100 protein-coding genes and 1 pseudogene (1 of these 101 running past the window's edge) are annotated in these 115,343 nt (G+C 64.3%); 36 read left to right on the top strand and 65 right to left on the bottom strand.

All coding sequences use genetic code 11. From position 1 onward, the window contains the following. A protein-coding gene (locus GC162_12525) for an S-isoprenylcysteine methyltransferase (GenBank protein ID MBI1369465.1) crosses the window boundary here: on the top strand, positions 1-494 show its 3' portion. Its footprint begins 265 nt before the window's first position; 494 of the gene's 759 nt are visible here — the last part of the coding sequence; its start codon lies beyond the left edge, outside the window; its stop codon occupies positions 492-494. On the opposite strand, the gene GC162_12520 is transcribed toward GC162_12525, so the two are convergent. After that, complete coding sequence (locus tag GC162_12520; GenBank protein ID MBI1369464.1) at positions 495-1,484, bottom strand: hypothetical protein; 990 nt, start codon at positions 1,482-1,484, stop codon at positions 495-497. A gap of 97 nt (positions 1,485-1,581) precedes the next feature. Further along, entirely contained in the window at positions 1,582-2,100 is a 519-nt protein-coding gene (gene pyrE, locus GC162_12515) for an orotate phosphoribosyltransferase (GenBank protein MBI1369463.1), read from the bottom strand. Positions 2,101-2,274: 174 nt separating this feature from the next. Between pyrE and GC162_12510 the strand changes: the two genes are divergently transcribed. Genes GC162_12510 through GC162_12500 form a run of 3 tightly spaced genes read left to right on the top strand, consistent with a single transcriptional unit; the run spans position 2,275 to position 6,180 of the window. After that, positions 2,275-3,315 (top strand): gfo/Idh/MocA family oxidoreductase, encoded by a 1,041-nt coding sequence (locus GC162_12510; protein MBI1369462.1) that lies wholly within the window; start codon positions 2,275-2,277, stop codon positions 3,313-3,315. 21 nt (positions 3,316-3,336) lie between these two features. Further along, positions 3,337-5,157, top strand: coding sequence for a phospholipid carrier-dependent glycosyltransferase (locus GC162_12505; protein MBI1369461.1), 1,821 nt, complete (start codon positions 3,337-3,339; stop codon positions 5,155-5,157). Positions 5,158-5,187: 30 nt separating this feature from the next. Then, the gene (locus tag GC162_12500) at positions 5,188-6,180 is read left to right on the top strand and encodes a hypothetical protein (protein MBI1369460.1); all 993 of its coding nucleotides are present in this window, start codon (positions 5,188-5,190) and stop codon (positions 6,178-6,180) included. 149 nt (positions 6,181-6,329) lie between these two features. Here GC162_12500 and GC162_12495 read toward each other — a convergent pair whose 3' ends face one another. The 5 genes from GC162_12495 to GC162_12475 all read right to left on the bottom strand — a co-directional run bounded on the left by GC162_12495 (position 6,330) and on the right by GC162_12475 (position 11,483). Then, positions 6,330-8,246 (bottom strand): cation acetate symporter, encoded by a 1,917-nt coding sequence (locus GC162_12495; GenBank protein MBI1369459.1) that lies wholly within the window; start codon positions 8,244-8,246, stop codon positions 6,330-6,332. 36 nt (positions 8,247-8,282) lie between these two features. After that, positions 8,283-8,540 carry a DUF485 domain-containing protein gene (locus tag GC162_12490; GenBank protein MBI1369458.1) on the bottom strand — a complete coding sequence of 86 codons (258 nt, stop codon included), beginning with the start codon at positions 8,538-8,540 and terminating at the stop codon, positions 8,283-8,285. 112 nt (positions 8,541-8,652) lie between these two features. Further along, positions 8,653-9,381: a DUF1080 domain-containing protein gene (locus GC162_12485; protein ID MBI1369457.1), complete on the bottom strand. Its 729-nt coding sequence runs from the start codon at positions 9,379-9,381 to the stop codon at positions 8,653-8,655. A gap of 76 nt (positions 9,382-9,457) precedes the next feature. Then, complete coding sequence (locus GC162_12480; protein ID MBI1369456.1) at positions 9,458-10,408, bottom strand: DUF481 domain-containing protein; 951 nt, start codon at positions 10,406-10,408, stop codon at positions 9,458-9,460. A 67-nt stretch (positions 10,409-10,475) separates the two neighbouring features. After that, positions 10,476-11,483: a DUF481 domain-containing protein gene (locus GC162_12475; GenBank protein MBI1369455.1), complete on the bottom strand. Its 1,008-nt coding sequence runs from the start codon at positions 11,481-11,483 to the stop codon at positions 10,476-10,478. A 161-nt stretch (positions 11,484-11,644) separates the two neighbouring features. Between GC162_12475 and GC162_12470 the strand changes: the two genes are divergently transcribed. The 7 genes from GC162_12470 (at position 11,645) to gatB (ending at position 18,958) form a co-directional block, all read left to right on the top strand. Then, positions 11,645-12,589, top strand: a complete 945-nt coding sequence (locus GC162_12470) for a putative 2-dehydropantoate 2-reductase (protein ID MBI1369454.1) — start codon at positions 11,645-11,647, stop codon at positions 12,587-12,589. A 35-nt stretch (positions 12,590-12,624) separates the two neighbouring features. After that, positions 12,625-12,978, top strand: coding sequence for a hypothetical protein (locus GC162_12465; protein MBI1369453.1), 354 nt, complete (start codon positions 12,625-12,627; stop codon positions 12,976-12,978). An 85-nt stretch (positions 12,979-13,063) separates the two neighbouring features. Then, positions 13,064-14,566, top strand: coding sequence for a hypothetical protein (locus tag GC162_12460; protein MBI1369452.1), 1,503 nt, complete (start codon positions 13,064-13,066; stop codon positions 14,564-14,566). Positions 14,567-14,584: 18 nt separating this feature from the next. Next, positions 14,585-15,598 (top strand): hypothetical protein, encoded by a 1,014-nt coding sequence (locus tag GC162_12455; GenBank protein ID MBI1369451.1) that lies wholly within the window; start codon positions 14,585-14,587, stop codon positions 15,596-15,598. A gap of 40 nt (positions 15,599-15,638) precedes the next feature. After that, positions 15,639-16,448 (top strand): ATP-binding cassette domain-containing protein, encoded by an 810-nt coding sequence (locus GC162_12450; protein MBI1369450.1) that lies wholly within the window; start codon positions 15,639-15,641, stop codon positions 16,446-16,448. Positions 16,449-16,564: 116 nt separating this feature from the next. Continuing rightward, positions 16,565-17,404, top strand: coding sequence for an iron chelate uptake ABC transporter family permease subunit (locus GC162_12445; protein ID MBI1369449.1), 840 nt, complete (start codon positions 16,565-16,567; stop codon positions 17,402-17,404). A gap of 42 nt (positions 17,405-17,446) precedes the next feature. After that, a complete protein-coding gene (gene gatB, locus GC162_12440; protein MBI1369448.1) occupies positions 17,447-18,958 on the top strand; it encodes an Asp-tRNA(Asn)/Glu-tRNA(Gln) amidotransferase subunit GatB in 1,512 nt (503 codons plus the stop codon). Between the two features lie 69 nt (positions 18,959-19,027). Here the strand turns inward: gatB and GC162_12435 are convergent, their stop codons facing one another. Next, positions 19,028-19,792: a TIM barrel protein gene (locus tag GC162_12435; protein ID MBI1369447.1), complete on the bottom strand. Its 765-nt coding sequence runs from the start codon at positions 19,790-19,792 to the stop codon at positions 19,028-19,030. A gap of 36 nt (positions 19,793-19,828) precedes the next feature. On the opposite strand from GC162_12435, the gene nth reads away from it, so the two are divergent. Both nth and GC162_12425 read left to right on the top strand, forming a co-directional pair. Then, positions 19,829-20,482, top strand: coding sequence for an endonuclease III (nth, locus tag GC162_12430; protein MBI1369446.1), 654 nt, complete (start codon positions 19,829-19,831; stop codon positions 20,480-20,482). A 104-nt stretch (positions 20,483-20,586) separates the two neighbouring features. Then, on the top strand, positions 20,587-21,264 hold the full coding sequence (locus tag GC162_12425; GenBank protein MBI1369445.1) for a hypothetical protein: 678 nt from the start codon (positions 20,587-20,589) through the stop codon (positions 21,262-21,264). 8 nt (positions 21,265-21,272) lie between these two features. Here the strand turns inward: GC162_12425 and GC162_12420 are convergent, their stop codons facing one another. Genes GC162_12420 through GC162_12405 form a run of 4 tightly spaced genes read right to left on the bottom strand, consistent with a single transcriptional unit; the run spans position 21,273 to position 25,762 of the window. Further along, positions 21,273-22,148, bottom strand: a complete 876-nt coding sequence (locus GC162_12420) for a prepilin-type N-terminal cleavage/methylation domain-containing protein (GenBank protein ID MBI1369444.1) — start codon at positions 22,146-22,148, stop codon at positions 21,273-21,275. A gap of 8 nt (positions 22,149-22,156) precedes the next feature. Further along, positions 22,157-23,734 (bottom strand): hypothetical protein, encoded by a 1,578-nt coding sequence (locus GC162_12415; protein MBI1369443.1) that lies wholly within the window; start codon positions 23,732-23,734, stop codon positions 22,157-22,159. Continuing rightward, positions 23,731-25,296 carry a hypothetical protein gene (locus GC162_12410; protein MBI1369442.1) on the bottom strand — a complete coding sequence of 522 codons (1,566 nt, stop codon included), beginning with the start codon at positions 25,294-25,296 and terminating at the stop codon, positions 23,731-23,733. Before GC162_12410 ends, GC162_12415 begins: the two co-directional genes overlap by 4 nt. Then, positions 25,241-25,762 carry a sigma-70 family RNA polymerase sigma factor gene (locus tag GC162_12405; GenBank protein MBI1369441.1) on the bottom strand — a complete coding sequence of 174 codons (522 nt, stop codon included), beginning with the start codon at positions 25,760-25,762 and terminating at the stop codon, positions 25,241-25,243. The genes GC162_12410 and GC162_12405 overlap by 56 nt, the downstream gene beginning before the upstream one ends. 221 nt (positions 25,763-25,983) lie before the next feature. Here GC162_12405 and GC162_12400 point away from each other — a divergent pair, with 221 nt between their 5' ends. Then, positions 25,984-26,472, top strand: a complete 489-nt coding sequence (locus tag GC162_12400; GenBank protein ID MBI1369440.1) for a hypothetical protein — start codon at positions 25,984-25,986, stop codon at positions 26,470-26,472. 8 nt (positions 26,473-26,480) lie between these two features. Then, complete coding sequence (locus GC162_12395; protein MBI1369439.1) at positions 26,481-27,287, top strand: DUF547 domain-containing protein; 807 nt, start codon at positions 26,481-26,483, stop codon at positions 27,285-27,287. Positions 27,288-27,421: 134 nt separating this feature from the next. Here GC162_12395 and GC162_12390 read toward each other — a convergent pair whose 3' ends face one another. Together GC162_12390 and GC162_12385 are read right to left on the bottom strand one after the other, a co-directional pair. Next, positions 27,422-27,994, bottom strand: coding sequence for a hypothetical protein (locus GC162_12390; GenBank protein ID MBI1369438.1), 573 nt, complete (start codon positions 27,992-27,994; stop codon positions 27,422-27,424). A 69-nt stretch (positions 27,995-28,063) separates the two neighbouring features. Further along, positions 28,064-28,957 (bottom strand): hypothetical protein, encoded by an 894-nt coding sequence (locus GC162_12385; GenBank protein ID MBI1369437.1) that lies wholly within the window; start codon positions 28,955-28,957, stop codon positions 28,064-28,066. A 57-nt stretch (positions 28,958-29,014) separates the two neighbouring features. Here GC162_12385 and GC162_12380 point away from each other — a divergent pair, with 57 nt between their 5' ends. Then, the gene (locus GC162_12380) at positions 29,015-30,193 is read left to right on the top strand and encodes an aldo/keto reductase (GenBank protein ID MBI1369436.1); all 1,179 of its coding nucleotides are present in this window, start codon (positions 29,015-29,017) and stop codon (positions 30,191-30,193) included. Between the two features lie 46 nt (positions 30,194-30,239). Here the strand turns inward: GC162_12380 and GC162_12375 are convergent, their stop codons facing one another. The 17 genes and pseudogenes from GC162_12375 to GC162_12295 all read right to left on the bottom strand — a co-directional run bounded on the left by GC162_12375 (position 30,240) and on the right by GC162_12295 (position 47,366). Beyond that, entirely contained in the window at positions 30,240-31,268 is a 1,029-nt protein-coding gene (locus tag GC162_12375) for an alpha/beta hydrolase fold domain-containing protein (protein MBI1369435.1), read from the bottom strand. 175 nt (positions 31,269-31,443) lie between these two features. After that, positions 31,444-32,712: a L,D-transpeptidase family protein gene (locus tag GC162_12370; GenBank protein MBI1369434.1), complete on the bottom strand. Its 1,269-nt coding sequence runs from the start codon at positions 32,710-32,712 to the stop codon at positions 31,444-31,446. Positions 32,713-32,741: 29 nt separating this feature from the next. Next, the gene (locus tag GC162_12365; GenBank protein ID MBI1369433.1) at positions 32,742-33,344 is read right to left on the bottom strand and encodes a 5-formyltetrahydrofolate cyclo-ligase; all 603 of its coding nucleotides are present in this window, start codon (positions 33,342-33,344) and stop codon (positions 32,742-32,744) included. A 92-nt stretch (positions 33,345-33,436) separates the two neighbouring features. Further along, on the bottom strand, positions 33,437-34,825 hold the full coding sequence (locus GC162_12360; GenBank protein MBI1369432.1) for an AAA family ATPase: 1,389 nt from the start codon (positions 34,823-34,825) through the stop codon (positions 33,437-33,439). Positions 34,826-34,876: 51 nt separating this feature from the next. Beyond that, complete coding sequence (locus GC162_12355) at positions 34,877-35,248, bottom strand: group 1 truncated hemoglobin (GenBank protein MBI1369431.1); 372 nt, start codon at positions 35,246-35,248, stop codon at positions 34,877-34,879. 98 nt (positions 35,249-35,346) lie between these two features. Next, positions 35,347-36,258 carry a prepilin-type N-terminal cleavage/methylation domain-containing protein gene (locus GC162_12350; protein ID MBI1369430.1) on the bottom strand — a complete coding sequence of 304 codons (912 nt, stop codon included), beginning with the start codon at positions 36,256-36,258 and terminating at the stop codon, positions 35,347-35,349. Between the two features lie 65 nt (positions 36,259-36,323). Then, positions 36,324-37,106: a hypothetical protein gene (locus GC162_12345; GenBank protein ID MBI1369429.1), complete on the bottom strand. Its 783-nt coding sequence runs from the start codon at positions 37,104-37,106 to the stop codon at positions 36,324-36,326. Between the two features lie 28 nt (positions 37,107-37,134). Next, positions 37,135-37,584 carry a hypothetical protein gene (locus GC162_12340; protein MBI1369428.1) on the bottom strand — a complete coding sequence of 150 codons (450 nt, stop codon included), beginning with the start codon at positions 37,582-37,584 and terminating at the stop codon, positions 37,135-37,137. 14 nt (positions 37,585-37,598) lie between these two features. Next, positions 37,599-37,682, bottom strand: a pseudogene (locus GC162_12335) (NrdH-redoxin). Positions 37,683-37,883: 201 nt separating this feature from the next. Continuing rightward, complete coding sequence (locus tag GC162_12330; GenBank protein ID MBI1369427.1) at positions 37,884-39,266, bottom strand: hypothetical protein; 1,383 nt, start codon at positions 39,264-39,266, stop codon at positions 37,884-37,886. Continuing rightward, positions 39,266-39,787, bottom strand: a complete 522-nt coding sequence (locus GC162_12325) for a sigma-70 family RNA polymerase sigma factor (GenBank protein MBI1369426.1) — start codon at positions 39,785-39,787, stop codon at positions 39,266-39,268. Before GC162_12325 ends, GC162_12330 begins: the two co-directional genes overlap by 1 nt. Before the next feature lie 104 nt (positions 39,788-39,891). Beyond that, positions 39,892-40,653 carry a methyltransferase domain-containing protein gene (locus GC162_12320; protein ID MBI1369425.1) on the bottom strand — a complete coding sequence of 254 codons (762 nt, stop codon included), beginning with the start codon at positions 40,651-40,653 and terminating at the stop codon, positions 39,892-39,894. 120 nt (positions 40,654-40,773) lie between these two features. Then, positions 40,774-41,475 (bottom strand): DUF1559 domain-containing protein, encoded by a 702-nt coding sequence (locus GC162_12315; protein ID MBI1369424.1) that lies wholly within the window; start codon positions 41,473-41,475, stop codon positions 40,774-40,776. Between the two features lie 40 nt (positions 41,476-41,515). After that, entirely contained in the window at positions 41,516-43,129 is a 1,614-nt protein-coding gene (locus tag GC162_12310) for a hypothetical protein (GenBank protein MBI1369423.1), read from the bottom strand. A 25-nt stretch (positions 43,130-43,154) separates the two neighbouring features. Beyond that, a complete protein-coding gene (locus GC162_12305) occupies positions 43,155-44,705 on the bottom strand; it encodes a hypothetical protein (protein MBI1369422.1) in 1,551 nt (516 codons plus the stop codon). Next, positions 44,702-45,217: a sigma-70 family RNA polymerase sigma factor gene (locus GC162_12300; GenBank protein ID MBI1369421.1), complete on the bottom strand. Its 516-nt coding sequence runs from the start codon at positions 45,215-45,217 to the stop codon at positions 44,702-44,704. The genes GC162_12305 and GC162_12300 overlap by 4 nt, the downstream gene beginning before the upstream one ends. 151 nt (positions 45,218-45,368) lie before the next feature. Further along, positions 45,369-47,366 (bottom strand): hypothetical protein, encoded by a 1,998-nt coding sequence (locus GC162_12295; protein ID MBI1369420.1) that lies wholly within the window; start codon positions 47,364-47,366, stop codon positions 45,369-45,371. A gap of 668 nt (positions 47,367-48,034) precedes the next feature. Between GC162_12295 and GC162_12290 the strand changes: the two genes are divergently transcribed. The 3 genes from GC162_12290 (at position 48,035) to GC162_12280 (ending at position 52,772) form a co-directional block, all read left to right on the top strand. Next, positions 48,035-50,005, top strand: coding sequence for a 2-oxoacid:acceptor oxidoreductase subunit alpha (locus GC162_12290; GenBank protein MBI1369419.1), 1,971 nt, complete (start codon positions 48,035-48,037; stop codon positions 50,003-50,005). A gap of 126 nt (positions 50,006-50,131) precedes the next feature. Continuing rightward, on the top strand, positions 50,132-51,193 hold the full coding sequence (locus GC162_12285; GenBank protein MBI1369418.1) for a 2-oxoacid:ferredoxin oxidoreductase subunit beta: 1,062 nt from the start codon (positions 50,132-50,134) through the stop codon (positions 51,191-51,193). A gap of 100 nt (positions 51,194-51,293) precedes the next feature. Next, complete coding sequence (locus GC162_12280) at positions 51,294-52,772, top strand: Si-specific NAD(P)(+) transhydrogenase (protein MBI1369417.1); 1,479 nt, start codon at positions 51,294-51,296, stop codon at positions 52,770-52,772. Between the two features lie 56 nt (positions 52,773-52,828). On the opposite strand, the gene GC162_12275 is transcribed toward GC162_12280, so the two are convergent. Both GC162_12275 and GC162_12270 read right to left on the bottom strand, forming a co-directional pair. Next, a complete protein-coding gene (locus GC162_12275; GenBank protein MBI1369416.1) occupies positions 52,829-53,134 on the bottom strand; it encodes a hypothetical protein in 306 nt (101 codons plus the stop codon). Between the two features lie 296 nt (positions 53,135-53,430). Then, positions 53,431-54,213: a glycosyltransferase gene (locus tag GC162_12270; protein ID MBI1369415.1), complete on the bottom strand. Its 783-nt coding sequence runs from the start codon at positions 54,211-54,213 to the stop codon at positions 53,431-53,433. A gap of 39 nt (positions 54,214-54,252) precedes the next feature. Between GC162_12270 and GC162_12265 the strand changes: the two genes are divergently transcribed. The 3 genes from GC162_12265 (at position 54,253) to GC162_12255 (ending at position 57,185) form a co-directional block, all read left to right on the top strand. After that, on the top strand, positions 54,253-55,203 hold the full coding sequence (locus GC162_12265) for an NAD-dependent epimerase/dehydratase family protein (GenBank protein MBI1369414.1): 951 nt from the start codon (positions 54,253-54,255) through the stop codon (positions 55,201-55,203). Positions 55,204-55,579: 376 nt separating this feature from the next. Continuing rightward, a complete protein-coding gene (locus tag GC162_12260; GenBank protein MBI1369413.1) occupies positions 55,580-55,942 on the top strand; it encodes a hypothetical protein in 363 nt (120 codons plus the stop codon). 571 nt (positions 55,943-56,513) lie between these two features. Next, positions 56,514-57,185, top strand: a complete 672-nt coding sequence (locus GC162_12255) for a PEP-CTERM sorting domain-containing protein (protein MBI1369412.1) — start codon at positions 56,514-56,516, stop codon at positions 57,183-57,185. A gap of 600 nt (positions 57,186-57,785) precedes the next feature. Here GC162_12255 and GC162_12250 read toward each other — a convergent pair. Continuing rightward, positions 57,786-58,463 carry a PEP-CTERM sorting domain-containing protein gene (locus GC162_12250; GenBank protein MBI1369411.1) on the bottom strand — a complete coding sequence of 226 codons (678 nt, stop codon included), beginning with the start codon at positions 58,461-58,463 and terminating at the stop codon, positions 57,786-57,788. A 507-nt stretch (positions 58,464-58,970) separates the two neighbouring features. Between GC162_12250 and GC162_12245 the strand changes: the two genes are divergently transcribed. Continuing rightward, positions 58,971-61,841, top strand: coding sequence for a DUF4091 domain-containing protein (locus GC162_12245; GenBank protein MBI1369410.1), 2,871 nt, complete (start codon positions 58,971-58,973; stop codon positions 61,839-61,841). 62 nt (positions 61,842-61,903) lie between these two features. Continuing rightward, positions 61,904-63,487 carry a sulfatase-like hydrolase/transferase gene (locus tag GC162_12240; GenBank protein ID MBI1369409.1) on the top strand — a complete coding sequence of 528 codons (1,584 nt, stop codon included), beginning with the start codon at positions 61,904-61,906 and terminating at the stop codon, positions 63,485-63,487. A gap of 258 nt (positions 63,488-63,745) precedes the next feature. Here GC162_12240 and GC162_12235 read toward each other — a convergent pair whose 3' ends face one another. The 15 genes from GC162_12235 to GC162_12165 form a co-directional block, all read right to left on the bottom strand. After that, a complete protein-coding gene (locus tag GC162_12235) occupies positions 63,746-65,422 on the bottom strand; it encodes a hypothetical protein (protein ID MBI1369408.1) in 1,677 nt (558 codons plus the stop codon). Then, entirely contained in the window at positions 65,407-65,598 is a 192-nt protein-coding gene (locus GC162_12230) for a hypothetical protein (protein MBI1369407.1), read from the bottom strand. Before GC162_12230 ends, GC162_12235 begins: the two co-directional genes overlap by 16 nt. A gap of 205 nt (positions 65,599-65,803) precedes the next feature. Beyond that, positions 65,804-66,607 (bottom strand): fibro-slime domain-containing protein, encoded by an 804-nt coding sequence (locus GC162_12225; GenBank protein ID MBI1369406.1) that lies wholly within the window; start codon positions 66,605-66,607, stop codon positions 65,804-65,806. Positions 66,608-66,814: 207 nt separating this feature from the next. Further along, complete coding sequence (locus GC162_12220) at positions 66,815-67,471, bottom strand: hypothetical protein (protein ID MBI1369405.1); 657 nt, start codon at positions 67,469-67,471, stop codon at positions 66,815-66,817. Positions 67,472-67,473: 2 nt separating this feature from the next. Continuing rightward, the gene (locus tag GC162_12215) at positions 67,474-69,750 is read right to left on the bottom strand and encodes a hypothetical protein (GenBank protein MBI1369404.1); all 2,277 of its coding nucleotides are present in this window, start codon (positions 69,748-69,750) and stop codon (positions 67,474-67,476) included. Between the two features lie 69 nt (positions 69,751-69,819). After that, the gene (locus tag GC162_12210; GenBank protein MBI1369403.1) at positions 69,820-70,386 is read right to left on the bottom strand and encodes a hypothetical protein; all 567 of its coding nucleotides are present in this window, start codon (positions 70,384-70,386) and stop codon (positions 69,820-69,822) included. Between the two features lie 102 nt (positions 70,387-70,488). Continuing rightward, positions 70,489-71,712 (bottom strand): type II secretion system F family protein, encoded by a 1,224-nt coding sequence (locus tag GC162_12205; protein ID MBI1369402.1) that lies wholly within the window; start codon positions 71,710-71,712, stop codon positions 70,489-70,491. A gap of 140 nt (positions 71,713-71,852) precedes the next feature. Next, positions 71,853-72,908 carry a PilT/PilU family type 4a pilus ATPase gene (locus GC162_12200; GenBank protein ID MBI1369401.1) on the bottom strand — a complete coding sequence of 352 codons (1,056 nt, stop codon included), beginning with the start codon at positions 72,906-72,908 and terminating at the stop codon, positions 71,853-71,855. A gap of 48 nt (positions 72,909-72,956) precedes the next feature. Further along, on the bottom strand, positions 72,957-74,819 hold the full coding sequence (locus GC162_12195; GenBank protein ID MBI1369400.1) for a type II/IV secretion system protein: 1,863 nt from the start codon (positions 74,817-74,819) through the stop codon (positions 72,957-72,959). Positions 74,820-74,825: 6 nt separating this feature from the next. After that, complete coding sequence (locus GC162_12190) at positions 74,826-75,581, bottom strand: hypothetical protein (protein MBI1369399.1); 756 nt, start codon at positions 75,579-75,581, stop codon at positions 74,826-74,828. A gap of 19 nt (positions 75,582-75,600) precedes the next feature. Next, the gene (gene pilO, locus GC162_12185) at positions 75,601-76,161 is read right to left on the bottom strand and encodes a type 4a pilus biogenesis protein PilO (protein ID MBI1369398.1); all 561 of its coding nucleotides are present in this window, start codon (positions 76,159-76,161) and stop codon (positions 75,601-75,603) included. A gap of 3 nt (positions 76,162-76,164) precedes the next feature. Beyond that, positions 76,165-77,010, bottom strand: a complete 846-nt coding sequence (locus GC162_12180) for a hypothetical protein (protein ID MBI1369397.1) — start codon at positions 77,008-77,010, stop codon at positions 76,165-76,167. Between the two features lie 30 nt (positions 77,011-77,040). Further along, entirely contained in the window at positions 77,041-78,207 is a 1,167-nt protein-coding gene (locus GC162_12175) for a hypothetical protein (protein MBI1369396.1), read from the bottom strand. 151 nt (positions 78,208-78,358) lie between these two features. Then, a complete protein-coding gene (locus GC162_12170; GenBank protein ID MBI1369395.1) occupies positions 78,359-78,742 on the bottom strand; it encodes a hypothetical protein in 384 nt (127 codons plus the stop codon). A gap of 142 nt (positions 78,743-78,884) precedes the next feature. Next, a complete protein-coding gene (locus GC162_12165; GenBank protein ID MBI1369394.1) occupies positions 78,885-79,823 on the bottom strand; it encodes a hypothetical protein in 939 nt (312 codons plus the stop codon). A gap of 235 nt (positions 79,824-80,058) precedes the next feature. On the opposite strand from GC162_12165, the gene dnaA reads away from it, so the two are divergent. The 3 genes from dnaA to nuoH all read left to right on the top strand — a co-directional run bounded on the left by dnaA (position 80,059) and on the right by nuoH (position 84,561). After that, positions 80,059-81,495, top strand: a complete 1,437-nt coding sequence (gene dnaA / locus GC162_12160; GenBank protein MBI1369393.1) for a chromosomal replication initiator protein DnaA — start codon at positions 80,059-80,061, stop codon at positions 81,493-81,495. 395 nt (positions 81,496-81,890) lie between these two features. Next, positions 81,891-82,940, top strand: a complete 1,050-nt coding sequence (locus GC162_12155) for an AAA domain-containing protein (protein ID MBI1369392.1) — start codon at positions 81,891-81,893, stop codon at positions 82,938-82,940. 415 nt (positions 82,941-83,355) lie between these two features. Next, a complete protein-coding gene (nuoH, locus tag GC162_12150; GenBank protein MBI1369391.1) occupies positions 83,356-84,561 on the top strand; it encodes an NADH-quinone oxidoreductase subunit NuoH in 1,206 nt (401 codons plus the stop codon). A gap of 85 nt (positions 84,562-84,646) precedes the next feature. Here the strand turns inward: nuoH and GC162_12145 are convergent, their stop codons facing one another. Beyond that, positions 84,647-85,567, bottom strand: coding sequence for a hypothetical protein (locus tag GC162_12145; protein MBI1369390.1), 921 nt, complete (start codon positions 85,565-85,567; stop codon positions 84,647-84,649). Between the two features lie 56 nt (positions 85,568-85,623). Next, a complete protein-coding gene (locus tag GC162_12140; GenBank protein MBI1369389.1) occupies positions 85,624-86,844 on the bottom strand; it encodes a hypothetical protein in 1,221 nt (406 codons plus the stop codon). Between the two features lie 85 nt (positions 86,845-86,929). Between GC162_12140 and GC162_12135 the strand changes: the two genes are divergently transcribed. Continuing rightward, the gene (locus tag GC162_12135; protein MBI1369388.1) at positions 86,930-88,987 is read left to right on the top strand and encodes a sulfatase-like hydrolase/transferase; all 2,058 of its coding nucleotides are present in this window, start codon (positions 86,930-86,932) and stop codon (positions 88,985-88,987) included. Positions 88,988-88,991: 4 nt separating this feature from the next. On the opposite strand, the gene GC162_12130 is transcribed toward GC162_12135, so the two are convergent. The 8 genes from GC162_12130 to GC162_12095 form a co-directional block, all read right to left on the bottom strand. Beyond that, on the bottom strand, positions 88,992-89,813 hold the full coding sequence (locus GC162_12130) for a hypothetical protein (GenBank protein MBI1369387.1): 822 nt from the start codon (positions 89,811-89,813) through the stop codon (positions 88,992-88,994). 26 nt (positions 89,814-89,839) lie between these two features. Then, positions 89,840-90,505, bottom strand: coding sequence for a DUF4230 domain-containing protein (locus GC162_12125; protein MBI1369386.1), 666 nt, complete (start codon positions 90,503-90,505; stop codon positions 89,840-89,842). 51 nt (positions 90,506-90,556) lie between these two features. Continuing rightward, positions 90,557-92,116, bottom strand: coding sequence for a sulfatase-like hydrolase/transferase (locus GC162_12120; GenBank protein MBI1369385.1), 1,560 nt, complete (start codon positions 92,114-92,116; stop codon positions 90,557-90,559). Between the two features lie 73 nt (positions 92,117-92,189). Next, positions 92,190-93,803, bottom strand: coding sequence for a sulfatase-like hydrolase/transferase (locus tag GC162_12115; GenBank protein MBI1369384.1), 1,614 nt, complete (start codon positions 93,801-93,803; stop codon positions 92,190-92,192). Next, on the bottom strand, positions 93,800-95,308 hold the full coding sequence (locus GC162_12110) for a hypothetical protein (GenBank protein ID MBI1369383.1): 1,509 nt from the start codon (positions 95,306-95,308) through the stop codon (positions 93,800-93,802). Before GC162_12110 ends, GC162_12115 begins: the two co-directional genes overlap by 4 nt. Positions 95,309-95,378: 70 nt before the next feature. Beyond that, positions 95,379-97,049: a hypothetical protein gene (locus GC162_12105; protein MBI1369382.1), complete on the bottom strand. Its 1,671-nt coding sequence runs from the start codon at positions 97,047-97,049 to the stop codon at positions 95,379-95,381. Between the two features lie 59 nt (positions 97,050-97,108). Next, positions 97,109-98,185 (bottom strand): PilT/PilU family type 4a pilus ATPase, encoded by a 1,077-nt coding sequence (locus GC162_12100; GenBank protein ID MBI1369381.1) that lies wholly within the window; start codon positions 98,183-98,185, stop codon positions 97,109-97,111. A gap of 135 nt (positions 98,186-98,320) precedes the next feature. Further along, positions 98,321-99,517: a PilT/PilU family type 4a pilus ATPase gene (locus GC162_12095; protein ID MBI1369380.1), complete on the bottom strand. Its 1,197-nt coding sequence runs from the start codon at positions 99,515-99,517 to the stop codon at positions 98,321-98,323. A 904-nt stretch (positions 99,518-100,421) separates the two neighbouring features. Between GC162_12095 and GC162_12090 the strand changes: the two genes are divergently transcribed. From GC162_12090 to GC162_12070, 5 genes are all read left to right on the top strand, one after another. Beyond that, the gene (locus GC162_12090) at positions 100,422-101,498 is read left to right on the top strand and encodes a peptidase (protein ID MBI1369379.1); all 1,077 of its coding nucleotides are present in this window, start codon (positions 100,422-100,424) and stop codon (positions 101,496-101,498) included. A gap of 68 nt (positions 101,499-101,566) precedes the next feature. After that, the gene (locus tag GC162_12085) at positions 101,567-102,316 is read left to right on the top strand and encodes a M48 family metalloprotease (GenBank protein ID MBI1369378.1); all 750 of its coding nucleotides are present in this window, start codon (positions 101,567-101,569) and stop codon (positions 102,314-102,316) included. Further along, the gene (locus GC162_12080) at positions 102,201-103,130 is read left to right on the top strand and encodes an SDR family NAD(P)-dependent oxidoreductase (GenBank protein ID MBI1369377.1); all 930 of its coding nucleotides are present in this window, start codon (positions 102,201-102,203) and stop codon (positions 103,128-103,130) included. Before GC162_12085 ends, GC162_12080 begins: the two co-directional genes overlap by 116 nt. A gap of 25 nt (positions 103,131-103,155) precedes the next feature. After that, on the top strand, positions 103,156-103,821 hold the full coding sequence (locus GC162_12075) for a hypothetical protein (protein ID MBI1369376.1): 666 nt from the start codon (positions 103,156-103,158) through the stop codon (positions 103,819-103,821). A 90-nt stretch (positions 103,822-103,911) separates the two neighbouring features. After that, a complete protein-coding gene (locus GC162_12070) occupies positions 103,912-105,150 on the top strand; it encodes an aminoacetone oxidase family FAD-binding enzyme (GenBank protein ID MBI1369375.1) in 1,239 nt (412 codons plus the stop codon). An 83-nt stretch (positions 105,151-105,233) separates the two neighbouring features. Here GC162_12070 and GC162_12065 read toward each other — a convergent pair whose 3' ends face one another. Both GC162_12065 and GC162_12060 read right to left on the bottom strand, forming a co-directional pair. Then, positions 105,234-105,671 carry a hypothetical protein gene (locus GC162_12065; protein ID MBI1369374.1) on the bottom strand — a complete coding sequence of 146 codons (438 nt, stop codon included), beginning with the start codon at positions 105,669-105,671 and terminating at the stop codon, positions 105,234-105,236. A gap of 128 nt (positions 105,672-105,799) precedes the next feature. Then, positions 105,800-106,555, bottom strand: coding sequence for a PrsW family intramembrane metalloprotease (locus tag GC162_12060; protein ID MBI1369373.1), 756 nt, complete (start codon positions 106,553-106,555; stop codon positions 105,800-105,802). 297 nt (positions 106,556-106,852) lie between these two features. Here GC162_12060 and GC162_12055 point away from each other — a divergent pair, with 297 nt between their 5' ends. Further along, on the top strand, positions 106,853-108,085 hold the full coding sequence (locus GC162_12055; GenBank protein MBI1369372.1) for a hypothetical protein: 1,233 nt from the start codon (positions 106,853-106,855) through the stop codon (positions 108,083-108,085). Positions 108,086-108,211: 126 nt separating this feature from the next. Further along, complete coding sequence (locus tag GC162_12050; GenBank protein ID MBI1369371.1) at positions 108,212-108,778, top strand: hypothetical protein; 567 nt, start codon at positions 108,212-108,214, stop codon at positions 108,776-108,778. 58 nt (positions 108,779-108,836) lie between these two features. Here GC162_12050 and GC162_12045 read toward each other — a convergent pair whose 3' ends face one another. The 4 genes from GC162_12045 to GC162_12030 all read right to left on the bottom strand — a co-directional run bounded on the left by GC162_12045 (position 108,837) and on the right by GC162_12030 (position 114,041). Next, positions 108,837-110,375 carry a hypothetical protein gene (locus GC162_12045; protein ID MBI1369370.1) on the bottom strand — a complete coding sequence of 513 codons (1,539 nt, stop codon included), beginning with the start codon at positions 110,373-110,375 and terminating at the stop codon, positions 108,837-108,839. A gap of 855 nt (positions 110,376-111,230) precedes the next feature. Next, positions 111,231-111,635, bottom strand: coding sequence for a PDZ domain-containing protein (locus tag GC162_12040; GenBank protein ID MBI1369369.1), 405 nt, complete (start codon positions 111,633-111,635; stop codon positions 111,231-111,233). A gap of 207 nt (positions 111,636-111,842) precedes the next feature. Further along, a complete protein-coding gene (locus tag GC162_12035; protein ID MBI1369368.1) occupies positions 111,843-112,526 on the bottom strand; it encodes a PEP-CTERM sorting domain-containing protein in 684 nt (227 codons plus the stop codon). Between the two features lie 396 nt (positions 112,527-112,922). Continuing rightward, the gene (locus GC162_12030) at positions 112,923-114,041 is read right to left on the bottom strand and encodes a hypothetical protein (protein ID MBI1369367.1); all 1,119 of its coding nucleotides are present in this window, start codon (positions 114,039-114,041) and stop codon (positions 112,923-112,925) included. A gap of 331 nt (positions 114,042-114,372) precedes the next feature. Between GC162_12030 and GC162_12025 the strand changes: the two genes are divergently transcribed. Next, entirely contained in the window at positions 114,373-114,600 is a 228-nt protein-coding gene (locus GC162_12025) for an addiction module protein (GenBank protein MBI1369366.1), read from the top strand. The last annotated feature ends 743 nt before the right edge of the window (positions 114,601-115,343 follow it).

Raw genomic sequence — 115,343 nt, 5'->3', positions numbered from 1 at the left:
ACACGCTCCAGCAGGGGGGCCTCTTCGCCCACTGCCGCAATCCGCTCTACGTGGGCAATCTGCTGATGCTCTTGGGCCTGATCCTCGTGCATGGCGCGCCGCTGTTCTGCGCGATCGCGACGGCGTATGTGCTGCTGGTGTACATCTCGATCGTCGCCAACGAGGAACAGTACCTGCGCGGAAAATTCGGCGAGGAGTACGTCGATTATTGCCGGCGTGTGCCGCGCTGGTGGATCAAGTTCGGAGGGATGGGCAAGACGCTCGAGGGCATGCACTACGACTGGGGCCGGCTTGTCCGCAAGGAGTACGGCACGATCTTCACCGGCGTGAGCGGGATTCTGGCGATGCTGGCGTGGGAGAGCGTGGCGAACTATGGGTATCCCGAGAGCAAGCCGCTGATTCGGATTCTGCTGGGGGTATGGGCGGGGGTGATCATCGCATGGATCATCGCCCGCGTGCTCAAGAAGAAGACCGATGTGCTGGGGACGACCTGATCAGTTTGCCGCGTTTTCATCCGCGTCGCCGCGTGCATCGAGCACATTGGCCCGGTGATGCAGGTAGACGAGCCCGATGACGCCGGTGACGATGAACACGGCGATCTCGGCGGCGCGGTCGACGACGAGAATGCCCACGCCCGTCGCCAAGGGCAATTTCCCTGCACCGCGAAAGCCCGACTTGGCGACCCATCCGCCCAGCCATTCGCGCAGCCCCAGCCCGCCGGGCACCGGGGCGGCCATCACCGCGAAGTTGCACACCACCGCCGCCAGCAGCGCCACCTCGATGTCCATCGGCTTGTCCATGATCTGCGACGCCACCATGAACCGGCCCGCGATCGCCAGCGCATCGAGCACGCGCACGACGCCCCATATGTAAATCCACACGATCAGATCCCGCCGCGGCGTCGCCCCCGCGCCGAACTTGGCCACGCCCGGCCGCACGAAAATCCATCCCACGCCCGACAGCATCGCCAGCCCGACCGCCAGCCCGATCCCCCACACCACATCGAACCCGTCGCGCCAGAACGTCAGCAACCCGAGCAGCACGTAGATCGCCGACGTCCCCGCCGCGAGCGTGACGAGCGTGAACACATTGGCGCGGTAGCCGATGCCGTGATACTTCTTGAGGTAGGCGATGCGGCCGAGCAATCCGGCCTTCGCCCCGGCGTAATTGAGCAGCGACGTCCCGGCGATCATGGCGAGCCATTCGCGCAGCTTGACCGGTCGGCCGGGCACTTCAAAGGGCTTGGTGATGAGCCAGAACAGCAGGCAGTTCGTGCCGATGTTGGCGAGTACGAACAGGCACAGCATCGCCACATCCCGCGGTCGGGCCTGCCAGACATGCGACCAGTCCGCCTTGTTGATCGCAAAGGTCACGCTCGCCGCCAGCAGCCCCAGCCCGATGACATACGCCAGCACGCGCCACATCTTCCGCGGCGGCTTCGCGGCGGCTTCAACCTGCTCGGGATGGAGAATGGGGTCGGACATGAGACGAGTGCGGAGTGGGGAGTGGGGAATGCGGAGTGAAAGGCGACGCTCGGTTCGCGCGTTTAGCGGCGGGGCAACGCCCCGCGCTTCGCCTCCATCACACCCCCAGATCCGTCTTGGTGAACAGCGCCTCGAACGCGTAGCCCGCCGCCTCGATGTTGGCGCGGGCGCCTTCCTCGCGGTCGATGGTGCCGACGATCTTGGCGACTTTCGCGCCGGTCGATTCGATGACCTTCGCCGCTTCGAGAATCTGTCCGCCGGTCGTGCAGACGTCTTCGACGAGCATGACCTTGTCACCCGCGCCGAGTTTGCCTTCAAGCTGCTTGGCGGTGCCGTATTCCTTTTTCTGGTTGCGGATGAACACGCAAGGCAGCCCGCTCGCCAGCGCCGCCGCGGTCACCAGCGGGATGCCCCCCAATTCCGCCCCCGCCAGCTTGTTGATCCCCGCATCGACGTGCGCGGCGAACATCCCGCCCAGCTCGCGCAGAATGTCCGGCTCCGTGCTGAACAGATACTTGTCCAGATAGTAATGACTCGTCCGCCCGCTCCGCAGCGTGAACGTCCCCTTGAGCAGCGCCACCTCGGCGATCCGTCTGGCGATTTGGTCTCGTGTCATGATCGGTAGGATAGCAGAAATGAAATGACCAATGACCAATGGAGGAACGGCCTGCGGCCTTTCATTTTGACATTGGGCCTTTGAACATTCCCTTGGTCATTGGGATTTGGTCATTGGTCATTCCCGCACGCCCATCGTTGGGTCATCGGTCAATACAAGCTATGATGACGCCCAATGTCTGATGAAGGTCAAATCCCAGTCGCCGTGATTGGCGTCGGCCGCATGGGTCGGCACCATGCGCGCGTGTATCACCAGTTGCCGCAGGCGAAATTGCTGGCGGTCGTCGATGCGGACGAGGATCGTGCCGGGACGCTCGCCGATCAGTACAACTGCGATGCGCTGGCGAGCGTGGACGAGCTTCTCGAAAAGTATCCGCAGGTGAGGGCGGTCAGCGTCGCGGTGCCGACGGTGTATCACGAGCCGGTCGCGGTGCCGCTGCTTGAGCGGAAGATCGCCTGCCTCATCGAAAAGCCGCTGGCCGGTTCCGTCGCGGTGGCGAAGCGCATTGTCGATGTGGCTCATGCGAACAAGACGCTCGTGCAGGTCGGGCATACCGAGCGGTTCAATCCCGCGCTGCGCGCGATTCGCAATGTCGAGGTCGTGCCGCGCTTCATTGAAGTCGATCGCGTGAGCCCGATGACGTTCCGCTCGATCGACGTCGGCGTCGTGTTCGACATCATGATCCACGATCTGGACATCGTGCTCATGCTCGTCAAAAGCCCGATCAGGGAAATCCGCGCGGTGGGCGTCGCCGTACTGGGCGAACACGAGGACGTGGCCGACGCACGCATCGAGTTCGAGAACGGCTGCGTGGCCAAGCTGACCGCCTCGCGACTCGCCCTCAAAACCGAGCGGCGCCTGCGCGTCTTCAGCGAGTCGGGCTACGTCAGTCTCAACTACGCCGCCAAGACCGGCATCGCCATCCAGCGCACCGGCAACGTCGATCAGCTTCTTGAAATCCGCCAGCAGCTCGCCGACGGCGCGGACCTCAGCTCGGTCAACTACATGGACATCGTCGATGTGAAGGAACTTCAGATCAACGATGAGGAGCCATTGACGGCGGAATTGAGCAATTTTCTGGACGCCGTGGCCGGTCGCGCTGAGCCGGAGGTGGACGCCGCCGCGGGTTTCGCCGCCGTCGAGGCGGCGGAGCGTGTCGTCGAAGCGGTGCGGCGACACACCTGGCACGGGCTGACCTCCAACAAACCCGTCTAGTGATCCCGAGTCGTCGTGATCATGAATGACGCACCCGCCCCAACTCTCGCCAACGAAACCCCGCCGCACGGGTTGATCAATCTTCTCGCACTGCTGGCCGCGCTGACCGCCGCGAATCTGCTCATCAGCATCGCGCTGCATCCGCTCTTTTCCCCCGATGAGGGCCGCTACGCCCGGGCCAGTCAGCTCATGCTCGAAACCGGCGACTGGATCGTCCCGCAGACCGACGACGGCCCGCGCCTGCAAAAGCCCCCGCTCATCTACTGGCTCCAGGCCGCCGCCCTCGACGCCTTCGGCAACAACGAGTTCGCCGTCCGCCTTCCCGGCGCGCTGGCGACCGTCGGCGTCATGCTGCTGACTTTTTTCTTCGCCCGCCGACAGCGCGACACGCTCACCGGCCTCATCGCCGCAATCTTCCTCGGCGCCATGCCGATCGTCATGCAGGTCGGCCGCCTCGCCAACATCGACCCCGTCCTCAATTTCTTCTGGGTCGCCGCGACCTTCGCCGGGTATCTGATGCTGCATGAAGCGCACGACGGCGCACTGGTGAACAAAAAATGGCGATGGATATTCTGGCTCGCCCTCGCGCTGGGCGTGTTCGCCAAGGGGCCGATCGCCTTGTTGCCGCTGGCGGCGACGTTCGCCTGGGTCATGCTCACCGACCGCGCCCGATGGCGCGACCTGATGCTTTTGCGGGGCCTGATCCTCACGGCGACGCCGATCCTCGCTTGGGCCGTCATCGTCGCGCTCAAGCATCCGCAGGCGCTTCAGGTCTGGCAGCATCAGACCGTCGACCGCATCACGTCCGGCTCCGACCACGACCCCGAACCCTTCTACTTCTACCTGCCCGCCATCCTCATCGGCATGTTCCCCGCCACCGCGATGCTCAGCGTGCCGGGCGTGCACTTCAAACTCGCGCATGTGAAGGCGGAGCTGGCGAAGCGCGATGTCCGCGCGTATCTGGCTGTCGCGGCGTTGGTCCCATTGATCATCCTGAGCGTCATGGCGGGCAAGATGCTCACGTACGTCCTCCCGCTGGCCGCGCCGCTGGCCGTGCTCGCGGCGTGCAATCTGCGAAACCTCCTGCCCCCTCTCCCCCCGGGAGAGGGCCGGGGTGAGGGTGGCTCCGAATTTGAGCGCGCCGCAAATCGTGACGCGAACCCCCTGACGCCCGACGGCATGAACACGCTCGCGGTCGTTCTGATCCTCGCATGGATCGGCGTGATGATCTTCGTGCGCGTGCCCGGCCTGATGCAGCGCGTCAAACTCACGCCCGATGTGCAGGCGGCGCTTCATGGCGCCATCTGGCCGCTCGGCCTTGTCGCGGTGCTGGGGATCGCGACAATCGTCTTCTGGCGGCGCGCCGGCGGGAAGTTCATCGCGGTCGGGCTCATCGCGATATCGCTGAATCATATCTGGCTGCGTACGAATCTGTACATCGAACCGATGATCGCCGCCTCGACGAGTTACCGCCCGCTGCTCGATTCGATCGCGGCGGCGTGCAAGCCCGAAGACCCGCGCATCGCGCTGATGGGGATTGTCGATACGACGGTGTGTTTCTATGTCGATGCGCCGGTGCCGACGTATTCGATGATGAATGAGGACGAGCTGGCGCGCGAGCCGGGCAAGCGGCTGGTGTTCATCACCGACGCGCCCTCGTGGGCCCATTACGCCGCGGCGGACCCGACCTTGAACGCCCGATTCGAAAAGGTCATGGACTGGAACGCCCCGCGGCGGGCGCTGGTGGTCTACATCGAGAAGCCGGACACGGCGAAAGTGCGGCTCACGCACTCCCTCTCCGGGAAAGAGAGCGGATCGGCACGGCTGACCTCCCGGCGTTAACATGAACGCACACCGCCAGGGAGCTTGCTCATGTTCCGATCCGCCGCCGCCGCCGTGATGCTCTTTCTCGCTTCGCTTGCCCATGCCCAGACCGTCGAACGCGTCGGCGGGGACTTCGCCTTCGTTTCGCCCTTCTCGATCGACTTCCGCGGACCCGTCGCCTTCGTCGCCGAGTTCGAGGGCGGGCGCATTCATCGGATCGACCTCGCAAGCAACACGGTCACGACGCTCGGCGGCAAGCTCAACACGAAAGGCAACGCCGGCGACAACGCGCCGATCAGCGAGGCCGTCTTCAATGGCGTACACAACCTCGCGGTCGATCCGCGCAATGGCGACGTGTATATCGCCGACACCTGGAACACCGCGATTCGCAAACTCGATGCGAAGACCGGCCTGATCTCGACCGTGCTCAAGGAAGGCCAGGTCTTCTGCCTCGACTTCGACACGAGCGGCGAGCATCTGTACATGGCGGATCTGCAACATCGGCGCATCCGCGTGCTGAACATGACCACCGGCGAAGTCGCCACGCTGGCGGGCAATGGCCAGAAGGGCGCGCCCGACGACGGCGCGATGGCGAAGGACGCGCCGCTCGTCGATCCCCGCGCGGCGGCGGTCGATGGCAAAGGCAACGTCTACATCCTTGAGCGCAACGCCAACGCGTTGCGCGTCGTCGATCCGGCCGGTCACATCCGCACCGTTGTGAACGCCGCCGGCAAAAAGGGCGCGTCCGGCGACGGCGGCCCGGCGATCGACGCCACGATGAACGGCCCCAAACACATCTGCATCGACCGTGACAATTCCGTCATCATCGCCGACGCGGAAAACCACCTGATCCGCCGCTACGACCCCACGACCGGCCTCATCACGCGCGTCGCCGGCACCGGCAAAAAAGGCGATCACTTCTCGACGAATCCGCTGGAACTCGAACTCAACCGCCCGCACGGCGTGGCCGTCGCCCCCAATGGGGACCTGTATGTTTGTGATAGTTACAACAACCGCGTGCTGCGGATCAAGCGAAAGTGATGCGGCATTTCACCTCTCCCTCCGGGAGAGGTCGGCCGCAGGCCGGGTGAGGGGGCGTCCAATCACCGTCAGCGCTCGTTACGAAGCGCGCCCCACTGCGTGGCCACCCTCACCCCGGCCCTCTCCCGGAGGGAGAGGGAGAATGACGATCACGCATTGGCTTCGGGGTCGTCGGCCAGATCGTCGGCGATGGCGTGCGCGGGTTTGGGGGTCATGAGCGAGACGACGATGAGGACGATGAAGCCCAGCGGGATGGTCACGAGGCCGGGCTGCGAGAAGGGGACGATCGCGTCCTTGGGGTCCCATCCGTAAAGCCCGGAGTAAGTTGCGCCGGACATGAGGATCCACGCCAGCGAACTGATCATGCCGATGGCGACGGCGGCGGTGATGCCCTGTTTGGTCGTGCGCCGCCAGAAGAGCAGCATCACCAGTGCCGGGAGATTCGCCGAGGCCGCGACGTTGAACGCCCATCCGACGAGGAAGCTGACGTTGAATTTCTTGAACAGGACGCCGAGCACCATCGCGCCGATGCCGAGAAAGACCGCCGCGATCTTGCCGTAGAACACTTTCTTCCTGTCATCCATCTCGATGCCCAGCACGTTCTCGCAGATGTCGTGCGCGACCGCGCCGGAGCCGGCCATGATCAGCCCGCTGACGGTGCCGAGCACGGTCGTGAACGCAATCGCGGAGATGATGGCGAACAGCACTTCGTTGAACGATTTGGCGAGCAGGGGGGCCGCCATGTTCGAGTCGGTGACGTCCATCGTCCCGCTCGTCATCGCGCCTAAGCCCAGGTACATCGTCAGCACGTAAAAGAACCCGATCGCGGCGATGCCGACGACCGTGCTCTTGCGGGCGGACGCCTGGTCCTTCACGGTGTAGTAACGGATCAAGATATGCGGCAGCGATGCGGTGCCGCAGAAAAGCGCGAGCATCAGCGAGATGAAGTCCAGCTTCTCGATGAATTTGTCGCTGGTCACGCCCTTGAAATACTGTCCCGGCACCAGCAGCTTCGCCCCGTCCGTCGGCTTGGGATAGTACACCGTCGTCGATGCCCCATCCGTTTCGGCGATCGCCTTCTTTGTCCACGGCACGACTTTCGATTCGTTGAACACACTGAAGAATTCCATCGGCCCCAGCGCGCCCGTTTCCGTCTTGCCGCCGGGCAAGGACTCGACGGAGCCGACGGGCTTGAGGTCGTTTTCCTTCGTCTGGGGAAGCCCGTTGACGAGCTTGTCGCCCGCGGCGGTCGTGGTGAGCATCTGCGCTTCGCTGTAGCCGTGATCCGTGTGGAGCCAGGCGATGATGTGCCCGTCCGCTTCCTTCGTCCGCACGAACGGCTGATCCTTCCACGCGCCTTCCGCCGGGACGATCGTCATGTTCGCCGCGGTGAACTGTTCTTCGGTGAAGGTGCGGAAATTGGCGTGCGTCTTGTGATCCGGGTCGGTGCTCAGCCCGCGATTGAGGATCATGAACGTGAGGATCGTGCAGAAGAAGACCAGCAGCGAGCCCTTGATGAACTGGACCCAGGTGGTCGAAACCATGCCGGCGGTGACGACGATGAGCGTCACGACGACGCCGACGATGACGACCCCGGCGTAGTGGGGCAGACCGAGCAATGGCGTGATCAGCGCCCCGGCGCCGACCATCTGCGGAATGAGATAGAAGACGGACACGACGAGCGTCGAGATGGCGACCGTCAGCTTGATGCCGCGCGAATCGAACTTGGCGTCCATCGCATCGGCGAAGGTGAACTTGCCCAATCGCTTGATCGGCTCGGCGATGACGAAGAGCGCCACGATCCACCCGGCCAGATACCCGATCGAATAGAGGAACCCGTCAAAACCATAGAAGGCGATCAGCCCGCAGATGCCCAGGAACGACGCGGCGGAAAGGTAGTCGCCGGCGAAGGCGATGCCGTTGACGGCCCAATGGATCTGACCGTGCGCGGCGTAATAGCCCTTGGCGGATTGGCCCTTGCGGCCGAGATAGAACGAAAGACAAAGAACGAGTGCGACGAAGAAGCCGAAGATGCTCACCGCCGCGAGAGAGGAATCGTACAGCATGCGCGTGGTTCTCGTTTGCCTCGAGTAGTGTGTGAATCAGGAATGGGAACGCCGGCGGCAGAGATAGGTGTACAGCAGCGCCAAAATCACCGCCCCGCCGATCAGCGCGAATCCGTAGAGAATCGCCAGCGGCACGCCGCCCATGAACGTCGCGCCCATTTCGTGCGGCTCGAACACCGCCATGAACATGAACCCCCCGTACAGGAGCACGTACACCCCGAACAGAATCAAACCGTACCGCGCATGGCGCGAAACCACATGCGGATGATCCTCATGATGCGGCATGTCATTCATGTCAAATACCCTTGGCGGTGAAATGAAACCGTCGATAGCAGACCGGAATTTACCGCGGGTGTCAACCGGAAAATCGGGGGAGGGGCGGACGGGTCAACCCATCCACCCGTTCTCACGGCAGCTTGCGAATCTCGATGTCTTTGAAAGCGATGTGCAGTTCATCGCCGCGGTGTAGCTGCAGGGCGATGCGGCCGGTCATGCCCACGTGACGGGCGGCGTGTTTTTCGTCGTCGAGGATGCCCTTGCCGTCGAGGTCGGCGACGTTGACGCCGTTGACCTGCGTCGTGATACGGTAGCGGTCGCATCGGATGACGACGCTGTTCCAACCGTCGCCTTCGTCGGCGTGCCGCCAGTGCCAGCCGGGCGGTGCGTGCTCGGGTTTGGCGTTGGCGGGTTTGCCGACGTTGGGCCAGAGCCAGACGTTGACGCCGCGGGTTTCGTCGTAGATGAACCCGCATCGCCAGGGGCCCGGCGGATGGATATCGACCTGCGGGCCGTCGAGCCAGCCGGCCTCGTCATCGTATCGGCTGCGGACCTGCACGCCGCTGTTGCCGGGCGAGTCGCGGAAGCTTCGCACTTTGAGCCGCAGCTCGAAGTTGTCGTACTCGCCGTCGCTGACGAGCCAGAAGTAGTCGTGGTCCTTGTGCCCGATCGAGTCGCAGACGATCAAGCCGTCTTGGACTTTCCAGAAGCCCTTGTCTTTGTCTTTGGGTACGGACTTGACGGTCCAGCCGGTCAAATCGCGCCCGTTGAAGAGGGGGGTCCACTTCGCATCCTCCGCCTGCGCCGAAGCGCAGCCGGCGAGCATGAACATCGCGAGCGTCAAGGTCGCATATCGCATATGAGCTTTCAGCTTTCAGCCATCAGTCGTCAGCAGCTTAAAGCTGATCGCTGACACCTGACCGCTGACCCCTTCTTCAAAAGTCATATACCAGGGCGCCGAAGTATTTCAGGTCGTTCTTCTTCGTGCCGGCGGGGGCGTTGGATTCGTATTCGTTGAGCAGGCCGAGCTTGAGACTCAGGCCGTCGTTCTGGTCGATCTTGATCTGCCAGGCCGCCTCGGTGACGTTGCGGAACTCGCCGACTTCGCCCAGGTCGGGGTAGACGTAGTTGCTGAACGTGATCGACTGCGCCTTGGTGAGGTTCCAGAGGAAGTCGATGCCCGCCAGCGCTTCGGGGCGGACGCTTTCATCGGGGCTGTTGAATTCCTTGATGGCACCCATACCGACCCGGCCGGACAGGTCGAACTTTTCGTTCTTGATGAACTGGTAGCCGGCGCCGCCGTGACCGCTGACGCGGTACTCCCAGCTCTGAAATTCGTCGTAGTCAGCCGTGCCGTCGGCGAAGACGAACCACGGGCTCTGGTCGATGAACCAGTCCTGCGTGACGCCGGCGGTGGCCTTGTTCTCATTGCGGTCGCCGTTCTTGGAGGACAGGAAGTAGCGGGCGAAGATGTTGGTGCGTTCGACCTTTTCAATCTCGCGTTTGCCGGCGGCGCGGAGGTAGACGTTGGCATCCTGCGTATTGCCTTCGGAGCCGCTGAACCCGGCTTCGATGTGGAACTTCCAATCGGTCGGTTTGGGGGCCGGCGGGGGCGGGGGCACGGGCGCGGCGGGTTCCGCGGGCTTGGCCGGCTCGGCGGCGGGCACGGGCGCGGCGGGCTCGACGACGGCCATCGCCTTGATCTTCTCCATCGGAATCGTGACCTGACCCATGATCGGGTGCTTGAGCGTGACGACGCCGTCGGCTTTATTGACGATCGTGCCGCGGATGATTTCGCCGCTGGTGAGCGTGAGCTGATCCTCCGCCATGGCGACGGCGGCCAATGTGAAAACGCACAGAACCGCTGTGAAAATCGATTGACGCATCATGTGCCTCCAAACAGGGGGAAGGCCCATGATAACGGCTGAATCCCGCTTGACCAACCGGCTTCGGTTAGAAATCGAACACGACCGACCCGAACACGCGCAGGTCGTTCTTCTCGAAGCCCGGCGGCTCGGACGAGTCGTATTCGTTGCGAAGCCCGAGGCGGAAGCCCAGTTCGGGCGTGAACTTCATGGTCCAGTCGGCGCTGGTCGTGATGCGGATTTCGCCGGACGCGTCGATGCTCGGATAGAACTGCGTGCTGAAGGCGAGCGTGTTCTGCGGATTGATCTTCCAGTTGACTTCGGAGCCGACGAGCGATTCGGGCCGCGTATTCGGATCGACCCCGCCGAACTCGCGTGTCACGCCGAACCCGAGCCGAAGCCGCACATCGACGCCCAGCAGCGCCGACAGATCGTAGCCCACGCCCCCGTGCGCCGAGCCGCGATGCTCCCACGACTTGAAATCATCGTGATCGTAATGCCCCTCGAAGAACCAGAACCACGGCGACTCTGGCACGAGCCAGTCCTTCTGCAATACGAAGTGCACATCCTGCCGCGACACATCGTTCTTGCGCGTCGAGAGGAAGTACGAAGCGCTGATGTTCCAGCGGTCATCCTCGTCGGCGTACCTGGCTTCGAAGCTCGTGTTCACATCGCGCGTATCGACATTGCTCTCGCGCGCGGAGAAGCCGACTGTGAGGCGGAATTTCCATGGGATCTTCGGCTTCGGCGGCGCGACGGGCTCGGTCATCTGCGTGGGCGGCTCCTCCTTGACCGCCGCCTGCACTTCCGCCGGAACCTCCGCGGCGGGTTTCGCCTCGACCGGTTTCGTCGCCGCCGGTTTGTCCGCCTTCGCGTCCTCCGGGGCGCCGACTTCGATCTTGTCGACGCGCTCCATCGGCACGGTGATGAGCCCGAGGACGGGGTGCTGCATGATCACCGCCGTCGCATTGCGTTCGACCACCTGACCGATGAGCACATCGCCGCTTTGCAGCTCCACGCGGTCTTCGCCGGCGCAGATTGCGGCCATGCAAAGACACAACGCGCCCATCAGCATGAAAGCTTGTTTGGCGATCAACGTTCACGATCTCCGACAATCACTTGCGTCGTTGCGGTTCAAACGGGCGGGGGCGGGGCGGCGAATTCGCGAGCGATTCGTCGAGTCATCAGTCCCTCTCTGGACGTATCGGCCAGAAGCCGGGGATGCATTAAATCACAGATGTCTGATAATCTGTGAATATGTCTGAACGCACGTACGCGATCATAGGAACCGGAGCGCTCGGCGGCTACTACGGGGCTCGATTGGCATGCGCCGATGTGCCCGTGCACTTTCTGCTGCACTCGGATTTTGCGCATGTGAAGGCGCATGGCCTGCGGGTCGAGTCGCCGGAGGGCGATTTTTCCGTGCAAAAACCCAGTGTTTCCGCTCAACCCGAAGACATGCCCCGCTGCGATGTCGTCATGGTGTGCTTGAAGAGCACCGCCAACCATCTCCTGAAAAAAATCCTCCCGCATGTCCTGGCGGACGATGGCGTGGTCGTCATGATGCAGAACGGCCTGGGCGTCGAGGACGAGGCCGCGGCCATCGTCGGACCCGATCGCGTCATGGGCGGACTCGCCTTCCTCTGCTCCAACAAAGTCGGCCCCGGGCACATTCAACACCTGAACTACGGACAGATCCGCATCGGCGACTACGACCCCGCCGGCCGGGTCAAGGGCGTCACCCCCCGCGCCCGCGCCTTCGGCGACGACCTCGTCCGAGCCGGCCTGCCCGTCGTCCTCGAAGACGACCTGATCCTCGCCCGATGGAAAAAGCTCGTCTGGAACGTGCCCTACAACGGCCTGACCGTCGCGCTCAACACCACCACCGACCGCCTCATGCACGATCCCCACACGCGCAAGACATGCGAAGCCCTCATGCGCGAAGTCCAGCAGGGCGCCGCGGCGTTCGATCGCACGATCGATGAAGCCCATGTCCAAAAAATGCTCGACGACACCGACAAGATGGTCCCGTACCGCCCGAGCATGAAACTTGATTACGACGAAAAACGCCCCATGGAAGTCGAAGCCATCTACGGCGCCCCCCTCCGCGCCGCCGCCTCGAAGGGCGTGCATCTGCCCCGCATGGCGATGCTGTATGAGCAGCTCAAGTTCCTCGACGCCGCCAACCGGCCGCTTGTCTGAACGGCTCGTGAGCCCTAGCATCGAAGCGGTCATAGATGATGCATACCCACCGTTCATCCCGATTCGTCCTGCTCAGCACGTTGTGCATGCTCGCGATGCTCTGGCAGTCGGTGGCGCTGCCGGTGCATATGCTCGTCGATCACACGCCCGGCGCCTCCGTCGCCGGCGCGACAGGCGAGCGCCTCGCGCCGACCGGCGAGCCGGCGCATGACCCGGCGACCTGCGTCATCTGTCAGCTTTCGCATCAGACGCACATGACGATCGTTGCGCCGATCGCGGCGGTCGTCGCCTTCGTGCCGCCGCAGATTGTCGCTGCCCCCGTTTCGCCTTGCGTGACCACGGAGAGCCGTTCATCCGTCCAGTCACGTGCCCCGCCCGTCATGAGCTGATTCCATTCGCGTTTTTCCAAGCGGCATCGTCTCGCGCCCCGCGCGTCGATGCGGAACTCAGTTTCATTGACGGAGCAACCATTCCATGAACAGATCCATTCATCGGCGCGGCCTGGCCGCGCTTTGCGTGGCGCTATTGATGTGCGCCGCCGCTCGTGCACAGGACAAAACCACTGAGCTGCTCAATCGCATGCAGCAACAGATCGACACCCTTCAGCAGCAGATGGCGGAGAAGGACGCCAAGATCGACAAGCTTCAGCAGCAGGTCGACGCCATCAAAACCCCTGAAAAAGCGGCCGCTTCCGCGCAGGCCCGCAAGGATGCGCTCGACGCGGCGCTGGCGGACATCGAAGCGGATCAGGCCCAGCGGCAGCCCGCCGGCGGAGCCGCCCTCGCGTCCGTCCCGCTCGGCGGCGGAGCGTCGATGAAACTCATCGACATCTCGCTCGACGTGCTTTTCAATGCCGGCGGATCGACCGTCGGCGACTCGGATATTCAAACATTGCAAGGCGGCGGGCACGACCCCAAGCAGCGCGGCTTCACACTCGGACAAGCCGAGCTGTCCCTCGCCGGCGCGATCGATCCGTATCTCAACGGCGAAGCGCACATCGTCTTCCTCGTCGATCCCGACAGCGGGGAAACCGAAGCGGAGCTTGAAGAAGCGTTCGCCACGACGACCGCGCTGCCCGGCGGGCTTCAGCTCAAGTTCGGTCATTTCCTGAGCAAGTTCGGCCTGATCAACCCGGTGCATCCGCATGCATGGGACTGGATCGATCAGCCGATCATCAACGGCCGCGTCTTCGGCGGCGACGGCATGCGGGCCGGTGGCGTGCAGATCAGTTGGCTCACGCCGCTGCCCTGGTACAGCGAGCTGTTCTTGAGCGTGCAGAACGCCACGGGCGAAACGATGCCCAGCTTCCTCGCAGCCGACGAAGCCATCGGGGGCCGCCCCTTCATGGACCACGGCGTCCGCAACGCCGAGGATCTGACGTACACCATGCACTGGGCCAACGTCTGGGACCTGTCCGATGAGCTTTCGCTGAGTCTGGGCGCGTCCGGCGCGTTCGCCAACAATGCCGCGGGCGGGGACACATGGATCTACGGCGGGGATGCGAAGCTCAAATGGAAGCCCGTCGATAATGATCACGGCTGGCCCTTCGTCATCTGGCAAAGCGAATTCATTGCCCGCGACTACAACGCCCAGGCGGCGGTCCACGTCGGCCCCGACGGCGCTCCCGGCACGGTCGATGACGTGCTGCTCTCCGCCGACGAACTGCACGATTGGGGTTTTTATTCGCAGGTGCTCTATGGTTTTCACCGCGACTGGGCCGCCGGGATTCGCTATGAGTACGCCACCGGCTCGGGCAACAGCGTTGATGAATTCGGCACCGTCATCAGCCACAACGACGACCCGACGCGCGACAGCCGCCATCGCATCAGCCCGCTGATCATGTGGCAGCCGACGCATTTCTCGCGATTCCGACTTCAGTACAACTACGACGATGCCGCCCACCTCGGCCACGGGGCGCACACCGTCTGGCTCGGCGTCGAATTCCTCTTCGGCGCTCACCCCGCGCACAGCTACTAACCGCAAAGGACGTTCATCATGAAATCGATCATCCCCTGTTTGCTCACGCTGATCCTCACCGCTTCGCTTCACGCCGATCCGCTGCGCGTCTGCGCGACTGTGCCCGATCTGGGCTCGATCACGCAGTCCATCGGCGGCGATGAAGTCACCGTCATCGTCTTCGCCAAGGGCGGCGAAGACGTCCACTTCGTCGAAGCGCGGCCCAGCTTCGTCAAGGAACTGAGCACCGCCGACCTGTATATGCAGATGGGCCTGGAACTGGAAATCGGATGGGCCCCCGTGCTCCTCAAAAACGCGCGCAATGAGCGCGTCCTGCCGGGAGCGCCGGGCTATCTCGATTGCTCGACGGCGATCTCCCCCATCGATGTGCCCACCACGACCGTCGACCGGTCCCTCGGCGATGTGCACCCTTTCGGCAATCCGCATTACCTGCTCGATCCGATCAACGGCCTGAAAGTCGCCCGACTCATCCGCGACCGGCTCGACAAGCTGCGCCCCGAATCGAAAGCGACCTTCGACAGGAACTATCAGGCGTTTCACGACAAGCTCGCCGCCGCGATGGTCGGCGACAAACTCGCGGCTCAATACGACATCGAGAAGCTCATGCTGCTGGCGGATCATGACAAGCTCGTGCCGTTCCTCGAATCGCAGCATCAGGCGGAATTGCTCGGCGGCTGGCTCGGCGCGATGCGGCCGTACAAGGGCGCCCTCGCCGTGGCGGATCATAACATGTGGCGCTACTTCGCGCTGCGTTTCGGCCTCGACCTCGTCGGATACATGGAGCCCAAGCCCGGCATGGCCCCGACGACGAGCCACACCGCCGAGCTGGTCGACTTGATGCGCCGGCGAAACGTCAAGCTCATCATCTCCAGCCCGTACTTCGATCCGCGTCACGCCGCCTTCCTCGCCGCGCACACCGATGCGAAGGTCGCCGCGCTCGCCCATCAGGTCCACGCCACCGACGGCACCGACGACTACCTGAGCTTCTTCCAGCACGACATCGACGCGCTGATGGCGGCGCTTAAACAATGATCCTCACACGAGGCGGGGGGACTTAAGTCCCCCCGTCTTCATGGAGTCTTTCATGACTGACCCAGCCCCGATTCTTCAAGCCCGCGACCTTTCCCTCGGATATGGTCGGCGGACGATTCTGCGCAACGTGACGTTCACCATTGAGCGCGGTCAGCGATGGTTCATCGTCGGCCCCAACGGGCAGGGCAAGACCACGCTCCTGCGCGGCATCCTCGGACTCATCCCTGCCGACCCCGTCGCATTGAAGCGCGACCCCGTGACGATGCGACCCGATCGCATCGGCTTCGTGCCCCAGCGCTGCGACCTGAACCCGACGTTGCCGACGACCGTGCGCGAATTCGTCGGCCTGGGGCTCATCGGCCAGCGCGTCGATCGGTCGGAACGCGAAGCACGCATGATCGAAGCGCTGCAAAGCGTGTCGCTCGATGATCGCATCGACGCGGACTACTGGTCGCTGTCCGGCGGGCAGCGCCAGCGGGCGCTGCTCGCCCGCGCCATGATCCGTCGCCCCGCCGTGCTGGTGCTTGACGAACCGGCCAGCGGGCTGGACCTGACCAGCGAAGACGCCCTGATGCGGGCGCTGGCGGAGCTGAATCACGCGACGAATCTGACGATTCTGTTTGTCACGCACAACGTTGAACTGGCGGCGCGCTATGCGACGCACATCGCGCTGGTGCATGGCGGCGAAGTCCGAGCCGGTCCGGCGGGCGACATTCTTCAAAGCGATCTGCTGGAGCGCGTCTACGGCGTGCCGATCACCATCACGCAGGAAGCCGAAGGCGTCATCGCCGCCCACGTCGGCCGATCTTCTTACCCCCATCCCTCCGAGGTGGGGGCAGGGGGAGGGTGAGTCGTATCAGTTCTGCTCCGTCCCGTTTCGATGCGGATATATCACGACCGACACGATTCACCCCCACCCAACCTCCCCCTCGGCAGGGGAGGAGTGAGGAAGGAAACGCCTGACCGATGATTCACGACTTCTGCCAGTCATGGGACCTGTTCGCCAACACGTACATCGCCGGCTGGCTCATCGCGGTGCTACTTGCGATGGTTGGGGTCATGGTCGTCGCCCGCGATCAGATTTTCATCGGCGCGGCGGTCGCGCAGGCGTCGACGCTTGGCATCGCGCTGGCGATGATCGGCGCGACGTGGTTCGGGCACGGCGTCGACGATGCGGCCTTCGCGCCGCTGGCGGCGGTGGTCTTCGCCGTCGGCGCGGCTGTGCTGACGGCAAGGCCCGGGCAGATCGGGCGCGAGTCGCACGAGGCGGTGACGGGATGGGTCTTTCTCGGCGCGTCGGCGGGCGCGATTCTGCTCGTGACTCATTCGCCGCACGGGCTCGACGAAGTGCAGCGGCTTCTCGCTTCGAGCATCATCGGCGCTTCGCTCGCCGACGTCGCCGTCTTCGCCGCGCTGGCGATCGTCACGGTGGTCATCATCACCTTGGCGCACCGCACGCTGCGACTGCTCGTCATGGACGAACAGACCGCGGCCGTGCTGGGCGTGCGCGTGCGGCTGTGGAACTTCGCCATCGCGATCTGGCTGGGCCTGACACTCGGACTGTCGCTGCGCACGAGCGGGATGCTCTACGCCTTCGGCTGCCTCGTCCTGCCGGCGCTGGCGGCGAAGAGTCTGTGCCGCCGCGTCGCGCCGATGTTCGTCGTCGCGCCGCTCGTCGCGCTGATCGCCGCCGTGATGGCGTTCGTCCTCGCCAATCACTACGACCTGCCGCCGGCGCAGACGGACGTCGGGCTCATGGCGGGGTTGATGTTGCCGGCGTGGGGCGTGCGCCGGCTGCGCGGATGATGCGAAGCCGCAAGCGGCTTTTTGTTCCGCTACAATGGCCGCATGACCACGATTCACGGCCTCAGAACCCAGCTCAAAGTCGGCATGGAGATCCATGTCGAACTCGCCACCCGCACCAAGATGTGGACCGGCGTGCCCAACGTCGCGCATCGCGATTACTTCGAGGCGGCGCCCAATTCGCTCGTCGACCCGATCGTCATCGGCATGCCCGGCACGCTGCCCGTCATGAACGGCGCAGCCGTCGAAATGTCCATCAAAGTCGGCCTCGCCCTCGGGTGCGAGATCGCCCGCTGGTGCAAGTGGGACCGCAAAAGCTACTATTACCCCGATCTGCCCAAGAACTATCAGATCAGCCAGTACGATCTGCCGCTCGTCGGCACGGGTGTCGTCGATGTGCCGATGAGCGAGGCGCCCGACGCCCCGATGAAACCGATCCGCATCACGCGGGCGCATCTCGAAGAAGACGCGGGCAAGCTGCTGCACGAAGCGCCGGGCGGGCGGCCGATTGATTATTCGATTGTGGATCTGAATCGCGCAGGGACGCCGCTGCTGGAGATCGTCACGGAGCCGGACTTTGAGACGGCCGATCACGCGGTGCAGTTCGGGCAGATGCTGCGCAACATCTGTCGCTTCCTCGGCGTCACCGAGGGCATCATGCAGCGGGGCCACATGCGCTTCGAGCCCAACATCAACGTGCTCATCGAAAAAGACGGCAAGACGTTCGCCACGCCCATCGTCGAAGTCAAAAACCTCAACAGCTTCCGCGCCGTCACCGGGGCGATCGCCTATGAGCACGAGCGGCAGGTCGAGCAGTTCCTCGCCGACGGCAAGGTCATGGCCCCGGGGTCCAAGAGCACGCGCGGGTGGGACGATGTGAAGATGGTCACCGTCCTTCAGCGCGAGAAGGAGGATGCGCACGACTACCGCTACTTCCCCGACCCGGACCTTGTGCCGGTCACGGTGGATGAGCCCTGGCTCGATCGCATCCGCGCGGAGATTCCGGAGCTGCCGTACAGCCGCAAGCGACGATACATGACGGATTACGGGCTCAACACCAAGCAGGCCGACACGCTCGTCGACGAGCGCGAGGTGTGCATGTACTTTGAAGCGGTCATCGAAGCGGGGGTCGACGGCAAGCGTGCCGCGACGCTCTTGCTCAACAATCTCGCCAAGCGCGCCAACGAGCGCGCGTGTCTGATCAGCGATGTCGGCGTCAGCGCCGCCCAGCTTGCGGCGATCGAGAAGATGAACGCCGGCGGACAGATCGGCTCCAACGCGGTCGATGAACTGGTCGGCCTGTGCGTCGAGCAGGGCGAATCCGCCGACCCGGCCGCGCTGGCGAAGGAGCGGGGGCTGATTCAGGTCAGCGATGACGGGGCGCTGAACGCATGGGTCGACGCCGCGATCGAAGCGGAGCCGCAGGCGGCAGCGGATGTGCGCGCCGGCAAGATGGCCGCGATCGGCCGGCTCGTCGGGGCGGTGATGAAGCTCAGCAAGGGCCAGGCGAATCCGAAAGTGATCCAGCAGAAGTTGCGGGAAAAGCTCGCATCCTGACGGCGCCCCGTTTAGCCGCGAGCCGCAGGCGAGCGCTTTCCGTCGTTCGCGCTCGCCTGCGGCTCGCGGCTAAACGGTGCCGGCAACGTGTTGCATCGCGCGGATCGGGTCGGGCAAATCGCGCAGTTCGACGACGAGGCCGCGCAGGTGGCGGAGCGTTGTCATCACGGCGCGATATGCATCCATGTCCAGTTCGCCTTCGCCGAGGAGGCAGCGTCCGCCCGCGCCGGCGACGCTTGGCCGGGCATAATCATCGAGCCGGGCGATCAGAACGTGTTTGGACATTTTCATCATCGCGTCGGTCGGATCGATGTCGGCGGCGAGCAGGGCGGCGGGGTCGAGGGCGGCCCCGAGCACGGGCTGATCCTCCGCGTCGAGCCATGCGAGCAGTGCATCGAGTTGATCTTCCGCATGAATCGCCAGCACGACGCCGCGCCCGTCCGCCGCATCGAGCAGCGTCTTGCGGATGTCGCCCGCCACGTCGCCCACCGGCAGCGTCATGCTCAGCGGCACGCGGCCCATGTCCGCCGCGAGCCCCATCGCCGCCAGCGCCGCATCGACCGCCCGCTCCTGCGTCGCGGCATCGGTCCAGTCCTTGCGGGGGATCATCAGGTCGAGGCCTCCGAGCATGAGTCCCGCGCGGCTGAGCATCATGAGCACATCGCGCCGCGCCCGCTGATCCAGTTCGCGCGGGCGCAGCCCCTTCGCCGCCGCCGAGAGCTGCACGCTGCGGAACCCCGCTGACGCGGCGCGCTCCGCGGCCTGCTGCACGGACAACCCCGCCGCGACGAGCGGGGCCAGCGTCACGCTGGTGATGGGCGAAATTTCAATCATGGCTCACGCTCCGATGACCATGTTACAATCACGCCCATGCCCAGGGAAACACAGACCGCTAAATCCGCCCGCGCTCAGCGCATTTATCACGCGCTTCAAAAGACGATCCCCGAAGCGAAATGCGCCCTGGAGCATCACGATGCGTACGAGCTTCTGATGGCGACGATTCTCTCGGCCCAGTGTACGGACGAGCGCGTGAACATGACGACGCCGGCGCTATTCAAAAAGTACCCCACACCAATACAACTCGCGGGGGCCAAACAGGCGGATGTCGAGAAAATCGTCAAATCCTGCGGGTTTTATCGCAATAAGGCCAGGAACATGATCGCGGCGGCGAAGATGATCACCGACCACTTCGGCGGGGAAGTGCCGCGTACGATGGACGAGCTGCTCAAGCTGCCGGGGGTCGCGCGGAAGACGGCGAATGTCGTGCTCGGCAACGCATTCGACACGCACGTCGGCGTCGTGGTGGACACGCATGTCAAACGCATTGCCCATCGCATGGGGCTGACCACGCACACGGCCCCAGAGAAGATCGAGCCGGATTTGATGAAGCTTTTTGAGCGGGATCAATGGACGATGCTCTCGCACCTGCTCATCTGGCACGGCCGGCGAACCTGCCAGGCGCGGAAGCCGGACTGCGAGCAGTGTGTCGTGAGGAATGATTGTCCGAAGGTTGGAGTCGAGTGAGGATGGAGACGATGTGTTTTATGCTTCGGTTAACGAATAGCAAATACCTGATGACCATTCACCAATGCATTTGCTATTAGGCATTGGGTATTGGTGATTGGTTAATGAAAATCATGGATAGCACACCGATCATCACTTCGATCAAACCGCTCAAAGGCGATCCCCTGCGGTGCGTGGTGCGCGTCGGCAAGGAGAAGGTGGCGACGCTGAAGATCGAGCATCTGGGGGAGCTGGGGATTCGCGTTGGGGATGTGTGGGACGAGGCGACGGCGGCGCGCGTCGGGCGCGTGGCGATGACCGATGAAGCGCGGCGGAAGGCGCTGTCGCTGATCAATCGGCGCGACTACTCCAGCGGCGAGCTGGCGAACAAGCTGCGGCAGAAGGGGTATGAGAGCGCGGTGATCGAACCGCTGGTGGCGGATCTTTTGGCGAAGCGCTATCTGGATGACGAGGCGTACGGGCGGTCGGCGATCGCCTCGATCCGTGCGCGGAAGCCGGCGGGGCGGCGGCTCATCGAACAGAAGCTCATGCTCAAACGCCTGCCGCGCAAGCTCATCGAGAAGCTGGTGCGCGAAGCGGAGGGCGAGCACGATGCGGTCGGCGAAGCCCGCCGACTGGCGGAGCAGCGACTCAAGTCCGCGGCGCTGCGGCGCTGCGAACCGGCCAAGCGGCGGCAGCGCGTGTGGTCGCTATTGGCACGGCGCGGATTCGATCCAGGAGTGATCGCTCAGGCGATGCGCGGACTGAGCGGACTGAGCGATGAAGATGAACCGACATACTGAATCGATCGTCAGGGAGCGCCGCTGACGGGGGTGGTGGTGTCGTAGTTGCGGTGCCATTTGAGCGCCCAGACCTCCACGAGCGGGACCGGCGCGGAGTGGCCGTCGACGAAGGCGATGTTGGTGGCGTCGGTGTGACGGTTACTGACCCAGCGATACGCCATGTCCATCGACGCGACGGTGGCGGACTCGGGGTTGTCGAGATTGGTCGGGAAGATCTTGAGCGTGCCGACATCGCCGGGTGCGGCCGATCGCCATGTGCTGTCGCCGAGGATGGGGGTGATCGACGGCTGGCGGATGGCATTGACGCCCTGATACCGATTGGCCGGGAGGCCGTACGCGGCGTTGGGGCAGAGATTGACGTTGTAGCCGTAGCTGGCGGTCATGTACGGATCACCGGGTTTATAGCCGGGGCGTTGCTCGCTCCACGTCATGGTCGCCGTGCCCATCCGGACGCCGGGGATGCCGGTATTGCCGACGCCTTCGGGGGGCGGGGGGTTGAGCGTGCTGGGACAGATCAGCAACCCGGTCGAATCGTTGTAGTACTTGCGCAGGACGCCGGTCCAGATCTGATGGTCCGGACGCTGCAGGATGTAGTCGAAAAGCCCGCCGCGCCAGTCGACGGTGTACGCGGTCCACGCAATCGTCCACTGATGCGTCGTCGCCAGACACGCCACGCGCTTGGACACCGCGCGCGCTTTGTTGAGCGAAGGCAACAGAATCGAAATGAGCAGGGCGATGATGGCGACGACGACGAGCAGCTCGATAAGGGTGAAACCATGTCGGCATCGAGCGCGCCATTTAGCGGCGGGGCATGCCCCGCGCGGCATGCGCACTTGGCCGCGCGGGGCAAGCCCCGCCGCAAAATGCGTTTCGTGATGTTGCATCGTCTGTGTCATTTGCGTCGGCGCACCGTGATGAGCGTCATCAGCGCCAATCCCGCGGGCAGGGCGGCGGGGGTCGGGACGGCGGCGATGACGAGGTTGTCGAACACCGCATCGTTGTTACGCGCTTCGAGCGCCAGGAAGTTGGAGCCGTCGGTGTCCCATGTGAAGGCGTACCCGCCGAACGCGGCCGAGGGGTCCAGGTCGATCATGACGCCGTTGACGAAGGCGTAGACGACCGCGCCGGTGCCGCTGTTGGCGTTGGCGGTCATGACGACGATGCGGATGTTGTAGGTTTCGGTGGCGACGGGGTTGGCGTCGAAGATCAGGTCGTTGATCTTGTTGACGCCGTTGTCGAAGGTCTGGTACTTGCCATTGTCGCGGAAGAGGATGCCGAAGTCGGCGGACCCGCTGGTGACCGCGGCGGTGGCGTTGCCGGTGGTGCGGCTGGCGCTGGTGTGGCCGAAGCTGAGGGCGAACCAGTTGGTGTTCGTGCCGGTATCGGAGGCATCGGACACCGGGTTGACATCGAAATCGACGACGAAACCGCCCTGTGCGGCGATGAGCGCGGCGGCGGCGCCGGCGGCGAGATTCAGATCGGGCGAGATCGTCATCGAACCGGCCGGGTCGAAGAACACCTGATTGTTGACGATCGTCGCACTGGTGGACCCGCCGGTGGAGTAGTTGGTCACGGCGGCGAGGCCGGTCTGGCGCGCGGCGAGGTTGTCATTGATGCCCGAGGTCACGCTGGTGAAATTGTCGGTGAGGATGATCGGCAGGGCGAGATTCTTGGAGAACACGAACTGATCGGCGGTTCGCGCGACGCTCGAGGCGCGGACTTCATCGATGGTGCCGGGCAGGTTCTCGCCCGAGCCGTTGAAGCGATTGCCCAGCACGGTGCGATTGGCGGTTCCGCTGGTCACGTCGGCGTTGAGGCCGTCGACGCCGATGAGGTTCGCGCGGGTGACGCCGGGCGCGGCGCGGGTCCAGTAGAGTTTGACGCCCTGCGGGTCGGACGGGTCGCCGTTGTAAGAGACGGCGACATGGAACCATTCGTCGGCGACGAAGGCGTCCTTGCCCGTGGTGGGGATCACGGCGGTGGCGGTGTCGACGGTGCCGGTGGCTTTGACGAACTGGAGGTTTCCGCCGTTGATGCGGAACTGGAAGTATGCGGCGATGTCATCCTGCTTGGTGAGCAGTTGGATTTCATCGCCGTTGCTGATCGACGAAGTCCTGATGAGCATGTCATAGGTGAACGCGCCGTCGGCTCCCTGCCACGCGGCGGGCGTGCTCGTGTTGCCCGGACCCAGCGATTGAATGAGCCCCGCGGCGGAAATCGACGAATCGGCGGGTCCGATCGACACGGCGTTGCCGAAGAAGCCGGTGACGAAGCTCGAGAGTGTGCCTTTGGAGTCGAAGTTGATGGGCGTGCCGGAGCCGGAGTCGACGGCGGGGACGTTCGACTCATTGAGATGATAAAGATGCAGCGTGTTGGCGTCGGTCGTGTAAGGCGCGACATCGGCGCGCAGGGCCGGCGCGGCGGTCAGACAGACGGCGGCGGCGAGGGCGAAACGTGCGGACAATCTCATGGCGTGTCTCCTTGTTCTGAGGTCGGGCGGGGACGCGAGGCGTTGTACAGATCGAGCACCTGCTCTTCGCTCATGGCGCGTTTAATGAGAATCAGATCATCGAGGTCCCCGCGGAAGCGGTACTGATCGGGCTGATCCGGCCGGGCGCCGATCTTCATGTTGGCGATGCGATCAGTGCGCGTCGTGTCACCGGTGATGAAGATCGACTGGGCGGGGCGGCCGTTGACGAAGAGCGTGAGCTGGCCGAAGGTCGGCGTCTGCGCGGCGAAGGTGACGGCGAGGTGGACCCACTGCCCGACGCTTAAGGGCCGCGCGACGGCTTCGTGAATCTTCGCCGGGTCGGGAATCATCGTGAACTGCGGGCGACCGTCGTCGGACAATCGCAGGAATCGCGCGTGCGGGTCGGCGGAAATCTGCGTGCCGACGATGTACATCATCCGCCCGATCGCCTCGGGCCGGACCCACACCGCCGCGGTGAAGTCGCCGGCGGGCCAGCTCGTGTCCAGCGCGATCGCCGTCGCGCCATCGAGCGCAATCGCGCCCCGTTGATGCCCGAACCGGTCGGGTGCGGCCGCGACGTTGCCGACGATCTTCGCCTCCGGACCGACGAGCGGGTCCACGCCCCCGTCGAATGCGAACGCCGCGAAGCCCGCTTCGTCCTTGAGCACATTGAGCTGCAAATAGCGCCGCCAGGCCGGTCGATCCACCTCGGCCAGCGAAGCGATGCGCCCGATCGCCGTACCGTTCACATCGGCGCGGAGACCGGCTGTGAGCATGCGATGATCGGAGCCGGCGTCCAGCCGCACGCTGCCTTCGAGCACGTCGACCCGGCGAATCTGATCCTCGTCAGCGTCGAGCGAGAAGCGCGTGCCAAGATCGGTGACGACGGCGTTGGCGGCTTCGATCACGAATCCGCGCGCCGGTTCGGGGACATACGCTTCGAGCGACCCGTGCGTGAGCCGTCCCCGGCCGGGCGCGAGGGCGGCGAAGTCGCAAGGGCCGCGCAGATCGACCACCGCGCCGCCGCGGAACATCAACTGGGCCGTACCGCGCGAAAGACGGATCTCCCCCGGCAGCACGTCGCCGCCGAGCGACGGCATCGCGTCGTCGAATCGCGCATCGGCCGACTGATCCGAAAGGAGCGCCACCGCCCGGGGCGCGCCCGCGATCGGCCGGTCGTTTGTGCGGGCATGGAACATTATCGCCGTCAGTGCCGCGACCAATGCGATCGCCGCCGCCGCCCATGCCCCGCGCCGCCAGGTCGTCGATCCCACGCGCCCGACGACCGCCTCCGGTTCGTCCTCGCTCAACGCCTCATTGAGCGGCTCGGCCAGAGCCCGTGCATGAATGCACAGGGCGATGAACCGTTCGCACGCCGCGTCGTCGGCCGCGAGCAGGGCGTTGAGCTGCGCGAACGCCTCGGCGTCAAGCTGATCGTCGATGTAGCGCAGCGCCAGATCGGTCAGTGGATCGTCATCGCTCATCGTCTCATCAAAAAGCGGCAGTTCAGGCATCGGCCCCTCCCTGTCGCATCCGACGCTGAACGCACTCGGCCAGCGCATTGTGAATGCGCGTCAGGGCCATGTACGTCGTGCGCACCTTGCGATCGAGTTTCCGCGCCAACGCCTCGCCGCTCAATCCCTCGGCATAGCGAAGCTGAACGATCCGTCGGGCGTAGGGCGTCAACTCGCTCAGACATTGGCGCAGCGCCGCGATGGTGTCCTCCACGTCGTCGCGCTTTTCCCAGAGCCGATCCAGCCGCTGCATCGCCGCCTCGTCGAAGACCAGCGGATCACGCCGGCGGGAGCGGGCGGCCTGAAGCGCCTTGTGGCGCGACGCCCGCAGAAGCCAGGTCGGCAGGGCGGCGGCGTCGCGCAATTCCTCCCGCTTGTCCATCACGAGAATGGACACTTCCTGAAACACGTCCTCGGCCAGATGCTGATCGCGAACGATGGACCAGGTGTAGGCGTAGAGCCGCACGCGCTCGCGCATCAGGATTCGCAGGACGGTGTTCTGATCCAGACTCATGGAAATGCCTCATTCGCCGCCTCGGGGCCGGTCTATAGACAGGTCGCCGGGGCGGGGGGGATGTCTACATGGAAAATGAAAAAAATTCGTGGCGATTTCGGGAATTGCCGGGCGTTGGCGCGGTTCATTTTATCATTGGCGCAGCCGGGGTTTGTGGTATAATCGCCGCCGGTGTTCCGCTCTTTTGGGAGAAGGGCGAATCAGTCTGGAGACGCAGTTTTATGTGGTACAAAGTGGCGTGGTTGTTTTTGTGGATGACGCTGGCGTTCTGGGCGGGCTGCGCGGGCGAGAACCAGAACTACGAGATCAACAAGCAGTCGACGCCGATTTTCCAGGAACCGCCCAGCGGCGGCCCGGCCGGCCCGGGCGCGGGCGCTTCTTCGCTCAATGGCGCCGACCGCTCCCACTGGGAGGCGATCACGGTCGCCCCGGCCGGCGACGGCGTCCCGCATCACCCCGACTACTTCGGGGCGCAGTCGCTGACGGGCGAATGGCTGCTCGGCTCGGCCCGGCCCTCGCCTTTGCGCATGGACGGTGATTCGGAAATTCAGGCGACGCTCGCCACCGCCGGCGCGCGGTATCCGTTCACGTGTGAAGACCCCGCCAACCTCTTCATCGCCGGGACGAAGGCGGGCATCGACATGGCGCTGTCGCCCGCCGCCGTCGTCGTCACCCCGCCGTGCAAGATCGTTCACACCCCCGAGCCCTGATCGTGCGGATGTCATCGATGCGTTTCATTGCGGTCGGCCTGATCATTGCGATGCTATGTGCCTGCGCCGGTTCGCCGCCGCCGAGGCCCCTTCCGCCGCAGGGCGCGCGCAACGACTACTCCGACGACATCGCCGCCATCAATCAGTTCAATCGCGACTACGAAACCCTGCTTGGCAAGATTGTGACCAAACAGCGGGGGCTGGTCGACTACAAAGCCCTGGCGGGCGAGCGCGAAGCGCTGGGCAAGCTGGTGCAGACCGTCGCGGAGACGCGTCACTTTGACACCAATGCCCGCCGGCTCTCGTATCTGATCAATGCGTACAACCTGATGGTGCTCCGGGCGATCGCCGACCGCAGGGCCGGTGCGTCGGTCAATCCCGGCAAGGGATTCTTCGACAAGCAGGAGTTCACCGTCATCGGCGAAACCATCACGCTCGACAATCTGCGCGATCGGTGGATCCGCCCGCTGGGCGATGCGCGCATACACATGGCGCTCGTGTACGGCGCGATGGGCTCACCGCCCCTGCGGCGCGACGCCTACACAGCCGACCGGCTCGATGATCAGCTCAACGATCAGTCCGAGCGCTTCGTCAACGATGGCGTACACATCTCGGTGCTCGGGCCGACGCTCCTGGCCTCGCCGCTCTTTGACTGGTTCAAGGAGGACTTCGCCAAGCCGCCCTTCGGCGGGACGCTCGGGTTCATCGCGCTCTACGCCGACCCCAATTCGCCGCTGGCGACGCTCGTCGCCGGCAAGGACAAGCCGCTCATCACATGGCAGCCCTTCAACTGGGCACTCAACACCGCGGAGTGAGCGGCGGCGTTCGTCCGCGGTTGCGGATCATGGTTCGCCGGTGTCAGAAGGCATTGGGACCTCTGATGTACATTAACCAACTTCGCGCACCGTACGCTGACGAAACCTCGCGTGAACTGCTCGGGCGATGGGGATCATTTGCTCTGCGGGGCCGGCTCGGGCGTCGTCGGCGACTCGGCGGGCTGAGCGGGGGCTGGCTCGGATTCCTTGTCGGGCTTGGGCTGCTCGAAGCGCGCCAGAGCCAGGGCCTGATCGACGGGCACATGCCAGAGTTTGCCGCCCGCGGCGTACCAGCCGTCGATGTCGGTTTCGAGGAACACGCTGTAAAGCTCCTCGCGCTGCCCGTCGCCGACGGGGCGGATGATATCGACCTGACCGCTCAGGCCGCGCACCTGCACCTGCGCGACGCGATAGACGGGGATCGTGGCGTCGGCGTCGGTGACGCGGTCGCCGCCGGCGGGCACGGCCGCGAGGACTTGGTTGTACGTGCTGGTGAGCGAGCCGGGCGGCAGGGCGACGGCGTACTGCCCCGTCGGCGGCTGGCGCGTGAGCAGATAGGCCAGCGCCTTGGCTTCGACCTTGCGGACGTTGATGTCGTTGACGTCGTGCGACGCCATGTCGCCTTCGACGCCGGGCAGATTGATGTACGGCGAGCCGCACCCGCCGAGTATTGCCAGCACCACGATGACCGCCAGCCGTCGGAACATATCGATCGCTCCTTGCTGCGCGGAACGCATCGCCCGCGCTGATGAAAACCATGTGTCGGGACATGCATTTTAACCGATTTTCGCCGCGACGCCCGCCGCGTCCGGCCAAATCACTTTCGACCCGTACCACGTCCCCATGTCATCGAGCTCATGATGCGTCAGCGCCGGCGGCCAGTCGCCTTCGTCATCCAGACACCAGAACCCCTGCCCGAACAGCCAACCGGTCTTGCGATACAGCGGCGCTCCGGCATTGACAATCGCCAGCCGATCCGACGCGGGATGCACCCAGACCTGCGGCTCATGCACATGGCCATGCAGATACAGCACGCCCGCCGCACATCCGCAAAGCACGCGCACCAGTTCCTCCGCGTCGATCAGCGCGTGCCGCGTCGCCTCCGGCGGATGACCCGGCGGCATGCCGATCGGGTAATGACCCATGACGATCACGCGGTCGATCTCCGTCATGGCGTCGAGCACCTGGCGCAGGCCGTTGAGCTGCGCCGCCCCGACGCGCCCGCGGTCGGTGATGATGTTCGGCCGCGTCTGGTCGATGGCGATCAAATGCAGGTGCGGACGCAGCAGGCGATACGCCGGCCAGCGCTGGGGCGTCCAATCGCCCATCGCGCGCTCAAACGCCCGGGTCCGCGCGGCGGTGAAGGTGTATCGGTCATGATTGCCGGGAATGATGAACGTGTCATGGCGCGCGAAGGTCGGACCCAGCTTGTCGCGCACCATGTCGAACTCGCCTTGCGTGGCGAGCGTCGTCAGATCGCCGGTGCCGAGGATCATGTCCGGCTTGAGCGCTTCGACACGGGCCAGCAGCGTCGGCAGCCGCGAAAGATCGAAATGCTTGCGCCGATTGAGCAGCAGATTGGCATAGCCCAGCACGCGCTTGGACAGAAGCCGCCAGGGCCGGACCCCGAGCTGATACAGATGCAGATCACCCAGCAGCACCATGCGCATCGCCCCATGATAACACGCCGCTTGTCGCCGCTGGCTCCGTCGTCTATACCAATGGGCATGCTTTACCGACGTTTTGGCCGAACCGAACTGCAAATGCCCGTGTTTTCCTGCGGCGGAATGCGCTATCAGTACAAATGGCAGGATGTTCCGCTCGCCGAGGTTCCGCCGGACAATCAGGCGAATCTCGAAGCGACGATCCGCCGCTCCGTCGAACTGGGCATCAACCACATCGAAACCGCGCGCGGGTACGGCTCGTCCGAGCGGCAACTGGGGCTGGTGCTCCCGAAACTGCCGCGTGAGAAGATCATCGTGCAGACCAAGATCAGCCCGCAGGAAGATCCCGCGGATTTCCTCCGCTGCTTCGACGAATCGCTTAAGCGCCTTCAACTCGATCACGTCGATCTGCTGGCGATGCACGGGATCAACACATATGAGCTGCTGCACTGGACGGTGCGCCCCGGCGGATGTCTCGAAGCGGCGCGGCGGCTTCAGGCCCGCGGGCTCGCCAAACACATCGGGTTCTCGACGCATGCCGCCCTGCCGCTCATTCTCGACACGATCGCGGCGGACTTCGATTATGTGAACCTGCACTGGTACTACATCTTTCAGGAGAACTGGCCGGCCATCGAAGCGGCGACGCGGCGCGATATGGGCGTGTTCATCATCAGTCCGGCCGACAAGGGCGGCATGCTCTACCGCCCGCCGCAGAAGCTTTTCGATCTGTGCGCCCCGCTGCATCCCCTGGTGTTCAACTGCCTTTTCTGTCTGCGCCGGCCGGAGGTGCACACGCTCAGTCTCGGCGCCGCGTGCCCGAGCGACTTCGATCTGCAACTGACTTCGCTGCCGCTGATCGAGAAGATCGATGACCTGCTGCCGCCGATCGAGAAGCGGTTGCGTGAAGCGATGGTCGAAGCGGTCGGGGCCGACTACGCGGATCGATTCACGGAGGGGCTGCCCCGCTGGGAGGAGTCGCCGGGGCACATGAATCTTCGCATCATTCTCTGGCTCCGGATGCTGGCGAAGGCGTATGACATGACCGAATACGGGCGCATGCGCTACAACCTGCTGGGCAACGGCGGCCATTGGTTCCCCGGCCTGACCGCCGCGGCGCTGGACCACCTGGACATCAGCACCGCCGTCGCCGCTTCGCCCTTCGCCGACCGCATCGCCGACGAACTGCGCGAGACGCACGAGATGTTGTTCGACGCGCCGAAGAAGCGATTGAGTCAAAGTTGATCGTGAAAAAGCGGCGGGGCGACGCCCCGCCGCTGGACGGCGAACGTCACGGATCCGTCACTATTTCCATTCGTTTAACCGGCGTGCCGTCGCTCCAGGCGCCCATGTCGCGCTGTTCAGGCGTGTTGCCGAGGGCGATGTTGCGATGCGTGCCGTAGAACGCCGCATCGGTCAGGGCGTCAAGGAGTTTCCACGTGCCGAAGTAGTCCAGCGCATCGACGCTGATGATCCCGCCGGTGTTGGACCCGCGCTTAAGGATCGGGCGGCGCGATTCGCCCCCGGAGCTGATCGCGACCGGCGCCAGGTGCGACGCATCAAGCGCCGGCTTGCCGTGATCATCGCTGACGAGCCGCACGAGGTTCTTGTTCGCGGCGGGAACGGCTGTCGATTCCTTGATGATCCGCTTGGCGTCGACGTCGAAGACCACCCTGTCACGATCGCCGATGACGGCGAGCATCAGCGTGCCGGCATCGATGGCTGAAAGATCGTCGAGCACGACCGCCATGGGCGGCGGCAGGCCCCATGTCTTGCCCGGCTCGATGCTCATGATCGCCCGCGGGGTCGGCAGTCCGACCGTCGACGCCACGGCGGCGAGATTGGCCGCCAGAATGCCGCCCATCGAATGGCCGACGATGGCGAACTTCGTCAGGTCCGGTTTGACATGCCCCGGCTCCGTGTCGAGTTGGCGCAGCGCCTCCTTGATCGCGGCGACGGCGTTGGGTGTGAACTGAGCGGGCAGCGTGGTCAGTCCTTCCTGATACGCCGGATAGATCACGATGTTGCCGCGTTTGACCAGATGATCGATCCAAGCCCCGTAGGGCCCGGGGCGCGTCGCGCCCCAGCCGTGATTGAATACGATCACCGGCGCCGTCGCGGGCTTGGGGTCGTCGGGCTCGTAAAGCCAGTACGCGGTCCCGCCTTCGCCATGTTGCGAGCTGACGACCTTCTGATGCGAAGCCGCGCTTCCGCCGGGGCCCTCGGCGGGCTGCGCCGGCGGCGTGGGCGGGTCGGCGAAAGCGCCGGCGCTGACGGCCAGCGTGACGATCAAAGCGCGGAACCAGCGGGCGGTTTTCATGGTGCACTACTCATACTTACAGATGAAAGATTGCCGGGGTTGCGAGCGGAAATGACCAATGTTCAAGCACCAATGACCAAGGAAATGTTCAAATGACCAATGCGCCGGTGATCATTTGAACATTTCCTTGGTCATTGGGAATTGGTCATTCGTGCCGCATCGCGGCCGGCAGCGATCATCTGACGACCACCACGCGGCTTTCTTCCTCGCTGAGCATGGAGTACACGAGCTTGATGTCGTCGTCGAGCATGCGGATGCAGCCCATCGACGACTGGGTGCCGATGCTTTGCGGTTCGATGGTGCCGTGGATGCCGTAGCCCTTGAGGTCTTCGGTCGTGGCGTCGGCGCCGCGGAGGCCGACCCAGTATTCGCCGAGCGGGTTTTTGGGATTGTCGCCGACGAATCGTTCGCCGGTGCGCGGATTGGTCCACTCGGGGTTTTCGAGCTTGGAGTGTCGCTTGACGACGAACTCGCCGACGGGCGTGGCGTCGAATTCGCCGAGCCCGACGCGGAAGCTGCGGACGAACAGCCCGCCCTTGCCCGGCTGGCCGAGGTAGGCGTCGAGTCGGAAGTCGCTCTTGTCGACAACGACGTGGAAGGGACCTTTCACGACCTTGAGCCGCATGCCTACGCGGAGTTTGCGGGGCTCCAGATCGCCGTTGATGTGCGAGATGAACTGCCAGGGCACATGATAGTTCTTGGCGATGTTCGCCAGCACGTCCCCGGCCTGCACCACATAAGTATCCGCATACGGATCGCCCGGCTCGACCTTGGGCGAGAAGACCATGTCCTGATTGAGCCCACTGAGCAGATCGCGCAGCGCCTTGGCGTCATCGGGGCGGAGCGGCATATGCAGGGCGTTATTGAGCAGCTCCCGGCCTTTGACGCGCTGACCGGAGTTGATCATCTGACGACCGGCGTCGATCGTCCGCGCGACTTCCGGATCGAGCGATGTCGCCACGGGCGTCGGCTGCGTCGGCGCATTGGACGCACCGGCGGTCTGCGGGTTCGTCGCCGGAGGCGTCGGCTTGGCGGGCTCAGTGGTCGCGCCGGGCGGCAACTCGGCCTTGACCGCACGCTCGCCCAGAGCTGTCGTCGGCCCCGGTTTCGCATCGGGCTTGGCGTCGAGCCCCTTCGCGGCGGAATAGCTCAGATGCACATCGGCATTGTGCAGCGTCGTCGATGCGGTGCCGGCGGGTTTGACCGCGCCCGAATCGGCGCGCACGTCCGCCGGGCCGGTCGAGGACTCGCCGCGCGGGCGCATCCATGACCACGCCAGATAGCCGACGACGGCCAGAACGAGGATCGACCCGATCCACCGCCGGGCGCGCTGCTTGCGCTTGCGGCGATAGGGGCTGGTATAAGTTGTCCGGCCGCGCTGCTGGGCCTGGCTTGAAAGCACCATGACGAGAAGCTCCATCTTCTGTGGTGAGGATTCGGACATGCCGTCCGAACCGCTTCATTATACCGGCGTCAAACCGGCGAATGTTTAAACCGCATCACGCGCGTTTCCGTCACAAGCATGTCCACCTGCCGATCGTGCCCGTTGAGCGGCACCGCTTCGACGACCTGCACATCCATCGCGATCCCGCAGGCGATCCCGCGAAACTCGGGCCGGGCCAGAAACCGATCGTAGAATCCGCCGCCGCGCCCGATGCGATGACCCAGCGTGTCGAAACCCAAACCCGGCAGCACCACGAGGTCGATGAGTTCGATGGGCATCGGCTCGCCGGTCGTCGGCGTGCGGACGCCGTAGCGATCCTCGTCCATCGGCTCGTCGAAGCTCCGCAGCACGACGGGGATCATGTGCTTTTGCTCATGCCCGACCAGCGGCACGGTCACGACCTTCTGCTCCTGCCAGGCGCGAAGCCCGATGGCTCGCGTATCGACCTCGCCCGGCAGCGAGAGGAACATCATGATCGTCGTCGCACGCCGGAACTCGTCGGTCCGCACCAGCCGCTCCGCCGCCGCCACCGACCGCGAATGAAGCAGTCCCGGATCGACCCGCTTCAGGGCCTGCCGCATCCGCGTGCGCAGGTTCTTCTTGGCGTCCGATCCTGGTTGCGACATGCCCATCGCGCCTCCGGCACGCGCCCGTCCCTTCCCACGCGCACCATCCTCTTACTTCGTCCATCTTCGCGCCCGGTCCGCAATAATCGACCGGCCGGTTATTCAGACGCGGGCCCGCCCGAGGGGTTCATCGCGCCGATCCATTGCAGATACTGGCGGATGTGCTTCTCGTACCCCCGATCCGTCGGTTCGTAATACTTCTTCTCCACGCCCAGATAGTCCTGCTCGACGTACCCCTTCTCGCTGTCATGAGCATACTGATACCCCGTATGCCCCAGCTTTTTTGCACCGGCGTAATGGGCGTCGCGCAGGTGTTTGGGCACGGGGATCGTCCGCTGGTTTTTCACATCCGACACCGCGTTCCAGATCGCCGTCGCGCTGGCGTTGGACTTGGGGGCGCAGGCCATGTAGATCGCCGCCTGCGCGAGCGTGAGCTGGCACTCGGGCAGGCCGACGCGCTCGGTGATCGTGTACGCCGCCGCCGCAAGCTGCATCGCGCGCGGGTCGGCGTTGCCCACGTCTTCGCTGGCGAGAATGGCGATCCGCCGGGCGATGAACAAGGGGTCCTCCCCGGCGACGATCATGCGGGCCAGCCAGTAGGCCGTCGCGTCCGGGTCCGACCCGCGCATGGATTTGATGAACGCACTGATCGCGTCATAGTGCGCATCGCCGGTCGGATCATACTGAATCGCCTTGCGTTGGATCGACTCCTGCGCGATCGGAAGGTCGATGAGGAGGTGTTGCTTGTTTGGGGTTTCCTGTTTCTGGTTGGCTGATTGCTGATGGCTGACCGCTGACGCCTCCGTCGAAAGCACCGCGATTTCCAGCGCCGTCAGCGCCCGGCGGGCGTCGCCGTCGCACATCGTCGCCCAATGATCGAGCGCTTCCTCGGTGACCTCTAGCGGCAGCTTCCCGTAGCCGCGGTCTTCATCGCTGATCGCACGATGGAGCAGCGACTTGATCGCTTCCGGGGGCAGGGGTTCGAAACTGAACACCTGCGAGCGGCTGATGAGGGCGCTGTTGACGGAGAAGAAGGGGTTTTCGGTGGTCGCGCCGATGAGCGTGATGACGCCGCGCTCGACATCGCCCAGCAGCACATCCTGCTGCGACTTGCTGAAGCGGTGTATTTCATCGAGGAACAGGATCGTCTTCCGCTCGCTTCCGGGGGTGGTCAGGCGGCGAGTCGCTTCTTCGATGACGAATCGGATTTCCTTGACGCCGATCGTCGCGGCGTTGGCGCGTTCAAAATGCCGATGCGTCGAGTTGGCGATGATCTCCGCGAGCGTGGTCTTGCCGGAGCCGGGCGGGCCGTGAAAGATCACGCTGGTTATGCGATCGGCTTCGAGCATCCGTCGCAGCAGTTTGCCTTCGCCCAGAAAATGCGACTGGCCGACGAACTCGTCGATCGACCGCGGGCGCATGCGAACCGCCAGCGGCTCGGCCGCCTTGAGCATCGAAGTGCGCTGCGTGGCCCACAGATCGGACATGCTCACATTGTATGGACGCGCCGCTCGTTGGGCGGCGGCTGTGAAACGGCGTCAGTACGATTCGCCGATGATGGCGTTTTTGTAGAGCGCCATGTGCTGGAGGACTTCGTGGACGGTGGCGTCGTCGATGTTCATCGCCTTGAGCGATTCGCTCATGTGCTGACAGAAGCGATTGAAGTGCTCGAAGGTGATGCCCCGCTCGGCGTGGGCCCAGGCCAGGGAAGTATCGCTGTGATGCGCGGCGGCGCCGAGGGCGACGGCCATGAACTCACGCTGCATCCGCCGCTGCTTGTCCATCGGCGTGTCTTTGAAGAACGGCGCGAGCATCGGGTCCGCCAGCACGCGTTCGTAAAGCCCGTCGACCATCTTTTCGAGGCCGATTTCCCCGCCGATGCGATCGTAAAGCGTAGGGGCGTTGAACATGCTTCAAATGTAACACGCGGGGCGGTGGAGTACCAGACACAGGTACCAGACGCTTCGCCGCGAAGCGCGGCTCAGCGTCGGCGTGGCGGGCTTGCGCGTCAGTTGCGTTTGCGACCGGGTTGGTACCAGTAGTAGCCGCGCATCGTGGCGCCGAAGGTCTGGTACACCTGCGCCCGGTTCATCACATCGGTGCGCGACACGGCCCCTTCGACGATGTCGCCGAAGTTGTACCACGTCACCGACCCGTCCAGACCCGTCTGATTCGCCCCCGCGACGGAGTAGCCGTTGGTCGTATCGAGATTGCCGATGTGCCAGGAATAGCTCGACTGCTGCGTGGAGGGCATCAGCGACCAGAGCCACGTCCATCGCCCGCCGTAGTAGGTCGTGTCGTAATCGGTCGTGTGATAGAGCGCCTCGGTGAACAGCGGGCCGTTGCGTTTGTCGGCGAGGGTTCGGATGCGCACATCCTTGCCTTTGAGGACGCTGGTGCTTGGGGCGAAGGTCGAGGCGGACAGTTCGCTGCTGGTCAGACTCACGAAGCCGGTCCACCGCGTGTTGTCCGTCAGGTCCGTCACCCCCGGGCCGAACGCGAAGTAGGTGTTGTCGTGATACTGATCCTGCGTCGGACACATGAAGACACGGAACGCCTCGCCGATCTGCGGGGCCTCGGCGAGCGTGTCGACCTTGGCAATATCCGGCCCGCCGAGGTAGCGATGCAACAGATCGTCCGTGACCTTGCGGCTCCAGACCCAGAGCATATGGTTCCGCCCGCCGGTGTTGGGCCATGTGTCGGGCAGCACGCCCTTGCTGTCGTTGGCATAGGTGTAGAACGTCACGGCCAACTGGCGCTGATTGGCGGCGCAGAGCGTGCGCTTCGCCAACTCGCGCGCCTGCGCGAGCGAGGGAATCAGTATCGCGATGAGCAATGCGATGATCGCCACCACGACAAGCAGTTCGATCAACGTGAACCCGCAGGACCACTTCGTGGCGGGGCTTGCCCCGCGCGGCATGCGCATTGAACCGCGCGAGGCAAGCCCCGCCGCCAAATGCGTCTTGAAATGTGCCGCCTCGTTCTTCATTTGCCGCGTCGCATTGCCAAGAATCCCATCAGCGCCAATCCCGCCGGCAGCGCGGCCGGGGTCGGCACGATCGTGAATCCCAGATCGTCGAAGCCCGTGTTGCTGCCGAGCGAACCGCCGGTCGGCGAGCCGATGACGATGCGGCCGATCGGCGCCTGACCGGCGGTGATGCGGTAGCCGAAGTAAACCTCCTGCCCCGCGCCCGATTCGGACCCGCCGGCGCCGACCTGGGTCGCCAGCGTGTTGCCGGCATCGTCAAAATACGTCGCGGTCAGACTCTTGCCGTTGGCGAGACTGACGATCATGAAAGCCGCGGCCTCCACCGCATTGACATTGGACGTGAACACCGTCGTCGTCGGGTTGTACGAGCCGAAGTCGATCGTGTACGAAAGGTTCGAGCTGCCCAGGTAGACCGAATTGCTCGTCGAGGACACGAGGTTCGCCGTCACCGTGACCGCGCCGCCGGAGGCGTTGCCGGTCAGAGCGATGTTGAACTTGATGTCGGGATAGGACGGGCTGTCGAAGGCGATGACGTTCGTCGTGCCCGTGCCGGAGGCGAAGTTGGTGAAATCATGCACTGCGACGAAGTTCGGCATCGCTTCAAGCGTCGCCTGACTCGTCACGCCCGTCGCATCCGAATCGCGATCCTCGCCGTTGGAGCTCGGGTCGATGGCGTTGGCGCCGGTGAAGAGCGCCGGATTGGTTTCGACGGCGGCGCGGACGGCGGGGGCGATCAGGGCGAGGACCAGCGCGGCGAGTGTCAGGCGTTGTGTGAACATTTCAATTCTCCATGTGAAAGCGGATGACTCAGCGGCGGCGACGCATCGACGTCAGACCCAGAAGCGTCAGCCCGGCGGGGAGCGCGGCGGGCGTGGGGATCAGGTCGACGGTCAGGCCGCCGATCGTCGGCTTGCCGCCGCGGCTGGTGGTGAAGAGCGTGAACACATCGCCGCCGACGCCGCCCGTGATGTCGAAGAAGTACCAGTCGGGCTGATTCTCGTTGGGCACGGAATACATGACGCTGTCCGTGCCGGTTCCGGTCGTCTGCGCGAGTCGGATCGAAAGCGGGATGTCCGTGCCGCCGGAGTTGTTGGTCAGGACGCCGAGGCGGATGCCGCTGGGGAGATTGGCGGCGAGGGTGATTTTCATGAAGGCGAATTCGACGCCGCTCGACGCGGTGGTGTTGCGGAAGGCGATGCCGGAGGCGACGTCGGCCCCGCCGGCGGGATTGTCGATCGCCGACTTGGCGCCATACATCAGGTCCGCCCCGACGGCGCCGGCGGTGAGGTAGGACGGGAGCGTGTTGACGGTGGCGCTGCCGGTGGTGCTGATGGCGACGGAGCCGGAGGCGGAGTTGAAGCGGAACAGCAGATAGCCGGCCGAGCCATAAATGTTGTCGCTGTCACCATCGAGCGGTTTCACGACGGAGCTGGTGCGCCAGGCGTCTTTCGTACCGGACGCGCCGGTGTCGGAGCCGACGGTCGTCACCGTGGCGCCATGTGCGAAGGCGGGCAGAAGCGCGGCGACGAAAAACGATTGGACCAACGTGCGGAATCTCATGGTGTCTTCCTTTCCTGCGGGGCCTGCGCGTCCTGATATTGGAGTCGCAGGGCGGTGATGAATACGACGCCGCTGCGCGACGGCGTGATGTGGCAATTCAGCGAACCGTCGGCTTCGGGATGCACGGCCTCAAAGTCGATGACGCGCGCCGCCGCGTCGGCGAAGCGGTCGATCGATCGGGACTGGTCGGCAATTGAAATGCGCGGCGGAATGGGCAGATCGCTCCGCATGCCGGCGACGAACTGCACGTGATACGTCCGCCGCGGGTCCAGCCCCGTCAGCCGCAGCGTCAACACGTGACGATCCGGTTCGCCCTTGATGAACAGGCCGTCGGCGGTCGCCTCGGCCGGGAAACCGGCGACGGGGTCGGTGAACAATTCGCCGGCGACACCGCTGGCCGTCCCGCCGGTCGACGCGCCGGTGAGGGTGATGCCGGTGGGTCGGCCGGTCATGTCGATCAGTTCATTCAACATGTGCACCGCCGCCGCCCCGCCGGCAAATCGAAACGCCCCGGGTGGATCGAATACATTCACATCGCCGACGGCGGCGACGCCCTGCGACGCATCGCCGCGGAAGTCGATGAGCACCACACGCCCGACCGCCTGCAGGACGACGAGCCCGGCGCCGCCGTCGGACCATGTCGCCGCGTCGTCGGCCTTGAGCACCTGAGCGGCGAACGCGCCTTCGATGCGGACGCGTCCTTCGAGCACCTGCACGCGCGATTCGATCCGCGCATCGGCGTCGACACGAAAGCGCGTGCCCAGGTCGATGATGCGTACCCCATGCGGCGCATCAACCGTGAACCCATGCGCTTCGGGGCGGACGAAAGCTTCAAGATGACCCTGATCGAGCCGCCCGCGGTTCGGGCCGGTCATCTCAAATTCGCACGGCCCGGTCAGGTCCACGACCGCGCCGGAACGGAACGCGATCTGGGCCTTGCCGCGCGTCAGCGCGAATCGCCCCGGCGGCAGGTCGGCCCCGAGCGACACCGGCCCGGCGGCGAACTGAGCGTCGGCGGACAGGTCCGACAGGAGTGCGACGGAAACCGGCGACTGCGGATTTTGGATTGCGGATTTCGGATTGAAGGACAGGAAGATCACGGCGATCATCGCGGCGATCAAGACGAGCGCGGCGGCGTACCCGACGCTTCGCCGCGCGACACGGCTCAGCGTCGGCGCGGCAAGTGTGACCGCCGGCGTCGCAACCCCCCGGCCGCGCACGCGCCATTGAAGACGCCCGTGCAGATCAAGGTAATCCAGATACAACCGGCGGGCCTCGGCGTCGTCGGACAGCAGGGCGGCGAGCGTGTCGCAGTCGGCGGGGCTGATGTCGCCGTCGCAGTATCGCTCGATAAGCGGCAGGAGCGTCGTCTGATCCATCACGCACCCTCCCGCGACATCTGACGGCGAATGCACTCGAGCAGCAGCCCCCGGATGCGCCGCAGCGCGATGTACACGGCGTTGGCCGTCCGGCCCATTTCCTGCGCAACCGCATTGATGGTATTCGATCGGATGTAGCAGCGTTCAATGAGCTGCCGCTGATCGTCCGAGAGCTTGGCCAGACAGGCCGACAACGCCTCGCCGCGACGGTCGGGTTCATGACCATCGGCCAGGCGATCGCTCGAAAGCTTTTCCATCACCGACTCGGACAGATAGACGCGCCCCGGCCGGCGGCGACGCAGGAAATTCATCACCTCAAAATGCGCGATCCCGCAGGCCCACGCCACAAAATCCCGCGACAGATCGAACGCCTCCCACTTCTGCCAGAGAATCAGACTCGTCTGCTGAAACACTTCCTCCGCGTCGTCGGCCTGAGGCAACAGCGACGCGATGTAGCCGTAGACGCGATGCTGCGACGAGACGAACAGGCGGGCGAACGCATTGTGCTGCTCATTGGACATGCCGGCCTCGCTCCGGAACTGGGCTCACCAAGGTGTCGTCGCCGCAGCGTCGGATTGGTCGCGCGAAATGAAAAAATATTTTGCATACCCGGCGCGGCGGGCCATTACAGCTTGCGCGCCCGCAGGGCCAGAAACAGGGGGATTTCCTTGCGGGCGGTGTTTTCCGCCTTGGCGCGGGGGCCGGGCTGGGAGACTTTGTGGCTGGGCCATTCGTGCATGGCGTCGGTGACGAGACCCGCCTTGGCCAGCGCGTTGATGTACGTTTCGATCGGGCGATGGAAGGTCCAGGTGTACGTGCCGTCTTTTTTGCCGGGGTGCGAGATGATCGGCTCCTTGCGGAACATCAGATACCGATCGACCCGCCGATACTGCACGCTCTGATCGACCCAGCCCCAGCTCGTCGACTTGGGCCCGCGGAAGGCCGGGTGCATCATGACGATCGCCACGCACCCGCCCGGCTTGAGCATCGCCGCCATGCCCTCAAAAAGCGGTCCCAGCGGGTGAATGTTCTGCACCGCCAGCACCAGCGTCACCGCATCGAACGACCCCGCTTCGAGCGACTGGACCTTCATCAACTCGCGCGCATCGCCGCACAGATAGGTGATCGTCTCCTGGCCGCGCTGGCGCGCGGAATCAATGAGTTTTCGCGACGCGTCGAGCCCTGTCATGCTCGCCCCGCGCGAAGCAAACAGTCGACACAAAACGCCCTGCCCGCAGGCGACATCGAGCACGCGTAGGCCCGGCTTGGGGTCGATGAGCTTGGCGATCCCCGGCAGGACGACCTGCTGGTGATACTCGCTGCCTTCAAAGCCGACAAGCTCGTCATACCACGGCGCGACGGCGTCCCAGTCCGTCGCCCCCGGCAGCGGCGGCCGGGCGGCGGCTGACGCGGCGGAAGCGTCCTGCTCCGGGGGTTCCGGGGGCCGGGGCTTGGGTTTGGGGCGCGTTTTGGGGCCGTAGCGTTTCACGCCGACAGTGTAACCGCCTCAGTCATTGGGGTCGCGGGTCCACATCCCGCGCGGAAACGCCGTCGTCCCGTTGCCGATGTTGTCGGTCGGGGACATGCCCGCGGCGTGACCGTCGACAAAAAGGAAGTTGAGCTGCGGATCGTGGAGCCAGGGGACGTAGATCGTGATCTGGTCGGGCGAGTCGGTGACGGACGTGTTGTCATCGCCGAGCCGGTTGTATTGCGAGGGCCGTTCGAGCAGGATCATCAGGTCCGCCGGGCGGCGCAGTTCGGTGATGTAGCGGGGGCTGGGCGGATTGGCGCTCAGGTACGAGCTGGTCGCCACGCCGTACGACTGCCCCACCGAGAAGTCCGCCGTGCGCGCCATCGAGTACGTGCGTCCCATGCCGCGTTTGTCCGCCGGGCACTCGAAGACGGACTTGCCGCTGATGACCGATCGCAGGTCGGTGCCGATCTGTTGTTGATACGTCAGTTGCTGCCCGAGATAGGGAAAGAGCAGGTCGTCGAATTCGATGTGCGTGTTGGCGACGTTGTTGTACCAGTAGCCCCAAGGAAGCTGCGTCTTGTTGGCGTTGGCGTAGAGCGCGTAGCCGACGCCGACCTGCCGCATGTTGGCCAGGCACACGGTCTGCTGCGCGACCTGCCGGGCGCGCGTCAGCGACGGGAGCAGGATCGCGATGAGCAGCGCGATGATGCTCACGACGACGAGCAGTTCGATCAAGGTAAAAGCGCGGAAAAGGCGTGCACCACGGACGGCGCATTTAGCGGCGGCGCATCGTCAAAAGGCCCATCAGCGCCAATCCCGCCGGCAGCGCGGCGGGCGCGGGGATGAGCGTGGTGAGCTGGGCGTCGACCCAGGCGACGTGGTCGGAGTTGATGTTCGTGCCGCCGAGGGCGACCAGCGTCAGGTATCGCACGTTGGACCCGATGATCACATCGTAGGGGTTGCTCTTGAGCGTCGAGCCCGAGTTGATTTCCGCCGGGATGACGCCGTTGAAGCTCCATGTTCCGCCGGACTGGATGATCGACACAAGCTGTCCGTTGATGTAACCGGCGAGGACGCCCGACGCGTCGGACAGCAGCAGGGCGGTGCGGATCGACCCGGCGCTGACGGCGCTGTCGTTGAGGCCCGCCAGCGCGGTGAAGCGGAACTGCGCATTGCCCAGGTCGCCGGCGGTGCGAATCTCGTCCAGGTCGAACGTGAGGTAGCTGTTGGCGTGCATGCCGATGCCTTCCTCAAGCTCGGTCGTGGGCCAGTTCGCCTGCGCGGGGAAACCGGTCGCGTTGCCGTCGAGTCGCAGCGGCGGGCGGCTGGTGGGATCGGAGCCGATCGAGTCGTTGGCCGGTCCATTGGAGCTGGTCGTGCCGCTGGTCGTCGCGCCGGCGGAGGTGAAGTTGAACTTCACGCCCGACGTGTTGACGTTCGTGTCCGTGTGCAGGTTGCCGAGCTGAATTGTGTCGACGCCCAGATCGGCGGTCTCCGCGTTGGCCTTGTACGTGTCGGTGCTCAGCGCGGTCCAGAGCGACGTCGTGTTGCTGTCGTCAAAGAGATTGTCCAGTTCGATCTTCGGGGCGTAGTCGATGCGGGCGCCGGACCAGGCGGCGTGGTCGGCGGAGATGTCGGTGCTGGTGACGGCCAGCGTCAGGTACTTGGCGTTGGACGCCAGGCCGACGGAAAAATCCTTGGCGTTGCTCCCGGCCCCGGTCAGTTCGCCGGGGATCGTGCCCGAGAACGCCCACACGCCCGCCGTCTGCGTCACCGCGACCTTTTGCCCGTTGATGTAGCCGGCCAGGACGTTGCCGTTGGCATCGGACACGATGACCGTGCCGCGGAAAGCGCCGTTGGTCGCCTGATCGTCGTTCTGATCCAGATGCGCCAGGAACAGAGCCGCGGTGTCCGGGGCGCCGGCGGCGCGCAGTTCATCAAGATTGAAGGTGATGAGCCCGTTGGCGTGCATGCCGATGCCGTCTTCGATCTTCGGACCGGCGGAGGTCGCGGCGGTGGACCCGGTGGTGCTCAGCGGGAAACCGGGTTGCCACGCATCATTGAAGATTTCGCGCGCGTACGCGTTGGCTCCGCCGACGTTGGAATAGTTGAACGTGACGCCCGGCGCGATCGTCTGGGGCGCGCCGAGGTTGACCTTGTGGGCCACATCCTTGTTGTCGTAGAAAAGCTCGATGCCCAGTTCGGTTTCGAGCGGCGTCTGTCCGTAGGGATCGGTGGCGACGGCGGTCGCGATGGGCGTGGCGATCGAATCGCCGAACAGATTCCCGAGGGGGACGAGCGTGGTGATCGCCGCGGAGGCGGGGGCTGCGGAAGCCGCGGCGAGGGCGAGGGCGATGCACAGTTGTTGGTGTTGACGACGCACGTTCATTTCCGGTCTCCTTCAACAGGGTGTCTCATCTCGATTCCTGATGCGATGGCAAATTTGAATCCACGACCAGCCGGGCCTCGGCGAACACGCCGTGGTCCGAGTTGATCGGTCCGTTGCTGGTGCAGGCCAGTACGAGGTACGCGGCCGATTCATCGAGCGGCACATCGAAGGCCGCCTCGCGATGCGCGGGCGTCAGCGGTTCGGGCAGTTCGTCCGTGACGCGCCAGACGCCGCCGGCCTCCTCGATCGCCGCGCGTCGCCCGTCGACGTATGCGGCGATCGGCCGCCTGGCGTCACAGACGAGGGCGATGAGGTGGATCGATCCGTCGGTACTGCTCATGTTCAGTCCGCCCGTCGCCGCAAAGCGCGTCGGCGTCACCGGGCCGGCCGCTCGAATCGCTTCCAGATCGAAGCTGATGAACGCGTTGGCGTGCATGCCGATGCCGGCGTGATGGACGGCGGGGGCGTCGCTCGGCAGGGTGATGGCGTATCCATTCATGGCGCGGGCGGCCTGATTGGCGGGCGGACCGGCGGAAAGCTCGCCCCCGCCCACGGACGCGAAGTCGAACACGACGCCCGGCGCGATCGGCGCGGGCTGATCCATCTGACCCGTCTGCACGCGCCAGAGGCCCAGCGCGGGCGAACGCGGCGAGGTCGTCGGCTTGTCGGTGGCCAAGGCGTCGATGAGCGCGACGCCGGGCGCATCATCGAACAGCGCGCCCAGCGGCACCGCGGCGATCGTGGAGCCCGGGTAGAACTGCGCGCGGTCGGCCGATTCGCGTGCGATCAGGCCGGCGGAAGACGCCAGCGCGCCCTGACCGGCGGCGAGCCGGTAGACCTGTCCGGCGGCGGCGACCTGGACGAGGCCGGTGAAGACATGCGTGCGGACTTGTCCGAGGGCGTCGACGCTCACGCCGAACTCCGTGCCCAGGTCGGTGACGGAGACATTGCCGGGGGCGTCGATGGTGAACCCATGCGCGCGGTCGGGGGCGAAGGCGACGAGTTGTCCGCGGTGAACGAAAGCGCGGTCGGGGCCGGTGATGTCCAGGTCGATCGGGCCGCGCAGGGTGACGACGGCTCCGCTGTTGAAAAGGAGCTGCGCCTGACCGGAGACAAGGCGCATCGCGCCGCTGGGGAGGGCGGCGCCGGGCTCGATCAGGGCGTGATCGGCCCATTGGGCGCTGTTTGCGTCGGTCAGGACGGCGAAGGAAACGGGGGAGTTAGGAGCAGGGCCTGCGGGGTGGGGAGTGGAAGGCAGGAGGAACACGATCGTGATCGTGGCGGCGATCAGCAGCAGCGCGGCGGCGTACCAGACGCTTGGCCGCGAAGCGCGGCTCCCTTCGACATTGCTCAGGGCGGGCAGCGTCGGCGTGGGGGCAGCGGCGCGGACGAGGGTTTGGGCGGTGCGGCTTTGCAGTTCGCGGCGCACCAGTGCGTGCGTGAACATCAGGTCGAGGTACGCCATGCGGGCGTCGGCGTCGCGGTGGAGCAGATCGGTCAGCGCCGCGCGTCCGTCGGCGTCCAGGTCGCCGTCGATCAGATCGGCGAGCAGGGTTTCAAAGGTGCATGGCGTCATCCGGCCTGCTCCTGCGAAAGACGCTTGCGGATGCAGTCGGTCAGGGCCTGTCGGATGCGGTAAAGCTCCTGCGAGAGCGAGCCGGCGGAGCGATGAAGCTCGCCGGCCATGTCCGCCACCGACGCGCCCGGCTCGTACCGCCGCTCCAACAGTTCGCGCTGATCGGGCGAGAGCTTCTTGAGGCACAGGCGCAGGGCGGAACGTCGCTGCGTCGCCTCGTCGCTGAACTGCTCGCAGCGCTCGGCCATGATGCTCAGAAGGTCGTCATCAAAGAGCAGCTTCTCGCGCTTGCGGCGCTGGCGATGCTTGAGAATCTCGTAGAACGCCACGCGACAGGCCCACGCCCCGAACTCCGTGCCCGGCTCGAACTGGTCGGCCTTGCGCCAGAGAATCAGATTGGTCTGCTGCACAATGTCGTCCACGGCCGTCATGTTCCCCACCAGCGCGGCGGCATAGGCGTAGAGCCGATCCTGACAGGCCATCAGATTCTGCGCAAATGCCTTCTGGTCCATGAGTTGACTCGTTCGCTGCGGATCTGTTGCCGTGGCGCCTCATCCTTATACCTCCTTGAAGGGGGCGATCTCACGGAAAATCTTGGGGCAGGGGAAGGGGGAAGGGGGAAGGGATCAGGGATCGGGGGCTGGGGATCGGGGGTGGGGGGGGTCAGTGGGTGAGGTCCTGGAGGGCTTCGCGGGAGGGGATGGGGAGGGGTTGGCGGGAGAGGGCTTTGAGGTAGGTGCGGGCTTCGGGTTCGGAGCCGCGCTTGGCGGTCTGGGCGAGCCAGCGTTTGGTCAGGTCGGTGAGGACGCGCTTGTCGCCGCCGAGGATGAGCAGGCGGGTGAGGATGATGCGTGCTTCGTCGAGCTGGCCGGCGTTGAGTTCCTTGGTGAACTGTCCGGCGGCGGCCTGCCGGTAGACGATGGTGGCGATCGGGTCGCGTTGGATGGCGGAGGGCTGAAGCTTCAGGAGCGGGGGGTAGTTGTGATCCGCGAAGGCGTCGAAGGCGGCGGCGGCGAGCTGGCCGGGCGACAGGTCATCGCTGGCGGCAAGGTCGAGCGGCGCCTCGGGCTCGGGTGCAAGTCCGGCGACGGCGGGCGTGTCATCGATCCGCTGGGCCGGTGCGGGGCGCAGACAGTAAAGCGGATCGCCGATGCACATGAGTTTCCACGGCAGGTACAGAGGATGGCCCATCTCCCGCCGGGCGGCGAAGGCCAGCGGGGTTCCGGCGAGGATCTTCTGCGTGAAGGCATTGGGGTCGGCGAAGGCGGGGAGGAACGGCTCATGCACGGAGCCGAAGTACCAGTACGCCCCGCCGACCAGGGCGCGGCCGGCGAGCGTGTCGGGGTCGTAGGGATCGGCGGCGGAGAACGAGTGCGAGACGTAGAAGACGCAGGCGCGGCCGATGGGAATGTCATCGACACCGGCCATGCTCTTGCCGCCTTCGACGTGCCACCACTGCGGCCCGCCGGAGGAATTGATCCACACCAAGTCGTAAGGATTGCGGGGCCAGGTCAGCGTATGAATCGTCGACACCGTGACCTGATCGTCGGCGAGACGGCGCGTTTTGAGTCGGCCGGCCAGAAGCTGCTCGGCCGGTCCGAGTCGATAGTCCTTCCAAATCGATTGATTCGTCCGCGCGGGGTAATCGTCGATGAGCAGGGCGTCGTGGGGGGAGAGGAAGAGGGAGCACATGGCCATGTAATTGGACTGGGCGACATCGCCGATGAGCCGGCCGACGACGGCGACGCGGACGCCGTTGGCGTCGCGTCCGAACAGGTCGTCGCTGGCGCGGGGGCCGGCGAGTTTGGGGACTTCCTTGGGCTGTTTTTCCTCGCTGGGGGTGTAGAGGTAGGGGAAGGGTCCGGCGAGCGTGAGGGCGGACCAGCGATCGAGGCGCAGCAGGCCGAGGTTGTTCATCGTGTCCACGAGCAGGCCGTTGAGGTCGATGATGACCTTCTCGGCCACCTGATCGTGGGCGCGGTGGCCGACGGTCATGGCCAGGGCGGGTTGGCGTCGACCGATCGCCAGCGCCAGCGCCCCGGCGCGCTGCGGCGCGGCGGCGTCGATCGCGACGAGGCCCGGCGGCGTGGGATAGATCGGCGGATTGCGCCGCTGCTCTTCGTCGATCTGCTGGTTGTGGCGCGTGGTGATTTCGACGATGGCCTGCGCGACGATCGCCGGGTCGCGCACCACGCCGCTCGTCAGATGCATCACGTGTCTGGGCTTGAACGCCTCGATGAACAACTTCGAGTACCACCCGTCGTCCAGCAGCACGGGGTAGTACTCATCGCGGGGCCAGGCGGCGATCGCGCGCACGAGCGACAGTTCGTCATCGACGAGGACGACGGTGTCGAGGACTTTTCGATCAAGCCAGGGTTTTTGCGCTTCGAGGTACGAGCCGTTGAGCTGGTTGTAGAGGACGTTGACGCGGCGGCGGGTGAGGGTGTCGAGGTTGGCTTTCTGAAGCGCTTCGAGCTGATCCATCGCCGCGGCCAGGTCGTTGTTCTGCAGCGCATCGATCGCTTCGTGCAGCGCGACGTTGAAGGCGTCGATGGTGGGGTCGGGGTTGGGCGGCGCGGGTTGTGCGGGCGGCGCCGGCTGGGCGGATGCGGCGGCGGCGAAAAATGAAGCGATCAAGAAGGTCCGGATGCGCATCTGCATGGCGTCAATCCTCATCGGCGACCGGCCATCCCCCGCGCCAACACATCGGCAGTATAAGTGCTAACGGAGCAGCCCGGAAAAAATTACGAAAAGGGATTTGCGTCCCGGCCCGTTATATCGCAGTTTCAAGGTGTGAGCCGCCCGGCGGCGGGGAAAACGATTCGTCAACGATCGGCAAGGGGAATTGGGAATGAAGACCTTCGCAATCATCTGTATGTGGAGCATCATCAGCGGCGGCGTCCTCTACGCCCTCTTCGCCCCAACCTCCGGCATCCTCAACGCCGGACCCGGCGCCTGCCTGGGCATCGCCCTCCTCGGCGCCTCCATGTGCACCAACGCCTCCGACACGCAGGACAACGGCTGAGCACCCCCACCGCTCGCCCCTGCCTGAAGCAGCCCTACCACCCGCGTACACAGCCCGACTGGTCTCCCCGGTCGGGCTGTGTCATTTACAAAACGGGGGCTGGGGGAGAGGGGAAGGGGATGACGCGCGCGGCGCGTGTTGCCTTTGCTCTTCCCCCTCCCCCAACCCCCATCCCCTTCTGTAGCCCCCCTCCCCCGATGCGCGTAGTATTTCACGAGGCAATGCAGTTTGGGTGAAACGTGACTGACGGGGGAGCGGGGATATAATGACCTCCTGATTTTCCCCCCTACTGTCTGCGCCGCGCATGGAGCCCATGATGGTTTCCCCATCGAAACAAGTCCTCACCGTCCGTTCCGCCACCGTCCGATTCGCCGGCGACTCCGGTGACGGCATGCAGCTCGCCGGCATGCGATTCACCGACACCTCCGCCATGGTCGGCAACGACATCGCCACCCTCCCCGACTTCCCCGCTGAAATCCGCGCCCCCGCCGGCACCGTCGCCGGCGTCTCCGGGTTTCAGGTCAACTTCGCCTCGCAGGAAATCTTCACGCCCGGCGACCAGGTCGACGCGCTGATCGCCATGAACCCCGCCGCGTTCAAGGCCAATATCTCCGACGTCCGCGGCGGCGGGATCGTCGTCGTCAATGAAGACGAATTCGACAAGACCAACCTCCGCAAGGCCGGCTACGCCGAGGGATACAACCCCCTCGACGACGAGAAGTACCTGCAAAAGTACAAGCTCTACAAGGTCCCGATCACCCGGCTGACCAGCGAAGAACTCGCGTCCTCGGGCATGGGCGCCAAGGACATCGGCCGCTGCAAAAACATGTACGCGCTGGGCGTCGTCTACTACTTGTACGACCGCCCGCTGGATGTGACGGTGCGCTATCTCGAAGACTACTTCGGCAAGAAGAAGAACATGCCGCAGGTCGCCGAGGCGAACGTCAAGGCGCTCAAGGCCGGCTACGACTTCGGCGACACCGCCGAGATCTTCCCGATCCGCTATCAGGTGGACAAAGCCCCGATCGAAGCGGGCATGTACCGCCGCATCACCGGCAATGAAGCCCTCGCGATGGGCCTCGTCGCCGCCGGCAAACTCTCCGGTAAACAGCTCATCTACTGCACCTATCCGATCACGCCCGCGTCGGACATCCTTCACTACCTGGCGGCGATGCGCCACTTCGGCGTCAAGACGTTTCAGGCCGAGGACGAGATCGCGGCCGTGTGCTCGGCGATCGCCGTCAGCTACGCCGGTCAACTGGGCGTGACGGGCACGAGCGGCCCGGGCCTGGCCCTCAAAGCCGAGGCGATGGGCCTGGCCGTCATCACCGAACTGCCTTTGATCGTCATCGACGTGCAGCGCGGCGGGCCGTCGACGGGTCTGCCCACCAAGACCGAACAATCCGACCTGCTTCAGGCCATGTTCGGCCGCAACGGCGACTGCCCGGTGATCATCTTCGCTCCCAAGAGCCCCGCCGACTGCTTCGACATGGCCCTCGAAGCCGTGCGCACGGCCTTCGAGTGCATGACGCCGGTGATGATCCTGTCCGATGGCTACATCGCCAACGGCGCCGAGCCGTGGCGCATTCCCAATCCCGATGCGCTGCCGAAGATCCCCGTGCGTCACGCCGACGAATCGGATAGGGTCGATGGCGTCTTCCGCCCCTACAAGCGCGATGCGAATCTGTCGCGCCCCTGGGCCAAGCCCGGCACGCCCAACCTCCAGCACCGCGTCGGCGGGCTTGAGAAGATGAACGTGACCGGCTCGGTCTGCTACGACGGGCAGAACCATCAGCTCATGACCAATATCCGCCGCGAAAAAGTCGCCCGCCTCGCCAAGCGTCTGCCCAAGCTGAGCGTCGAAGGCGAATCGACCGGCGACCTGCTCGTGCTCGGGTGGGGCGGCACGTACGGCGCGATCACGACCGCCGTCGCCCGCGCCCGCGCCGCCGGAAAGAAAGTCGCCGCAGCCCATCTGCGCTACCTCAATCCCTTCCCCGCCAACCTCAAGGAAGTGCTCGCAAGCTACAAGCGCGTGCTCATCCCCGAACTCAACACCGGCCAGCTCCGCCTGCTCATCCGCGGCAAATTCCTCGTCGACGCCCGCGGCCTCAACAAGATTCAGGGACAGCCCTTCCTCGTCGAGGAAATCGAGGAGGCCATCGACCTGATGCTCGAAGGCAAATACGGCGACGCCGAGTTCATGCAGCCCAACCAACACCACGTGGACCCCAACGCCCAGGCGATCGAACAATACCTGGGCGAGAGCGCTTAACAGCGCAGGATAAGAAGGTGTCAGCTTTCAGCATTCAGCTTTGAAAACACAAGAGACCGCATTGCTGGCTGACCGCTGACACCTGATCGCTGACCTCTTTCCGCCCAAAGGCAGGAAATTAGACAGATGGCCACTCAAGAAGATGTTGCCCTGACCGTACTGACCGCCAAGGACTTCGCCTCCGATCAGGATGTGCGCTGGTGCCCCGGCTGCGGTGACTATGCGATTCTCAATCAGGTCAAGAAGGTGCTCGCCAAGATCGGCGCCCGCAAGGAGAAGACGGTCTTCGTCGCCGGCATCGGCTGCTCGAGCCGCTTCCCCTACTACGTCGACACCTACGGGATGCACTCCATCCACGGGCGCGCCCCGGCCTTCGCCACCGGCGTCAAGATCGCCAACCCCGAACTGGACGTCTGGCTCGTCACCGGCGACGGCGACGGCCTGTCCATCGGCGGCAACCATCTGATCCATGCCCTCCGCCGCAACGTCAACATCAACATCATGCTCTTCAACAACCGCATCTACGGTCTGACGAAGGGCCAGTACTCGCCGACCTCCGAAGAAGGCAAGAAGACCAAGTCCAGTCCGATGGGGTCGATCGACATGCCCATCAGCCCGATCAGTCTGGCCATCGCCGCGGAGGCGAGCTTCGTCGCGCGGGCGATCGATGTGGACAAGAATCTGGGCGACGTGCTGGAGCGCGCCGCCTCTCATCGCGGCACGTCGTTCGTCGAAATCTATCAGGACTGCAACGTGTTCAATCACTTTGCCTTCCAGTACGCCACCGACAAGGACACGAAGGAGGACGCTCTCGTCCGCCTCGAGCACGGCAAGCCGCTGATCTTCGGCAAGGATCGCAACAAGGGCATTCGTCTGACCATGGACGGCAAGCCCGAAATCGTCGAGATCGGCAAGGGCATCAAGGAAGACGATCTGCTCTTCCATGACGAGAACGACGAGCGTCACGCCTTCCTGCTCAGCCGCCTGATGCGCCCCGACTTCCCCGAGCCGATGGGCGTCTTCTACGCCCAGCCCGACGAATGCTACGAGGACCTGCTCGAAGATCAGGTCAAAGCCGCCATCAGCGCCCGCGGCGAAGGCGACCTCAAGAAGCTCCTCTACTCCGGCGACACCTGGGAAGTCAAAAACCCCCACGAAGGCGAACAGTCCGCCGCGCTGCACGAGTAAACCCGCGATCACCCTTGTTTTCCCGAGGCGGGGGGACTTAAGTCCCCCCGCCTTTTATTTGGACCCCGCCGGCCTCTTCATTCATCGCTCGATTGTGCCGATGAGATCGGAGTTACTACTTACTGCACGAGGAGGTCCGGCTGTGAGCGACACCGAACATTTTGACTACGATCTGATCTGCATCGGTTCGGGCCCCGCCGGTCAGCGCGCCGCGGTGCAGGCGGCCAAGCTCGGCAAGAAAGTCGCGCTCATCGAGAAGCGGCGCGTCGTCGGCGGCGTGTGTCTCGAAACCGGCACGATCCCCTCCAAGACGCTCCGCGAAGCGGTGCGCAATTACGCCGGGGCGATGAGTCTCGACAACGCCACCGGCTTCTCGCCGCACAATCGGCCGACGATCGATCGGCTGCTGTCGCGGGTGACGGACGTCATCGACCGCGAGACGCACATTCAGATTCAACAGCTTCAGCGCAACAACATCGCCGTGATCTTCGGCGCCGCGCAGTTCACCGGGCCGCACACGATCGAGGTCGTGACGGAAGAGGGCGTGCGGACGATGACCTCGGCGAATTTCCTCGTGGCGGTGGGCACGCGTCCCGCCGAGCCGCGCGGCGTCAAACCCGACGGCAAGACCATCATCACTTCCGATGACGTATTGAGTCTCGATCGACTGCCTCAGACGATGGCGGTCGTCGGCGCGGGCGTGATCGGCGTCGAGTACGCCACGATGTTCGCCGCGCTGGGCGTCGAAGTCACCGTGATCGATCAGCGGCCGCGCCCGCTGGAGTTCCTCGATCATGAAATCGTCGATGAGCTGATCTACCAGATGCGCCGGGCCGAGATCACCTTCCGGCTCGGCGAAGCGGTGGACTCGCTGGACATCGTCTACAACCCGGAGCCGCAGGGCATGATCGAACTGGCGTCGGGCAAGCACATCGTCGCGGACGTGGTGCTCTACTCGGCGGGCCGGCAGGGATGCAGCGATCTTCTGAACGTCGAGGCGGCGGGACTCAAGGCCGACCCGCGCGGCCGGCTCAAGGTCGATGAGCATTTCCGCACGGAGGCGGCGCATATTTTCGCGGCCGGCGACGTGATCGGCTTCCCCTCCCTCGCCGCCACCAGCGCCGAGCAGGGCCGGCTCGCGGCCTGCCACATGTTCGGCGCCCCGGCGACGAAGATGAGCGAGCACTTCCCCTTCGGCATCTACGCCATTCCCGAAATCTCCATGGTCGGCGCGACCGAGCAGGAGCTGACCGAGAAGAAGGTCCCCTACGAAACCGGCATCGCCCGCTACCGTGAAATCGCACGCGGTCAGATCCTCGGCGACGACACGGGCATGTTCAAGATGATCTTCCACCGCGACACGCGCCAGCTTCTGGGCATCCACTGCATCGGCACCGGCGCGACGGAACTCGTCCACGTCGGGCAGGCCGTCCTCGCCCTCGGCGGCGGCCTGGACTACTTCCTCACCACGATCTTCAACTACCCCACGCTCGCCGAGTGCTACAAGGTGGCCGCGCTCAACTGCGCCAACAAACTCAAGCGCGTCCGCTTCCAGCGCGCGACCAGCGCCGTGGCGTGACACGAAACCTGTTCCGATGGTTTGAAGAAGCCCACGCTTTTGAAGCGTGGGTCTTTTCATGCGTCCAGCTCCGCCTGCGGGGCGGGGTCTTCGGTGATGGGCGGGCTCTTTTTCGAGAGATGAATGAAATAGATGTTGCGGACGTAGATGAACCAGCCGGTGCCCTGCCCCGCGACGCCGACGATGTCCTTGCGCCAGACGAAGTAGATCATCAGCATCGTCGCGCCGATCAGACTCATCCACCAGAACGCCGGGGGAACCACGGATTTTCGGCTCTTTTCCGAGCTGATCCACTGCACGATCATCCGCCCGGTGAATAGAAGCTGTCCGATGATGCCGATGCTCACCCAGAGAATGCCCATCGGCGAGGTGATGTTGAAGAGCTTCTGAAACCACCCGCGGCTCGTCTGCTCGTCGAAGACGCGATGTGCGAAATCCTCGGGGGAAAGCCGCTCTTCGCCATTGCCGGTCTGAAGCACGAAGCTGTGCGTGCCGTCCTGGTTCTGCACGATGTTGACGGTCGTGTCGGCGCCCTTGAGCTTGACCTTGATGGTGCCCTTCATTTCATCGGCATGCGCGACGCTGACGAGCGACAGGAGCGTCACGACCACGAGCATGAACCAGCGGGCACGACGGGTTGATCTTGCGATGGCGGGGATCATTCGATTTCTTCGCAGTCGACGGGGCGGAGCCGGTTGCGCATCCATCGCACGACGAACAGATCGCGCAGCCCCGGCAGGGCGCGGTTCCACATGCCGTACTTCGCCTCCCCGGCGACGCGCGGGCGATGACGCACGCTCATCTCGATGACCGTGTACCCCAGCCGCCGGCTGTACACCGGAATGAACCGGTGCATGCCGCGGTATTGCAAGGGCAGCAGCAGGCCCAGCTCGCGCTTGAACACGCGCAGCGAGCAGCCGGTGTCCTTGATGTTGTCGCCGAGGAGCGTGGCGCGGAACGTGCGGCCGACCCAGCTCGAAAACCGGCGGGAAAACGTGTCGGCCCGGTTGGCCGAGCGATCGCCCTGCACCATGTCCGCCCCATGCTCGCGCATCAGCCCGATCATCAGCGGGATGTCCGCCGGGTCGTTCTGCCGATCCGCATCGAGCAGCGCGATCAGCGATCCGCGGGCCTGGCGGATCCCGGCGTAGAACGCCGCCGACTGGCCGTTGCCTTTGCCTTGCGGCGTGTGCAGCATGCGGAAGACGCGCAGCCACGGATGCATCGCCCGCTGCTCGTCCAGACGCGCGGCCGTGGCGTCGGTCGAGCCGTCGTTGACGATGATGAACTCGAACGAAATGCCCGTGCCCGCCATCGCCGTTTGAACATCGGCGACGAGCCCGGCGATGTTGTCCTGCTCGTTGTGGGCCGGGGCGATAATGGAAAGCTCGACCGCGGATTTTGCGGTATGCTGTTCGGATTGATCGGCGGAGGGAGGCATCAGGCAGTGACTTTAGCTTAACAGGACGGACGATTCCATATGCAGATTCTCGTGACCGGCGCCGCCGGGTTCATCGGCTCGCACCTCACCGAACGCCTGCTGGCGGACGGACATGGCGTGGTCGGCTTCGACAGTTTCACCGACACCTACGACCCGGCCGTCAAACGCCGCAATATCGAAGGCGCCCGCGCGACCGGCCGATTCGAGCTCATCGAGGCCGATATCCGGGACGCCGCCGCCGTCGACGCCGCCTTCGCCAACGGCCAGTTCGAAGCCGTCATCCACCTCGCCGCCCTCGCCGGCGTCCGCCCCAGTCTCGAGCAACCGGCCCTCTACAACGATGTGAACGTCACCGGCACCGCCAACCTCCTCGAAGCCGCCCGAAAACATGGCGTCGCCCGGTTCCTCTTCGGGTCCAGCTCCAGCGTCTACGGCAATCGCCCCGACGGCGGGGCCTTCGCCGAGACCGACCGCGTCGATCATCCCATCTCCCCCTACGCCATGACCAAACGTGCCGGCGAACTCCTCGCCTACACCTACTGGCACGCCTACCAGCTTCCCGTCGTCTGCCTCCGGTTCTTCACCGTGTTCGGCCCCCGCCAGCGACCGGACCTGGCCATCCATAAATTCATGCGACTCATCGCCGCCGGAAAACCCATCCCCGTCTTCGGCGATGGCTCCACCCAACGCGACTACACCTACGTCGCCGACATCGTCGACGGCGTCTGCCGCGCCCTCGCTCACTGCAACGAATTCGACATCTTCAACCTCGGCTCCCATCACCCCGTCACCCTCGCCCACCTGATCGAATCCATCGAGCGCGTCGTCGGCCGCAAAGCCATCATCGCCCGACGTCCCATGCAGACCGGCGACGTGCAGGTCACCTACGCCGACGTCACCCACTCCCACACCACCCTCGGCTACGCACCCGCCACCGCCCTCGACGATGGCCTCCGCGCCCAATGGCAATGGGTCGAGTCCCACCTCTGACCCCCATCCCCGGCCCGCCTCGCTTCAGCGAGGCGGGCGCACCCGTGCAACCCCCATTCCGATTCTCGCCGCCCCCGTGCGCCCCCCGTTCCCGCTCTGATTTCCCCGCTTTTCGCGCACACTTCCGCCGCCCCGCGCGCACCCGCCCGGCCGTGCGCACCGCCGAGCCCCGTGCGACACATCCATGCGACGCAAATCAACGACTTACACCCGCCCCGCGCGCACCGGGCGCGCGTTGGCGTCCTCCCCGTGCGCCCGTCGCGCCATCGCTGTGCGAAATCTGACCGAATCCCCGCCTTCGCTTCTCGCTTTTTCGTCACCGCCGCGCCGCCGGCGAATTTATAATGACTGGACCCCGCCACACGGAGCACCCCCCATGTTCCCCGCCGCCCGCCCCGCCGCGCTGTTTGCGTGCCTGGCCCTGTCGCTCGTCGCCTGCCAGAGCAAATCCGAATGGGAAGTCACGCTCGAAAACAAATCCAGCCAGCCCTGCTCCGTCAACGTCACCTTCGCCCCCTCGCCCGGCTCCTCCAGTAACGCCCGGATCGACGACCTCCCGCCCGGCCAGACCGTCTCCCTCATCGTCGGCAACGCCGACACCCTCGTCCATACCATCGAACTCAAACAAGGCGACGCCACCAAACTCCTCACCCCCGACACCAAACTCCCCACCGGCAAGCGCTACGCCATCACCCTCACCCCCGAAGGCGAAATCGACGTCTCAATCTCCGATCGATAAGAACGTGCGCGAGAAGGCGGAGTTTGACGAGCCGCGACCGTGAGGGAGCGGTCAAAGCATGAGACAATCGGCGCTGCGCTGACCGCTCCCTGACGGTCGCGGCTCGTCAAAACCGGCTTTTCATACGCCTTCCGTCTCCCCGCGCCTGTCGAATGTCGCACTCCACTCGGGCAAGTCCGAGCCGGGCCGCCCCCGGCCCGGAATTCGACCGTCCATCGCGACAAGGCGGTTCATCCACACGAAGAGTTTTGTGCCAGTTCGGCTCCGGCGAATGGGCGAGGGCGCTGCCAGCATGGTACGGAATTCGGGGCGACGGGCATTGCAAATTCGAAGCGCGGGGCGGGATAAGAAAAAAAGTTGCCTATCTAAGTCGTTGCAGGGGCAATGATCCATTGCGCCATGGACGCCGATGCGGGGCGATGCCGGCAATCGGTGGTTTTTCGGCACGGTGATTGCACGATCTGGCGTCGTTAATTTGCTGCGCGCCGCTTGTGTGGAGCGGCGCTGTCGTGGCGCGGTTGGCCAGGTCGGGCGACCTGCGCGCATGTTCAAATCAGAAAGGGAATGATCGATGTCGTCAATCAAATCGTCGGTATTCATGGTCATCGCGGCGATCGCGCTGGCGATGGGAAGTGCGTCGGCTCGGGCGGTGGTGATCCTCAGCAACCTGCCGGGAACGGAAGCCAGTGGAACACAGATCGGCGTCGATGGACAGTCGACGGTTTTGAAGGCGGTGGGCCTGACCACGGGCGGCTCGGCGCTGGCGTTCACGTCCCTTGAAGCGCTCATTTCGAGCAACACCGCGGCCGGGCAGTCACCCAACGTCGGCGGCGACGTCACCGGCGGCATCTTTTCGAGCGTGTCCGGGGCACCGGGAGCGCCGCTTGCCGCATTCACGCCCGTGAGCATTCCCGACAGCGACCCGGCAGCGATCCGCACGTTCACCATTGCCGGCGGCTTCACACTGCTGGCCAATACGTCCTACTGGTTCGTGCTGACCGGCCCGAACGTGGATAGCGGTATTCTTTGGAGCAGCTTTAACCCGCTCGTTACGCCAACGGCGACGGGTGTGACGTTCGACGGCTTCGAGGTCTCGACCAACGGCGGCGCCAATTGGAATTCGTCGTTCGTCTCCAACGGCGTGCGGATCAACGCCGATGTTTCGGACGTGCCCGAGCCGACGACGGCGGCGATGATCGGCGCAATGATGTCGATCGGCCTGCTCCGCCGGCGCAAGGCCTAAGTCGACGCTCGCCTCGTAACAGTCAATTTGACTCAAACCCGGAGATTCAGTCTCCGGGTTTTTCATTGCGCGCCGATCGAGTGTCGCTCGTTTCCTTGAGCAAGTCCGAGCCGGGCCGCCCTCGGCCCGGGTGTAGACATACCATGGGATATGAAGCGTCGACGAACCTGGTGCGGTTTGGCGATTGGTTGCGCCCTCACCCTTCTGGTGGCGGTGTAGTTTTATGATGATGTTCAGATCGCCCGCCTGATCGTCGCGACGTCCGGCGCACGCAATGCCCGCGAAGAGCGACTTGCCTTTGAGCGGATTCATGCAGGGCGCATCAATTACAGCGTGACTCTTTTTGATTCCCAAATGCATCCAATCGATCAGTCAACACTTTACTCACTCGACGATATCACCGCGGTTCAGATCGATTGGTTCCGCGGCTATCAGGTGACCCGGAAGGTCGCCAATCCGCAGAATGTTCATGTGCTGTTGCGGGACGATTAGCGATGCCGATCCGGACCTGCGACACCTGAATTTCGCAGAGCACCACACCGTTTGAGTTCATGTCATGAACGGCGCGCCGATGGCGGCGACGGTTGATCAATCGCTGAATCAACGGCGCCGGCGGACGAAAACGAGGGCACCGAGGCCCAGCATGCAGATTGATGCGGGTTCGGGGATGGTCGTGATGTGCACGAACTGCATCGGGTCGGCCAGGCCGTACTCGGCACCGGTGATGTAGATGTTGGGCGAGAGTCCGTCGGCGGGGAAATTGGTCATGAAACTCGCGGGAGCGACAAAGGACAGAGTCAGGGCATCGAATGAAAAATGTGTGCCGGCGGCGAGGACGTACTTCTGAATGAGCCGAACCTGCGTCGAGCCGGGGCCGCCGAGCATGACATCATGCGTGGCGGGCGCGGGCAGGGCGTCGCCGACGAAGTTGAGGAACGAAGCGGACAGGGCGCTGTTGTTCAAAGCGCCGGACACGTTATAGCTCAGACCGATGTCGTAGATGATGGTGAACTCGCCGACGCCGGTGAAGTCGGCGGTGATGGGTGTGTTGAAATGGACGTTGACGGTCGTGTCGCCCAGGTCGGCGAAGTGGGCGGATAAGGCGTCAAAGGACGACGCGGCGACCATCGCGCTGGAGACGCCCGGGTCGGGGGCATGGGGCGTGTAGTGCGTCGACTCGGGGCCGAGCGTGACATTGAGGTCGATGACATCCGCTTGGGTCGCCCGAGGCGAGGCCGCGGCGGCGACCGTCACGATGAAGAATATCAGCGGACGCACCCCACGGCGCGCCGTCGCGGCGAAGGATGTTCGATGACGGCGGGCGTTCGATGCGGTCAGACAATAAAGCACTCGTTTTCTCCTTCGAGGGTGACGCACGACGATGACGTGATGATTGAAGGCTCGTCGCCCGGCAACACCACCGGCGCGGCGCAGCCAAAGGGGACGCCTCGTAACTGCGATTGTTACAAGAACCTACATCATATTCCGCGACGATACAACTGTTTTTTTGAGATTCGCCCCACAAGGCGGCAAAAGGCGGGAGAAGCAGCGCAAATGGGTTTTTCAATCGCCCACTTCTTCACCCCGGCGCCGCCCAGAAAAGCCCGGCGTGAGGGCCGTTCGACACGCTCACGACAAGCACGCCGGCTCCGACTCGAGTGTCGCCCCTCCGCGCGGGCAAGTCCGAGCCGGGCCGCCCTCGGCCCGGGTTTGCGGCGTGGTGGGAAACAGTGGATCGGCGCGGGGAGTTGCGGGTGGTAATCTGCGTGCATCAGGAGGTGGCCCATGCGGTACTGGATGCGGGTTGCGGCGGCGGGGGTTTTGGCGAGTGGTGTTGCGGTCGGGGCGGATGGGCCGATGCGCGTGGAGGTCAGTCGGGATACCTGGGTCTCGTCGGTCGGGCGCGAGGCGGAGATGAACCTCGGCGGGGCGCCCAAACTCAAGACGAAAAGCTTTCAGGAACTGAGCATTGTCGATCTGGACCCGGGACCGCTGCGGGGGCGGGTCATTCGGGCGGCGGCGCTGCATGTGCACTGCGAGTCGAAGGATGTGCAGCGGCGGGTGACGGTGTCGACATTGGCGAGCGAATGGGTCGAGGGGACGGCGACGAGTTACGAGAAGCAACCGGGCAGCACATGCTTCGCGGCGGCGCGGCTCGGGGAGAAGCCGTGGGCGTATCCGGGGAGTGACATGACGGCGGTGATGAACGGGATGGGGAACACGATCTGGGCGTTCGCGGACGCCACCGGGCCGGATAAGGACGGCTGGCAGGTGATCGCGGTGGACCCGCGCGTCGTGGCGGCGCGCGTGGCGGGGATCAGTTACGGGTTCGTGGTGTTCGACGACGTCGGGTCGGAGTACGAGCGGAACGGGGACAAGGTGACGCATCACGGTTTTCCGAACCGGTTCATCGGGAGCAAGGATTCGAACCGGAGGCGATCGCCGTATTTCACGATCGAACTGGGCGAAGCGGACGGCGAAGCGCCGGGCGCGATCGAGAAGATTGAATCGAATGTCGACGAACTCCCGGCGGGCGAGGCGCGGGTGCGTTGGGTCACGCCGGGGGATAAAGGCCCGGCGGGGACGCTGGGGTTTGAGGTGCGCGTGTCGAAGGACGGGGCATTTGAATGGGAGCGCGCGATGGTCGTGCCGCGGTATTTGATACCGATGGCGGGGCGCGCGGGCGAGACGGTTTCGATGCGTCTGCGCGACATGAATCTGACGGGCGGGGCGATGGTAACGGTCGGCGTGCGGGCGATCGACGCGGCGGGCAATGTCGGGCCGGTGACGACGGCGAAGGTGAAACTGTCGGACCGGAAGGCGGTCGAACTGCCGACGGATGGGCCGAATCCATTTGAGAAGGTCGCGCCGCTGCCGAAGATCGGCGGGGTCGAAGTCGCGGTGATCGATGGGCTCGACAAGGTGCAGCCGATCACGGGCGAGATGGTCCCGCATCATGAGGCGTCGTATTTGGCGGCGAATCATCTCTGGTCCGCGGCGGACAAGCTGGTGCGGCTCTACGCGGCGCGGAACGAATTCGCGGCGTTTCAGATCGTGCTCACCGGCAAGACGGACGGCGTCGCGGCGCAGCTTGCGTTTGACGAGGCGGGGAATGACGCGCCGACGGCGGAGTTGTTTCGCTTGCGCAACGTGAGCACGAAGCGCGGGCCGATGCCTGATCCGATGATCCCGCTCAAAGGCGCGGTGAGCATCCCGGCGACGGACGAGAAGATCGACGGGCAGCGCTCGGCGGCGGTGTTGGCGGATGTGTATGTTCCGCACGGCGCGGCGGCGGGGGTGCATCATGGCAAGCTGACGCTGACGGCGGGGAGCGAGACGCTTCAGATCGCGGTGGAGCTGCATGTTTATGACTTCACGCTGCCGGATGTGCTCTCGTTCGTGCCGGAGTTGAATTGTTACGGTTTGCCCGATCCGCCGCGGGAGGTTGCGTATTACCGGATGGCGCATCGCAATCGGACGTGTCTGAATCGGCTGCCGTATGGTTGGAACGGGAGCGTGTCGATGCCGATCGGGAAGTGGGACGGGAAGACGTTCGACCTTTCGCCGTTCGATGCGCGGTTCGGGGCGCTGCTCGACGGGTCGGCGTTCGATGATCTGCCGCGCAAGGGCGTGCCGGTCGATGTGTTTTACCTGCCGCTCAATGAGAATTGGCCGATCGCCATCGACCCGGCGTTCAAGGGCGGGTACTGGATCGAAGACGCGCTGGCCCCGACGTACCGTCAGCAGTTCGTGGCGGCGACGCGCGCCTTCGCGGCGCACATGGCGGAGCGCGGCTACGATCACACGCTGCTGGAGTTCTATCTCAACGGCAAGGTGTACTACAAGGACCCGAACTGGACGCGGTGCTCGGCGCCATGGATCTTCGACGAGCCGGCGCATACGCAGGACTTCTGGGCCTTGCGGTGGTACGGCCGGGCGTTTCACGAAGCGGCGGACCCGGTGCGCGGGAATGCGAAGCTGGCGTTCCGCTGCGACATTTCCCGGCCGCAGTGGCAGCGCGATCTGCTCGACGGCGTGCTGGACATCGGCGTGATCGGCGGCGGATTCCGACGCTACGAACGCGAAGTGATCGATCGCAAAAATGCCAACGGCGAAGTGGTGCTCAACTATGGTTCGTCGAACGCTCTGGAGAAGGCGAATGTGCAGCCGGCGGGCTGGTGCATTGATACCTGGACGCGCGGCGGCGACGGGGTGCTGCCGTGGCAGGTCATCGGGAACAAGGGATCGTGGGACAAGGACGATGCGCTGTCGCTGTTCTACCCCGGTGAGAAGGTCGGCATCGACGGGCCCGTCGCGAGCATTCGGCTCAAGAGCTATCGGCGGGGCGAGCAGGATGTCGAGTACCTGACGATGCTCATGCAGCAGACGGGCGTGCCGCGCTGGGCGGTCGGCGAAGCGGTGCGCGAGCGGTTGAAATTAGCGGCGAGTTTTTCGGCGACGTCCGATGAGGATGCGGGGACGGTGAACTATGACACGCTCGATCCGGTCGCGCTGTGGGCATTACGCACGGCGATCGGTCAGTGGCTCAGCGAGCGCCATCCCGCGCCCAAGCGCCAGCTTGTCGATCTGCGCCCGGCGGCGCGGGACATGGCGCACCTCAAGCCACTGGGGCAGGTCGGGGGGATGACGAAGTGAAATAGATGAGCGGCGCGGCGCGTTTGAATGGGTGGACACTTCGAACGAGGATGCGGCACATGATGCGATGGACATGGATTTGGGCGGTCGCGCTGATGTGGATTGTGGCGGGTCGCGCGAGGGCGTCGGATCGGCCGAATATTCTCATTGCGATCAGCGATGATCAGTCGTGGCTGCACACGTCGATCAGCGGGTGTCGGTCGGTGAGCACGCCGGGGTTTGATTCGGTGGCGAAGCGGGGGGTGTTGTTCCGCAATGCGTTCGCGCCGTCGCCGGGGTGCAGTCCGACGCGGGCGGCGCTGTTGACGGGGCGGCAGATCTGGCAGATCGAGGAGGCGGGGACGCACGCCAGTTCGTTTTCGACGAAGTATGTGACATTTGCGGATTTGCTGGAAAAAGCGGGGTATTTCGTGGGGTATACGGGGAAGGGTTGGGCGCCGGGGAATTGGAAGGTCAGCGGCCGGACGCGCAATCCGGCGGGGCCGGCGTTTGAGGGTCACAAGGATCAGCCGCCGTATTCTGGGATCGCGAAGGAGGATTACGCGGCGAACTTCGCGGAATTTTTGTCGAAGAAGCCCAAGGATCAGCCGTTCTGTTTCTGGTACGGCGCGCACGAGCCGCACCGGGGTTTTGAGCGGGACAGTTGGAAGAAGGCGGGGAGGAAACTGGAGGAGGTCGATGTGCCGCCGTTTTTGCAGGACACGCCGACGGTGCGCGGGGACATTCTCGATTACTGCGTGGAGATCGACTGGTTCGATCAGCATCTGGTGAAGATTCTGGCGATGCTCGAGCAGGCGGGCGAACTGGACAACACGCTCGTCATCGTCACCAGCGACAACGGCATGTCCTTCCCGCGCGCCAAGGCGAACATCTACGAATACGGCGTGCACGAGCCATTGGCGATCGCGTGGCCCAAGCGCGTGCCGGGCGGGCGGACGGCGGACGACCTGGTGCAGTTCGTGGATCTGACGGCGACGATTCTCGACGCGGCGGGCGTCGCCGGTCCGACGCAGTATCCGATCGTCGGGCACAGTCTCATGAACGTGCTCACCAGCGACAAGCAAGGCCAGGTCGACCCCGCCAACGACGCGGCGTACTTCGGGCGCGAGCGCCATTCGTCTTCGCGCTGGCATTCCTTGGGCTATCCATCGCGCGGCGTGCGGACGGACAAGTATCTTTACATCCGCAACTTCACCCCCGAGCGCTGGCCCGCCGGGGCGCCGCGGCAGATCGACAAGAACGGCCAGCTCAAGCCCGAGTCATCGGGGTACACGGACATCGACGGGAATCCGACGCTCGACGAAATGATCGCGCGGCAGAACGAGCCGGACATTGCCAGGTTCCTGCATCTGTCCGTCGACAAGCGGCCGGGCGAGGAACTGTACGACATCGAAAAAGACCCCGGCTGTCTGCACAACCTCGCGACCGATCCGGATGCACGGGCGGCGCGCGAGAAGTTGTCGGCCCAGCTCATGGATTATCTGAAAAAGACCGACGATCCGCGCCTCGGTGATGATCCGAACATTTTCGAGACGTACAAGCGCTACAGCCCGCTGCGGGACTTTCCCAAGCCGGATTGGGCGGTGGATCATCCCGAGCGCGTGCCCAAGCAGCCGTGGCTTCCGAAGGATCAACAGGACCAATGAAGCCGCGCCAAGTGCGGGTCGGGCGGCTGTCGGGTATCGGGCGATTTGTAAGATCGGATGACTTGCGTCAGAGGGCGTTCCGCCCTCCGACACCACCCTGATGCAAAAACAAAAAGGCCGCAAACCCCGCTCGCCGCGGGGGCATCTCAATCTCCCGCCTCGACGGGGCCGCATGAGGTAGTCGCATGACGCGTGTCGTTCATGGACTCGGACAAGTCCGAGCCGGGCCGCCCTCGGCCCGGGTTGATCACGCGCCGGTCAGCGTTCCATCGTGCGATACACGCGGCAGGGGGTGTTGTCGGTGGTGAATTCGAATTCGAGTTCGAAGCCGGCGGTCTGCATCAGCTCGTTGGTCTGCGGGTCGTTGTGCGCCATGACGAAGACCTGTTTGCCGGAGCGGATCAGGTCGGGGAGCTGGTCGGGTTTGACGGGCTGAATGGTTCGGCCGGCGTAGAAGAGGAACGGCTCATCGGGGGCGGGCTCTCGCTCGGTGCGCTGGAGGTAGACGACCTGGTGATCGGCGGCCATGGCGGCCAGGTGCTCGGCGTCCTCGCGGTGCGTGTTGGGCGCGGCGGGGTCGTGGGCGTAGGTCCAGATGACGGTGCAGGAGGCGACGAGCATCCATGCGGTCGTGCAGTACGCGGCGAGGCGGGGGCGCCATTTGAAGTGCCATCGCGTGCCCAGCAGCGCGAGGATGAACAGCGTCGAGCCCAGGCCCAGTGCGACGGGCCAGCGAATGGCGGGCAGCTCGATGTGCGCGATGTACCCGCGCTCCACAAGCTGCGGTTCGAAGACGATCAGCAGCGGGCCGAGGACGGAGACGAGGCCCATGATCAACCAGTGCGGGACGCGCAGGAGATTGACGCCGGGGTCCTGCTGACGCTGCGAGGCCAGGTCGGCGTGATAGCTCCAGAGCTGTCCGATCATCAGCGCGGCGGCGGGCAGGAGGGGGACGAGATAGCGCGGATGACGGGCCGCGGGAATCGAGAAGGCGATGAAGATCAGCACGAACCAGAACCATGCGATGAGCAGTTGCCGGCGGCGGACGGAGTCGGCGCGGATGAACGGCTGACACATCGCGCCCAGGAGCCAGACCTGCCAGGGCGAGAGCATGATCAAGACGCGCAGATGCGACCAGGTCAGCAGGAACAGCGCCTCCGGCGCGGTGATGCGGCCAAAGAGCTGCGCCGCCGCTTCGGGAATCTGCTCGGAGACGTACAGGTACCAGGGCGTGGCGATGATCAGCCCGAGCACCACGGCGAAGAAGAGCCCGATCGAGTTGCCCAGCCGGCGCAGCGGCGTGAGCAGAATGGCGGCGACGAGCGGCGGCAACACGAAAAACGGCGCGGACCATCCACTCGTCAGGACGGCCGCACCGAGCGCCAGCCCGGCCAAAAGCCACCCGCTGACGCGCCGGCCGACCCAGTTGATCGGCTTGAGCGGGCGCATCGCCCACAAGCCCGCGGCGATCGAGAGCGTGACCCAACCCAACAGATGCGATTCGGGCCCGGCGGAACGCATCTGGTAGATGAACAGCAGCGTGGTGCCCAGCGCCATCGTGGACAGGCGCGCGGTGCGGATGCCGCCGATGGACATCCCGGCCCAGTAGGTGGCGATGAGGGTCATGACGGCGATCGCCGCCGAGACAAGCCGGGCGCGCCAGACGAGCACATCCGAATCGACCGTCGCCGGGTCCAGGTCGTACCACGCGAGCATGTTGAGCCAGACGCTCATCGGCGGATGGTCCAACTGATACTCGCCGTTGGCGGAGGGGATCATGAACGCCATCGCCTCGCCGCGCTCATAGCGCTGCCACGTCTCGCGGCTCGAAAGCAGGACGACCGACTCGGCATTGTTGCCCACATCCGTCGCGCCCAGTTCCAGAAACAGCGGGGGCAGACAGACGAGCACGCTGATGATCAGACTGCTCCACATCCGAAGCCGGTTGTACGGCTCGGGCATGGCGACGCGCACGCCGGGCGCCGCGACGGGCGGCGGCGTTGGTGCGGCCGGGGGCAAGGTCGGCGCCGGCGGCGGCGGAGCGCCATTGGCGACGGGCGGCGAACCGGGGATTCCGGGGGCCGATGATTCGGGCTGATTTTCGGGTCGATCCAAAACGGTCCCCGTGGTCAAAACGGATGACGCATCCGCGCAGAATATCAAGCTTTCATTGTATCACGCCCGACGAGATCGCCCCGGATGTGTCGCAACGCATCCTGGGGCGCGGCCGGTCAAAATAAAAACGGCCGCGGAGTCGCCTCCGCGGCCGGGTCGAACCATTGCCCGGCGACGTGCCGAGCGGTGCCGTTGTTTTGATCAGTCGTAGAGCGGCGGCAGGAACTGCATCGTCGTCTCGATGGTCATGTTCGACTGCGTCGTGTGCCGCTCGCAGTAGAAAAAGTCGAAGTCATACGTCTTGCCCACTTCGAGCCCGAGCTGGCTGGCCAGCGAATCGATGTTGACGCTCGTGCTCTTTTCCGGGTGCACGCCGCCCAGGTCCACCGCCAGCTTCTTGTTGATGAACACCCACACATCGTCGTCGCCCGAGAAGTTGAACGTCATCGGGCTGCGCTTGGTCGGATCGGTGTAGGTGAACTTGGTGTGGATGGTGTAGGTGAAGTGGAAGTTGTGGTTGTTGCCGTCGTTGCCGTAGAGCTTGCCGTCGATGGGGAAGAAGCTCTTGCCGTTGTGGATCGACGCCTCGTAGCGGTAGATGCCGTTGCCGTTGCTGTCTTCGAGGGTGATGGTATGCGGGATCGACTTGTTGACGCCGTCGACGTTCTTGAACCACTGGCCGAAGCTCGCCTGGCTCTTGACGCGCCAGCCGGAGGGGATGTCGCGGTCGCGATTGACGTTGAGCACGGGGGCGCCGTCGGTGCCGAGCGTGGCTTTGACCATGCCCGTCACGAGCGGGTACGACCCGTTGCCGTCGTTCTCGAAGTCCGGGTGCCCGCCCGACACTTTGCCCGACTTGAAGTCGCGCAGCGTGCCCATCAGCTCCAGTTTGTCCGCCTGCGCATGGAGCGCGGTGGCGGAGAGAATGAGTCCCGCGGTGAGAATGCGACGTGTCCAGCCCATTTGCTGATCCTTTCGTTGCCGTGTGTCGTGTGCCCGTGCCATGGGTCGGCGCCCGACGCTCCGGGCGATCCGACCCAACAGACAAAACCTACAATTCACCGATAAAGTCGCCAAAAATTTCTTTCGCCAACCGTCGCGATCCGCCTTCACCGCCTCGCCTTCTCGTCATATCCGTCATAACCGGCCCGCACCGCGCACAAAAAAACCCCGCCATTGCGGGGTCGCGAGCATGCTCAAAGTCCGTCCGGCTTATTCCATGTTCCGACGCGGCATGCTCGACGCCACCAGCCGCACCGGCGCCGACGCCCCCTGCGTCGACTCCAGCGCCAGCGTCGCGTCCGCGCCCGGCTCCACCGTCAAATCAATCGTCGCCCGGCTCATCAGCAGTCCGAATCCCGACTGCCGGCTCGCCAGTGAAAACAAATACGGATCGTCCAGCGCCGTCCGCTGAATCCGCACGCGCTCCAGAATCGGCACCGCCGTGCTCGAATCCTCCTGATACATCAGGTCGCCCAGGTCCGCATCGTGATACGACCCGTTGACGACCCACCAGATCTTCACCAGCCGCCCCTGCCCGTCGATCATCTGAATCCCCACCGACTGCACCGGCGGCGACGACGGCGAACCGAGCGTGACGGACGAGTCGTTCGGATCGTACGCGTCCTGAAGCGTGCCGTTGCGGATCATCTGCATGAGGCGCTGCACGACGAGGCGGCTCGACGACTGCGTGCTGGCCGTCTCGGCCGCGCTGGCGTAAGCGTAGAACGACGCGTTGAGCGCCACCATCACCGCCGCCAGCAGCCACGCCGAAATCGCCAGCGACACCAGCAGTTCGACCACGCTCAGACCCGCCGCCCGGGAACGCATCCGCCGCACGTATTGCGAAGTGTTGTTGCGTGTGTTCATGGTCAGCGTCCTTCGTGGTACGTGTCGACGTCCGCGCTCATCTCGATCGGGCCGCTGATCCCGTCGGGGAGCACGCGGTGGGGGTTGTATCGGATGATGATCTTGCCGTACCCGCCGTCGGGCACTTCCGCTTCGCCGTCGCCGGCGGAGGACTCGAAGTAGCCGATCGTCGTGTTGAACATGGCGGGGTTGCCGCCGTTGGCCAGCGCCCCGTCGCCTTCCTTGGGTTCGTAGGTCGTCAGGATCGAGCCGTCGAGCGTGGCGTTGCCGCGGATGTCGAACACGCCCGCCACGATCGTCCCGTCCAGATGCACGTACTGGCTCGTCGAGGCCGGATCGTCGAACGAGCCCATGTCCACCGACATCTGCGGCGTCATGATCGTCGACTTCTCGTAGAACTTCTTGTCCGACGCCGAAATGTCGTCCGCGTTGAGATTGAACGCCGTCGCGCCCGTGAACTGAAGCTTGTTGCGCACATGCGTGAACGCCTCTGGCGAGGTCGAGGCGACCATGCCCTCGAACGTGCATCCGTCAAAGCGCACATTGTTGCCGTACGGCTTCGTGTCCGTCACGTTCGTGCCGTTGACGTTCACGACGACGTTCTCGTAGGCCTGCGTGCCGTCGGCGTTCTGCGTCCCGGCGTAGTTGAAGTTCGGGTCGCTGTTGTGCGCTTCGGTCTGCACGAACGTCACGCCCTTGAACTTGCAGTTGACGAACAGCGCGTTGGTCCCCATCGGAATCGTCACGTTCGTGAACGTGTAATTCTTGTAGACCGGCCGCTTGTAATAGTCATACGGGTGCGGCGAGTTGTAGGGCACCGCTTCGATCGTCGCGGCGCTGGGGGCGATGTACTGCGGCGTGCCCGAGCCCGACGACACCGCCGCCGACACCTGCGTCGCGAAACTCCCCGTCGCCTTGTTCTGATACTGCGACACGTCGATGTCCGACGCGTCGAAGCTCGACAGATCGCTGTCGCTGGCGTCGAACGTCAGCGACGGATCATTCGGGTCCGGCTTGATCGGGCCTTCCAGATATTTCTGATACTCCCCGCCCGCCGCACCCGCCTCCCACGCCGACTTGGAGGCCGAGAGAATGATCTGGCCGGCGATCTTGGCGTAGTTGTCATCGTTGTCGATCGACGTGAAGTCGTTGCCCACATCGGTCCAGTCCGAATGCCCCGGCAGCAGCACGCGGTTGTTCGTCCAGTCGAACTGCGTGCCCGCGGGGTATTTCACTTCATTGATGAGCTGCCAAAGCTGCGTGTCCACCATCTGGCCCCCCGAGTTGGTGAACTCCGAAGCCGAGAGCTTCCCGTCCTTGTTCGTGTCGTACTTGAGCAGGAACATGTCGTACGCATCGACGAATCCGTCCTTGTTGGCGTCGTACGACGCCGCGTCGTCGAGCGCCGACGACTCGCTGTCGCTGGCGAGATTGATGCGGTTGTCGCCGTTGCCGTCGTGCGCCGCCAGGTAGGTGTCCAGCGCGTCGAGCCACTGATCAAGCTGCGGATCGAGCCCGTTGAAGTTGTCGCGCATCTGCACCGGATGCCCGTTCTTGAGATTCACCTGCGTGAAGCGCGAGCCGATCGACCCCTTGATGACGACGTTGCGTCCGATCATGACGCGGTTTCGGCTCAAGATGGCGAAGCGGATCTTCTTGTCGAGGCGGAAGTCCATCTGCACCGCGCGGCTGTAGCCCGTATCCGTGCCGACGCTGCGCAGGCGGACCCAGACGCTGGAGATCGGATTGGTCGCGCTGACCGCTTCGCCGTTGGCGGTGAGCACGTTCGCCCCGCCGCCGACGTTGTACGGCGCCCGCTGATAGTAGTCGGACCCGTAGTCTTCGCCGGCCAGCGGATGGCGCTCGATGACGATCTGAAACGTCGGCGCGTTGGGCGAGTCGTCCACCGCGATGCGCCCCAGCGTCAGACGATCGCCGACGAGCGTGTAGTTTTCGAGACTGTGCAGTTCGCTGCCCATGTCGGTGATGATCTGATCGCGCATGACGGGCCAGATCTGATCGGCAAGGGCCTCGTCGATCTCGCCCTTGGGCGTCGTGATCGACGCGGCGATCTCGCCCACGCGATACTGAGCCCACTTCATGCCCGTCTCCGCCGCCGCCAGCGAGCGGTTGACGTGCTGATACGTGTTGGCGGTCTGCAGGTTGCCTTGCGAGACGATCGCCATCGCCGCGGCCAGCGCGCTGAAGATGACAATGAACATCATCGCCAGCACCGACACGATGCCGCGGTTGCGATGGGTTGTTCGAATCCTCGTCATCGGGAAGCTCCCAGGCCTCCGGGGTTCCATGTTTTGAATCTCTGGCATCTGTTTCGTTTTCAAGTTTTTCTAGTTCGCCCCCGCCCGGATCCAGCTCAGCCGCGTGATCTCCACCGGTGCTTCGTCCCGCGGGCTTTGATAGAACACCTGACAGGTGATCCGCACCACGTCGGTGCTGTCATCGGGCGCCGGCGCGCTGCTCGAGAGGTAGTTCGGCAGCACGTTCACCACCGTCACCTTCTGCGACCACCCCGCCATGTTCGGAATCTCCTGCCGCATCGCGTCGATCGGCGGGCTGAAGGTCACGCCCTGTCCGTCCGTCCCGTCAAAATCGTCCAGGTCGTCGTAGTCGACGACGGAATGTTCGTTGGACTCCGGGCCCCATGTCGCCGTGCCCGTGATCGGATCATGCTGGGGCATGTTCAGCGTCAGTTCGCGAATCTCGTTGGCCAGAAGCAGCGCGGTGCCGATGTGCTGCGAGAAGTTGTTCTGCTGGTGATACGACTGCTCCGCCTGCACGATCGCCAGCACGCCGACGCCGACGATGATCGTCACGAGCGCCGCTTCAATCAGCGTGAAGCCGGTGTGGCGATTGCGGCGCGGGGAGTGGGCGGTGCGGATTGAAGACGCTTGCATCGCAGACGTTGACGCCACAAGCGAACGCGTCCCCTGGATCAGCATGGGATGTCGTTTCGTGTGTGTCATGGTTTTTACTCCGCGCTCCGCATGCCCCGCTCCTCATTTGACCAGACTCGACAGTTTGAAGATCGGCAGAATGATCGCCATGGCGATGAAGCCGACGATCGTGCCCATCGCCAGGATCATGATCGGCTCGATGAGCCCGGTGACGGTCTTGATCGTTTCGCGAAGCTGCTTGGCGTAGTATTCGCTGATTTCGTCGAGCACTTCGCCGAGTTTGCCCGACTCCTCGCCCGCCGCGATCATCTGCGTGACGCTCTTGGGCAAAAGCGGGGCCTTCATCAGCGTGTGGCTGATCTTCTTGCCCTGTTTCACCGAAGCGTACACCGCGCGCCACAGCCGGCGGAACAGACTGTTGCCGGAGATGTCGCCCGTGATCGCCAGCGTGTCGAGCATCGGCACGCCCGCGTTGACCAGCTCGCCCATCGTGTGCAGCGACCGGCTGATGTACAGCGCCTTGAAGAGCCGGTTCATCAGCGGCATCGTGAGCTGCGTCTTGTGCCACCAGAAGGCGCCGACCTCCGTCCGGATGAACACGATCCCGCCCGCCAGCATCGCCACCATGCCCAGCAGCACCAGATACCAGTACTGCACCATGAAATCCGAAAGCCCCATCAGGAAAATCGTCGGCCAGGGCAGCACCGATTCCTTGCCCTTGAACACCATCGCGAACTTGGGCAGCACGAACGTGAGCAGGAAGAACGTCGTGGCGATCGCCATCACGAAGATCACGCACGGATAGATCATCGCTCCGCGCACCATCGCGCGCGTCTCGATCTGCTGCCCCATGTAGCTGGCGATGCGGTCGAGCATCTTGGCGAACGAACCGGACATTTCCGACGCGCGCACCATGTTGATGTAAAGCGAATTGAACTGCTTGGGATGCTTGGCCAGCGCGTCGGAGAACGGCTTGCCGCTCTCCACGTCGCGCTTGATCTGCACCAGAATATCCTTGAATTTGGCGTTTTCCGTCTGCTCGGCGATGCCTTCGATGGCGACGCGGATGCTGATGCCCGCGCGGATCATCACGGCCAGCTGCGTGGTGAAGTTGAGAATGTCCTTGGGCGCCGGGCCGGACGAATAGTTCAGCGCCTTGAGCTTGTCCATCACCGACGTCGCCGCCGACTCGATGGGCACGAGCCCGAGCACGCGATGCCCCTGCGCGCGCAGATTGTTGGCGGCGGCCACGGCGTTCTCCGCCGCGAGCACCCCCATGCTCATCTGTCCGTCCTTGGACTGAATCTGATACTTATAGTGAGGCATAATCTTTACGTCCCTGGGGCTGCCGAAATTCCATGGGCCTCGAATGACCAATGACCAAATCCCAATGTCCAATGAGAAGACATTGGAGCATTCGTCATTTCCTTGGTCATGGGTGCTTGTTCATTGGTCATTTGTTCACCTTACGCCGCGAGCATGCGTTCGAGCTTCTCCGGATGGTTCGCCTGCGCGATGGCGTCCTCGCGGCTGATCATCCCGTTGAAGTAGAGCTGCGCGATGGCGTTGTCGAGCGTCATCATGCCCATCGCGCGGTTCGTTTCGATCACGTTGGGAATTTCAAACGTGCGGGCTTCACGGATCAGGTTCCGCACCGCGCTGGTCGCGAGCATGATCTCGACGGCGGGGACCATGCCCTTCGTGTCGGCGCGGCGGAAGAGCGTCTGGCTGATGACCGCCTGAATCGTGCCGGCGAGCATCGAGCGAATCTGGTTCTGCTGATTCGCCGGGTACATGTCGATGATGCGGTCCACCGTGCTCGCCGCCGAGTTGGTGTGCAGCGTGCTGAACACGAGGTGGCCGGTTTCGGCGGCGGTGATCGCCGCGGCCGTCGTCTCCAGGTCGCGCATTTCACCCACGAGGATGATGTCGGGGTCCTGACGCAGGACGTGACGCAGGCCGCTGGCGAACGTGGGGCAGTCGGCGCCCAGCTCGCGCTGCTCGATCACGCACTTGTTGGACACGAGCGAATATTCGATCGGGTCCTCGAGCGTGATGATGTGCTTGTGGTAACGCTGGTTCATGGCGTTGATCATGGCGGCCAGCGACGTGGACTTGCCCGAGCCGGTGTCCCCGGTGACGAGCACCAGGCCGCGCGGCAGATAGGTCAGCCGCTCGATGACCTCAGGGAGATTGAGCTTCTCCATCGGCGGAATCTTGTCCTTGATGGCGCGCAGGGCGATGCCGATGGAGCTGCGCTGGGAGTGGACGTTGACGCGGAAGCGGCCGCGCCCGGGCAGTTCGTAGGAGAAGTCCACGTCCTGAACTTCCTTGAAGCGCTCGATCTGCTTTTCGCCGGCCATATGCTCGAACATGCGCCGGGCGCTCTCGGGCGTGATGACGGGGTAGTCGAGCGGGGTCATGATCGTGTGAATGCGCACCATCGGCTTGTGGCCGGAGATGAGGTGGATATCCGACGCGTCATTGTCCAGGGCCGTCTTGAGTATCGTGTCAATGTCCATGCGGTTCCATCCTGTTTAGCGACGCCGCTTGCGGCGTGTGGTGCTTCGTCAAATCGTCGCCTGCGTCACGCGCAGGACTTCCTCCACGGTGCTCAGTCCCTCCGCGACCTTGCGGAAGCCGTCCGCGCGGAGCGTGGTCATGCCCCGTTCGATGCACAGGCGGCGGAACTCGGTCACGTTGGGCCGGCGGGCGATGGCGTCGCGCGTCATATCGTCGAGCACGAGCATCTCATACAGGCCGACGCGGCCCGTATAACCGGTCATGTGACACTTGGGGCAACCTTCGCCCACGTAAATCTCATCGACATTCAGACCGTGCATCGAAAGGTGCTCGGCGGTTTCCTCGTCAAGTTTCGTCGGCTTTTTGCACCCCTCGCAGATCCGCCGCACCAGCCGCTGGGCCAGCACCGCGTTGACGGCCGCGCCGATCAGGTAGGGCTCGACGCCGATGTTGATGAGCCGGGTGATCGACGACGGGGCGTCGTTGGTATGCAGCGTCGAGAGCACGAGGTGGCCGGTCATGGCGGCCTGAATGGCGATGCGCGCCGTTTCCTCATCGCGGATTTCGCCGACCATCACCACGTCCGGGTCCTGTCGCAGAAGCGAACGCAGGGCGGCGGCGAAGCTCATGCCGATGCGCTCATGCGTCTGCACCTGCGTGATTCCGCCCAGGTGATATTCGATCGGGTCTTCGACGGTCGAGATGTTGAGCTTCTGCCGGTCCATCTGCGAGAGCGAAGCGTAGAGCGTCGTCGTCTTGCCCGAGCCGGTCGGCCCGGTGACGAGGATGATGCCGTGCGGCTGATTGATCTGCTTCTTCCAGACGGTCAGCGTGTTTTCCGGCATGCCGAGCTGGTCGAGCGTGACCTGCACGCTGCGCGAGTCGAGAATTCGCAGCACGGCCTTTTCGCCCGCGCCCGTCGGCAACGTCGAGAGGCGCAGGTCGAGCTTGCGGCCGTGCACCATCGCGCGGATGCGCCCGTCCTGCGGCAGGCGACGCTCGGAGATGTCCAGATTCGCCATGATTTTCAGGCGCGACACGATCGCCGCGTGCATCGTGTGCGGCGGATTCATCATCTCGAACAGCACGCCGTCGATCCGGTAGCGCACGCGCAGCTTCTTTTCCTGCGGCTCGATGTGAATGTCCGACGCGCCGTTCTTGACCGCGTCGTAGATCAGGTAATTGACGAAGCGGATGACCGGCGACTCGCCCGCCTGTTTCTCCAGGTCGACGTCCTCGTCCTGCATCTGCACGACTTCGACGTCGTCTTCCTCGATGTCCTTGATGATCTCGTCGACGGCGACGTCGGTGGCGTTCTCTTCGGTGAACGCTTCGATGACGGCCATGACATCGTGCGTCGTGATGAGCACGACCTTGACGGGCTTGCCGAGTTTGCGGCTGACTTCTTCGAGCATGAAGAGCTTGCGCGGATCGGTCACGCCGACGACGATGCGTGTGCCCGACTCGCGCAGCGGGATCACGCCGTGCGCTTTGCAGTAGTCGGGCCCGAGCCGGTGGAGCAGCTTTTCTTCAATCTTGTCGGCATCGACGGTTTCGAAGGGGATGCCGGCCATGTCCGCGCGGACCTGCTGCACCGCCGCCTCGTTGACGCCCAGGTCCACGAGCACGTCGGCAAGCTGTTTGCCCGGGGTCTGCTTGATCAGGGCGCGGGCTTCGGTGGCCTGCGCGGCGGTGATGACGCCCTTGGCCTGAAGCTGCTCGGCGATGTCGGCGTTGGGGCCGATGGGATGGTCCGGCTGGTACAGGTCCGCCAGCGCCCCGCCGTGCGCGCCTTCGACGCGCTGCATCGAGGTCGCCAGCGTGGGCTTGCCCAAGGACGCCGGAGCCGGGGCCTCGGCGGCCTCGAGCTCCACATCGGAAAGCCAGTTGTCAAGGTCCTTGTTGCGCATGATGGTTCAGTTCTTGAGGTCCAACGGTTTTTTCATCGCGAGCGTGTACGTGTTGCCTTCGGCCGAGAGCGTCACGCCGGTCGGCGTGATTTTGGAGACGGTGAACGAGCCGACGGATTCGCCTTCCTTGAGAACCTTGCCGCTGATGACGGCCAGCGGCTGGGCGCCATTGAGCAGACTCTGAAGCTGGAGCTTGTCGAACTCCGCCTTGATCTCCTTGAGGCGCTGGGCCTTGACCTTGTCGATGGCGGCGACGTTCTGGTCGGTCGACGATTTGTTGGCCGAGACGAACATCTCGAAGGGGTTTTTCTGAAGGTGGTCCACATCGACCTGCCGCTTCGTCGGATCGTTGGAGAAGGAGGCGATGACTTTGTCGGTGTCGCCGAAGAGGGCGTCGAGATTGCCGGGGCTGGCGGCGGAGCCCTTCTTGTCGGCCTGAAGCTTGGCGAGGGCCTGATCGATTTTCTTTTCGGTGGCGACCATGGACTGATCGAGTTTCTCGACGCCGCCGGTCACGCGCATGGTCCAGAGCGTGCCGCCGGCGACGCACAGGACCACGACGAGCAGCAGCGCGCCGTTGAGTTTGCTCGACGACTTGGACGCGGCGGCGGGATCGCCCAGCGCGGCGCCGAAGCCCGCTTCGCCGCCGATGCCCAGCGGCATCGACACGGGGTCCTCGTCCTGCGTCGCCAGCACGCCGCCGGTCATGCCCTCGGGCAGAGCGTCGTCCTTGATCGAATCGAAATCCTTGAAGCTTTCCATCGTTGAATCTCCGGTCGGCTCAGGCCTTGGGGGTCGTCGGGTTGGCGTCCTGCGGTTCGAAGAAGATGCTCAAGGTGAACTGCGCCTCCATCTGTCCCTCGTCGCCGTTCTTGAGCTTCTCGAGCTTCATTTCGGGCACGCGGGTGATGCGGCTCAGTCGCTCCAGATCGAGCAGGAAGGCGTAGTAGCCGTCGAAGTTGCCGGTGATGACCATCTTGAGGGGCAGTTCCGAATAGCGGCTGCTCTTGATGGGCTTTTCCGCGCGGACGGAGCGGGGCTTGAGCCCGTGCTTGGCGGCGAGCTGCCACACCTCCTTGAGCATCACTTCGACTTCCTTCTCCGCCGGGAGCTTGGCTTCGAAGACGTCGATCGCCTCGGTGAGCTTGTCGATCTCGTGCCCGAGGTCCTCCATCTGGCGCGTCGCGGCCTGAAGCTGCTGAAGCTTCTGCTGCTTGGCGCGGATTTCCTCGCGGGCCTGGGCGATCTGCAGATTGTTGGGCTTGAACACAAACCACCATGCCGCCACCGGCACCGCCAGCAGCACCATCACGAAGATCAGTTCACGCAGTCCGAATCGCATGGCTTACTCCTCCCCCGCCCGCGTCCCGTTGGCCACCTGGTGCTCGGGCTCGGACGGCTCGGTGTGGATCGATGAGGGCACGATCGTCGGCTGCGCCTGCATCGGGTTCTTCTGAAGCTCGCGCGGAATCTCGATGGGGTCGATCGACCGCACGTCCGCATGCTGGTTGAGCGTCATGTCGATGCGGAACTTGCGCATCGACGCCTCGTCGATCTTGATCTCTTCGGAGTAGACGAGATTGACGTCGCTCATGAGCGCCGACTGCTGAAGCGACGCCAGGTACTGGGCGACCTGAACGTCCGTCGGCGCCACGCCGCTGATCGTCACGTTCACGATGTACTCGGGCACCGGCTCCTCGTCCTTCTTGTCCTTGTCCTTGTCGGGCGCGTTGGAGTTGTATCCGCCGAGCCCGCCCTTGTGACGCTGCGACAGCGCCGACTTGGTCGCCACCGGCGAGACCGGCTTGACGACCTTCGAAGCCATCTGAAGATCGAACAGACTCAGCGACTTGGGCATGCGGTTGATCAGGTCCGCCAGCAGAAACGTCCGGGGCACCGGCTCGATGAGCATGCTGGTGATCTGCGCCTTGCGGAGCATCTGCTCCTTGCGCTGATGGAGTTCGTCAAGCTGTTCGAGCCGCTTGGCGGCGTCGGTGTAGGAGGCGTTGATGACCTCGCGCTGCTTGCGCACGTCGGCGCGGTGGCGATTGGTGACCAGGTACGCGCCGACGACGCCGGCGAGCACGACGGCGAAGAGCGAGAGGCAGATGATGTTCGTCCGCCGCTCGATGCGCCGTTCGACGTAGTCTTCCGGGAGGAAGCTGAGCTTGTCGTTTCGTTCGTTGATCATCGGTCCGTTCCCTGTCTTGTGGCGATGGCGTCAGAGGTTGGTCGGAAGCAGGCACAGTCCCATGGGCACGGCCCATCCGGGCTGCGAACGATGCAGGTCCACGTTGACCGCCGGCGTGAGCGGCGCGCGAATCAGCCGCGCCAGGGGATCGCCCAACTGCGCGGGCAGGCGCAGCGCCTTGGCGATGCGCTGGCACATGGCGGTCTGCCGCGACTCGCCGCCGAGGAAGATCACCTTTTCGATGGGCCGGTCGTGGAACATGGCCGCGTGATATCCGATGCAAAGCTGAAGCTCGTCGACGAGCAGTTCGAGCATTTCCGAGTCGAGCAGATGCTGGGTCAACTGCGTCGCATCGGCGACGCGGGGCTGCTCGGCGGGCTTGATGACCGCGACGGAGCCGACCATCGTCAGCGCGCCTTTGGGCGCCGACGGGAACTGGGGACGCACGCCGTCCTCGGCTTCCTGAATGCGGTACTTGCGGGCGTCGGACTCGCTGATCTGCGTCAGCTCGGCGACGATCCGGTTGAAATGGTCGCCGCCGACGCGGATCGTCTTGGCGAAGACCATCTGTTTGCCGTGCGCGATCATGACCTTCGACGTCGAGGCGCCGATGTCGACGAAGAGCGTCGTACGATTCGCTTCGGATGCGCCGTCGAAAAGGTGATCGAAGGCGGAGAGGATGGCCATCGGCTCGCAGTGCATGCCGACCACATCCAGTCCCGCCGCGCGGATCAGGTTGATGATCTGAAGCACGTAATGACGCGCGGCGGCGAGGCAGATGACTTCCTGACGCGCGGCCCCGTCGGCGAACACCTCGCCGACCACGACGTGACGCATCACCATCTGCGTCGGATCCAGCGGCAGACGCCCGCGCAGCTCCGTCGCCAGCAGCGACTCGATCATGGCCGCATCGCACTTGGCCAGGCGCACATGCTGCACGTACGCGTGGGCCGAGCTGATCGACACGATCGCCCGCTTGCCCTTGAATCGGCCCTGCTTGAGCAGCTCCTTCAGCGCCCCGCCCAGATACTCCAGCAGCGTCGCCGGTTGAGCGCGCACCTCCGGAGGAATCGTCATCGCCGCCGCACTGATCAACTGCGGCGGATCGTCCTGCGCGATCTGAAGCAGCTTGATGCTGTCGGCCCCGATGTCGATGCCGATCGGGCTGATGTTCTTCTGGACCCAACGAAATCCCATTTCGCCTCCAAGTTCACCCGCATGCGGTCATCGCGCGACGCGCCGCCTCCGCGGACGGCTTGCCCGAATTCCGCCAACCAAACCTACGATTCATCCGCTCGACATCCAAAAGTTTCTCCATTCCCTGCGACCGGCCCAGCCGGCCCGATCGTCACAATTTCCGCTCTTCATCGCGATGCGCGATCACGTAACTCTCCGCCGACACGCGCGCGATGTCGATCAGCTCCGTCCGCATGGACGGGCTGACGTCGACGAACTCGATGCCGACGGAAAAGTGCTTGGCGTCCACCTGCTCCGCCCATGCGACGCGGCTCTTGACCTTCGTCTCGCCGCACAAACTCTGAAGCACGACGAAGAAGACCTGGTCCGGCTTGACCGCCAGCTTGCCGCGCCCGTGCACGCGCATGCCCGAGGCGGAAAGGTTCACTACGCGGCCCATCGGGCAGCGCAGGTATTCGCAGCGCAGGCGGCCGTGACGCCGCTGCTGCTTGGCCTTGGAATCAGCCGGTTCGCAGGAGGGGGTATGTGGGATCATATATGCCTGATGATCGGCGTGCGGGGCCGGGCACTTGATCGCCCCAACCGGCGGCCCGACCGGTTCATACGTGCACCGCGATGACAATCGTTACAACCCGCACAGACCGCGCGATCGACAGGGCTTTTCGGATGTGACGAATTCACAGCGCCGGCGGGGCGCCTCCGGCCAGGTGAAGCAGCCAGAGCGTCAGCGTGACGGTCAGGGCGCAGGCGAGCGTGGTCCAGAAGACGCAGTCCGCCGCCGTTTCCGCGTCGCCGTCGAGTTCGATCGTCAGCAGCAGCGTGTTCACGGCCGTCGGCCCGGAAGCCGCGAGGATCAACTGCGCCCCCGGCCAGGGCCAGAGTCCGAGAATATACACCAAGCCCGCCGTGACAACCGGCATCACCAGCAGCTTGATGATCATGACCGGCCCGATCAGGGGCCAGCGCGGCCAGCGGGCGCGCATCGCGAGCTGCGCCCCCAGCGTGATCAGCGCGACCGGCACCATGCCCTCCGCCACCGTGTGCACCGCCTTGTCGATCCAGAACGGCAGCACGTAGCCGGTCTGCCGCACGGCAAAGGCCGCGACGATCATGTAGATCATCGGCAGCTTGAAATACCCCAGCGCCGCCCGAAGGCCGTGCCCCTGCGCCACCGACAGCACGCCGTACCCGATCATGAACACCGTCGTGTTCAGATACATCACCACCAGCGCCTCGACCGCGCCGCCCTCGGCGCCGAAGGCCAGCAGCGCGACGGGAATCCCGAAGTTGCCCGCGTTGAAGAACAGCCCGCCGACGACCACCGCGGCGATTGTGTTGCCCGACGCCTTCCGCGCCCGCAGGAGGAAATAGATCGGCATCGCCAACAGCGCCATCGGCCCGAGCACCGCCACGCCGATGAGCCCGATGTTGGTGAACGTGAGTTTGCTTTCTGCGACGCTGACGAACAGAAACGCCGGGACGAACAGGTAGAGATTCAGCCGCACCAGCGACTCGACGTTCATCGCCTTAAAGCGCTGCACAACCGCGCCCGCCGCGGTGATCGCCAGCACCGGCGCGAGAATATGCGAGAGAATGTGCGCGAGCGTGGCGAGCATGAGGCACAGTGTACACGGATGATCACGGCGCGTTCGGCGTCGCGCGCAACCGCAAAGCGCGCGTGTTGTCAAGCGCGTGTGGCGTAAACGCGGCGCGCATGGGTGGAATCCCCATTGACATGAGCATCGTCGAGTCGTAACTTGGGCGTAGAGTCTTCAAAGGTGGACGCGCTGAGGCAAACAGGAACCGCGGCGCGATCGAATAGCAGGGAAGACCAGAGCAAGAGACGAGCCAATGTCGATGCCCGACCCGGCGATGTGGCGGCAGATGCTTTCGCACCTGCGCAGGCACCACGCCGAAATATGCCGCCAGTGGTTTGAAGAGCTTGAGCCGCTGGAACTGGACGGCGGCGTGCTTCAGATCCGCGTCAACACGCCGGTGCAGCAGGCGTATCTGTCGCGGCGCTGCAATGACGCGTTCACCGAGGCCGCGCAGGCGGCGACCGGCGCGCTGGTGACGGTCAGCTTCGTCGATCAGGAAGCGATGGCCGAGGCCGCGGCGGCGCTTTCGCATGCGGCGCACGGCGTCGTCGAGGCCGATCCGCCCGTGCGACGACCGCAGATCCACATCTCCGGCCGCCTCACGCCGCCGCCGAGCCGGCCCACGCTCGTGCATTTCGATCACGGCGACGATCAGATCGTGCTCAGCCCCGATTACGTGTTCGACAACTTCGTGACCGGCCCGGGCAACCACCTGGCCTACGCCGCCGCCGTCGCCGTCGCCGAGAACCCCGGCCGGGCGTACAACCCCTTGTTCGTGCATGGCGGCGTCGGCCTGGGCAAGACGCACCTGCTTCAGGCCATCTGCCAGAAACTCCTGCAAAACAAGCCCGATGCGCGCATCTGCTACCTGTCCTGCGATACCTTCGTCAACCAGTTCCTCGAAGCGGTGCAGAACGGGCAGATGAGCCAGTTCCGAACGCGCTATCGGCATGTGGACCTCTTGCTCATCGACGACATCCACTTCCTGACCAACCGCGAACGCACGCAGGAAGAGTTCTTCCACACGTTCAACACGCTCTATCAGTCCAACAAGCAGATCGTCCTCAGCTCCGACTCGCCGCCGAATGAAATCCCCCAGCTCGAGGAGCGGCTCGTGTCGCGTTTCAACTGGGGTCTGGTCGCCCGCATCGACCCGCCGTGCTACGAAACGCGCGTGGCGATTCTCAAGACCAAGGCGAAAATCCGCGGGATTCAACTGCCTGATGATGCGGCTTGCTACATCGCCGAGCGCATCGACTCGAACATCCGCGAGCTTGAAGGCGCCGTCACCAAAGTGCAGTCGCTGGCGATGTTGCGCGGGATCGAGCCGGATTTGAGCTTGACCCGTGAAGCGCTCGGCGACGACCCGGCCGGTGCGGCGGGGGGGCCCAAGCTGACGATTCAGAACATCATCGACACGGTGACGAACTACTACGGCGTGAAGCTGCTGGATTTGCAGTCCAAACGCCGGCACCGCTCGATCACCGTGCCGCGGCAGGTGTGCATGTACCTGGCGCGCAAGCGCACGCGCTACTCGCTGGAGGAGATCGGCGGATACTTCGGCGGGCGCGATCACACGACGGTCATGCACGCCATCCGCACGACCGAAGACCGCATGACCATCGAGCCGGACTTCAACCGCCAGATCGATCAGCTCGACCGCAAGCTCACCGAAAACCTCAATGGTTGAACCGTCCGTCAAGGCGGGGCGACTTCAATCACCCCGCGCTCGCGCTGTCGGTAACGCTGTGGACAAGTCGTGGGATGCGTGGCGCGAAATGTCGATGCGGGCGGCTCAATCAACAGCGTCAGGCATGACGACATGATCCGTTCCGTTCGCATCGTCACGAACCGGCGCCCGCCGACAGCGCCGATGACAGTTCACCCGCAAGTGCGGCGATGATGTAAAGGATGATCGGCCCGATGGGTGGAGACGGACAACGGAGGATATCCACAAAGCGCCAGGCGTTATTCCTAGTGATAATCATTCTTTCTCTACTATTATGACTATACTGCTGGGGCCGCCGGTCGGCAGAGACCGCCGGCTGATCCGACCCCTCCGTTGATGCAAGTACAGGAGTCCGCATGAGCGAGCAGACGAATGACGCGGCGGCGTTGACAGAGAAGATCCGCGATGCGCACAACCAGCTCATCACGGAGATCGGCAAAGTCATCGTGGGGCAGACGAATGTGGTGGACGAACTGCTGATCGCGCTGTTCTGCCAGGGCCATGCGGTGCTGGTGGGCGTGCCGGGGCTGGCCAAGACGCTGCTGGTGTCGACGATCAGCCGCACGCTCTCGCTGGACTTTTCCCGCATTCAGTTCACGCCCGACCTGATGCCCTCGGACATCACGGGCACGGAAGTCATCGAGGAAGACAAGCTCTCGGGCAAGCGCGAGCTGCGCTTCGTCAAAGGGCCGGTGTTCGCCAACGTGCTGCTCGCGGACGAGATCAACCGCACGCCGCCCAAGACGCAGGCGGCGCTGCTGGAGGCGATGCAGGAGCATCAGGTGACCGCCAGCGGCGTCAAGCATCACCTGCCCGAACCCTTCTTCGTCCTCGCGACGCAGAACCCCATCGAGCAGGAAGGCACGTATCCGCTTCCCGAAGCGCAGCTTGACCGGTTCATGTTCATGATCAAGGTGGGCTATCCCTCCGAGGAAGAGGAAATGGAGATCGTCCGACGCACGACGGCCCGGCGGCTGGTGCATCTGGCGACGGTGCTCGACTCGGAGCAGGTGCTGGAGATTCAGCGGATCGTGCGCGATGTGCCGGTGGCGGATCATGTGATCCGTTACGCCCTGCGGCTGGTGCGCGAGACGCGGGTGCACGAGACGGGCAAGCGCAGCGAGTTCATCGAGCGCTATCTGGCATGGGGCGCCGGGCCTCGGGCGAGTCAGTATCTGATCCTCGCCGGCAAAGCCCGTGCGATTCTTCAGGGCCGGCACCATGTGGAGGTCGATGACATTAAAGCGATGGCGCATCCCGTGTTGCGGCACCGGATCATTCCGAACTTCAACGCGGAGGCCGACGGGATCGATTCGGACACGATCATCGACCGGATGCTCGCAAACGTCGATGTGGACACGACCGATGCCGCCACCCGCCGCGAACTGGACCAGGTAATGCGCTGAGAAGCGGCATTTTCAGGTCGGCGATCGGCACAGTTTCGGCAGGTTTTCCACATCGCCCCCGCTGAAACCCGGCGGGGGCGGCGAACGTGTTCCGGAGCCCCACTTGCGGCGGTGCATTCACACTCAGAAAACACATGCAAGACGTCCCGAACCGTTAATATCTGCAAATAAAGGTCTTGGAATGCGTGATTCCACGCATGACCTGGCACTCGGATGTCTCGAATCACGCAATCGAACACAAAAACGTCATTTTAACCCCACCTGAACACATGCCCGCCGGGCCGGGAAACACCTATACACACGTTATCCACAATCATCGTGAAATCCCACGCCGGCCGCCTTGCCAAGCCCCCGTGCTGCCTGTAAAAACATCTTTGTCCCACAATACTTTGCGACGCCCAAGCTGAGCCAGACCATGGAATTTCTCCCGCAGTTGATCGTGTCCGTCGTCGTCATTCTCGTGATCATGCATGTGATGCTGATCGCCGGACCCGCCTACGGCATTCTGCTCGAACGCAAGATCGCCTCGTGGGCGCAGGACCGCATCGGCCCCAATCGCGTGGGGCCCTTTGGTCTGCTTCAGCCCATCGCCGACGGTTTGAAGTTCTTCATGAAAGAAGACTACAACCCCGGTCACGTCGACAAGACGCTCTTCATGCTCGCCCCCGTGCTCGCCGTCATCCCGGCGCTGCTCGGCTGGGCGGTCATCCCGTGGGGCGGCGTGTGGGAAAGCCCGTGGGGCGAACTGTCCATCAGCGTCGCCGACGTCAACATCGGCGTGATCTACATGCTCGCGATCGGATCGATGGCGGTGTACGGCGTGACGATCGGCGCGTGGGCGGCGAACAACAAGTACACCTTCTTCGGCGGCATCCGCGCGACCGCTCAGATGCTCAGCTACGAAATCCCCATGGGCCTGTGCGTGCTGACCGTGCTGCTCATGGCCGGGTCGGCCCGTCCGCACGACCTCGTCGAGGCGCAGGTCGGATACTGGTTCGGCGTCATCCCCTCTTGGTACGTCTTCCAGCAGCCCGTCGCCGCGGTCTTGTTTTTTATCTGCATCCTCGCCGAGGCCAACCGCGCCCCGTTCGACCTGGCCGAGTGCGAGCAGGAACTCATCGGCGGGTTCCATACCGAATACTCGTCCATGAAATTCGCCATGTTCTTCCTCGGCGAATACATGCACATGGCCACGAGCAGCGCGTTCCTGACCGTGCTGTTCCTGGGCGGATGGCATCTGCCCTGGCTCGACTATCTGATCTACGGCGGGGTCGAGCCGCAGAAGGTCGGCCTGCTGGGCGTGCTGCTGAACGTCGGCGTGATGGTCACGAAGATGATGACGCTCGTCGCCATCATGATGTGGGTCCGCTGGACCCTGCCGCGCTTCCGTTTCGATCAGCTCATGCGCCTCGCCTGGCGCGGCCTGATCCCCATCGGACTGGCGCTGTTGCTGACCACCGGCGTGTTCGTCTACTTCGGCCTGCAGAACTGGCTCTGGCTCGGCAACATCGCCATCGCCGCGGTCGTCCTCTTCGTCGCCCCGCTGATCCCCAAGGGCGCCGACGTCAACCGCCGCGTCCCCCTCGCCGGTTCGCGCTTCAGCCCGCTCACCAGCGAGTGAATGACGCGAAAATCGCGAAAAAATAAGCGGGATCGCCCATCGGGGGATCCCGCTTTTCATTTGAATAGTCATGGTACCTGACGGATCAGTTGTCGCGGTAGGTCGCCTTCAGCTCGTCGTAAAGACCCTTGAGCAGAAAGTTCTTCTGGTCCAGTTCCTTCTGCGTCTGCTGAAGCACGCCGTACGCCCGGGCGTACTTGGATTTGACGAGCATGTTTTCGCGGTTGGCGTCGAGCAGGTCGTGGCTGAGCTGCGCGACCTTCTGCCGGGCTTCGGTCACGGCCTTCTCCGCATCGACGCGCTTCGGATCATCGCGCACCTTGGCGAGCATCGCCCCGCGCAGCTCCTTGAGCTTGTCGTTGGCGGCGTCGAGCTTTTCCTTCATCGCCGCCAGCTCCGGATCGCGCGACAAGGCGTCTTCGAGCGCCTGGCCGACGCGCGTCTGTAGATTGACGACTTCGATGCGCAGGCCCGCCAACTCGTTTTCGTCCACCGCCGCCGTCGATCCATTGAGCAGATCGAGCCGCTCCTGCTTCATCTTCAGTTCGTCCGCGACTTTGAGGTACGCATCGGTCTTGACAATCTCGACGCTGAGCTTGTCGCGCCGCTCGTCATAAGGTTTCTTCGCTTCATCGACCGCCTTCATCGCCTCCGCGATCGCCGGGTCCTGGTCCACCTCGGCGTTGAGCGACGCGGTGATCTGGTTCAGTTCGCCGGTCCGGTCGCCGATCGCCTTGCGCTGCTCCGCCAGCGACGCCTGCGTGTCGGCGATCTTCTTCTCGCTCGCTTCGTAGGCCTTTTTCTGCTCGTCGACGATCGCCTGAATGTTCGACACTTTCGTCGTCAGCGACGCGATCGTCGTCTTCATCTGCTTGATCGTCGCCTCCAGTTCCTCCCGGCGATCGAGCCGGCTCGAGTTGCTCTCCGCCCGCAGCGGCGCGACAAGCAGCGCGGACACAAGAATCAGGGCGGCGACGGAACGGCGGGCAAGATCGACGTGCGGCATGGCGGCCTCCAGAAAACTTATTGTAGAGACGACCTCCGCCTTGACCAACCGGATTTTCAGGGCCCGATCACGCGGATCTTCGGCGGATCCTGATAGTCGTGCGCCAGATGGTCCGCCTCCGTCGTGTTGATCGCCCCCTTGTGAATGTAGAAGCGGTACTGCGAGACGTACGGTTTGCCCGGCTCAATCACGAAGCCCTCATCGACCTGCGGGCTGTAGACGAAGTAGGGCATCTGCGGATGGAGCCGCACGTACTGCGGGTAGCGGAAATCGTCGGGGCTCTGAAGGATCGCCACGCCCGCCGCCTCGTCGTGACCGACCGGCCCGCTGATGTCGACCCAGTACGGCCGGGTGTGGTTGCCGCCGAGGCGATCTTCGCCGGCGCTGGTGAGCATCTGGCAGTGATCCTTCGTCCATTCGCGCGCCCCGCGGATCGCCATCCCGCCGTAGTGATACTTGTTGACATACAGCGGCGAGGGTCCGGCGCATGACTGAATCGACGTCAGGTCGAACAGAAAATAATCCGTCAGGTCATACACGCGCACCTGCCATGTTTCCCGCAGCGCGACCTTGCGTCCGCCCGGCGCGCTGAGGTTGACATGCCGCAGCGCCACATCGAACTGCCCGAACACCGGCCCGTCGACGGTGTCGAGCACGGCCTCATGTTCGACCGTGCCCTCGAGTTTCTGCTGGTTCCAGAAGTCGACCTTGCGGCCCTCGAAGGTCGTGTCGGTCCATGCGAACATCACGCCGTGCTGATGCGGATGATCCGGGTTGAAGTCGTCGGTGACGACGTCGCCGGCGGGGGTGTAGAGGGGGTGAATGTATCCGCTGCGCTGGTAGTAGGGTTCGCCGGCGATGGGGGAGAGATTCGTGGCGATGTGGTAGCGCATCACGGTCCGCCCGCGCACCGCCACTTCGATCTTCTTCTCGTCCTGCTGCACGTGCACATGGTCCGGCTCGGCATTGTCGTTGTCCGGGCCGTCGAGCGCTTCGAGCTTGTACCGCCTCGCCGCGCCGGCTTCGATGCGCTGACCGACGAGCCAGACGATCCGCTGCGGCGCCCCCGGCTCGCGCTGAATCACGATCGGCTCCCCGCTGTCGATCCGCGTCAGCCGCACGTATTTCGCATTCGAAAGCGGTTGGGGCATGTCGAACGCGACAGGCGTGTCCACCCGGTCGTACGCCCCGGCGTCGACTTCGATTTCGATGGCCCGGCCGGTCGCGGCGGCGCCGAGCATGACGCAAAGCACCAAAAACACCACTCGCCGACGCATAAGCCCAGTCCTTTCAAGCGTTGACCCGAAGTATATCACCCCGTACGCTGAACACGACCCGCCTGTTTCCTTCGAGGTTCACATCATGCATCGTCCGCTCGCGCTCATGCTCCTGCTCGCCGCCGCCGTCGCCGCCGCCGATCGACCCAACATCCTGTTCATCTTCAGCGACGATCACGCCTATCAGGCCGTCAGCGCCTACGGGCACGGCCTCAACCAGACGCCGAACCTCGACCGGCTCGCCAAGGAAGGCATGCTCTTCCGCAACTGCTTCGTGACCAATTCGCTCTGCGGCCCGAGCCGCGCGGTCGTGCAGACCGGCAAGTACAGCCATCTCAATGGCTACTACGGCAACGAGGGCTCGGAAGTCTTCAACGGCGATCAGCAGACCTTCCCGAAGCTGCTTCAGAAAGCCGGCTACCAGACCGCGATCGTCGGCAAGTGGCACCTCATCTCCGACCCGCAGGGCTTTGACTACTGGCACATCCTTTACGGGCAGGGCCAGTACTACAACCCGCCCATGAAGGAGAACGGCCAGCGCGTCGCACATACCGGCTACGTCACCGACATCACCGCCGACATCACCCTCGACTGGCTTCAGAACAAGCGCGACCCCAACAAGCCGTTCATGCTCATGTATCAGAACAAGGCCCCGCATCGCGATTGGGAGCCGCCCATCAAGATGCTTCACATGTTCGACGGCCAGACGATCCCCGAACCCGAAACGCTTTTCGACAACTACGACGGACGCGGCACCGCGGCGCATCAGCAGGACATGACCATCGCCAAGACGATGCGCATGAAGCAGGATCTGAAAGTCGACTGGGCTCCGCCGCAGTTGTCGCCCGAACAGAAAAAGCAATGGGATGAAGCGTACGGCCCGGAGAACGAGGCGATGAAGAAGGCGAACCTCTCCGGCGACGACCTGACCCGCTGGAAGTATCAGCGCTACATGAAGGACTATCTCCGCTGCGTCGCCAGCGTCGATGAAAACGTCGGCCGGGTCCTCGATTACCTCGACAAGTCGGGCCTCGCCAAGAACACCATCGTCATCTACACCTCCGATCAGGGCTTCTACCTCGGGGAGCACGGCTGGTTCGACAAGCGATGGATCTACGAGGAATCGCTGCGCACGCCGCTGATGGTGCGCTGGCCGGGCGTGACGGACGCGGGCTCGACGAGCAGTGCGATCGTGAGCAATCTCGATTTCGCCGAGACGATGCTCGACGCCGCCGGCGTGCAGGTCCCCGACGACATGCAGGGCCGAAGCTTCGTGCCAATCCTCAAGGGGCACACGCCCGACGATTGGCGCAAGAGCTTCTACTACCACTACTACGAATACGAGCCGGGCTCGCATCATGTGCAGCCGCACTACGGCGTCCGCACGGAAAACTACATGCTCGTGCACTTCCCGATCACCGGCGAGTATGAATTGTACGACATGATCAAGGACCGCCAGCAGATGCACAGCGTCTACGACGATCCCGCCTACGCCAAAGAGGCGGCGCAGCTCAAGGACGAGATCAAGCGGCTTCAGGTCCTCTACAAGGACACCGAGCCGGACATCACGTACAAGCAGATCATCGAGCGCATCAAGGCAGCGCGCCGCAAGGAGCACGCCCAGGCACCCCGGGATGTGAAGTTTCAGCAGGTGTTGCACGTCGCCAAAGAAGGCGACGCCACGCCGGCCTCGCCCGATCCGTCGGGCAAGCCGCTGACGGTCGGCGGGTGGTGCACGCCGACGTCGCCCGATGGCGTGCTCATCGCGCAGGGCGGCGGGTCGCTGGGGTTCAGTCTGTATCTGGCCAAGGGCGTCCCGACGTTCGCCGTGCGCAATGAAGATACACTCTACAAAGTCGCCGCGCCCTCAGCGGTGAAGATGAGCGAGCCGGTGCATCTGGCCGGCGCGATCGACACCGCGTCGAAATTGCACTTGTACGTGAACGGCAAGGAAGTCGCGTCCGCCGACGGTTCGGTCATCAGCGATCAACCCCATGAAGGTCTTTCGATCGGCGCCGACCCCGGCTCGCCCGTCGGCGAGTACGACGGGCCGGAGAAATTCAACGGCGAGTATCACGACCTGCGTCTCTACTGGGGCGCGATCGACGCCGAGAAGCTCGCGTCATGGGCCGATCAGCCCTGATCCTTCAGCGCCGCAGATCCTTCAGATGATCCTCCGCCGAACGCACGGCCGCGGCCTTGCGGTTGTACTCATCGCGCGCCCGAGCCGCCGCCGCCTGTGACGTTCGGCTGTCGCGCTCCGTCTCGTTGACCCGATCCTGCGCGGCCTTCACCGCCGCGACCGCCTTCTGACGCTCGGGATTGTCGCGAATCTTCGACTCCATCGCGTCCTGAAGCGATGCGAGCTTCGCCGACGCCGCCTTGAACCGATCCGCCGCCGCGCTGTACTGCGGGTCCTTCGCCAACGCCGCATCGCGCAGCTTACCCAGCGCCGTGTCCTGATCATTGATCTGATCCGCCGCCTTGGCGATCTGCTCGGGCGTCGCCGCGCCCGAATCGCGCAACTGCTCCAGCGCCGCCCTCGCCTGCGCCACCAGATCGCTCGCCTGTTTGTACGACGCGTCGCCGTCGAGCTGGCCCAACACCTTGTCGCGCGCGCTGTCCATGTCCGCCCGCGCCGCGTCGGCGTCCTGCTGCGCTCCGTGAATCGCCTTGCCCTGCTCACTGTCGCGCGTCAGCCGATTGAACACCTCCGAATCGCGCTGCTTGGCCTCCATGAGCGCCGCCCGCGCCTTGGTCGCCGCATCGGTGTCGCCGCGGGCCTTTTTCATCGCCTCGTCCGAATCGTCCCTGGCCTTGGCGCTCTCGCGCTTGGCGGCCTCGACGCGCTTCTCCGCCTGCGCGATCTCCTGTTTGGACGGCTTGTTGTCCTTCTTCTTCTCCGCGCCGAACGCGCCCGTGACAATCATCGCGCCGACCACGACGGCCCACACGAATGCCCGATTCATCGAAGTTGCTCCTGTGAAAAAGTGTCCTACGAAGCCGACTCCGGCTTCATTTCCGTTTGTGCATGCGACTCGGCGAAGTCGATGATGACGCGCTGCACGTCGAACCCGCGCGCCAGCGCTTCAAGCGTCTGCCGCGCCGAACTCTGCGCCTCCGTCGCGAGCTGCTGCACCATCTGCTTCGCCTTCTGCTCCGCCTCCTGACGCGCCGCCTCCAGCAGCTTGTTCTTGTCCTGCTCGTCAAAGCCCGGCCCCAGCGCCTCGGTCACGTCGCCGAGCAGCCACGGCAGCCAACGCGCATTGCGCTCATCGTAAAATTTCAGATCGCGGATGTACGTCTGACAAATGCACGGCGGCATCACCAGCCGGTACACCCCGGCGCCTTCGTCCACGACGTCGAACTTCTGATCGCGCAGGTCATACTTGAAGTCGATGCCGTACTCGATGATCACCGCGAGCTTTTTCGTCGACAAAAGCCACTTGACCCAATCCTTCCACTTGCCCGCCAGATGCTGCTCCGCCGTGACGATCTGCTGCGTGACGAGCCGGAAGACGGTCAGTTCGCCGACGGCCCGGAGCTGGGTGATCGAATGCTGAATGTTGATTTCGGTGGCGCCCGCGCCGCCGCGCTTCAGGCCCCACCAGACGACGAGTCCGAGCACGAACCCCAGCGCGCTGCCGATGAGAATATCCATGGTGTCATTATAAGAACGGACGGCCCGCCGCCGAATTGCATCCGCGGGCGGCTATTCGTCCTTGCCGTCCCCGGATCTGTCCGCGGCCCGCTTGCCCGTGCCCCACCATTGCGTCCACCGGGCCGCCATCGCCGCGGCGCGGCCCGGGTCGGCGCTGACCAGATCGTGAATCTCCGTCGAATCCTTGGCCAGATCGTAAAGCTCCCATGTCTTGCCATGCCTGACGAGCTTCCAGTCGCCTTCGCGGATTGCCGCCGAATTGCCGAAGTCCCAGTAGAGCGTCGGCCGCTCGACCACTTCGCCGCGCAGCGAGCGCACCAGCGAAATGCCCGGCAGACGATCCGGCTTCTTCGCCCCGGCGAGATCCAAAAACGTCGGGGCGAAGTCGATGAGATGCCCCACCTGATCGCTGAACGTGTTGGGCTTCGTGACGCCGGGCCAGGCCGCGATCATCGGCGTGTGCACGCCGCCTTCGTGGTCGAACGTCTTGTACTTGCGGTAGGGCGTGTTGGAGGCATTGGCCCAGGGTCGACCCTGCGTGATGTAGCTGGTCACTTCCCACGGCATCGCGCCCTTGACCGTCGAGCGGTCGGCATTGTCCTCGCACGCGCCGTTGTCCGAGAGGAAGAAGATCACCGTATTGTCCGCCTTGCCGATGGCGCGAAGCTTGTCGAAGACGCGCCCGATGTTGCGGTCGAGCCGATCGACGACCGCCGCATACGTCGCCATGCGCAGGTCCCATGCTTGTTTCTGCTCTTCGCTGAGCGACTCCCACGCCGGGTTCTCCGGCTCGCGCGCCGGGAGCTGAACGTCCGCCGCGATGAGGCCCATCGCCTTCTGCCTGGCGAGCCGCTGATCGCGCAGCTTGTCCCAACCGATCATGTACCTGCCGCGATATTTGTTGACCTCCGCTTCCGAGGCCTGAAGCGGGTAGTGCGGGGCGGTGTAGGCCAGGTACAGAATGAACGGCTTGTCCTCGTGCTGATATTCGTCGAGGTACTTGATCGCGTAGTCGGTGAACGCATCGGTCGTGTAGAAGTTTTTGTCCTCGGGCGTGTACGGGGTGAACTCCTTGTCATCGATGGCCCAGCGGCGCACCTTCTTCTTCGCCGGCTCCGGCTCGCCGGGGCGGGCGTGACCGGGGTTCCAGTAATTGCAGCACCCGTCGCACAGGCCGTAGTACCGATCGAATCCCCGCTCAAAGGGCGTTTCGCCCGCGTGCCACTTGCCGCTCATGAGCGTGCGGTAACCCTGCTCGCGCAGCATCTCCCCGAACGTCGGCCCGGCGTAATGCACGGTCGGCGACGCCCCCACGTGGTGCCACCACTGCCCCGTGACCAGCGATGCGCGCGTCATCTCGCACTTGGCGTTGTTGTAAAACTGCCGGAAGCGCACGCCCTGAGCCGCGAGCTTGTCGAGGTTCGGCGTGTCGATCTCCGAGCCATAGCAACCAATGTCGGAAAAGCCCATGTCGTCGGCCATGATGATGAGGATGTTGGGCCGCGCAGCGTCGGCGGCCTGCGATGTCGAAGCCGCCCGCGCCATCACGATCGACAGCAAGAGGGCCGGCAGGAGCAGGCGGTGCGGGAGCGGGGAGTTGGGTTTCGTCATGACGGTGTCGCCTCTCGGAGGGAATCGGGGCGTAATGCGAGCAGGAGTGCCGATCGCCGTCGGCGGCGAGGCATTACTTTTTCTTGCCGTGTTCGTCCGTGGCGCCAGCCATCTGGACGACCTGATGAAACTGGGTTTCCCAGGCCTTTTCAAGTCGCGCGACGATGTCGGGATGCTCGGCGGCGAGGTCGTTGGACTCGGCGCGGTCGGTGCTCAGATCGTAAAGCGCCCAGGGGTCTGTCTTGGCGGCGACAAGCTTCCAGTCGCCGACGCGGATCGCGCGGTTGCCCTCATGGAGCCACCAGAGACTGTCGCGCTCGATGGTCACGTCATTGCTCAGGGCGGGCACGAGACTGTGTCCGGGTGCGGGCGGGATCGGCTCGCCCTTCCAGTCGGCGGGCTTTTTCGTGCCGACGAGTTCAAGGATCGTCGGGACGATATCGACCATATGGCCGGGCGTGTGGCGCAGCTCGCCGTGCGCGGCGATGCCGGCGGGCCAGTGGACGATGAGCGGCGTGCTGATGCCGCCTTCGTGGACCCATGTCTTGTGCCGGCGGAAGGGCGTGTTGCACGCGCTGGAGAAGCCGGGCCCGAGGCAGAGGTAGGTGGCGGCGCTGCCGGGCGGGGCGTTGGGGTCGTGTCCGCCGTCACGCACCATCATCTCGGCACTTGCGCCGTTGTCGGAGGCGAAGAATATGATCGTGTTCTCATAAGCGCCCATCGCCTTGAGCTGCGCGATGAGCCGACCAATCTGTCGATCCATGCGGTCAACCATGGCGGCGTGGATCGCCATCTTCGTGGCCTGAAAGCGCTGTTGATCTTTGTTGAGCGTGTTCCAGGGCACGGGGCGATTGACTTCGTTGGGCCCGAACTGTTTGATCGCCTTGGGGAAATCGTACGGCGGGCCGACGTCCGGTTCGAGCGCCGAAAGCGTGGTGTTCACGATGCCCATGCGCTTCTGCCGCTCGAAGCGTCGCTGTCGCATGACATCCCATCCTTCCAGGTAAGCATCGCGGTATCGGTCGATATCCGCCTGCGGGGCCTGAAGCGGGAAGTGCGGCGAGATGAATGCGACGTACTGGAAGAACGGGCGGTCGGCGAAGTGAGCGGCGTGGTCCTTGAGGCACGCGATGGCGTGATCGGCGATGGCGTCGGTGGCGTAATAGCCGGACTCGTCATCGGCGGGCGTGACGGGCTTGTCGTCGATGCGGTTGCCGCGCGCGGTGAAGTAGTTGCCCTGATTATGGACATCGAGGGAGCGGTCGAATCCGCCCGCCAGGACCGGGCCGTCAATGTGCCATTTTCCGCTGTGGTAATTGCGATATCCCAGCGGCGCGAGGAATTCGGGCAGGAGCGGGGCCCAGGTCGGGCGCGATCCGCGCATGCCGCTGGCGAGGCCGGGCAAGGTATCGCGATGCACCTCCTGGGCGTAGTATCCGGTCATCAGCGCCGCGCGGCTTGGCCAGCATCGGGCGGTGTTGTAGAACTGCGTGAAGCGGAGGCCCTCGCCCGCCAGCGCATCAAGATTCGGCGTGGCGATGTCTCCGCCGTAACAGCCCAGATCGGAAAAGCCCATGTCGTCCGCCAGAATGATCAGCACATTCGGTCGATCCGCGGCGCAAGCGACATGACCCATCAACATCAACGCAAGCGTCATCACACAGCGGCGCATCAGGGGATTCCTCATTTGCCAGGGCGAAGGCGGTCGACCGTGTAGCAGATCGTATCATTGGCCAGTTCGCGGCCGTCGGCGGCATGAAGCTGGTTGACGTCGACCTGATAGATGCGGTTGATGATCATCGGCTCTCCGAGCGTCACGCGCACGCTCAAACCGTCGTCCGCGACTTTGACGGCTTTGACCGTCAACTTCTGGACATCAAGCTGCGGGCTTCCGTAGTTGAAAGTGTAGTCATAGTGATAGCGCTGAAAGCGCCAGGTGTCGGGCCGGCCGGCCTGATCGGCGTTGACGGGCGCGGTGAAAGTCAGCGTGTAGCCATCGGCGTCGAGCGACATGGTTTTCACGTCGAAGGGAGGTTTGCCCTTGTAGATGATGCGTTGGAGTCCCTCGGCGGGGCCGCCCCATCCGCGGAAGGTTTGTCCGACGTAGAGCGTCCGGCCGTCGGGGGAGAGGCACAGGCGATTGTTTCCGCCGCGGAGTCCGCCGCCGTTGACGAGATGCGTGCAGGCGCCCTGCATGACGCCGTCGACTTCTTCGAGCATGACGCGGACGATGCGTGTGCCGGCGACGTCGCCGATGAACATTTGCCCGGCGAACGGGCCGAATTTGCCGCCGGTCGTATCGATGATCGGTTGCGAAGGGCTCGAAGCCATCAAACCCTGCGGGAACTCCACGGCCGCGTGCTGTCGGAAGTTGTCCATCTCCTCGCGATGCTCCGCCGCGTAGCGCAGCGGATCGTCGGACTTCGTCCATGATTTGTCCCACACCAGCGACGTGGGATGCCCGTAAAACCCGCCGGGTTTGACATCGAAGAGCGGGCTCGTGCCGCGCCAGTCGCCTTGGTTATCCGTGACCCAGATGTGGCCGGCGTCATCGCGGCAGATGCCGTTGTTGGCGCGGAACCCGTAGGCGTAGGGCTCGACGGAGCCGTCGGGCTTGATGCGCACGACGCAACCTTTCCACTGCACCGCCGCGTAGTTTCTTCCGCGCCGACCGGCTTTCGAATACGGGCCGCGCAGGTACTCGAACGTCGGCCCGCTGTAGGACGCGGTGCCGATCGCCAGCAGCCAGTTGCCTTCGCCATCGGGCACCGGGCCGGTGTTCGTTTCGTGGTAGTTGCCGCTGATGCCCCATCCCTGACTGACGCATTCGTAGAGGTCCGCCACGCCGTCGCCATCGGTGTCGCTGATGCGCGTGAGCTGCTCCATGGTGGGCACGAGGAACGTGTGATCATTCTCGACGAGGATGCCCATCGGATTATGCAGCGACGTGTCGGCGAAGACGCGCCACTTGAATTGTTTGGGGTCGTCATTGGGCGTGCCGATGAGGATGCCGTAGCGGCGGGTGATGACGATGAGTTCGCCCTTGGAGGTGAAGGCGAGTCCGCCGATTTCGGGCGCGACGCCGCGCGGCATGGGCACGTCCTGAATCTCGTAAGACTCGGCGGGCGTCCCGGCGCGGACCGTACCCATGGGCAGCATCACAAACACAAGCAGGATCAGGCATCGTTTCATGGAGCGTATCACCATCGTAAGAATCGTTGCTTAGCCGCGAGCCAGCGGCGAGCGCTTTCGTAAGCGCGGGTCACGGTTTGCCGGCGGCGAGGACGTACATGCTCCCGCCGGACTGGGCGTCGATCGTGTATGTGCCCGGCTCAACCTCAGCGCGGTAGAGGTCATAGGTCCAATCGCCGCTGGTTTTGACGATTTTGCCGGTCTTTTCGAGCTTCATCTTCTTGTGCTGCGGCACGCGCGCGACGCGCTGATCGAGCAGCAGGTACACCACCGCCGGCTTGTCGAATTTCAGTTCATACGCGGCGCGCCCCTTGGCGTCGTTGTTGAATCCGCGGATGAATTCGACACCGCGCAGCTCATCGGGCAACTCGGCGAACTTGTAGTCGCGGTCGAGGAAAATCTTCTCGCCGGGCGCGAGCTTGTCGGCGACTTCGGGCGTGCCCCTGCTCTGCGACTTGCGCTCGACGGCGGCGAAAACGTCGCCGAGCTTCTTCGCTTCGTAGCCCGGCAACTCGAACGGCTCGAAACTCTCAAGGGCCTGCTCCTTGATCATCACCACGAAATGACCGGCGTCCTTGGCGGGGATCGTCAGCGTGTCGTCCTTCCAGTCGCCTTTGTCCGCGGTGACGCGCTTGCGGATCGACGGGTCGAAGGTCATGTGTACATCGCCCGGGGCGGCATCGACGTGGTAATGCATCGCGATCGTGCCGCCTTCGCCGGGAACGATCTGCTCGCTGACCTGCGTTGAACCGAGCGCGAACATGAACTGCGGCGTGCCGGCGAGGAGGCGATAGCCCTTGAACTTCGGCGCGACCTGTTGCTCGGAGTCGCCGATCGAAAGGGGCATCGAACCCGCGGCCTTGAAGACGAGGGTGCCCTCCAGGTGCGGCAGATAAGCGAAGCTTCGTCGCCCGCCGCCGGCGCCCGCGCCCCAGTAGTCGGTCATGTCCATGAATCCGTCTTTCCATGCGTACACGAGCCGGCAATCGATCGTGTCCCACACATACGAGAGCCGCTTGCCGAAGTTGACGGTGATGGTGGCGACGAGGCCGTCGATCGGCTGGTACTCGCCTTCGACATCGTGACCTTCCTTGACGTTGTAATGCGGCGAGGGGTAGCCGCGGTCGTGATGCTCAAGGACGGTCGCATCAAGACCGAGACTCGGCATGAACGTGCGGATCACGTAGGGATGTTCGACGGAGCCCATCGGCCGAGGGGTCACGGTGCTGTCGGCCATCGCGTCGGCGGCCTGCACAAGCGCGTCGGCGATCATCTGCGGGGGCTGGAGCGCTTCGCCGGCGGGGCGGACGCGCAGGACGCCGCGCATGATGATGCCATGCCCGGGGAAGGTGCACATATAGGTGTATTCGCCGGGCGTGTCGGGGGCGGTGAACTTGAGCGTCTGCGACTTTTTGACGTCGAGCAGTTTCGTCGCGGTCAATACCAGCGGCGTATCGGGCACGAAGCTGCGTTCGTAGCCATCGGCGGCGATGGCGGTCGCGGCGGCGAGGAGCGCTTCGGCGCTGTCGGGTTGGGCGGCCAGGACGAGGTTGTGCGGCATGAGGCCGTTGTTGGTGAAGGTCAGCGTGACGCGATCGCCGGGGTGGGCGTCGAAGCGCGTGACGTTGTATTTGAGCGCGCCGGGGATGACGCCGATGTTCTGCGCGATGTCGGCGGCGAAGGCGAAGGGTGCGAGGCACAACACGGCGACGAGCGCCGGAAAATGAAATCGATCAGGCATGATGCGGAATCCTTGGCGGGGTGGGAACTCTGGTTTGAACGCGGGCGGCGCGAAAAATATTACACGCCGGCTTCGGCGCCTTCGCGGAATTTGGCGAAGAGGGTCTTGTCCTGGGCTTTCATGTAGGCGGCCTCGCCGTCGATGATGCCGTCCTTGACGTACTGCATCAGCGCCTGGTCCATGGTCTGCATGCCGTCGCGCTTGCCCATTTCGATGAGGTTGGTGAGCTTACTGATCGCGCCTTCGCGGATCATGGAGCCCATGCCTTCCTTGCGGATGAGGATCTCCAGGGCGGCGACGCGGCCCTTGCCGCCGGGCTTTTTGAGAAGCTGCTGGGCGAAGACGGCCTGAAGACTCTCGGCGAGCATGGTGCGGATCATGGCCTGACGCCCGGCGGGGAAGACGTCGATGATACGGTTGATCGTTTTCGCCGCGGACGAAGTGTGCAACGTGCCGAACACGAGCAGACCCAGCTCGGCGGCGGACAGCGCCAGCGAGATCGTCTCCAGGTCGCGCATTTCACCCACGAGAATCACGTCCGGATCCTCGCGCACCGCGGCCTTGAGGGCGTTGGCGAAGCCCTCGGTGTGCTGGCCGACTTCGCGCTGCGTGATGATCGAGTTGATGTTCTCATGCACGAATTCGATCGGGTCTTCGATCGTGATGACGTGCTTTTTGTAGGTTTTGTTGATGAGGTTGATAATGGCGGCGAGCGTCGTCGATTTACCGGAGCCGGTCGGCCCGGTGACGAGGCACAGGCCCGAGCGGAAGTGCGCGGCGTTGGCGACGGCGGTGGGCAGGCCCAGGTCTTCGACGGTGAGGATTTTGTCGGGAATCTGCCGGAAGACGGCGCCGCGGCCGTGGACCTGTCGGAGGAAATTGCAGCGGAATCGGGCGACGCCTTCCAGGCCGTAAGCGAAGTCCAGATCGCCGCAGCCCTCATACTTGGCGATCTGCGCGGGCGTGGCGATCTCGTAGAGGTACTCGCGCAGCATGGGCTCGTCGAGCACGGGATGCCCGGGGATCGGGGTCAGCTCGCCGTGGATGCGGATCTTGGGCGGCTGGGACTGGAGCATGTGAAGGTCGGAGGCCTTCTGTTCTTTGACCATTCGGAATAGCGCGTCGATTTTCGCCATGGCTTTAAGAAGTGGTGAAGTGGCGATAGGGTGAAGTGGTGATGTGAACAAAACGCGGGACGTTGCACCGCCGCGAATCGGGCGGCCTTTCACATCGCCATATCGCCCCATCACAATATCACCACATCGCGCCTCCTATCCGGGAATGTGCTTGGGGTTCTCGGCGTACTTGATGGCTTCCTCGCGCTTGATGACGCCTTGCGTGACCAATTCGGCGAGCGAGTCGTCCATGAGCTTCATGCCCAGCTTCTTGCCGGTCTGCATGATCGATGGGATCTGGAAGCTCTTGGCGTCGCGGACGGCGTTGGCGACGGCGGTGTTGTTGTAGAGGACTTCGAGTGCGGCGACGCGTCCCTTGCCGTTGGCGCGAGGGATAAGCACCTGCGAAACGATCCCGCGCAGGGCTTCGGAGATCATGATGCGAATCTGCGCCTGCTGATCGGTGGGGAACACGTCGATGATGCGATCGACGGTGCGCGCGGCGGACTTGGTGTGCAGCGTGCCGATGACGAGGTGGCCGGTCTCGGCGGCGGTCAGCGCCAGCGAGATCGTCTCCAGGTCGCGCATTTCGCCGATCATGATCACGTCCGGGTCCTCGCGCAGGGCGCCGCGCAGGGCGGTGGCGAACGAGGCGGTGTCGCGCGGGACCTGGCGCTGCGTGACGTTGCAGTTCTTGGAAGGGTGAATGAATTCGACGGGGTCTTCGACGGTGATGACGTGGTCGTGCCGATTGGCGTTGACCATGTCGACGAGCGCCGCGGCCGTCGTCGACTTGCCGCAACCGGCCGGGCCCGTCACGAGCACGAGCCCCTGCGTCCACTCGGTCAATCCGCCGATCGACTCGGGAATGCCCAGCGATTTGAGCGTCGGCACGCCCTTGGGGATGATGCGGAAGATGATGTCAGCGCCGCGGAACGTCAGCAGGGCGTTGACGCGGAAGCGGCCCAGCTCCGGATGCTCGTAGGACAGGTCCAGATCGTGATGGCGCAGGAAGCGCTGCTGCTGCGCATCGTCCATGAACCCCAGCGCCATCCGCAGCGCCTGCTCTTCGCTCAGCGGCGGGGCGTCGAAGAACGTGATCTCGCCGTTGAGCCGCATGAACGGCGGGGAGCCGGCGGGCAGATGCACGTCGCTGGCCCCGACGTCGACGGCCTTCTTGATGTACTTGACCGCCTCCGGATCGAGCTGGCCCGGCGGTACGGGGCTGGGCAGGCGCTCGTCGCCGGACGGAGCGGTTTCGCCGATGGCCGCCGGCGTCGGCGCGGCGGCGGGCTTGCCGAGGGCCTGGCCGGGAACATACAGCTTGTTCGGATCGACCTTGCCCGTCGTCATCGAATTGTTGACGACGATCTTCACCTCTTCATCCAGGTCGACCAGTTCGATCTGATTTTCGTGAATCGCGCTTTCGTCGAAGTCGTGCTTCGTCTCGCGATCGACCGTGCCGACCCAGTCCATCTCGTTGGCCTTCGTCGGGCCTTCCGAGTCGTCCTCGCCGCTCAGTCCGTAGTCGTCATCATCCTTCTTCGCGGCCGGCCGCTTGGGCGTCTCCTCGATTTCCTCCAGATCGTCGATGTCCGCGATTTCCTCGATGTCGTCCGCCGGATCGGGCTTCTTGGGCGCGGGCTTGGCGGCGGGGACGACGAGCTTGGGCGCGCCGAGCACCATCGCCACGCGTTGTCTTGCCGGTTGAATCTGTTTCTCGCTGAGCATGCTCAATTCGACGAGAATCTGCCCCACCGAGCCGCGCCCGCCCTGTTCGTTGTACACCGATACGACCTTCGCCCACTGCTCCTTACTGAGCAGTTTGCTCTGCACGAGCAATTGGCCCCAGACGACCATGCGCGCCGCCCGGCGGAGATTCTCGATCATCGCCTGATCCGCCCAACCTTCGTTGAGGAGAATCTGCTCGACGAACAATTCGCCGCCGTGCTTCTTGAACGCGGTCAGACACCGGGCCCATTGCGATTCGTTAAGAACCTTGTTGCGGACCAGCACGTGTTGCCACACCGCCGCGCGCGTCGACGCCAGCGCCGCCGCCTGATCGTCTCCCGGTCGTGTTGTCGTTTCGGATTCCAATGGCGATTCCAGCGTAAGAAGAACTGCGTGCCTGCTGGCTGCGTATTTTAATGTTTGTGCGCCGCGGCGGCAAGAATCATGTTGGCCCCGGCCCAGCGACTTCGCTAAACTGTCCCTTACCGCCAGACGACAACTCAACCTCTCCGATGGAGGCAACCGCATGTCCGAGCATCCTTCGCGTCGCACGTTTATCCAATCCACCGCGCTGACCGCCGCCGCCTTCGCCGCGCCCGCCATCCTCCGGGCCGACAAGGTCGACACGCAAAAGCCCATCCTCGGCGAAGGCGATTTCCAGTATGAAGCCACGCACGACTGGGGCATGGCCAACCTGCCCGACGGGGCGCACTACGGCAATGCGTCGCATGGCGTGACCATCGACAAGAACGGATTCATCTACATCACGCACTACGGCGCCCCCGGATCCATCTTCGTCTTCGACGCCGACGCCAAGTTCGTCAAATCCATGGGCGACTTCGACATGGTGTCCAAGCACGGCGGGGGACACGGCATCGACATCCGCGAAGAAAACGGCGAAGAATTCCTCTACCTCGCCCCCAGCGAACCGTCCCTCCCCTACACCAAGATCAACCTCAAGGGCGAAGTCGTCTGGAACAAAACCCGCGCCGACATCAATACCGACAGCGGCAAGTATCCCGGCAACGCCGCCTACCGTCCGACCAACACCAGCTTCAGCCCCGACGGCGGGTACTTCCTCGGCGACGGGTACGGCTCCAACTACATTCACCAGTACGACAAGGACGGCAAGTACATCCGCACGCTCGGCGGGACCGGCTCGGCTGACGGACAGTTCAAGACGCCCCATGGACACTGGCTCGACGACCGCGACGGCACGCCCAAACTCGTCGTCTGCGACCGCGCCAATGCGCGGCTCCAATGGTTCGACATGGACGGCAAGCACCTGCGCACGCAGGGCGGCTTCCTCTTCCCCGCCGACATCGACATCCGCGGCGACGTCATGCTCGTGCCCGACCTGCACTGCCGCGTGACCCTCCTCGACAAGGACAACAAGGTCATCACCCACCTGGGCGGACAGGGCGACTTTGACGCATGGAAAGCGCAGGCCCTCGCCGGCTTCAGGATGCGCGGCCAGCGCGACAAGTGGGTCCCCGGACGCTTCGTCCATCCCCACGACGCCTGCTTCGATCACAATGGCAACATCATCGTCACCGAATGGGTCAACACCGGCCGCGTCACCTTCCTCCGCAAACTCGCCTGATCCGTTTCGCGGGGCCGCTTGCGGCCTGATCAGCCATCGACCTCACCCGCCATGCGTACAATGCACGCATGGCGGGCTTTTTTTACAACCTCGGCAAAGCCGCCGGACCGGGCGTGCGCAAAGGCAAATGGCTCTGGCAATCGTTCACCGGCGACGAGAACGACATCCGTGAAGCCGAGCGCGGCGTCGGACGCGACCTCGCCGCCGTGATGAAACGCGAAATGGGCGTCGAGGACGACCCCGACCGGCGCGCCATGATCAGCGCCATCGGCGACGCACTCGCCGCCGTCGTGAAAAACAGGAAGATTCAATTCGACCTGACCATCGCCGCCCGCGGTCAGCCCAACGCCTTCGCCCTCCCCGGTGGATTCATCTTCATCACCCGCGCCCTCATCGACGGCCTGAACCGCGACCGCGATCAACTCGCCTTCGTGATCGGTCACGAAATGGGCCACGTCATCAAGCAGCACCCCAGCGAACGCGCCACCACCGACGCCGCGATTCGTGCCGCCATTCGCGCGGTGCCCGCCGCGGGGGCCGCCGGTCAATGGTTCAAATCCACCGGCGCTCAGCTCATGCAAAGCGCCTACTCGCAGGACCGCGAGTTCGTCGCCGACCAGTTCGGCGCCCGACTCGCGCAGGCGGCGGGCTTCGATCCGCGGGCCGCGATGACCATGCTCGCCGCGCTGGCGAAGTGGAGCGATGCCCCCGAGGCCCCGCCGCTGTGGGAATACTTCGCCACGCACCCGCCGCTCAAAAAACGCATCGCCGCGCTCGAGCATTATCTGGCGAAGAAAGCGGATGACGATGGCGATTGATTTGACGGGAAAAGTCATCATCATCACCGGCGCTTCCGCCGGCATCGGCGCCGCGACGGCGATCGAAGCGGGCCGGTCCGGCATGCGCGTCGTCCTCGCCGCCCGCCGCAAGGACAAGCTTGACCAAGTCGCCGCGCGGGTGCGCGAAGCGGGGGGCGAAGCGCTCGTGGTCGAAACCGATGTCGCCGATCGCGAAGATGCCGACCGACTCGTCCGTCAGACGCTCGAACACTTCGGTCAGCTCGACGTCCTGTTCGCCAACGCCGGGTTCGGATACTTCGGCCCGCTCATCGAGATGGACCGGGCGACCGAAGATCGCATGTGGCAAGTCAATTACTTCGGCGCCCTGCACTGCGTTCGCGCCGCCGCCGCCGTCATGAAACAACAACAACGCGGACACATCCTCATCACCGGCTCCATCCTCTCGCACGTCGGCCTGCCGTACTACGCCACGTACTGCGCCACCAAAGCCGCCCAGCGCGCCGCCATTCAAGCCCTCCAACTCGAACTCGAACCCGATCATATCTTCGTCACCGGCGTCTACCCCTCCGGCACGAAGACCGAATTCTTCGACCGTGTCGCCGATGTGTCCGGTCGGCGCGACGGCATCGCCGGCAACACGCCCGAGGGCTTCATGCAATCCGCCCGAACTGTGGCGAAAAAAGTCATCCGCACCCTCCGCCGCCCCCGCCCCGAACTCTGGACCAGTTTCGCCGGCCGATTGCTCACCCAACTCTGGCTCGCCTGCCCGCCGTTCATGCGCCTCTGCTTCCGCATGCAGGCGCGGAAGTACCGCAAACGAATCGGAGATTGATCGGTCGATCATATAATCATCGCCGATGAACACCTTCGACTTCTATCGCCACATCCGCCTGCACAACGCCCGCATGACCGCGTCGACGCTCGCTTACGCCGGCGGAGCGCTCGTCGCATGGCTGGCGACCTACGGCGTCGTCTTCGTCCTCGTCCTTGCGGCGATGAAACTCAAGAACAAGGACATCGCCATGCTCCGCGTCCACGCCGTCGCGCTGGGGCTCACCGGCCTGCTCGCGCTCGAAGCGCTTCGCCGCATCTTCATCGCATCGCGCCTCCGCGCCGCCGCACGGACGTACTACATGGAAGGCCCCGACGGATCGGTCAGCGCGCTGCGCATGCAAAACTATCTGGCCGCCCGGCACATGAGCGATGCCGATCCCCTGCGGGCGATCGTCTCGCAGATTCTCCTCGCCGCCCCCGCACTGACCGCCGCCGCCGCAAAGTCCTGGGCCGGCCGCATCACCGATGACCGCTTCACGCTCGGACAGGCCGCCGCCGCGTTCGACGAACTGGGCATGCTCCACGCATGGGTCCCCCTCATCGACCATCTCCGCCACGGCCCCGCCCTGTCCGTCCTCGACCGGGCCGAACTTCTCTGGACCAGCTTCAGCGAAGGCCCCCCCATGATCCGCATCGCCGCCGACATCGCCCAGAATTACTTCCCCATCACCGATGAAAAACCGGTTTAACCACCAAGACACCAAGAACACCAAGGAATTCACCTTGCATGTTTCATCGAACATTCTCCTTGGTGCCCTTGGTGCCTTGGTGGTTCAATCATGAACGACCCGATCAACATCGCCATCGTCGGCGGAGGAGCCGCCGGGCTTGCGACCGCCATCTTCGCGGCGCAATCCGGCGCGAAGAACATCGTCATTCTCGACGGCGCGAAAAAACTCGGCGCGAAAATCCTCGTCTCCGGCGGCGGGCGATGCAATGTGACGCACGAAATTGTCACCCCCGCCGACTACCACGGCCCGCAACCCGTCGTCCGCAACGTCCTCCGCGCCTTCGATGAACACGCCGCCGTCGAATGGTTCGCCTCGCTGGGCGTCACGCTCAAACGCGAAGACACCGGCAAGCTGTTTCCCACCACCGATGACGCCCATACCGTGCTCGACGCGCTGACCCGCCGATGCGACGAACTGGGCGTCACGATGATGTGCGACACGCGCGTGACGGATGTGCGCAAGGCCGACACGTTCGAGCTTGAAACCGCGCGCGGGGGGATGCGTGCCTCGCGCCTCGTGATGGCGACCGGCGGCAAGTCCCTGCCCAAGACCGGCAGCAACGGGCTCGGCTGGCTGATCGTGCAGCGGCTCGGGCACACCGTCACGCCGACGTATCCGGCGCTCGTCCCATTGATGCTCGCGGACGGGTTCTTCCACGCTGAACTCTCCGGCATCGCGCACGAGGTGGAGCTGTCCGTCTACGCCGGGGGCAAACGGATCGAGAAGCGGCGGGGGAGTCTGTTGTGGACGCACTTCGGCGTGAGCGGGCCGGTTGTCATGGATGCGAGCCGCGCATGGGTCATCGCGAATGCCGAGGGCGCCGGCGCGGAAGTGCGATGCAGCTTCGCCGCCGGCAAATCGTTCGAGGACATCGACGCGTTTCTCGCCGCCCGCCCCCCGACGAGCGCGATCGGTTCGGCGCTCGCCGCGAATCTTCCGCGCCGGGTCGTCGAAGTCTTGTGTCGTCACGTCGGCATCGACCCCGCCGAGCGCTGCGGCCAGATCACGCGCGAACGCCGCCGCTTGCTCACGCATGCGCTGACCGGCCTGACGCTCCCCATCGAGCGCGACCGCGGATGGAACTACGCCGAAGTCACCGCCGGCGGCATTCCCATGTCCGAAGTCGATCACCGCACCATGCAGAGCCGCATCGTCGACGGCCTCCAACTCGTCGGCGAAATCCTCGACGTCGAAGGCCGCATCGGCGGCTTCAATTTTCAATGGGCGTGGGCGACCGGACACGCGGCCGGTTGCCATCTGGCGAAATCGTCCGCATTCCCCGTTTAGCGACGCCGCTCGCGGCGGGCTTTCTACTTAAAGGAAATACCCCGCCGCGAGCGGCGTCGCTAATCGGGGGGTGATTCCGGGGGTTACGCGACGGCTTTGCCGGCGAGGGTCAGCGGGGTGAGCATATTTGTTTTCGCGGGGACGATCGACACGGGCGCGAACTGGCGGAGAAAGCCGATCGCCGCCGCGGCGTCGGGCCGGTTCGCGGCTTCAGGGGCGAGTTCGTGGACGTGGATGGTCTGTTTGCCGGTGGCGGGGTCGGGCAGGGACGCGGTGAAGAAGACGCCGAGTTTGTCAGGGCGCTGCTCATCGGTGAACACCTTCCGCGGATCGCGGACCCACATGCAGTGCCACTCGCGGCAGACTGGCGGGCGGTTCTCGTAGTTGCCGCATCCGGCGGGCGTCTGATGCTCGCACCGCTGACCCGCCGGCTTGTTGAGCGGGCGGACGTGCATCGCCGTGCAACAGACATTGCACGCACCGCACTCGCGCGGCCCCAATTCGCCATTCCGTGACACCATCAATTCATCCCTCTGAACCAATGAACGACGTTAACCGCCCATTTCATCGGCCGAACGACGATGCCGGTTAAGCGGGGCATGAGGAATTTGACGATTGAAGCGGCGAGCGATGAGCCCGATAAACATGCTCACGCCCGATGCGGCGCCTCGTCCCGCGCGACGGCTTCGATCGCCGCGAGTTGTTCGGCGCGGAGGCGGACGACGAGTTTGTGGACCCACAGGGCGCAGAAGATCAGCACGGCGGTGGACAGGCCGTAGAGAATGCCCACATGGGTCGCGGTCGGCGTGTCGACGTCGGTGGGGTCGACGCCGTTGTGGATGGCGAGCGTGATGAGGGGCCAGTCGTAGAGTCCGTGCGCGAGGATGGCGGCGACGAGGCCGATGAGCGAGGAGCCGATTTTGTTGATGCGGCTTCGTCCGACGAAGTAGCCCATGATGGCGCCGAAGCAGGCGTGAGCGGGGACGGCTGTGAACGCGCGGGTGATGGCGACGGCCCATCCGCCTTGCAGCACATACAACACATTTTCGAGGGCGGCGAAACCCAGCGAGGCCGCCACGCCGTAGACGATTCCGTCCATCGGCTCGTCGAACGCCGCTTTGCGCGCCGCGTAGCCGCGCAGGACCAGGAATTTGAAGCACTCTTCGGGAATGCCCGCCGCGGCGAACGCCACGATGAGCCCGGCGGCCCAGGGCTCGGGCGGCAACTGAAGCGACATGAGAATCGGCGCGCCCAGCAGGCCCGCGGGGATCGTGATGAGCACGCCGAGGATGAACGTGGTGCGGACCACCTTCGCCGGCTCGCGGTTGCGATCGCGCAGATAAAAATGCAGCAGCAGCGCCAGACTCGGCAGTAGTGCGGCGGAAAGCGTCAGCGCCAGTTCCATCGATCGGCTCCGAAGGCGTGCGGTCAATGTAGCACGAAAACGGCCAGCGCGGGCGGAAACGGCGCGGCCGAATCGGTACAACGCGCGGAGCGATCGGGGCTGCGCGGCGAAAAACGCCGGTGGCACGGTGATTGCATCGGCAATGTCGTTGGATGACTCGCGCGCCGAGGCGGGGCGCGAATCTTTGTGCCATTGGCAGTTCTTTCGGTCGGCGGTGTCGCGCGATGACGCGGGTCCGATCGACGACGCATGATGGGTCGCTGCGCCTTGAGCGCCGCGGCCGGGAGGTCTATCTCAATGGTGAAATCACAATCGACGCTCCTTCGTCACGCCCGCGCTCTGCGGCGCGTGCGTCATGTCGCGGCGGCGGGACTGTTCGCGCTTGCGACGACGTCCGCTTCGCACGCCGCGATCGTCATCAATGAACTGGACTCCGACACGCCCGGGACGGACATGGCCGAGTTCGTCGAACTCTACGACGGAGGCGTGGGCAACACGGCCCTCGACGGGCTCGTGCTCGTCTTCTTCAATGGTTCGACGGATACGTCGTACGCCGCGTTCGACCTCGATGGATTCATGACCAACGCCGGCGGGTTCTTCCTGCTGGGCAACGCGGCGGTGCCGGGCGTCGGGCTGACGTTCTCGAACAATCTTCTTCAGAACGGCGCCGACGCCGTCGCGCTCTACACGGGCAACGGGACCGACTTCCCCAACGGCACCGCGGCGACCGGGACGAACCTGCTCGATTCGGTCGTGTACGACACGAGCGACTCGGACGATGCGGGACTGCTGGCGGTGTTCCACAATCCGCAGATCAACGAAGACGCCGGCGGCAACGGAGCGACTTCGTCCGTCGGCCGCGCCCCGGATTTCTCCGGCGAGTTCATCACGCTCGCGACGCCGACGCCCGGCGCGCTGAACATCGCGACGAACATCGTCATCAACGAAGTCGACTCCGACACGCCCGGAGCCGACACCGCCGAGTTCATCGAGCTTTACGACGGCGGCGCGGGCAACACTTCGCTGGCCGGCATGGTGCTTGTGCTCTACAACGGTTCGAATGATCAGAGCTACGCCGCGTTCGACCTCGACGGATTCTCGACCGACGCCAACGGATTCTTCGTCTTGGGCAACGCGGCCGTGCCGGGCGTCGATCTGGTGTTCGCCGATGGTCTGCTCATGAACGGCGCCGATGCCGTGGCGCTCTACGGCGGGAACGACTTCGATTTCCCCAACGGCACCGCCGTCACCGCGCAGAACCTGCTCGACTCGGTCGTGTACGACACCAACGACGCCGACGACGCGGGACTCCTGGCCGTGCTGCGCAATCCGCAGATCAACGAGTCCGCCCTCGGCGACAGCGCGACCGATTCCGTCGGCCGCTCGCCCGATCATTCCGGCGCGTTCACCACGCTGGACATCGTCACGCCGGGCGCGTTGAACGTGCCGCTGATCGTGCCCATGCCCGCCGCGCTCCCCGCCGGTCTGGCGCTGATGGGCGCCCTGTCGATGCGCCGCCGCCCCGTTTAGCGGCGGGGCAGCGCCCCGCGCGTTTCCCCCGGTTTTCCCCCGGTTTCCCCCGCGTTTTACCCCTTGTTTCTCCATCGTGCGCGAAATTACAATGGTGGGCACACCCTTCTTCACAAGGAACCCGCCATGAAACGCTTCCCCCTCGTCGCATGCGCCGTGCTCATCGCTTTCGCCGCTCTGGCCCTCGCCGCGGAAAATCAATCGCTGCTTCCGCAATTCGGCCCCGAAGGCGGCGACGTCGCCGTCACCGCGCAGAACGGACACAAACTCACCGGCTGGCTCCCCAAGGATTGGGTCGACAACTCCGAATGGGCCGGCGTGTCGGGAACGTACACCAAGCTCGACGATCCGCCCAAGCCCGGCCTGACCGCGATCAACATCAAGGTCTCCGCCGTCGATGACGGTCAGCTTCAGCTCACCACATGGACCAAGCCGACCTTCAAGAAAGGCGTCAAGTATGTCGTCGAGGGCTACATCCGCAGCAAGTCAAACGACGGCATCAAGGTGGTCATTCGCCAGCCGGAAGACCCCTACGAGTTCTACGCCGATCAGGACCTTGAAGCGGGCGACGCATGGAAGGCCTTCAGCTTCGAGTTCACGCTTGACGCCGACAAGCCCGCGTTCGTGATGTTCGTCAAACCCGAGACGGGTTCGGTGGACCTGTCGGGCATCGTGGTGCGCGAAGCACAGTAACGCGCCGCGACAAGCCGGGCGGACGGGTGTTCATTGAGTTGAGCGCGGCCGCGGATGCTTATCCGTGACGGCGGCGTCGGCGGTAGACGAGCATCATCAGACCCATCGCCCCGGCCTGAAGCGCCAAGGGGCTCGGGACGACGTCGACCGGATGCACCAGGTTGATCTCGGTGATCTGCGTGCGCCAGACGTTGCCGGTTCCGGCGAATTCCTGCACGGTCCAGAAGGTGTAGGGGTCGGTGGGATCGACGTTGGTCGTGCTGTAATCGCCCCAGCGTTCGCCGGCCACGCCGAACAGATGGTAATTGGCCTGTCCGAGCCCGCCGCCGGTCGGGCCGGTGCCGCTGCCGGCCAGGAAGGGGGTATCCCATGTGATCGACGAGCCGTCGAATTTGCCGACGTCGGCGAAGGAGCTGAGGAATCCGTCGACGGAGCCGGGTCCGCCGGAACGGGTGAATCCGACGACGATGTCGCCGAACGGATTGACGGCGATGGAGGGCATGATGTAGTCGTAGGTGTTGCTGAAGAGGGTGCTCTCGGCGACGACCGCGTGTGTCGCTTCGTCGATGACGGTGACGCGGAGGGCATCGTGGGTGGTGCTGCTGGGGGTGGAGGCGACGCCGGCGGAGTTCACGGAAATGCCGTGCACCATGAAGATGTTCGAGCCGACCAGGTACGCCGCGGCCGTGCCGCCGATGCGGTCGTCGAGTCCGTCGATCTGCTTGGTGCCATCGGGCTGGCGGGCATCACCGGGGGAGGAAGTGGTGGCGACGTTGATGACGTCGGTTGAGCCGAGCGTCGCGGCGCCGGGGCCGGTGACGTTGGAGATGTTCGTGACGTCGATTTTGCCGAAGAAGTTAGAATCCACGCCGACGACGGGCGTGTGTCCGATGGACGGATCGACGCTGCTCGCACCCTGAAGCGTGAATCCCTGTGCCGCGGTGGTGCTGTTGAAGCTCGTGCGGTTGGCCACGGAGGGGGTTCCCGCGCCGGACCAGAGCAGATCGGCCTTGGGGATCGATGTCAGTGTGGTTCCGGTAAAAGAGCCGGACGAACTGGTGAAGTTGTTGCTCGAGAGGGTGATGCCGTCGGCGTTGACGCCGAGCACGGGGTAGTCGGCGAACCCCACGGCGCCGGTGTAGTTGGTCGCTTTGAATCCATTGAGCGGATTCGAGTCCTTGGAGACGGCCACGAGCACCTGGTTGCCCGTGTTGGAGGTGGTGACCTGGATGGCGAACCAGCGCTGGCTCGCGGCGTCGTAGATGATGCGCGGATCGCTGACGCCGGCGGCGAGCATGCCGGCGCTGATTCCGGCGTTGGTCCAGAAGGTCTTGTCGGTCACGCGCGCCGTGGCAAGCGCGCCGGTGTTCTTGTCGTAGACAGCGTAAGCGCCGTTGGTGAACTCGACGTAATAGTCGATGCCGACCGCGCCATCGGAGTCGGGCGGCGCCAGGCCCGGCTGGGTCGGGTCATTGAGCGAGTTGCCGGTGAAGGTCGTGCCGATGGTGTGCATCAGGACCGTGTCGGCCCGGCCGGTCGACGCACCGACGCCCGACATGACCGACGCGAGCGCGGCCCATGTCACGATCCGGCTCACCCGAGATGTTCCAAATGGCATAACTCAATCCTCTTTGAGAGAAGGATGCTTTGCCGCTTCGTGTTGTTGTGCAACCGAAGCGCCGCCCGCACCGTCGCGCCGCCGAATCACATCGGCAACCGCACGCCGGTGGGGCGATATGGTGATGCGTGTCCGCACGACCGGGGCTCCGTACCGCCGTCGCACCATCGACACACTCACTCCGCCGGGAACGTCCCGGCGGAGCTGTTCGTCTTGTCACAACGCGCCGCGCATCTTGCGATGTGCGCGCGCGACCCTGGATTCAGATCAGATCCCGACAGTCAATCCATTGATACACCCATCGCGGCCAGAACAGCCGCGTAAACAGAAGGAACATGGCGCAAACACCGGGCCAAATTTTGAGTCGCCCCGCCGCTGAGGCGTTGAGCGCGAATCGAATGCCGCTCCGCTGCTCGACTTGGATGGCGCAGCGCATGGCGTTCCGCGACGCGGCGCATGCACCGGGTCACACCCCTCCGCAGGAAGCGCCTGTACCGTTTCAGCCGGTGCCGCGAAGCGTGCTGATCCGTCCTGGCACACACGCCGCTCGCGCGCTCGTGCCGCGGCCCGACGTTCCGCAGGGCTTGTTTGAGGCGATACTAAGGGATGAAAATTTACTAATTTCCCGGTCAATTTTTTGATTGCGGGAAATCACATTTTCGTTGTCGCCCGCGCGCGCGGCAGGTACACTCGGGGCCGTCCGCGGGGATGCGGCAGGCCTTCGATGCTCGACCCGATGGCCCGCCGCTTCCGCGCACGCCGCAACACGCGCTGAACGCCGCCGCTCGACGCATGCTTTCGCTTTCGATCGGACCGGCTCGCAACGCCGCTCCGTCACTCCGGCCGCTTGCCCAGCGTCACCTTGATCTTCGCTTCCTTCTTCTCGCGATAGATCGTCAGCTCCAGCACATCGCCCGGCTTGTGCCCCGCGATCAACTCCACAAATCCCTCCACCGTCGGCGCCGGTTTCCCGTCCACCGCCGCGATGACGTCCTCGTTCTTGAGCCCCGCCTTCGCCGCCGGGCCGTCCTCGTGCACCTCCTCCAGATACACGCCCGTATCCTCCGGCAGCTTCAACTCCGCACGCAGATCGTCCGGCACTTCATTGATGTCCACGCTCAACCACCCATGTTCCTCCTCCGCCGCCCGAGCCGTCGCCGCGCCGAGCATGCCCATCATCACCACCACCATCGCGCACACCACAACCCCGACGCCCCAAACCTTGACGCTCCGATCCATATGTGACCTTCTTCTGAAAAAAGAGTTTCCAACCCCTTGGCGGATACGCCATCATCATCCCACCGCGCGCCGCCCCCCGTCAATCCCCTCCGATGTTTAGCGGCGGGGCATCGCCCCGCGTGATCTGCGTGACGAAGCGCATGAAAAAACCCGGCGACGCATCGCCGGGTTGCGTGAAACCAAAATCTGCCCGTGATCACAGGTGCATCAGCACTTGCGCCCCCGGCGCATCGCCATTACCAAAGCGCCCAGGCCCAGCAGCCCCGCCGTCGCCGGCTCGGGAACGGCGAGCGAATCCGCATTGATCCGCACCGCGTTGAAGGTGCTTGACGAATTCCACCCGCCGCCGTTCGCTTGGAATCGATAACCGTCGAAAGTCACACCCGTCGGCGTCGGCGCGGTGTTCGAAATCAGACCGTTCCACAAGAGGTCGCTTACCGTGTCGCCGTCGAGGACGAACCAGTAGGACGTGTTGGCCAGCAGCGTGAATCCGCCGGCGATCGTGAAGGTGAGGAACTGCGGCTCCGTGTCGTCGCCGATGCTGATCGGCGTGAATGTCGCAAGCTGTACCCCCGGCGCTCCCCCGACGCTCGAAAAGATCCCGCCGATGAACGTCCCCCCGTCGCCGACCCCCAGTGTGCCGTTGAACGTGGAACCAATAATCTCCATCGAGACGAACGACAGCGACGATCCGCCGATGGTCAACCCCACCGCTTTCTGGCGGTCAAAGCCGTCGCTCGCACTCACGCCCAGATTCGTACCACCAGAGGAGGCCGAACTCGTGTCCGCCGGCAGATTGCTCAGAATCGCCGCCGCCCGAACCGAAGTGCTGCCCGCCGCCAGCACGCACGCCGCCGTCAACATCCAAACCGTCGATTTTACCAATGACATAATTCATCCCTTTCCGTGAAAGTTGCAACACCAACCGGACATAGGCCCCGACGGGCGCACATCCCGCGCGCCGCCGCACACGAGCGACGCGATGCAAATTGTCCAACTGTGGGCTATACAAACCGCGCGCCGCATCGCGCGCCGCCCCGCCGCCGCCGCCGCGCCTTCGCACGCTTTTCAACTCAAATCCCCGGCTAAATCACGACTTGCTAAACATCAATAATTTTGTCGCTCACGCCAAACACCCGACCACGCCCGCACAAGCCGTCAGTCACCGGTACCATCTCGACACCGCATCGATCGGCCGTCCTGTCCACATTCGGCCAGCGCCCTCCCCCGTGGAGCGACGCCGCTTCTTGCCGTGAGCTTGTCGAACGGGCGGCGGGCTCTACTTCTTCACCGCCCCCACGCCCCGTTCACTTCCCCCAAATCAATCTTCCCATCCTCCCCGATCGTCATCGCGCTCCGCAGCTCCGTCCACCGCCCATTGACGTGCATGAGCATCAACCGCAGAGTGTGCTTGCCCTTCTCGTTGACCGCCTTGAATGTGATCTCAAACGTCCCCGTGCTTTCGTCCGGCAAAGCCGCATGCGCCAGTGCATCATAATCCTGCGGATTGCCCGGCGGATCGTCGTACAACTTGACCCCATACACCGGAACATCCGACTCGATCCGCCCCGTCATCCGAACCCGACCGTCCGCCTCCGCCGTCAGCTTCACCTCGTGCAGCGTCGCCTTCGGCCGCCGATCGAATTCCCGCGCCCGTCCCTCAAAAACCGGCCGCGATAGCAAATACATCGCATCCGTATCCAATAGAAACGAATCTCGCTTCTCCCCGCGCAGCGCGCCGCGAAAGGTATAGTTCCCGCTCGCCATCAGCGACTCGCCGAACCGCGCGATCTCCGGTCGCTCGTCGCTGTGGTACATCCCGAACCCGTGACCGATCTCGTGAGCCATCCCCCCGATCAGCGCCGAATTGGCCGGCCCGACCGGCTTGCCTTTCCACACCCGCGGGCCCGTCGTCGTCGTGTAGTCCACATCGAACCACGGCGCATCGACCGCAAAGCAGTACCCCCGGTCCTGCATGATGTTCCCGAAGAACGGGGCTGCCCCTTCGTCGTCCGGAATCTGCGTGATGATCAAAACGAAGCTGTGATCGTAATCGACCCCCTTCGCCGCGAGCACCCCCCGCGCCGCCGCCCGACACGCCTCCGTCGTCTGGCCCCTGTTCTCCCGCGTCCGACTCCCCACCGTCACCGGCAGCCGCCCCAGCAAGAGCGCCGCCCGCCCCTGCGCATCCCGCTCAAGCCCGAACGTCATCCGCCCCAGCCCCAGCGATTCGCACTGCACCGCGTACCAGTTCTGTATCTCCGTCAGCACCCGATCGATGCGCTCAACACACCCCTCAAACGGCTCCTGATCCGAGCAACTCAAATAAACCACCCGCAATGGCCCATACTTCTCCCCGCCCCCGTTGAGCCACGCATCCACCCGCCGCTTCATCTCCCTCACCATCCCCCGCTCCCCCTCCCCCCAATGCGGCGCATCGACCTCCGCCGGCTTCCACCCCACCGCATCTTCCGCGCGCGCTGTTTGCATCAAACCGCAAACCCCAACCAACACCACAACCCCGATCGCGCGGCTGAATCCATCATGCATCATCACATGCCTCTCTTTAATTCGCTCGCGTCCCCCAGCAACGCATCATCCAGGCGGGAACCCCATTGTACCCACCTCCCGCCCCTCCCGTTCAGCGACGCCGCCTGCGGCGTGCTTTCTTCTCTCCCTCTTCCTCCGCGCCATCCATCAGCCCCGCCTACAATGAATCGCCTCCCCGGAGCGCGCGATGCCCAGCACAAAGGAAATCATCGAACACCTCGAATCCCTGCCCGTCGAAGGCCGGGCGCGGATTGTGGACCAATTGCTGCGCACACTCAACCCGCCCGACTCGGAAATGGATCAGGCATGGGCAGCCGAGGCCCAGCGCCGTCTCAACGACTTGCAATCCGGCAATGTGCAGGGCCTTCCCGCCGACGAGGTGTTTGCCAAAGCGCGCGAGCGATTTGAGAAGTGAAGCTTGCGTTTCATCCCCCATCGTTACCTTGTGGCGTCCTCTACATCCCTCAACTCGTAAGGTGGGTCAAGCGCAGCGGACCCACCACGCCAGCCGCGGCATCGTGCCGTGACAAACCGTCGCTCGATCCACCGAACGACACCCGCGCGAACAATATGAATTGTCGTTGGAAGCGCCCGCGCAAATCGTGGTGGGTCCGCTTCGCTTGACCCACCGGACCTTGTTAGATCGAGGCTGTCGGGGCATGGTCGATGCCGAGCGGATCGTCGTCTGGCTCGGCGAAATATTGCGTCCAAAACGCGTTAGTCAATAGTTCGTGTCGCGAGACTACTCGCAAAGTGCTTGTCGTTGTTCGTTCGACCAACCGATAATTGGATTCGTCGGCAATAACGTCACAGTCGATAGAATTTGAAAGTACGCCATGCACTAGGTAAGCACAAGATGATACAGATCGAGTGACCATGATTCCGTTTAGCACGCCAGAATGAACAATGACCTGCAACGAAAGGGGGTGTACATCTCGGAATGTCTTGGCCCTTGTTTCAAATCTGCCAGCAATAGAAACCAACTGAGCTGCGAATGTGGCTCTAACGACCGACTCAGGGGGTCAAGTCCCTGTCGTGCTGTAAATTCGTGAAGGGGCGGGTGTCTGGACGGCGGGTTGGTGTTGGGTGTTGAAGGTCTGATTCAGTTCCTTTCGGATCGCATCGATCTGTTGACGGTCGAAGCTCGTCATCTTGATG

The sequence above is a fragment of the Planctomycetota bacterium genome, assembly GCA_016125255.1.
GTDB lineage: Bacteria > Planctomycetota > Phycisphaerae > Phycisphaerales > Zrk34 > RI-421.
Note: the sequence above shows the minus strand (reverse complement) of the source record. Positions and strands in the feature narration are given on the sequence as shown.

Excerpts from the sequence above, each read along its gene's own strand:
- GC162_12310 (MBI1369423.1), bottom strand. The coding sequence starts at position 43,129 with ATGAACGTGCGTCGTCAACACCAACAACTGTGCATCGCCCTCGCCCTC.
- GC162_12100 (MBI1369381.1), bottom strand. The coding sequence starts at position 98,185 with ATGGCGAAAATCGACGCGCTATTCCGAATGGTCAAAGAACAGAAGGCC.
- GC162_12280 (MBI1369417.1), top strand. The coding sequence starts at position 51,294 with ATGAGATCGGAGTTACTACTTACTGCACGAGGAGGTCCGGCTGTGAGC.
- GC162_12505 (MBI1369461.1), top strand. The coding sequence starts at position 3,337 with ATGAATGACGCACCCGCCCCAACTCTCGCCAACGAAACCCCGCCGCAC.
- GC162_12425 (MBI1369445.1), top strand. The coding sequence starts at position 20,587 with ATGAAAATCATGGATAGCACACCGATCATCACTTCGATCAAACCGCTC.
- GC162_12355 (MBI1369431.1), bottom strand. The coding sequence starts at position 35,248 with ATGTTCAACGCCCCTACGCTTTACGATCGCATCGGCGGGGAAATCGGC.
- pilO (MBI1369398.1), bottom strand. The coding sequence starts at position 76,161 with ATGCGATTCGGACTGCGTGAACTGATCTTCGTGATGGTGCTGCTGGCG.
- GC162_12215 (MBI1369404.1), bottom strand. The coding sequence starts at position 69,750 with ATGACGAGGATTCGAACAACCCATCGCAACCGCGGCATCGTGTCGGTG.
- GC162_12480 (MBI1369456.1), bottom strand. The coding sequence starts at position 10,408 with ATGCGTCAATCGATTTTCACAGCGGTTCTGTGCGTTTTCACATTGGCC.
- GC162_12120 (MBI1369385.1), bottom strand. The coding sequence starts at position 92,116 with ATGACGAAACCCAACTCCCCGCTCCCGCACCGCCTGCTCCTGCCGGCC.
- GC162_12465 (MBI1369453.1), top strand. The coding sequence starts at position 12,625 with ATGATGCATACCCACCGTTCATCCCGATTCGTCCTGCTCAGCACGTTG.
- GC162_12030 (MBI1369367.1), bottom strand. The coding sequence starts at position 114,041 with ATGGTGAGGGAGATGAAGCGGCGGGTGGATGCGTGGCTCAACGGGGGC.
- GC162_12025 (MBI1369366.1), top strand. The coding sequence starts at position 114,373 with ATGCCCAGCACAAAGGAAATCATCGAACACCTCGAATCCCTGCCCGTC.
- GC162_12095 (MBI1369380.1), bottom strand. The coding sequence starts at position 99,517 with ATGACGACGGGCAAGGTCGATCCGAACAAGCTGTATGTTCCCGGCCAG.
- GC162_12145 (MBI1369390.1), bottom strand. The coding sequence starts at position 85,567 with ATGCCGCACGTCGATCTTGCCCGCCGTTCCGTCGCCGCCCTGATTCTT.
- GC162_12110 (MBI1369383.1), bottom strand. The coding sequence starts at position 95,308 with ATGAAACGATGCCTGATCCTGCTTGTGTTTGTGATGCTGCCCATGGGT.
- GC162_12415 (MBI1369443.1), bottom strand. The coding sequence starts at position 23,734 with ATGAGATTGTCCGCACGTTTCGCCCTCGCCGCCGCCGTCTGTCTGACC.
- GC162_12270 (MBI1369415.1), bottom strand. The coding sequence starts at position 54,213 with ATGCCTCCCTCCGCCGATCAATCCGAACAGCATACCGCAAAATCCGCG.
- GC162_12520 (MBI1369464.1), bottom strand. The coding sequence starts at position 1,484 with ATGTCCGACCCCATTCTCCATCCCGAGCAGGTTGAAGCCGCCGCGAAG.
- nth (MBI1369446.1), top strand. The coding sequence starts at position 19,829 with ATGCCCAGGGAAACACAGACCGCTAAATCCGCCCGCGCTCAGCGCATT.
- GC162_12305 (MBI1369422.1), bottom strand. The coding sequence starts at position 44,705 with ATGACGCCATGCACCTTTGAAACCCTGCTCGCCGATCTGATCGACGGC.
- GC162_12285 (MBI1369418.1), top strand. The coding sequence starts at position 50,132 with ATGGCCACTCAAGAAGATGTTGCCCTGACCGTACTGACCGCCAAGGAC.
- GC162_12255 (MBI1369412.1), top strand. The coding sequence starts at position 56,514 with ATGTCGTCAATCAAATCGTCGGTATTCATGGTCATCGCGGCGATCGCG.
- GC162_12295 (MBI1369420.1), bottom strand. The coding sequence starts at position 47,366 with ATGCAGATGCGCATCCGGACCTTCTTGATCGCTTCATTTTTCGCCGCC.
- GC162_12510 (MBI1369462.1), top strand. The coding sequence starts at position 2,275 with ATGTCTGATGAAGGTCAAATCCCAGTCGCCGTGATTGGCGTCGGCCGC.
- nuoH (MBI1369391.1), top strand. The coding sequence starts at position 83,356 with ATGGAATTTCTCCCGCAGTTGATCGTGTCCGTCGTCGTCATTCTCGTG.
- GC162_12175 (MBI1369396.1), bottom strand. The coding sequence starts at position 78,207 with ATGGGATTTCGTTGGGTCCAGAAGAACATCAGCCCGATCGGCATCGAC.
- GC162_12080 (MBI1369377.1), top strand. The coding sequence starts at position 102,201 with ATGCCCCCGAGGCCCCGCCGCTGTGGGAATACTTCGCCACGCACCCGC.
- GC162_12455 (MBI1369451.1), top strand. The coding sequence starts at position 14,585 with ATGAAATCGATCATCCCCTGTTTGCTCACGCTGATCCTCACCGCTTCG.
- GC162_12375 (MBI1369435.1), bottom strand. The coding sequence starts at position 31,268 with ATGAAAACCGCCCGCTGGTTCCGCGCTTTGATCGTCACGCTGGCCGTC.
- GC162_12380 (MBI1369436.1), top strand. The coding sequence starts at position 29,015 with ATGCTTTACCGACGTTTTGGCCGAACCGAACTGCAAATGCCCGTGTTT.
- GC162_12300 (MBI1369421.1), bottom strand. The coding sequence starts at position 45,217 with ATGGACCAGAAGGCATTTGCGCAGAATCTGATGGCCTGTCAGGATCGG.
- GC162_12385 (MBI1369437.1), bottom strand. The coding sequence starts at position 28,957 with ATGCGCATGGTGCTGCTGGGTGATCTGCATCTGTATCAGCTCGGGGTC.
- GC162_12400 (MBI1369440.1), top strand. The coding sequence starts at position 25,984 with ATGTGGTACAAAGTGGCGTGGTTGTTTTTGTGGATGACGCTGGCGTTC.
- GC162_12450 (MBI1369450.1), top strand. The coding sequence starts at position 15,639 with ATGGAGTCTTTCATGACTGACCCAGCCCCGATTCTTCAAGCCCGCGAC.
- GC162_12420 (MBI1369444.1), bottom strand. The coding sequence starts at position 22,148 with ATGCAACATCACGAAACGCATTTTGCGGCGGGGCTTGCCCCGCGCGGC.
- GC162_12190 (MBI1369399.1), bottom strand. The coding sequence starts at position 75,581 with ATGGAAAGCTTCAAGGATTTCGATTCGATCAAGGACGACGCTCTGCCC.
- GC162_12225 (MBI1369406.1), bottom strand. The coding sequence starts at position 66,607 with ATGGCACGGGCACACGACACACGGCAACGAAAGGATCAGCAAATGGGC.
- GC162_12070 (MBI1369375.1), top strand. The coding sequence starts at position 103,912 with ATGAACGACCCGATCAACATCGCCATCGTCGGCGGAGGAGCCGCCGGG.
- GC162_12075 (MBI1369376.1), top strand. The coding sequence starts at position 103,156 with ATGAACACCTTCGACTTCTATCGCCACATCCGCCTGCACAACGCCCGC.
- GC162_12245 (MBI1369410.1), top strand. The coding sequence starts at position 58,971 with ATGCGGTACTGGATGCGGGTTGCGGCGGCGGGGGTTTTGGCGAGTGGT.
- GC162_12065 (MBI1369374.1), bottom strand. The coding sequence starts at position 105,671 with ATGGTGTCACGGAATGGCGAATTGGGGCCGCGCGAGTGCGGTGCGTGC.
- GC162_12130 (MBI1369387.1), bottom strand. The coding sequence starts at position 89,813 with ATGAATCGGGCATTCGTGTGGGCCGTCGTGGTCGGCGCGATGATTGTC.
- GC162_12500 (MBI1369460.1), top strand. The coding sequence starts at position 5,188 with ATGTTCCGATCCGCCGCCGCCGCCGTGATGCTCTTTCTCGCTTCGCTT.
- GC162_12165 (MBI1369394.1), bottom strand. The coding sequence starts at position 79,823 with ATGCTCGCCACGCTCGCGCACATTCTCTCGCATATTCTCGCGCCGGTG.
- GC162_12040 (MBI1369369.1), bottom strand. The coding sequence starts at position 111,635 with ATGGATCGGAGCGTCAAGGTTTGGGGCGTCGGGGTTGTGGTGTGCGCG.
- GC162_12325 (MBI1369426.1), bottom strand. The coding sequence starts at position 39,787 with ATGTCCAATGAGCAGCACAATGCGTTCGCCCGCCTGTTCGTCTCGTCG.
- GC162_12435 (MBI1369447.1), bottom strand. The coding sequence starts at position 19,792 with ATGATTGAAATTTCGCCCATCACCAGCGTGACGCTGGCCCCGCTCGTC.
- GC162_12050 (MBI1369371.1), top strand. The coding sequence starts at position 108,212 with ATGAAACGCTTCCCCCTCGTCGCATGCGCCGTGCTCATCGCTTTCGCC.
- GC162_12350 (MBI1369430.1), bottom strand. The coding sequence starts at position 36,258 with ATGCCGCGCGGGGCAAGCCCCGCCACGAAGTGGTCCTGCGGGTTCACG.
- GC162_12090 (MBI1369379.1), top strand. The coding sequence starts at position 100,422 with ATGTCCGAGCATCCTTCGCGTCGCACGTTTATCCAATCCACCGCGCTG.
- pyrE (MBI1369463.1), bottom strand. The coding sequence starts at position 2,100 with ATGACACGAGACCAAATCGCCAGACGGATCGCCGAGGTGGCGCTGCTC.
- GC162_12195 (MBI1369400.1), bottom strand. The coding sequence starts at position 74,819 with ATGCGCAACAAGGACCTTGACAACTGGCTTTCCGATGTGGAGCTCGAG.
- GC162_12125 (MBI1369386.1), bottom strand. The coding sequence starts at position 90,505 with ATGGATATTCTCATCGGCAGCGCGCTGGGGTTCGTGCTCGGACTCGTC.
- GC162_12260 (MBI1369413.1), top strand. The coding sequence starts at position 55,580 with ATGTTCCCCGCCGCCCGCCCCGCCGCGCTGTTTGCGTGCCTGGCCCTG.
- GC162_12410 (MBI1369442.1), bottom strand. The coding sequence starts at position 25,296 with ATGCGCTGGCCGAGTGCGTTCAGCGTCGGATGCGACAGGGAGGGGCCG.
- GC162_12140 (MBI1369389.1), bottom strand. The coding sequence starts at position 86,844 with ATGCGTCGGCGAGTGGTGTTTTTGGTGCTTTGCGTCATGCTCGGCGCC.
- GC162_12460 (MBI1369452.1), top strand. The coding sequence starts at position 13,064 with ATGAACAGATCCATTCATCGGCGCGGCCTGGCCGCGCTTTGCGTGGCG.
- dnaA (MBI1369393.1), top strand. The coding sequence starts at position 80,059 with ATGTCGATGCCCGACCCGGCGATGTGGCGGCAGATGCTTTCGCACCTG.
- GC162_12390 (MBI1369438.1), bottom strand. The coding sequence starts at position 27,994 with ATGTTCCGACGGCTGGCGGTCATCGTGGTGCTGGCAATACTCGGCGGG.
- GC162_12115 (MBI1369384.1), bottom strand. The coding sequence starts at position 93,803 with ATGAGGAATCCCCTGATGCGCCGCTGTGTGATGACGCTTGCGTTGATG.
- GC162_12055 (MBI1369372.1), top strand. The coding sequence starts at position 106,853 with ATGGTGAAATCACAATCGACGCTCCTTCGTCACGCCCGCGCTCTGCGG.
- GC162_12035 (MBI1369368.1), bottom strand. The coding sequence starts at position 112,526 with ATGTCATTGGTAAAATCGACGGTTTGGATGTTGACGGCGGCGTGCGTG.
- GC162_12200 (MBI1369401.1), bottom strand. The coding sequence starts at position 72,908 with ATGGACATTGACACGATACTCAAGACGGCCCTGGACAATGACGCGTCG.
- GC162_12155 (MBI1369392.1), top strand. The coding sequence starts at position 81,891 with ATGAGCGAGCAGACGAATGACGCGGCGGCGTTGACAGAGAAGATCCGC.
- GC162_12060 (MBI1369373.1), bottom strand. The coding sequence starts at position 106,555 with ATGGAACTGGCGCTGACGCTTTCCGCCGCACTACTGCCGAGTCTGGCG.
- gatB (MBI1369448.1), top strand. The coding sequence starts at position 17,447 with ATGACCACGATTCACGGCCTCAGAACCCAGCTCAAAGTCGGCATGGAG.
- GC162_12490 (MBI1369458.1), bottom strand. The coding sequence starts at position 8,540 with ATGAATGACATGCCGCATCATGAGGATCATCCGCATGTGGTTTCGCGC.
- GC162_12205 (MBI1369402.1), bottom strand. The coding sequence starts at position 71,712 with ATGCCTCACTATAAGTATCAGATTCAGTCCAAGGACGGACAGATGAGC.
- GC162_12210 (MBI1369403.1), bottom strand. The coding sequence starts at position 70,386 with ATGCAAGCGTCTTCAATCCGCACCGCCCACTCCCCGCGCCGCAATCGC.
- GC162_12345 (MBI1369429.1), bottom strand. The coding sequence starts at position 37,106 with ATGTTCACACAACGCCTGACACTCGCCGCGCTGGTCCTCGCCCTGATC.
- GC162_12265 (MBI1369414.1), top strand. The coding sequence starts at position 54,253 with ATGCAGATTCTCGTGACCGGCGCCGCCGGGTTCATCGGCTCGCACCTC.
- GC162_12105 (MBI1369382.1), bottom strand. The coding sequence starts at position 97,049 with ATGCCTGATCGATTTCATTTTCCGGCGCTCGTCGCCGTGTTGTGCCTC.
- GC162_12395 (MBI1369439.1), top strand. The coding sequence starts at position 26,481 with ATGTCATCGATGCGTTTCATTGCGGTCGGCCTGATCATTGCGATGCTA.
- GC162_12170 (MBI1369395.1), bottom strand. The coding sequence starts at position 78,742 with ATGATCCCACATACCCCCTCCTGCGAACCGGCTGATTCCAAGGCCAAG.
- GC162_12180 (MBI1369397.1), bottom strand. The coding sequence starts at position 77,010 with ATGATCAACGAACGAAACGACAAGCTCAGCTTCCTCCCGGAAGACTAC.
- GC162_12240 (MBI1369409.1), top strand. The coding sequence starts at position 61,904 with ATGCGATGGACATGGATTTGGGCGGTCGCGCTGATGTGGATTGTGGCG.
- GC162_12445 (MBI1369449.1), top strand. The coding sequence starts at position 16,565 with ATGATTCACGACTTCTGCCAGTCATGGGACCTGTTCGCCAACACGTAC.
- GC162_12495 (MBI1369459.1), bottom strand. The coding sequence starts at position 8,246 with ATGCTGTACGATTCCTCTCTCGCGGCGGTGAGCATCTTCGGCTTCTTC.
- GC162_12340 (MBI1369428.1), bottom strand. The coding sequence starts at position 37,584 with ATGTATGGCGCCAAGTCGGCGATCGACAATCCCGCCGGCGGGGCCGAC.
- GC162_12275 (MBI1369416.1), bottom strand. The coding sequence starts at position 53,134 with ATGGGCATTCTCTGGGTGAGCATCGGCATCATCGGACAGCTTCTATTC.
- GC162_12220 (MBI1369405.1), bottom strand. The coding sequence starts at position 67,471 with ATGAACACACGCAACAACACTTCGCAATACGTGCGGCGGATGCGTTCC.
- GC162_12085 (MBI1369378.1), top strand. The coding sequence starts at position 101,567 with ATGGCGGGCTTTTTTTACAACCTCGGCAAAGCCGCCGGACCGGGCGTG.
- GC162_12235 (MBI1369408.1), bottom strand. The coding sequence starts at position 65,422 with ATGTGGAGCAGTCTGATCATCAGCGTGCTCGTCTGTCTGCCCCCGCTG.
- GC162_12290 (MBI1369419.1), top strand. The coding sequence starts at position 48,035 with ATGGAGCCCATGATGGTTTCCCCATCGAAACAAGTCCTCACCGTCCGT.
- GC162_12405 (MBI1369441.1), bottom strand. The coding sequence starts at position 25,762 with ATGAGTCTGGATCAGAACACCGTCCTGCGAATCCTGATGCGCGAGCGC.
- GC162_12360 (MBI1369432.1), bottom strand. The coding sequence starts at position 34,825 with ATGTCCGATCTGTGGGCCACGCAGCGCACTTCGATGCTCAAGGCGGCC.
- GC162_12485 (MBI1369457.1), bottom strand. The coding sequence starts at position 9,381 with ATGCGATATGCGACCTTGACGCTCGCGATGTTCATGCTCGCCGGCTGC.
- GC162_12365 (MBI1369433.1), bottom strand. The coding sequence starts at position 33,344 with ATGGGCATGTCGCAACCAGGATCGGACGCCAAGAAGAACCTGCGCACG.
- GC162_12135 (MBI1369388.1), top strand. The coding sequence starts at position 86,930 with ATGCATCGTCCGCTCGCGCTCATGCTCCTGCTCGCCGCCGCCGTCGCC.
- GC162_12470 (MBI1369454.1), top strand. The coding sequence starts at position 11,645 with ATGTCTGAACGCACGTACGCGATCATAGGAACCGGAGCGCTCGGCGGC.
- GC162_12330 (MBI1369427.1), bottom strand. The coding sequence starts at position 39,266 with ATGGATCAGACGACGCTCCTGCCGCTTATCGAGCGATACTGCGACGGC.
- GC162_12370 (MBI1369434.1), bottom strand. The coding sequence starts at position 32,712 with ATGTCCGAATCCTCACCACAGAAGATGGAGCTTCTCGTCATGGTGCTT.